Annotated in this window: 105 protein-coding genes and 2 tRNA genes (1 of these 107 only partly in view); 44 read left to right on the forward strand and 63 right to left on the reverse strand. The window is 63.7% G+C overall.

Translation table 11 applies throughout. The features are described from left to right. The 5 genes from ruvB to BLT16_RS01580 all read right to left on the reverse strand — a co-directional run. On the reverse strand, positions 1 to 251 hold the 5' portion of the coding sequence (gene ruvB, locus BLT16_RS01560; RefSeq protein WP_089656747.1) for a Holliday junction branch migration DNA helicase RuvB. Its footprint begins 787 nt before the window's first position; only the first 251 of its 1038 coding nucleotides appear in the window; it begins with the start codon at positions 249 to 251; the stop codon falls past the left edge of the window. Positions 252 to 284: 33 nt separating this feature from the next. Next, positions 285 to 896 (reverse strand): Holliday junction branch migration protein RuvA, encoded by a 612-nt coding sequence (gene ruvA / locus BLT16_RS01565; protein ID WP_089656748.1) that lies wholly within the window; start codon positions 894 to 896, stop codon positions 285 to 287. Between the two features lie 98 nt (positions 897 to 994). Beyond that, on the reverse strand, positions 995 to 1546 hold the full coding sequence (gene ruvC, locus BLT16_RS01570) for a crossover junction endodeoxyribonuclease RuvC (RefSeq protein ID WP_089656749.1): 552 nt from the start codon (positions 1544 to 1546) through the stop codon (positions 995 to 997). Positions 1547 to 1634: 88 nt separating this feature from the next. Then, positions 1635 to 3416, reverse strand: coding sequence for an aspartate--tRNA ligase (gene aspS / locus BLT16_RS01575; protein WP_089656750.1), 1782 nt, complete (start codon positions 3414 to 3416; stop codon positions 1635 to 1637). Positions 3417 to 3470: 54 nt separating this feature from the next. Further along, a complete protein-coding gene (locus BLT16_RS01580; protein WP_089656751.1) occupies positions 3471 to 3734 on the reverse strand; it encodes an FmdB family zinc ribbon protein in 264 nt (87 codons plus the stop codon). A gap of 212 nt (positions 3735 to 3946) precedes the next feature. On the opposite strand from BLT16_RS01580, the gene BLT16_RS01585 reads away from it, so the two are divergent. Genes BLT16_RS01585 through BLT16_RS01595 form a run of 3 tightly spaced genes read left to right on the forward strand, consistent with a single transcriptional unit; the run spans position 3947 to position 6852 of the window. After that, positions 3947 to 4891 carry a D-2-hydroxyacid dehydrogenase gene (locus tag BLT16_RS01585; protein ID WP_089656752.1) on the forward strand — a complete coding sequence of 315 codons (945 nt, stop codon included), beginning with the start codon at positions 3947 to 3949 and terminating at the stop codon, positions 4889 to 4891. A gap of 49 nt (positions 4892 to 4940) precedes the next feature. Next, positions 4941 to 5870 (forward strand): ribokinase, encoded by a 930-nt coding sequence (locus tag BLT16_RS01590; protein WP_089656753.1) that lies wholly within the window; start codon positions 4941 to 4943, stop codon positions 5868 to 5870. 40 nt (positions 5871 to 5910) lie between these two features. After that, positions 5911 to 6852 (forward strand): nucleoside hydrolase, encoded by a 942-nt coding sequence (locus BLT16_RS01595; protein ID WP_089656754.1) that lies wholly within the window; start codon positions 5911 to 5913, stop codon positions 6850 to 6852. A gap of 3 nt (positions 6853 to 6855) precedes the next feature. Here the strand turns inward: BLT16_RS01595 and BLT16_RS01600 are convergent, their stop codons facing one another. Both BLT16_RS01600 and BLT16_RS01605 read right to left on the reverse strand, forming a co-directional pair. Further along, a complete protein-coding gene (locus BLT16_RS01600) occupies positions 6856 to 7128 on the reverse strand; it encodes an acylphosphatase (RefSeq protein ID WP_089656755.1) in 273 nt (90 codons plus the stop codon). Between the two features lie 10 nt (positions 7129 to 7138). After that, positions 7139 to 8041 (reverse strand): YihY/virulence factor BrkB family protein, encoded by a 903-nt coding sequence (locus BLT16_RS01605; RefSeq protein ID WP_089656756.1) that lies wholly within the window; start codon positions 8039 to 8041, stop codon positions 7139 to 7141. Positions 8042 to 8179: 138 nt separating this feature from the next. Here BLT16_RS01605 and BLT16_RS01610 point away from each other — a divergent pair, with 138 nt between their 5' ends. Further along, positions 8180 to 9286 carry a bifunctional nicotinamide-nucleotide adenylyltransferase/Nudix hydroxylase gene (locus BLT16_RS01610; RefSeq protein WP_089656757.1) on the forward strand — a complete coding sequence of 369 codons (1107 nt, stop codon included), beginning with the start codon at positions 8180 to 8182 and terminating at the stop codon, positions 9284 to 9286. Here the strand turns inward: BLT16_RS01610 and BLT16_RS01615 are convergent. From BLT16_RS01615 to BLT16_RS01645, 7 genes are all read right to left on the reverse strand, one after another. Then, a complete protein-coding gene (locus BLT16_RS01615) occupies positions 9283 to 10200 on the reverse strand; it encodes a LysR substrate-binding domain-containing protein (RefSeq protein WP_089656758.1) in 918 nt (305 codons plus the stop codon). The genes BLT16_RS01610 and BLT16_RS01615 overlap by 4 nt on opposite strands. 139 nt (positions 10201 to 10339) lie before the next feature. Then, positions 10340 to 11758, reverse strand: a complete 1419-nt coding sequence (gene cls, locus BLT16_RS01620; RefSeq protein WP_089656759.1) for a cardiolipin synthase — start codon at positions 11756 to 11758, stop codon at positions 10340 to 10342. 100 nt (positions 11759 to 11858) lie between these two features. Beyond that, on the reverse strand, positions 11859 to 13364 hold the full coding sequence (locus BLT16_RS01625; protein ID WP_089656760.1) for a fumarate hydratase: 1506 nt from the start codon (positions 13362 to 13364) through the stop codon (positions 11859 to 11861). A gap of 197 nt (positions 13365 to 13561) precedes the next feature. Next, entirely contained in the window at positions 13562 to 14380 is an 819-nt protein-coding gene (gene nei / locus BLT16_RS01630) for an endonuclease VIII (protein ID WP_089656761.1), read from the reverse strand. A gap of 4 nt (positions 14381 to 14384) precedes the next feature. After that, a complete protein-coding gene (gene uvrB, locus BLT16_RS01635) occupies positions 14385 to 16415 on the reverse strand; it encodes an excinuclease ABC subunit UvrB (RefSeq protein ID WP_089656762.1) in 2031 nt (676 codons plus the stop codon). Positions 16416 to 16455: 40 nt separating this feature from the next. Next, the gene (locus tag BLT16_RS01640; RefSeq protein WP_089656763.1) at positions 16456 to 16857 is read right to left on the reverse strand and encodes an OsmC family protein; all 402 of its coding nucleotides are present in this window, start codon (positions 16855 to 16857) and stop codon (positions 16456 to 16458) included. Continuing rightward, on the reverse strand, positions 16857 to 17048 hold the full coding sequence (locus BLT16_RS01645; protein WP_089656764.1) for a hypothetical protein: 192 nt from the start codon (positions 17046 to 17048) through the stop codon (positions 16857 to 16859). The genes BLT16_RS01640 and BLT16_RS01645 overlap by 1 nt, the downstream gene beginning before the upstream one ends. 147 nt (positions 17049 to 17195) lie before the next feature. On the opposite strand from BLT16_RS01645, the gene ygfZ reads away from it, so the two are divergent. After that, positions 17196 to 18233 (forward strand): CAF17-like 4Fe-4S cluster assembly/insertion protein YgfZ, encoded by a 1038-nt coding sequence (gene ygfZ, locus BLT16_RS01650; protein ID WP_089656765.1) that lies wholly within the window; start codon positions 17196 to 17198, stop codon positions 18231 to 18233. Here the strand turns inward: ygfZ and BLT16_RS01655 are convergent. The 3 genes from BLT16_RS01655 to BLT16_RS01665 form a co-directional block, all read right to left on the reverse strand. Next, the gene (locus BLT16_RS01655) at positions 18216 to 19001 is read right to left on the reverse strand and encodes a TatD family hydrolase (RefSeq protein ID WP_089656766.1); all 786 of its coding nucleotides are present in this window, start codon (positions 18999 to 19001) and stop codon (positions 18216 to 18218) included. The genes ygfZ and BLT16_RS01655 overlap by 18 nt on opposite strands. 272 nt (positions 19002 to 19273) lie before the next feature. Continuing rightward, complete coding sequence (locus tag BLT16_RS01660) at positions 19274 to 20863, reverse strand: peptide chain release factor 3 (RefSeq protein ID WP_089656767.1); 1590 nt, start codon at positions 20861 to 20863, stop codon at positions 19274 to 19276. Positions 20864 to 20959: 96 nt separating this feature from the next. After that, the gene (locus BLT16_RS01665; RefSeq protein ID WP_089656768.1) at positions 20960 to 21223 is read right to left on the reverse strand and encodes a hypothetical protein; all 264 of its coding nucleotides are present in this window, start codon (positions 21221 to 21223) and stop codon (positions 20960 to 20962) included. A gap of 130 nt (positions 21224 to 21353) precedes the next feature. On the opposite strand from BLT16_RS01665, the gene BLT16_RS01670 reads away from it, so the two are divergent. After that, positions 21354 to 22628: an ATP-binding protein gene (locus tag BLT16_RS01670; protein ID WP_089656769.1), complete on the forward strand. Its 1275-nt coding sequence runs from the start codon at positions 21354 to 21356 to the stop codon at positions 22626 to 22628. Positions 22629 to 22652: 24 nt separating this feature from the next. Further along, entirely contained in the window at positions 22653 to 23192 is a 540-nt protein-coding gene (locus BLT16_RS01675) for a response regulator transcription factor (protein ID WP_089656770.1), read from the forward strand. Between the two features lie 12 nt (positions 23193 to 23204). Here BLT16_RS01675 and hybE read toward each other — a convergent pair whose 3' ends face one another. Continuing rightward, positions 23205 to 23615: a [NiFe]-hydrogenase assembly chaperone HybE gene (gene hybE / locus BLT16_RS01680; protein ID WP_089656771.1), complete on the reverse strand. Its 411-nt coding sequence runs from the start codon at positions 23613 to 23615 to the stop codon at positions 23205 to 23207. Between the two features lie 87 nt (positions 23616 to 23702). Here hybE and BLT16_RS01685 point away from each other — a divergent pair, with 87 nt between their 5' ends. From BLT16_RS01685 to BLT16_RS01720, 8 genes are all read left to right on the forward strand, one after another. Next, positions 23703 to 24512 (forward strand): inositol monophosphatase family protein, encoded by an 810-nt coding sequence (locus BLT16_RS01685; RefSeq protein ID WP_089656772.1) that lies wholly within the window; start codon positions 23703 to 23705, stop codon positions 24510 to 24512. Between the two features lie 118 nt (positions 24513 to 24630). Continuing rightward, positions 24631 to 24906, forward strand: a complete 276-nt coding sequence (locus BLT16_RS01690) for a GrxA family glutaredoxin (RefSeq protein ID WP_089656773.1) — start codon at positions 24631 to 24633, stop codon at positions 24904 to 24906. A 137-nt stretch (positions 24907 to 25043) separates the two neighbouring features. After that, entirely contained in the window at positions 25044 to 25811 is a 768-nt protein-coding gene (locus tag BLT16_RS01695; protein WP_089656774.1) for a VOC family protein, read from the forward strand. Between the two features lie 252 nt (positions 25812 to 26063). After that, positions 26064 to 26936 carry an acyltransferase gene (locus BLT16_RS01700; protein WP_089656775.1) on the forward strand — a complete coding sequence of 291 codons (873 nt, stop codon included), beginning with the start codon at positions 26064 to 26066 and terminating at the stop codon, positions 26934 to 26936. Next, positions 26882 to 27820 carry a LysM peptidoglycan-binding domain-containing protein gene (locus tag BLT16_RS01705; RefSeq protein WP_089656776.1) on the forward strand — a complete coding sequence of 313 codons (939 nt, stop codon included), beginning with the start codon at positions 26882 to 26884 and terminating at the stop codon, positions 27818 to 27820. Before BLT16_RS01700 ends, BLT16_RS01705 begins: the two co-directional genes overlap by 55 nt. Before the next feature lie 92 nt (positions 27821 to 27912). After that, a complete protein-coding gene (locus BLT16_RS01710; RefSeq protein ID WP_089656777.1) occupies positions 27913 to 29070 on the forward strand; it encodes a glycosyltransferase family 4 protein in 1158 nt (385 codons plus the stop codon). After that, positions 29039 to 29590 (forward strand): phosphatase PAP2 family protein, encoded by a 552-nt coding sequence (locus BLT16_RS01715; RefSeq protein ID WP_089656778.1) that lies wholly within the window; start codon positions 29039 to 29041, stop codon positions 29588 to 29590. Before BLT16_RS01710 ends, BLT16_RS01715 begins: the two co-directional genes overlap by 32 nt. Before the next feature lie 31 nt (positions 29591 to 29621). Beyond that, positions 29622 to 30236: an alpha-ketoglutarate-dependent dioxygenase AlkB family protein gene (locus BLT16_RS01720; RefSeq protein WP_089656779.1), complete on the forward strand. Its 615-nt coding sequence runs from the start codon at positions 29622 to 29624 to the stop codon at positions 30234 to 30236. A 100-nt stretch (positions 30237 to 30336) separates the two neighbouring features. On the opposite strand, the gene gcvT is transcribed toward BLT16_RS01720, so the two are convergent. Beyond that, positions 30337 to 31449, reverse strand: coding sequence for a glycine cleavage system aminomethyltransferase GcvT (gene gcvT / locus BLT16_RS01725; RefSeq protein WP_089656780.1), 1113 nt, complete (start codon positions 31447 to 31449; stop codon positions 30337 to 30339). A gap of 69 nt (positions 31450 to 31518) precedes the next feature. Continuing rightward, a complete protein-coding gene (locus BLT16_RS01730) occupies positions 31519 to 32904 on the reverse strand; it encodes an alanine/glycine:cation symporter family protein (RefSeq protein WP_089656781.1) in 1386 nt (461 codons plus the stop codon). Positions 32905 to 33427: 523 nt separating this feature from the next. On the opposite strand from BLT16_RS01730, the gene gcvH reads away from it, so the two are divergent. Continuing rightward, on the forward strand, positions 33428 to 33820 hold the full coding sequence (gene gcvH, locus BLT16_RS01735) for a glycine cleavage system protein GcvH (RefSeq protein WP_089656782.1): 393 nt from the start codon (positions 33428 to 33430) through the stop codon (positions 33818 to 33820). 91 nt (positions 33821 to 33911) lie between these two features. Continuing rightward, entirely contained in the window at positions 33912 to 36806 is a 2895-nt protein-coding gene (gene gcvP, locus BLT16_RS01740) for an aminomethyl-transferring glycine dehydrogenase (protein ID WP_089656783.1), read from the forward strand. Between the two features lie 77 nt (positions 36807 to 36883). On the opposite strand, the gene BLT16_RS01745 is transcribed toward gcvP, so the two are convergent. Further along, positions 36884 to 37798 (reverse strand): LysR family transcriptional regulator, encoded by a 915-nt coding sequence (locus BLT16_RS01745; protein WP_089656784.1) that lies wholly within the window; start codon positions 37796 to 37798, stop codon positions 36884 to 36886. A 184-nt stretch (positions 37799 to 37982) separates the two neighbouring features. On the opposite strand from BLT16_RS01745, the gene ppnN reads away from it, so the two are divergent. Continuing rightward, positions 37983 to 39347, forward strand: coding sequence for a nucleotide 5'-monophosphate nucleosidase PpnN (gene ppnN / locus BLT16_RS01750; protein ID WP_089656785.1), 1365 nt, complete (start codon positions 37983 to 37985; stop codon positions 39345 to 39347). Between the two features lie 74 nt (positions 39348 to 39421). Here the strand turns inward: ppnN and BLT16_RS01755 are convergent, their stop codons facing one another. Both BLT16_RS01755 and BLT16_RS01760 read right to left on the reverse strand, forming a co-directional pair. Continuing rightward, positions 39422 to 39799: a hypothetical protein gene (locus BLT16_RS01755; RefSeq protein ID WP_089656786.1), complete on the reverse strand. Its 378-nt coding sequence runs from the start codon at positions 39797 to 39799 to the stop codon at positions 39422 to 39424. Continuing rightward, a complete protein-coding gene (locus BLT16_RS01760; RefSeq protein WP_089656787.1) occupies positions 39796 to 40260 on the reverse strand; it encodes a flavodoxin domain-containing protein in 465 nt (154 codons plus the stop codon). Before BLT16_RS01760 ends, BLT16_RS01755 begins: the two co-directional genes overlap by 4 nt. 80 nt (positions 40261 to 40340) lie before the next feature. Between BLT16_RS01760 and BLT16_RS01765 the strand changes: the two genes are divergently transcribed. Continuing rightward, positions 40341 to 40550 (forward strand): DUF2788 domain-containing protein, encoded by a 210-nt coding sequence (locus tag BLT16_RS01765; protein WP_089656788.1) that lies wholly within the window; start codon positions 40341 to 40343, stop codon positions 40548 to 40550. A 44-nt stretch (positions 40551 to 40594) separates the two neighbouring features. On the opposite strand, the gene ihfA is transcribed toward BLT16_RS01765, so the two are convergent. The 13 genes from ihfA to BLT16_RS01830 form a co-directional block, all read right to left on the reverse strand. Further along, positions 40595 to 40900, reverse strand: a complete 306-nt coding sequence (gene ihfA / locus BLT16_RS01770; RefSeq protein WP_089656789.1) for an integration host factor subunit alpha — start codon at positions 40898 to 40900, stop codon at positions 40595 to 40597. 47 nt (positions 40901 to 40947) lie between these two features. Further along, complete coding sequence (gene pheT / locus BLT16_RS01775; RefSeq protein ID WP_089656790.1) at positions 40948 to 43329, reverse strand: phenylalanine--tRNA ligase subunit beta; 2382 nt, start codon at positions 43327 to 43329, stop codon at positions 40948 to 40950. A gap of 36 nt (positions 43330 to 43365) precedes the next feature. After that, entirely contained in the window at positions 43366 to 44385 is a 1020-nt protein-coding gene (gene pheS / locus BLT16_RS01780) for a phenylalanine--tRNA ligase subunit alpha (RefSeq protein ID WP_089656791.1), read from the reverse strand. A gap of 152 nt (positions 44386 to 44537) precedes the next feature. Further along, the gene (gene rplT, locus BLT16_RS01785; RefSeq protein WP_089656792.1) at positions 44538 to 44891 is read right to left on the reverse strand and encodes a 50S ribosomal protein L20; all 354 of its coding nucleotides are present in this window, start codon (positions 44889 to 44891) and stop codon (positions 44538 to 44540) included. Between the two features lie 34 nt (positions 44892 to 44925). Beyond that, positions 44926 to 45120, reverse strand: coding sequence for a 50S ribosomal protein L35 (gene rpmI, locus BLT16_RS01790; RefSeq protein ID WP_076748010.1), 195 nt, complete (start codon positions 45118 to 45120; stop codon positions 44926 to 44928). Positions 45121 to 45207: 87 nt separating this feature from the next. Continuing rightward, positions 45208 to 45801 carry a translation initiation factor IF-3 gene (gene infC / locus BLT16_RS01795; protein WP_479691039.1) on the reverse strand — a complete coding sequence of 198 codons (594 nt, stop codon included), beginning with the start codon at positions 45799 to 45801 and terminating at the stop codon, positions 45208 to 45210. Then, complete coding sequence (gene thrS / locus BLT16_RS01800) at positions 45798 to 47696, reverse strand: threonine--tRNA ligase (protein ID WP_089656794.1); 1899 nt, start codon at positions 47694 to 47696, stop codon at positions 45798 to 45800. The genes infC and thrS overlap by 4 nt, the downstream gene beginning before the upstream one ends. Positions 47697 to 47941: 245 nt before the next feature. After that, positions 47942 to 48640: an OmpA family protein gene (locus BLT16_RS01805; protein ID WP_089656795.1), complete on the reverse strand. Its 699-nt coding sequence runs from the start codon at positions 48638 to 48640 to the stop codon at positions 47942 to 47944. A gap of 282 nt (positions 48641 to 48922) precedes the next feature. After that, positions 48923 to 49390, reverse strand: coding sequence for a DUF2489 domain-containing protein (locus BLT16_RS01810; RefSeq protein ID WP_089656796.1), 468 nt, complete (start codon positions 49388 to 49390; stop codon positions 48923 to 48925). 109 nt (positions 49391 to 49499) lie between these two features. Then, entirely contained in the window at positions 49500 to 50435 is a 936-nt protein-coding gene (gene cyoE / locus BLT16_RS01815; protein WP_089656797.1) for a heme o synthase, read from the reverse strand. Beyond that, positions 50428 to 51483 (reverse strand): COX15/CtaA family protein, encoded by a 1056-nt coding sequence (locus tag BLT16_RS01820; protein WP_422717906.1) that lies wholly within the window; start codon positions 51481 to 51483, stop codon positions 50428 to 50430. Before BLT16_RS01820 ends, cyoE begins: the two co-directional genes overlap by 8 nt. Before the next feature lie 25 nt (positions 51484 to 51508). Next, entirely contained in the window at positions 51509 to 52036 is a 528-nt protein-coding gene (locus BLT16_RS01825; protein ID WP_089656799.1) for a hypothetical protein, read from the reverse strand. Beyond that, positions 52033 to 52785, reverse strand: a complete 753-nt coding sequence (locus BLT16_RS01830; RefSeq protein ID WP_245701394.1) for an SURF1 family protein — start codon at positions 52783 to 52785, stop codon at positions 52033 to 52035. Before BLT16_RS01830 ends, BLT16_RS01825 begins: the two co-directional genes overlap by 4 nt. A 10-nt stretch (positions 52786 to 52795) precedes the next feature. On the opposite strand from BLT16_RS01830, the gene BLT16_RS01835 reads away from it, so the two are divergent. Next, entirely contained in the window at positions 52796 to 52984 is a 189-nt protein-coding gene (locus BLT16_RS01835; RefSeq protein ID WP_076748018.1) for a DUF2909 family protein, read from the forward strand. A gap of 65 nt (positions 52985 to 53049) precedes the next feature. Here BLT16_RS01835 and BLT16_RS01840 read toward each other — a convergent pair whose 3' ends face one another. The 5 genes from BLT16_RS01840 to BLT16_RS01860 all read right to left on the reverse strand — a co-directional run bounded on the left by BLT16_RS01840 (position 53050) and on the right by BLT16_RS01860 (position 57651). Next, positions 53050 to 53910: a cytochrome c oxidase subunit 3 gene (locus BLT16_RS01840; RefSeq protein WP_089656801.1), complete on the reverse strand. Its 861-nt coding sequence runs from the start codon at positions 53908 to 53910 to the stop codon at positions 53050 to 53052. Then, entirely contained in the window at positions 53907 to 54473 is a 567-nt protein-coding gene (locus BLT16_RS01845) for a cytochrome c oxidase assembly protein (protein WP_089656874.1), read from the reverse strand. Before BLT16_RS01845 ends, BLT16_RS01840 begins: the two co-directional genes overlap by 4 nt. A 50-nt stretch (positions 54474 to 54523) precedes the next feature. Beyond that, positions 54524 to 56170, reverse strand: coding sequence for a cytochrome c oxidase subunit I (gene ctaD, locus BLT16_RS01850; RefSeq protein ID WP_089656802.1), 1647 nt, complete (start codon positions 56168 to 56170; stop codon positions 54524 to 54526). Positions 56171 to 56224: 54 nt separating this feature from the next. After that, positions 56225 to 57331 (reverse strand): cytochrome c oxidase subunit II, encoded by a 1107-nt coding sequence (coxB, locus tag BLT16_RS01855; protein WP_245701404.1) that lies wholly within the window; start codon positions 57329 to 57331, stop codon positions 56225 to 56227. 146 nt (positions 57332 to 57477) lie between these two features. After that, positions 57478 to 57651 (reverse strand): DUF2970 domain-containing protein, encoded by a 174-nt coding sequence (locus BLT16_RS01860; RefSeq protein ID WP_089656804.1) that lies wholly within the window; start codon positions 57649 to 57651, stop codon positions 57478 to 57480. 141 nt (positions 57652 to 57792) lie between these two features. On the opposite strand from BLT16_RS01860, the gene BLT16_RS01865 reads away from it, so the two are divergent. Next, the gene (locus BLT16_RS01865) at positions 57793 to 58140 is read left to right on the forward strand and encodes a hypothetical protein (RefSeq protein ID WP_089656805.1); all 348 of its coding nucleotides are present in this window, start codon (positions 57793 to 57795) and stop codon (positions 58138 to 58140) included. An 8-nt stretch (positions 58141 to 58148) separates the two neighbouring features. On the opposite strand, the gene BLT16_RS01870 is transcribed toward BLT16_RS01865, so the two are convergent. Next, positions 58149 to 58877 (reverse strand): LrgB family protein, encoded by a 729-nt coding sequence (locus BLT16_RS01870; RefSeq protein ID WP_089656806.1) that lies wholly within the window; start codon positions 58875 to 58877, stop codon positions 58149 to 58151. Then, positions 58874 to 59239: a CidA/LrgA family protein gene (locus tag BLT16_RS01875; protein ID WP_089656807.1), complete on the reverse strand. Its 366-nt coding sequence runs from the start codon at positions 59237 to 59239 to the stop codon at positions 58874 to 58876. Before BLT16_RS01875 ends, BLT16_RS01870 begins: the two co-directional genes overlap by 4 nt. Before the next feature lie 145 nt (positions 59240 to 59384). On the opposite strand from BLT16_RS01875, the gene BLT16_RS20775 reads away from it, so the two are divergent. Next, a complete protein-coding gene (locus BLT16_RS20775) occupies positions 59385 to 59540 on the forward strand; it encodes a hypothetical protein (RefSeq protein ID WP_176817132.1) in 156 nt (51 codons plus the stop codon). 70 nt (positions 59541 to 59610) lie between these two features. On the opposite strand, the gene BLT16_RS01880 is transcribed toward BLT16_RS20775, so the two are convergent. The 3 genes from BLT16_RS01880 to BLT16_RS01890 form a co-directional block, all read right to left on the reverse strand. After that, positions 59611 to 59687 (reverse strand) — tRNA-Pro (locus tag BLT16_RS01880). Between the two features lie 8 nt (positions 59688 to 59695). Next, a tRNA-Ser gene (locus BLT16_RS01885) sits at positions 59696 to 59785 on the reverse strand. 64 nt (positions 59786 to 59849) lie between these two features. Then, entirely contained in the window at positions 59850 to 61559 is a 1710-nt protein-coding gene (locus BLT16_RS01890; RefSeq protein WP_089656808.1) for a potassium/proton antiporter, read from the reverse strand. A gap of 201 nt (positions 61560 to 61760) precedes the next feature. Here BLT16_RS01890 and BLT16_RS01895 point away from each other — a divergent pair, with 201 nt between their 5' ends. Both BLT16_RS01895 and BLT16_RS01900 read left to right on the forward strand, forming a co-directional pair. Then, positions 61761 to 62975, forward strand: a complete 1215-nt coding sequence (locus BLT16_RS01895; RefSeq protein ID WP_176817133.1) for an ABC transporter substrate-binding protein — start codon at positions 61761 to 61763, stop codon at positions 62973 to 62975. A gap of 18 nt (positions 62976 to 62993) precedes the next feature. Further along, complete coding sequence (locus BLT16_RS01900; protein ID WP_089656810.1) at positions 62994 to 64376, forward strand: 3'-5' exonuclease family protein; 1383 nt, start codon at positions 62994 to 62996, stop codon at positions 64374 to 64376. A gap of 6 nt (positions 64377 to 64382) precedes the next feature. Here BLT16_RS01900 and BLT16_RS01905 read toward each other — a convergent pair whose 3' ends face one another. The 3 genes from BLT16_RS01905 to BLT16_RS01915 all read right to left on the reverse strand — a co-directional run bounded on the left by BLT16_RS01905 (position 64383) and on the right by BLT16_RS01915 (position 67897). Beyond that, positions 64383 to 65162 carry an alpha/beta fold hydrolase gene (locus BLT16_RS01905; protein WP_089656811.1) on the reverse strand — a complete coding sequence of 260 codons (780 nt, stop codon included), beginning with the start codon at positions 65160 to 65162 and terminating at the stop codon, positions 64383 to 64385. Between the two features lie 30 nt (positions 65163 to 65192). Then, a complete protein-coding gene (locus BLT16_RS01910; RefSeq protein ID WP_089656812.1) occupies positions 65193 to 65876 on the reverse strand; it encodes a 7-cyano-7-deazaguanine/7-aminomethyl-7-deazaguanine transporter in 684 nt (227 codons plus the stop codon). A gap of 110 nt (positions 65877 to 65986) precedes the next feature. Next, the gene (locus tag BLT16_RS01915) at positions 65987 to 67897 is read right to left on the reverse strand and encodes a propionyl-CoA synthetase (RefSeq protein WP_089656813.1); all 1911 of its coding nucleotides are present in this window, start codon (positions 67895 to 67897) and stop codon (positions 65987 to 65989) included. 284 nt (positions 67898 to 68181) lie between these two features. Between BLT16_RS01915 and BLT16_RS01920 the strand changes: the two genes are divergently transcribed. Further along, the gene (locus BLT16_RS01920) at positions 68182 to 68499 is read left to right on the forward strand and encodes an ArsR/SmtB family transcription factor (protein ID WP_422717907.1); all 318 of its coding nucleotides are present in this window, start codon (positions 68182 to 68184) and stop codon (positions 68497 to 68499) included. A 3-nt stretch (positions 68500 to 68502) separates the two neighbouring features. On the opposite strand, the gene sohB is transcribed toward BLT16_RS01920, so the two are convergent. Beyond that, positions 68503 to 69549 carry a protease SohB gene (gene sohB / locus BLT16_RS01925; protein ID WP_245701395.1) on the reverse strand — a complete coding sequence of 349 codons (1047 nt, stop codon included), beginning with the start codon at positions 69547 to 69549 and terminating at the stop codon, positions 68503 to 68505. Between the two features lie 182 nt (positions 69550 to 69731). Between sohB and BLT16_RS01930 the strand changes: the two genes are divergently transcribed. After that, complete coding sequence (locus tag BLT16_RS01930; protein WP_089656816.1) at positions 69732 to 70043, forward strand: SCP2 sterol-binding domain-containing protein; 312 nt, start codon at positions 69732 to 69734, stop codon at positions 70041 to 70043. Between the two features lie 24 nt (positions 70044 to 70067). Here BLT16_RS01930 and nudC read toward each other — a convergent pair whose 3' ends face one another. From nudC to BLT16_RS01950, 4 genes are read right to left on the reverse strand one after another with little or no spacing between them, the layout of a single operon-like run. Next, positions 70068 to 70850, reverse strand: coding sequence for an NAD(+) diphosphatase (nudC, locus tag BLT16_RS01935; protein WP_089656817.1), 783 nt, complete (start codon positions 70848 to 70850; stop codon positions 70068 to 70070). Further along, a complete protein-coding gene (gene dnaQ / locus BLT16_RS01940) occupies positions 70850 to 71614 on the reverse strand; it encodes a DNA polymerase III subunit epsilon (protein WP_089656818.1) in 765 nt (254 codons plus the stop codon). Before dnaQ ends, nudC begins: the two co-directional genes overlap by 1 nt. Before the next feature lie 31 nt (positions 71615 to 71645). Next, positions 71646 to 72095 (reverse strand): ribonuclease HI, encoded by a 450-nt coding sequence (gene rnhA, locus BLT16_RS01945; RefSeq protein ID WP_245701396.1) that lies wholly within the window; start codon positions 72093 to 72095, stop codon positions 71646 to 71648. After that, positions 72088 to 72846 (reverse strand): class I SAM-dependent methyltransferase, encoded by a 759-nt coding sequence (locus BLT16_RS01950; protein WP_245701397.1) that lies wholly within the window; start codon positions 72844 to 72846, stop codon positions 72088 to 72090. The genes rnhA and BLT16_RS01950 overlap by 8 nt, the downstream gene beginning before the upstream one ends. Before the next feature lie 171 nt (positions 72847 to 73017). Here BLT16_RS01950 and gloB point away from each other — a divergent pair, with 171 nt between their 5' ends. The 6 genes from gloB (at position 73018) to BLT16_RS01980 (ending at position 80889) form a co-directional block, all read left to right on the forward strand. Continuing rightward, positions 73018 to 73785 (forward strand): hydroxyacylglutathione hydrolase, encoded by a 768-nt coding sequence (gene gloB, locus BLT16_RS01955; protein WP_089656821.1) that lies wholly within the window; start codon positions 73018 to 73020, stop codon positions 73783 to 73785. Between the two features lie 43 nt (positions 73786 to 73828). Further along, on the forward strand, positions 73829 to 75007 hold the full coding sequence (locus tag BLT16_RS01960; protein WP_089656822.1) for a transglycosylase SLT domain-containing protein: 1179 nt from the start codon (positions 73829 to 73831) through the stop codon (positions 75005 to 75007). Positions 75008 to 75182: 175 nt separating this feature from the next. Then, positions 75183 to 77126 carry an extracellular solute-binding protein gene (locus BLT16_RS01965; RefSeq protein ID WP_245701398.1) on the forward strand — a complete coding sequence of 648 codons (1944 nt, stop codon included), beginning with the start codon at positions 75183 to 75185 and terminating at the stop codon, positions 77124 to 77126. A gap of 26 nt (positions 77127 to 77152) precedes the next feature. Further along, a complete protein-coding gene (locus BLT16_RS01970) occupies positions 77153 to 78226 on the forward strand; it encodes a microcin C ABC transporter permease YejB (RefSeq protein ID WP_089656824.1) in 1074 nt (357 codons plus the stop codon). Between the two features lie 4 nt (positions 78227 to 78230). After that, positions 78231 to 79310, forward strand: coding sequence for an ABC transporter permease (locus BLT16_RS01975; protein WP_089656825.1), 1080 nt, complete (start codon positions 78231 to 78233; stop codon positions 79308 to 79310). Then, a complete protein-coding gene (locus tag BLT16_RS01980; protein WP_089656826.1) occupies positions 79300 to 80889 on the forward strand; it encodes an ABC transporter ATP-binding protein in 1590 nt (529 codons plus the stop codon). Before BLT16_RS01975 ends, BLT16_RS01980 begins: the two co-directional genes overlap by 11 nt. A gap of 12 nt (positions 80890 to 80901) precedes the next feature. Here BLT16_RS01980 and BLT16_RS01985 read toward each other — a convergent pair whose 3' ends face one another. Together BLT16_RS01985 and BLT16_RS01990 are read right to left on the reverse strand one after the other, a co-directional pair. Then, positions 80902 to 81600 carry a pseudouridine synthase gene (locus BLT16_RS01985; protein ID WP_089656827.1) on the reverse strand — a complete coding sequence of 233 codons (699 nt, stop codon included), beginning with the start codon at positions 81598 to 81600 and terminating at the stop codon, positions 80902 to 80904. After that, positions 81600 to 82412 carry an amidohydrolase gene (locus tag BLT16_RS01990; protein WP_089656828.1) on the reverse strand — a complete coding sequence of 271 codons (813 nt, stop codon included), beginning with the start codon at positions 82410 to 82412 and terminating at the stop codon, positions 81600 to 81602. The genes BLT16_RS01985 and BLT16_RS01990 overlap by 1 nt, the downstream gene beginning before the upstream one ends. A gap of 91 nt (positions 82413 to 82503) precedes the next feature. Here BLT16_RS01990 and rarD point away from each other — a divergent pair, with 91 nt between their 5' ends. Then, positions 82504 to 83427 (forward strand): EamA family transporter RarD, encoded by a 924-nt coding sequence (gene rarD, locus BLT16_RS01995; RefSeq protein WP_089656829.1) that lies wholly within the window; start codon positions 82504 to 82506, stop codon positions 83425 to 83427. Here rarD and BLT16_RS02000 read toward each other — a convergent pair. The 5 genes from BLT16_RS02000 to BLT16_RS02020 all read right to left on the reverse strand — a co-directional run bounded on the left by BLT16_RS02000 (position 83335) and on the right by BLT16_RS02020 (position 90467). Continuing rightward, positions 83335 to 84480 (reverse strand): hypothetical protein, encoded by a 1146-nt coding sequence (locus BLT16_RS02000; RefSeq protein ID WP_089656830.1) that lies wholly within the window; start codon positions 84478 to 84480, stop codon positions 83335 to 83337. The genes rarD and BLT16_RS02000 overlap by 93 nt on opposite strands. 172 nt (positions 84481 to 84652) lie before the next feature. Next, complete coding sequence (locus BLT16_RS02005; RefSeq protein WP_176817134.1) at positions 84653 to 86929, reverse strand: EAL domain-containing protein; 2277 nt, start codon at positions 86927 to 86929, stop codon at positions 84653 to 84655. A gap of 139 nt (positions 86930 to 87068) precedes the next feature. Next, positions 87069 to 88658: a methyl-accepting chemotaxis protein gene (locus BLT16_RS02010; RefSeq protein ID WP_089656832.1), complete on the reverse strand. Its 1590-nt coding sequence runs from the start codon at positions 88656 to 88658 to the stop codon at positions 87069 to 87071. Positions 88659 to 88809: 151 nt separating this feature from the next. Further along, a complete protein-coding gene (locus BLT16_RS02015; protein ID WP_245701399.1) occupies positions 88810 to 89628 on the reverse strand; it encodes an RNA-guided endonuclease InsQ/TnpB family protein in 819 nt (272 codons plus the stop codon). A gap of 170 nt (positions 89629 to 89798) precedes the next feature. After that, a complete protein-coding gene (locus tag BLT16_RS02020; RefSeq protein ID WP_089656833.1) occupies positions 89799 to 90467 on the reverse strand; it encodes a DUF1028 domain-containing protein in 669 nt (222 codons plus the stop codon). Between the two features lie 265 nt (positions 90468 to 90732). Here BLT16_RS02020 and BLT16_RS02025 point away from each other — a divergent pair, with 265 nt between their 5' ends. From BLT16_RS02025 to BLT16_RS02045, 5 genes are read left to right on the forward strand one after another with little or no spacing between them, the layout of a single operon-like run. Beyond that, complete coding sequence (locus BLT16_RS02025; protein ID WP_089656834.1) at positions 90733 to 92310, forward strand: ABC transporter substrate-binding protein; 1578 nt, start codon at positions 90733 to 90735, stop codon at positions 92308 to 92310. A gap of 60 nt (positions 92311 to 92370) precedes the next feature. Next, a complete protein-coding gene (locus BLT16_RS02030) occupies positions 92371 to 93318 on the forward strand; it encodes an ABC transporter permease (protein ID WP_089656835.1) in 948 nt (315 codons plus the stop codon). Then, entirely contained in the window at positions 93315 to 95231 is a 1917-nt protein-coding gene (locus BLT16_RS02035; RefSeq protein ID WP_089656836.1) for a dipeptide/oligopeptide/nickel ABC transporter permease/ATP-binding protein, read from the forward strand. The genes BLT16_RS02030 and BLT16_RS02035 overlap by 4 nt, the downstream gene beginning before the upstream one ends. Next, on the forward strand, positions 95224 to 96243 hold the full coding sequence (locus BLT16_RS02040; protein ID WP_089656837.1) for an ABC transporter ATP-binding protein: 1020 nt from the start codon (positions 95224 to 95226) through the stop codon (positions 96241 to 96243). Before BLT16_RS02035 ends, BLT16_RS02040 begins: the two co-directional genes overlap by 8 nt. Next, positions 96240 to 97064 carry a FadR/GntR family transcriptional regulator gene (locus tag BLT16_RS02045; protein ID WP_089656838.1) on the forward strand — a complete coding sequence of 275 codons (825 nt, stop codon included), beginning with the start codon at positions 96240 to 96242 and terminating at the stop codon, positions 97062 to 97064. The genes BLT16_RS02040 and BLT16_RS02045 overlap by 4 nt, the downstream gene beginning before the upstream one ends. On the opposite strand, the gene BLT16_RS02050 is transcribed toward BLT16_RS02045, so the two are convergent. After that, positions 97061 to 98095, reverse strand: coding sequence for a zinc-binding metallopeptidase family protein (locus tag BLT16_RS02050; RefSeq protein ID WP_089656839.1), 1035 nt, complete (start codon positions 98093 to 98095; stop codon positions 97061 to 97063). The genes BLT16_RS02045 and BLT16_RS02050 overlap by 4 nt on opposite strands. 141 nt (positions 98096 to 98236) lie before the next feature. Here BLT16_RS02050 and BLT16_RS02055 point away from each other — a divergent pair, with 141 nt between their 5' ends. From BLT16_RS02055 to BLT16_RS02080, 6 genes are all read left to right on the forward strand, one after another. Further along, positions 98237 to 99946, forward strand: a complete 1710-nt coding sequence (locus BLT16_RS02055) for a SulP family inorganic anion transporter (protein ID WP_089656840.1) — start codon at positions 98237 to 98239, stop codon at positions 99944 to 99946. Positions 99947 to 100229: 283 nt separating this feature from the next. Further along, positions 100230 to 101390: a TAXI family TRAP transporter solute-binding subunit gene (locus tag BLT16_RS02060; RefSeq protein ID WP_089656841.1), complete on the forward strand. Its 1161-nt coding sequence runs from the start codon at positions 100230 to 100232 to the stop codon at positions 101388 to 101390. 47 nt (positions 101391 to 101437) lie between these two features. Then, on the forward strand, positions 101438 to 103459 hold the full coding sequence (locus BLT16_RS02065; RefSeq protein WP_089656842.1) for a TRAP transporter permease: 2022 nt from the start codon (positions 101438 to 101440) through the stop codon (positions 103457 to 103459). 55 nt (positions 103460 to 103514) lie between these two features. Continuing rightward, positions 103515 to 104954 carry an enoyl-CoA hydratase/isomerase family protein gene (locus tag BLT16_RS02070; RefSeq protein ID WP_089656843.1) on the forward strand — a complete coding sequence of 480 codons (1440 nt, stop codon included), beginning with the start codon at positions 103515 to 103517 and terminating at the stop codon, positions 104952 to 104954. Further along, positions 104951 to 106147 carry an acyl-CoA dehydrogenase family protein gene (locus BLT16_RS02075; protein ID WP_089656844.1) on the forward strand — a complete coding sequence of 399 codons (1197 nt, stop codon included), beginning with the start codon at positions 104951 to 104953 and terminating at the stop codon, positions 106145 to 106147. Before BLT16_RS02070 ends, BLT16_RS02075 begins: the two co-directional genes overlap by 4 nt. 9 nt (positions 106148 to 106156) lie before the next feature. Next, positions 106157 to 107290, forward strand: a complete 1134-nt coding sequence (locus BLT16_RS02080; protein ID WP_089656845.1) for an acyl-CoA dehydrogenase family protein — start codon at positions 106157 to 106159, stop codon at positions 107288 to 107290. A 58-nt stretch (positions 107291 to 107348) separates the two neighbouring features. On the opposite strand, the gene BLT16_RS02085 is transcribed toward BLT16_RS02080, so the two are convergent. Beyond that, positions 107349 to 107952, reverse strand: a 604-nt coding sequence (locus tag BLT16_RS02085) for an electron transfer flavoprotein subunit alpha/FixB family protein (RefSeq protein ID WP_218124386.1), incomplete at its 5' end; no start/stop codon positions are given.

A 107952-nucleotide genomic window follows, 5' to 3' on the forward strand; every position in this document is an offset into this window, starting at 1 on the left:
TTGATATCGACGCCCATCTCGGCGGCGATGATATTCGCCAGGGTGGTCTTGCCAAGCCCCGGCGGCCCGAACACCAGGGTGTGATCGAGGCTCTCATCGCGACCGCGAGCCGCGCTGATGAAGATATCCAGCTGCTCGCGCACCGCCGGCTGGCCAATATAATCGGCCAGTCGCTGCGGGCGGATGGCATGATCGACCCGGCTCTCACCCGGCTGGCTCTGGGCCGCGATCAGACGATCGCTGTCAATCATTCGTCACTCTCGTGGGGGTCATGCATCGCTCCTTCAGCCTGCCAGCTTGCGACTCAGGGCGGCCTTGATCAAGGCCTCGGTGGAGAGCCCCTTGTCGAGTCCGCTAAGCATCTTGCTGGCCTCGGTGGGCTTGTAGCCAAGGGTGACCAGTGCCGCCTCGGCGTCGAGCAGCGGGTCACTGCTGCTGGCCGTGGGGCCGGCGGCCTGTGCCAGATCATCGAGCCCGGCCCCGCCCTGCTGCCAGTGTGGGAAACGGTCGCGCATCTCGATGATCAACCGCTCTGCGGTCTTCTTGCCGACCCCCGGCAGACGCGTCAGCGCCTTGGCGTCGTCATCCATCACGCAGCGCATGAACTGCGCCTCTTCCATGCCGGAGAGGATCGCCAAGGCCAGCTTGGGCCCGACCCCGTTGACCTTGATCAAGGCGCGGAACAGCGCACGCTCCTGCTCGCGCACGAAGCCGAACAGCAGATGCGCATCCTCACGGATGATCAGGTGAGTAAACAGTTGGGCTTGCTCGCCGGCGGCAGGCAAGGCCAACAGGGTATTCATCGAGGCTTCGAGTTCGTAACCCACCCCGCCAACGTCGAGCACCAGCCAAGGGGGCTGTTTCTCGAGCAGGGTGCCGCGCAGGCGTCCAATCATGCATCACATCCTTGAGCTGACTGGCTAGCCACTATACTGATCGCCGCGACGGCTTACCAGCGTCTTCAAACACTGTTTGATAATCCTCCAAAGGGGGCTCATGACCTGCCGGGACGGTAGTCCCGCCACCCCTTGCCGCGCCCCTTGGCGACGCTGCGCCCGCCATAGCTGCCGCGCTGCACCAGGCCCAGGCGCGCATGGGCATGGGTAAGAGCGATCGCCAGCGCATCGGCGGCATCCGCCTGGGGGGTGGCGCTGAGCCCAAGGATGGCGGTGACCATATGCTGGACCTGGGCCTTGTCGGCGGCACCGGTGCCAGTGACGGCCTGCTTGATCTGACGCGGCCCATACTCGCTGACCGGCAGGCCATGATTGGCGGCGCATACGATTGCCGTGCCACGGGCCTGGCCGAGCTTGAGCGCCGAGTCGGCGTTCTTGGCCATGAACACCTGCTCGATGGCGAACTCGCCGGGGCAATGAACGGCGATCAGTTCGCTGATACCGGCATACACCTGGGCCAGCTTCTGTGGCAGCTCGTCGGCTTGAATGCGAATACAGCCACTGGCCACATAACGGGGCTTGGCCAGCGATACATCGAGCACGCCGTAGCCGGTAATGCGCGAACCGGGGTCGATGCCGAGAATCAGCATGATGGCTGCCCCTCCACGCCCGCGCCCGGCGCAGACGACGTCGGCGCCTCGCGGGCGCCGACATACTGCGATAACGACATGGCGGCGATCACTCGCCGGCCGTCTCCGGCTTGGCCTTCTGGCGCAGCCGGATATTGAGCTCCTTGAGCTGCTCGGCGTTGACCTCGCCGGGGGCGTCGGTCATCAGGCAGGCGGCACTCTGGGTCTTGGGGAAGGCGATCACCTCGCGGATGGTCTTGGCGCCAGTCATCAGCATGACCAGGCGATCGAGACCGAAAGCCAAGCCGCCGTGGGGCGGTGCGCCGTACTTCAAGGCGTCGAGCAGGAAGCCAAATTTCTCCTCGGCCTCGTCTTCGCCAATGCCCAGCACATCGAATACGGTCCGCTGCATGCTCTGGTCATGAATACGGATCGACCCGCCGCCCAGCTCGGTGCCGTTGAGCACCATGTCATAGGCACGCGACAGTGCCGCCGCCGGCTCCGCCTTGAGTGCCTCAGGGCTGCACGACGGCGCGGTAAACGGATGGTGCAGTGCGTGAAGTCGACCGGCGTCATCGGCCTCGAACATCGGGAAATCGACCACCCAGAGCGGTGCCCAGGCCTGGGTATAGAGATCCAGATCCTCGCCCAGCTTGACGCGAAGTGCGCCCAACGCCTCGTTGACGACCCGGGTCTTGTCGGCGCCGAAGAAGATAATGTCGCCGTCCTGAGCGTCGAGGCGCTCGAGCAGCTGGTCGACCACGTTCTCCATGAACTTGACGATCGGCGACTGCAGCCCCTCGAGCCCCTTGGCGCGCTCATTGACCTTGATCCAGGCCAGGCCCTTGGCGCCGTAGATGCCGACGAACTTGGTGTACTCATCGATGGCCTTGCGCGACAGCTCGGCGCCTCCCGGCACCTTGAGCGCCGCCACACGACCATCGACGGCAGTCGCCGGCCCGGAGAACACCTTGAAATCGACCTGAGACATCAGATCGTCGACATCGGTCAGCTCCAGCGGGATGCGCAGGTCCGGCTTGTCGGACCCGAAGCGCGACATCGCCTCGCTATAAGCCATACGCGGGAAGCTCGGCAATTCGACGTCGAGCACCTCATGGAACAGGCCGCGAATCATCTCCTCGGTGATGCCCATGATGTCGTCTTCTTCGACGAACGAGGCCTCGAGGTCGATCTGGGTGAACTCGGGCTGGCGATCGGCGCGCAGGTCCTCGTCACGGAAACACTTGGCGATCTGGTAGTAGCGATCGAAGCCCGACACCATCAACAGCTGCTTGAACAGCTGCGGCGACTGCGGCAATGCGAAGAAGCTGCCGGCGTGGGTGCGGCTCGGCACCAGATAATCGCGGGCGCCCTCCGGGGTGGCGCGGGTCAGGATCGGCGTCTCGATATCCAGGAACCCCTGGTTCTCGAGATAGGCGCGCACGTTGTGGGAGATCCGCGAGCGCAGGCGCAGCTTGTCGATCATCTCCGGACGGCGCAGGTCGATGTAACGATGCTTGAGGCGTACCTCTTCGCCAACCTTGCCGTGCTCATCGAGCTGGAACGGCGGCGTCGCTGCCGTGTTGAGCACCTCGACCTGCTTGGCAAGCACCTCGATCATGCCGGTCGGCATGTTGGGGTTCTCGGTACCTTCAGGCCGCGGCCGCACGCGACCGGTGATGCGCAGCACATACTCATTGCGGGCGCGGTCGGCGGTGGCGAAGGCCTCCTCGGTATCCGGGTCGACCACTACCTGGGCGATGCCGTCGCGGTCGCGCATGTCGAGGAAAATCACCCCGCCGTGATCACGGCGGCGATGTACCCAGCCGCACAGGGTGACCTGGTCATCCACCAGAGTCTCGTTGAGCTGGCCGCAATAATGACTGCGCATGTTACATCCTGTTCTGTTGCATGGATCGAAAGGGTCAGGCACGGCGCCCGGCTCTCAGGCCGCGGCGCCATCCTTGCTAGAGGTCTTGCTCGACGCCTTGCTGTCGGCGCCGTCGCCGGCCAGGTTCTTCTTGCTGCCGGACTTGAAATCGGTTTCGTACCAGCCGCCACCGGCGAGCCGGAAGCCTGCCGCCGAAACCAGACGGCTCAGCGCCGGCTGTTCACAGCTAGGGCAGTCTGTCAGCGGTGCGGCGCTGATCTTCTGAAGCTTTTCCAGGCGTTGGCCACAGGCCTTGCACTCATATTCGTAGATGGGCATGGTTCTAGTCTCTCCGAAAGACCATGATAGTAAGGCCGTGGCGAACCGCTGAATAACGATGGCCGCGACCGAACGCTGATATAGGGTCAGCCGCGCTTATTCCAAGGGTGCGCACTTTCCAAGCCTGCCTCGAAAGCCCGATAGTATAGCGTGTTGCGCCCCCCAACGGGCAAGGCAAGCCACCCGACTGACCATTCCGACGAGGAACTGCCATGAAAGCCGTGATTCTGGATGCTGCTACCCTGGGTGAGGACATCGACCTGACGCCGCTCCGCGAGCAGGTCGACAGTCTCGAGGTTCATGCCATCACTGCCCCGGAGCAGCGCCTGGAGCGCCTGGCTGGCGCACGCATCGCCATCGTCAACAAGGTGGTGCTGGACGCCGAGCTGCTCGAGCAGCTGCCGGCCCTCGAGCTGATCTGCGTGCTCGCCACCGGCACCAACAATATCGACATGGCCGCTGCCGAACGTCACGGCATCGACGTTCGCAACGTATCCGCTTATGGCACCGCCAGCGTGGCCCAGCACACCCTGATGCTGATGCTGGCACTGGCAAATCGCCTGCCACTCTATCAGCAGGATGTCGCCGCCGGGCGCTGGGGCGACAGCCCGTTCTTCTGCCTGATGGGGCACCGTACCTTGCAGTTGGCCGGCAAACGGCTGGTGGTGGTTGGCCAGGGCGAGCTAGGTTCACGGGTCGCCCAGCTCGCCGAGGCCTTCGGCATGCAGGTGACCTTCGCCGCGCGTCCCGGCAACGAGGCCAGTGATAGCCGTCCTGCGCTGGCCGAGCTGGCACCGAGCGCGGATATCATCACGCTACACTGCCCGCTGACCGATGCCACCCGCGGTCTGATCGATGCCGCCATGCTGGCTCGCATGCAGGATGACGCCCTGCTGATCAACTGTGCTCGGGGGGGTATCGTCGATGAGGCCGCCGCGCTTGCCGCCTTGCGCGACGGCGCCCTCGGCGGCCTCGGGGTGGACTCGCTGCCGGTGGAGCCACCCCGCGACGGGCATCCGCTGATCGCTGCCAGCAGCGAGCCCCTCAACCTGATCGTCACGCCCCACAATGCCTGGATCACCCCCGAGTCGCGAGCCAACGTGGTCAAGCTCACCGTCGACAACTTGCGCGCCTGGCGCGCAGCCAGGACAGGCTGAGCCGCGTCTGCTAGCCTCTCGCGCCCGGCCACACACGCAAGGAGCCCGCATGCCCCGCCCCGTTTACAACTTCGGTTCGATCAATATCGATCACGTCTACCGGGTACCCCATCTGGTACGCCCCGGAGAAACCCTGGCCAGCCGTAGCTTCCAGCAGGTGCTAGGCGGCAAGGGCGCCAACCAGTCGCTGGCCATGGCCCGCGCCGGCGGTCGGATCGAGCACTGGGGGCGGCTGGGCCAGGCCGACGCCTGGGCCCTGCAGATTCTCTCCCAGGCCGGGGTCGGCCTCGATGACACGGAGCTTCACGACGAACCCAGCGGCCACGCGCTGATCCAGGTCGATGACCAGGGCGAGAATGCGATCATCCTGCACCCCGGGGCCAATCACGGCTTCAGCGATGCTGCTATCGAGGCCCTGCTGGCCAAGGCGCAACCCGGCGATAGCCTGCTGCTGCAGAACGAGTGCAATGGCCTCGATCATCTGATGCGCAGCGCCGCACAGGCGGGGCTGGAGATTGCCTTCAACCCGGCGCCGATGAACGCCGCCGCGGCGGCGCTGCCGCTTAGCGCCTGCCAGTTGCTGTTCGTCAATCGCGGCGAGGCCGCAGCGCTGGTCGACCTGCCAGAGAGCAGCTCGCCGCGGCACTTGCTCGAAGCGCTGGCGCAGCGGCTCCCTGACACCGAGCTGGTATTGACGCTAGGCGGCGATGGCGTCTGTTACCACAGCGAGCATCACCAGCTGATGCTGCCCGCCCAGCGCGTCAAGGCCGTCGACACCACCGCCGCCGGCGATACCTTCATCGGTTATTTCATGGCCGCCCGCCAGGCCGGTGAAGCGGTGATAGCGTGTCTGCAGCGTGCCAGCACCGCCTCGGCGCTGTGCGTTCAGCGCGAAGGCGCAGCGCCCAGCATCCCACTGGCAAGCGAGGTCGAAGCGGCTCTCCGCGACTGGCCAACCCTGGCGGTCGCGCCATACTAACCCCGTCACACCCACGGTTTTGCTACCACAAGGACGCAGTATGACGACTCCGATCATTTTCGATACCGATCCCGGCGTAGACGACGCCCAGGCGATTGCCATTGCCCTCGCCCATCCCGACATCGAGCTGTTGGGCCTGACAACCACCTACGGCAATGTCGATATCGACACCGCCACTCACAACGCCCTGCTGTTGAGTGAGCTGGCCGGCCAGACGATTCCCGTGGCCCAAGGCGCCGCGGCACCATTGGTCAAGCCCAAGCACCCGGCTCCCGCCCATATCCACGGGGCCAACGGCCTGGGCAACATCGAGCTACCAACGGTGAGCGGTCAGGCGGATTCGCGCAGCGCTGCGCAGTTCATCGTCGATACTGTCAATGCACGCCCCGGGGAGGTGACGCTGGTGGCGGTGGGGCCGCTCGGCAACCTGGCAGCAGCCTTGCAGCTCGATCCGAGTATCGTCGAACGGGTCAAGCAGGTGGTGATCATGGGCGGGTCGATTCGCGAGGGCGGCAACGTCACGCCGGTGGCCGAGGCCAATATGTTCAACGACCCCCATGCCGCGTCGCGTGCCCTGACTGCCGGCTGGCCGCTGGTGATGGTAGGGCTCGATGCCACTCACCGCTGCGTGCTCTCCCCGGCCGATATGGACACCATCGCCGCGGGCCAGGGGCGTCTCGGCGACGTGCTCAAGGGCAGCTATGGCTTCTATCGCGACTTCTACCAGCAGGCGCTGGGCATCGATGGCTGCTGCCCCCACGACAGCTGTGCGCTGGCCTGGCTGATGGCCCCGCAGCTGTTCACCACCGCACGAGGACACCTCACGGTGGCGACCGACGGCGATGCCGAGGGCCAGACCATCTTTGCCCCCGAGGGGCGCCCCTTCCTCGATGCACGCTGGTCGCGCACCCCGCTGGTCGACGTCTGCCTCGATGCCGACGGGGCCGCGGTGGTGAAGTGGATCGTCGACACGCTCAAATAGTGCTTATAGCGTCACGAAGGCGTCGCGGTCACGGTACTCGACGCCTTCCAGCTCGACATGGGTCACCCGGGCACCGGGAGGCCCTTTCCACAACCACTCGATGACCGCATTCACCTCGCTGCTTGCGCCGCACAACAGCACCTCCACGCGTCCATCGGGGAGATTCTTGGCGTGGCCGGTGACCCCATGCTGAAGCGCCTGCTCCTGGGTCGAGCGACGATACCACACGCCCTGTACCTTGCCGGTAACCACGGCCTTGACGCAGCATTTGCTCATGGCGCTCTCCTTACTCGTCGAGTTCGTGTCTAACCACCACCGCCGAGTTGCGCGGCACCATTGGCTTGCCCCGTGCCTGCAGATGACACTTGGTGAAGGCAGCACCGAACAGCAGAATCAGCGAGCTGTAGTAGACCCACAGCAGAATCACCACCACCGACCCCGCCGCACCGTAGGTCGAAGCGGTGGCTGTATACGCCAGATAGGCGGCGATCCAGTAGCGTCCCAGCGCGAACAGCACTGCGGTCACGGCCGCACCGACGACGACATCCTTCCAGCTCAGCACTACGTCCGGCAATACCTTGAAGATGGTGGCGAACAGTGCGGCGATCATCAATAGCGAGATCAGGAACTCGGCGCTCCCCGCCAGCACGCCCAACACCGGCAGCAGGTCCTCGGCGTGCCCCAGTGCCGCGCGCAGGGCCACGCCGAATACCAGCGATACCAGCAGGATGAAACCGATCGACAATACCACCGTCAGCGACAGCACCCGATTCTTGATAAAGATCAGCAGGCTGTTGCCGCTCGGCTTGGCCGTCACGTCCCAGATGGTATTGAGCGAGAACTGCATTTGGGCAAACACCGTGGTGGCACCGACCAGCAGCGCCCCAACTCCCAGCAGGGTCGGCAGCAGGCCCGACTCCTCGATACGAGACTGGGCGACGGCCTGCTCGACCATGGTGGCGGCGTCTTGGCCCATGGTGCCCTCTAGCTGAGCGACGATCTGCCCCTGGGCGGCATCTTCCCCCAGCACCACGCCAATTACCGTCACCGCGATGATCATCGTCGGCGCCAGTGAGAACAGCGTGTAGAATGCCAGCGATCCGGCATAGCTGAAGGCATTGCGCTTAAGCCATAGCTGAATGGCATCGTGAACGATGCGCCACCAATAGAGGATGTGATGCTTGATCATTCAGGCTCCCGACCGTGATTAGGTTCCTCTAAAGCATACGCCAGTGAGCTTGCCACTGCAGACGACTGGTCAACGCCGCATTGCAGCCAGCCGGACGGGCTCGGATAATGGCCCCACTCACCTGCCCACGGAGCCCGCATGGCATCGACCCCGCAAGCACGAACCGCGCACGATGATCCCGCCCCCGACTTCGACTGCCTGGTGTTCATTGGGCGTTTCCAGCCGCCCCATCTGGGGCATATCGCGGTGATTCACGAGGCACTCAAGCGTGCCCGTCAGGTGATCGTGCTGGTCGGCTCGGCGTGGCAGGCTCGCTCGCTGCGCAACCCTTGGCGCTTCGACGAACGCCAAGCGATGCTGCGCAGCTGTTTCGATGAAGAAGACAACCAGCGCCTCGACATCGAGCCGCTGCTGGACGCGCTGTATAACGATGATGTCTGGGTGCGCGACGTGCAGCGCAAGGTACGGGATATCGCCAGCCCACAGCACGGACGACTGCCACGTATTGCGCTGATCGGTGCCAGTCGCGGTCAATCCAGCTACTATCTCTCGCTGTTCCCGCAGTGGGAGTCGGTCAGCGTGCCGCTGGTCGAGGGCATTTCGGCCAGCCAGATTCGCGAGCGGCTGTTCCATTCCCACTCCTCAGCGGGGGATTACCTCTCCACCGGTGCCGCCCATGACCTGCCCCCTAGCGTGCACACCACGATTACCTATTTCACCGATGCCGAACCCTTTCAACGCCTGATCGAAGAGCAACAGCTGCTCAACCAGTATCGTAGCGCCTGGGCCGACGCTCCTTACCCGCCAATCTTCGTCACCGTCAACGCGGTGGTGGTGCAATCCGGTCATGTACTGCTGGTCAAGCGCACCGCCGCGCCAGGCAAAGGGCTGCTGGCACTCCCCGGCGGTTTCATCAATCCCCATGAGCGACTACTCGATGCCTGTCTACGCGAGCTGCGCGAACGCCTGCGGCTCAAGGTGCCGGAACCGGTGCTCAAGGGCTCGCTGCGCGGCCAGCGACTGTTTGATGAACCACACCGCAGCTGGCGTGGCCGCACCCTGGCCGAGGCCTTTTACTTTGCGCTGCGTCCCGAGCAGCAACTACCCCAGTTGAAACCGGCCAAGGGTGGCGACCACGCGCGCTGGGTAGCGCTGGCCGACCTCGAGCCTGAGAGCCTGTTCGAAGACCATTTCTTTATCATCCAGAACTTTCTCGGCCTGCCCGCGGACTTTGGGGGAAGTTAAGCCTGCAGAAAGTCGCGGGGGAGCTTCATCATCTGACGCCACAGCTTCTCGACGCCAGGCTTGTGCACCAGCGAGCAGCGATACAAACGTATCTCCAGCGGGATATCCCACTCCTTGCCGCCGGCCCGCACCAGCCTGCCGCTTTTCAGCTCGTCGCGGATACAGAAATCGGGAATCCAGGCCATCCCGGCGCCCTGCAGCATCATGCCTTTCAAGCCCTCGGCCATGGCGGTCTCGTAGACGGTGCGCAGCCGCATCCGCAGTGGATCATTCTTGAGTAGCATGCGCACACTGCGCCCCAGGAAAGCCCCCTGAGTGTAGGCAAGAAAGGGAACCGACTCGCAGCCATCGATAGGAAAGCGTGGCGCACCATCACCATCGGGCAAACAGACCGGTACCATCTTGACCTGGCCGATCGAGAACGACGGGAAGACCTCGGCATCGAGCTGCATGCTGGCATAGGGATCGTAGTACCCCAGCATCAGATCGCAGTTGCCTTCTCGCAGGACATGGATCGCCTCTCCCATGTTCATGGCGATCAAGCGCGTAGGAAGCTCGCCGGTGCCCTGTTGCAAGCGCGAGATCCACTGTGGATAGAAGGTCAGCGCCAAGGAGTGAGCGGCGACGATATCCAGCGCCTCGTTGGCCATCGACAGACCACGTAAATGCCCCAGGCACTCGCTGAGCTGCTCGACCAGATTGCGCGCGGTGACCAGGAACAGCTGCCCTTCCGGGGTCAATCCCACCGGCGTGGTCGAGCGGTCGACCAGCGTCACTCCCACCGCCTGCTCCAGCGAACGGATGCGTCGGCTAAACGCCGGCTGGGTAACATGGCGCTGGCGCGCCGACGCCGAGAAGCTGCGTGTATTGGCCAGAGCGACAAAGTCTTCGAGCCATTTCGTTTCGAGGTTCACCACCACTCCTCTGCTCAGCGATCAAGGTTCCATCGACGACGTCGTGCACATGTCGGAACTGGAAAATCAGCACTTTAGCCTGCCACACGCCGCTCGACAAATGCCCGGGCGAATTGCTGTAATTCGGTGGCGCAGGTCGTTACTGAATGGGTGACAGCAAATAGGCCGCGCGCGATACCAGCTTGCGCCACAGCGCACGGTCGCGCAGTTCGTCATAGCTGATGCGACGACAGTCGGCGAAGTCTTTCTCCAGCATCAAGCGCACTTCGGCCGCGAAGTGTCGATCAGGCACGAAGGCAGTGATTTCAAAATTGAGCCGGAATGAACGGTTATCGAGATTGATGGTGCCCACGGTGGCGCTATGGTCATCGATGAGCATGACCTTCTGATGCAGAAAGCCCGGCTGGTAGCGATACACCTTGACCCCGGCGCGCAGCATGTCGGGGAGGAACGAGAACGCCGAGAGAAACACCAGCAGATGGTCGGGCCGCTCGGGAATCATGATGCGCACGTCGACACCACGCATTGCCGCCAGGCGCAGAGCATCCTGCACGCCCTGGTCGGGCACGAAATAGGGACTGGTGACCCAGAACCGCTCATCGGCACTGTGAATCGCCTGTTGGACAAGCAGGCTGGCGGTTTCCTGACGATCGGCCGGCCCCGACGGCACGATCACCACGTTCTGGCAGTCGTCGCAGGTGCTTTGTGGCAGCCAGGTGAGACTCAGCACTTCTCCTGTCGCCCAGTGCCAGTCTTCCCAGAACGCTTCCTGAAGCCCGAGCACACTGGGACCGGTCAGTTTGAGGTGGGTATCCCGCCATGGCCCATGGCGGCGATGCTGGCCGAGATACTCGACGCCGACGTTAAAGCCGCCGAGCCAGCCTTCACAGCCATCTACTACCAGGATCTTGCGGTGATTGCGAAAGTTGAGCTGGAAGCGGTGGCGTACGCCACGGGATGAATTGAAGGCACTCACCGCCACCCCGGCGTCGTATAGATCATTGAGGTAGCCCTCACCCAACTTGCGGCTGCCGATTTCGTCGTAGAGAAAATAGACCCGCACGCCCCGCTCCACGGCGCGCACCAGATGATCCTTGAACTGCAGGCCCAGGGCATCGTTGCGCACGATGAAGAACTGCACCAGCAGGTACTCTTCGGCGGCATCGATACCGGCAAACAGGCTAGCGAAGGTAGCCTCGCCGTCGATCAGCAATTCGGCGCGGTTGCCGCTGGTGAGCGGCATCATCGCCAGCTGTTCGACGGCACGTACCTCACCGATGCCGGCATCGGCCAGGTAGGGTTCGATCTGTTCGCGATAGCGAGCCAGCACCCGGCGTAATACGGTATCGCGCTCGCCGCGTGCGGAGACATACCCGTAGAAGCGTGGCCGACCGAAGATCCAGTAGGCGGGCAAGGCCACGTAGGGGAAGGTGATCAGCGAAATGATCCAGGCGATGGCGCCTTGGGAGGTACGGCTCGACATCAGTGCCAGCACCGCCGAGAGGATACCCAGCAGGTGCACCATGAAGATGGCCAGGCCCATCAGCCAGGATGTCATGGACGCTCCCTGATCCGTGAAATCGGGCTACCATCATACCCGTAACGCAGGCAGCCCCGCCAGAGGCGGGGCCGCAACGACATCGACGGCGTGGCTCGGTTCAAGCGCGCTCGGCGATGATCTCCTTCCACTTGGCGGGGCCTGTCTGGTGGACCGAGGTGCCGGCGCTATCCACCGCCACCGTCACCGGCATGTCCTCGACCTCGAACTCGTAGATCGCTTCCATGCCCAGATCCTCGAAGCCTACTACCCGGGACTTCTTGATGGCCTGGGCCACCAGGTAGGCGGAGCCGCCCACGGCCATCAAGTAGCAGGCCTTGTTGTCACGAATCGCTTCAATCGCTGCAGGGCCACGCTCGGCCTTGCCAACCATTCCCAGTAGGCCGGTCTCCTCGAGCATGGTGCGTGTAAACTTGTCCATGCGGGTGGCGGTGGTGGGACCGGCCGGCCCCACCACCTCGTCACGCACCGGATCGACCGGGCCGACGTAATAGATGAAGCGGCCGCGCATATCCACCGGCAGCGGCTCGCCCTTGCCGATCATTTCGACCATGCGCTTGTGGGCGGCATCGCGACCGGTCAGCAGCTTGCCATTGAGCAGCAAGGTGTCGCCGGGCTGCCAGCTTTGCACGTCTGCCGGCGTTACCGTGTCGAGATCGACACGCTTGACGTTGTCGCCGGCCTCTCGAGTGATCTCCGGCCAGTCCTCGAGCTTAGGCGCAGCCAGCGCCGATGGGCCGGATCCATCCAGTGTGAAGTGGGCATGACGCGTCGCGGCGCAGTTGGGGATGATCGCCACCGGCTTATTGGCGGCATGGGTCGGGTAGTCCTTCACCTTGATATCCAGCACGGTGGTGAGGCCGCCCAGGCCTTGGGCGCCGATGCCGCTCTTGTTGACCTTGTCGAATAGCTCCAGGCGCAGCTCCTCGGCGCGGTTGGAGGCACCGCGAGCCTGCAGCTCCTGGATATCGATAGGATCGAGCAGCGCCTCCTTGGCGATCTCCATGGCCTTCTCGGCGGTGCCGCCGATGCCGATGCCCAACATGCCCGGAGGGCACCAGCCGGCCCCCATCTTGGGCAGCTGTTCCATGACCCAGTCAACCACGTTATCGGAGGGATTGAGCATGGCAAACTTGGACTTTGCCTCGCTGCCGCCACCCTTGGCTGCCACATGTACCTCGACGGTGTCGCCGGGCACGATCTTGTGATGAATGACCGCCGGGGTATTATCGCCGGTGTTCTTGCGCTTGCCATCCGGGTCTGCCAGCACGGAAGCACGCAGCACGTTATCCGGCAGATTATAGGCACGCCGCACGCCCTCGTTGACCATATCGTCGAGGCTCATGTCAGCTTCCCAGCGCACGTTCATCCCCACGTGCAAGAACACCGTGACGATGCCAGTATCCTGGCAGATCGGGCGGTGGCCGATGGCACACATGCGTGAGTTGATCAGGATCTGGGCGATGGCATCCTTGGCGGCGGGGTTCTCCTCGCGCTGATACGCCTCATGCATCGCATCGATGAAATCCTTGGGATGATAGTAGGAAATGTACTGGAGGGCGTCGGCGACGCTCTGGATCAGGTCATCCTGGCGGATCACGGTCATCAGCAGCTAGCTCCTTGGCTATGGCATAAGGCGCACGGCATTGCGGTCAGGACACGGTGGCCGTGGCGATGTAACGGGTCGAGCGGCGCGGATTATAGCGCATCTGTAGACACTGATCAGGTCTCTGCCACCAAGGTCCGATGTATACGGTGAATATACTGAATAGATAACGGTATAACCGGATTATGTCCTGATACCTAACACTGGCATACCGGGCACAGATAGAGCCGCCGCGACGCCACGCTGTGCTTCTCGATAAAGGCACCGCAGGCGTGGCACGACTCTCCTGCTCGATCAAAGACGGCATGCCGCCATGCTCGCCGCGGCAAGCCCGCCTGCTGCAGAGGCTGACGCCACGCCGGCCGATTGGTGACGCCCGCCTCATGGTAGGCCTGGGCCATGGTGGCCACCATGACCTCGCCCAGCCGTTCCATCTCAACAAGCGACAGGCTTTGCGGGCTTCGCTCTGGTCGCAATCCGGCAAAGAACAACATCTCCGAACGCAGGTAATTGCCGATACCGGCATAGCAGTGCTGGTCGAGCAGCAGCCCCCCCAAGCCCCGGCGCCGGAATCGCGGCAACTGTAAGCGCGCCATGACATCCTGCGGCGAGACCCGGTGGCTGAGCAGGTCGGGGCCGAGTCTGCGCAGGAAGGGATGATCGTCGAGCGCCCCAGCATCGTGCAACGAGATATCCGAGGCGCTATAGAGACTGGCGGCACGATTTTCGGTGGTCAGCCGCAGGCGCAAGCTGCGCTTGGTCTCAGGCGGCTTGTCGCGAGCATGCAGCATCCAGCGGCTGTAGAGCTGATTGTGGGAGTACAGGACTCGGCCATTGTCGAAGTGCGTCAGCAGCGCCTTGCCCCAGCAGTCCACCGCAGTGACACGACGGCCCAACAGCGAATCCGCCGCCTGCTGCAGCGTGGGAAATGCGAACCACACCTCGTCAAGCGGGCGATCGATCAGCCACTTGCCAAGGCGGTCTGCGGCACGCCGGATCTCGGGGCCCTCCGGCATCGGCTCAACCCAGCGCCAGCAGGCGCGCCTTGTGCTCTTGAAGACGGTCGCGCAGCCGGGCCGCTTCCTCGAATTCGAGGTTCTGCGCCGCTTCGAACATGGCGTCTTCGAGACGACTGATCTCGCGGGTCAAGCCGGCGGCATCCAGCGCATCTAGGCTGGCAGCGTAGTCGCCCTGCCCTTCGGCCACCTTGCGCTCGCTCTTACGCCCCTTGCTCTTGCGCGAGCCGGGTGCCGCGGCCGCCTCGAGGATATCCGCCACCGAACGGGTGACGGTAGTCGGAGTAATCCCATGCTCCTGGTTGTGAGCCATCTGCTTGTCGCGGCGACGCTCGGTCTCGTCGATGGCGCGCTGCATCGAGACGGTCACACGGTCACCGTAGAGGATCGCCTTGCCGTTGGCATTGCGCGCGGCGCGGCCGATGGTCTGAATCAGCGAGCGCTCGTTGCGCAGAAAGCCCTCCTTGTCGGCGTCGAGAATCGCCACCAGCGACACCTCGGGGATATCGAGCCCCTCTCGCAGCAGGTTGATGCCCACCAGCACATCGAACTTGCCCAGGCGAAGGTCGCGGATGATCTCGACCCGCTCCACGGTGTCGATATCGGAGTGCAGATAGCGCACCCGCACGTCGTGCTCGTCGAGATACTCGGTGAGGTCTTCCGCCATGCGCTTGGTCAGGGTCGTCACCAGCACTCGCTCACCGACCTCGGCACGCAAGCGAATTTCCGACAGCAGGTCGTCGACCTGGGTCGAGGCCGGGCGCACCTCGATTTCTGGATCCACCAGGCCGGTCGGGCGCACCACCTGCTCCACCACCTGACCGGCATGCTCAGCCTCATAGGGTCCCGGGGTTGCCGAGATGAAGACCGTCTGCGGCGAGATATGCTCCCACTCCTCGAACTTCATGGGGCGGTTGTCGAGGGCCGACGGCAGGCGAAAGCCATACTCCACCAGGGTCTCCTTGCGCGAGCGGTCGCCCTTGTACATACCCCCCACCTGGGGAACGCTGACGTGGGATTCGTCAATGAACAGCAGCGCATCCGGCGGCAGGTAGTCGAAGAAGGTCGGCGGTGGCTCGCCGGGAGGGCGACCGGAGAGGTAGCGCGAGTAGTTCTCGATGCCGTTGCAGTAACCGAGCTCGAACATCATCTCGATATCGTAGAGGGTGCGCTGCTCGAGACGCTGGGCTTCGACCAGCTTGTCATGTTTGCGCAGCCAGTCGAGGCGCTCGACCAGCTCGCCCTTGATATTCTCGGCGGCCTCGAGGATCGTCTGGCGCGGGGTCACGTAGTGCGACTTGGGGTAGATGGTCATGCGCGGCACCTTGCCACGCACCTCGCCGGTCAGCGGGTCGAACAGGCTGATCGAGTCGATCTCGTCGTCGAACAGCTCGACCCGCACCGCTTCCTCCTCTGAATCGGCCGGGAAGATATCGATCACATCACCGCGAACCCGATAGGTGCCGCGGCGAAAATCCATGTCATTGCGGGTGTACTGCAATTCCGCCAGACGGCGCAGCATCTTGCGCTGGTCGATGAGCTCGCCGCGATTGAAGTGCAGCCGCATCTTGAGGTACTGCTCGGGATCGCCGAGGCCGTAGATCGCCGACACCGATACCACGATCAGCGCATCGCGCCGCTCGAGCAGCGCCTTGGTCGCCGACAATCGCATCTGCTCGATATGATCGTTGATCGAGGCATCCTTCTCGATAAAGGTGTCCGACGACGGCACATAGGCTTCCGGCTGATAGTAATCGTAGTAGGAGACGAAATACTCCACGGCGTTGTCGGGAAAGAACGCCTTGAATTCACCGTAGAGCTGGGCCGCCAGGGTCTTGTTGGGGGCCATGACGATGGTCGGACGCTGCAGCCGCTGCACCACGTTGGCCATGGTGAAGGTCTTGCCGGAACCAGTGACACCGAGCAGCGTCTGGTGCGCCAGCCCCGCATCCAAGCCAGTAACCAAGGCGTCGATCGCCTTGGGCTGATCACCGGCCGGCTGGAACTTGGACTGCAGCTCGAAGCGCTTCTGCATGACGGGCAACCTCAACGAAAGATAACGGTATAAATATGGCTCAGCCCTGACGCGTGGTGATCTCCACCGTGGCACTGGTCATCAGCCGATGAATCGGGCAACGGTCGCTGATCTCGGTAAGCCGCGCCAGCCGGTCGCTGTCGTCGATACCGTGAAAGGTCAAGACCACCTCCAGCCGGTAGATGCCACGCCGCTCATCGCGCTCATCGCGGCTGACCACCGCCGTGACGCCGCTCAGCGGCCAGCCCTTGCGATAGGCATACATCTGCGCGGTAATCGCCTTGCAGGCCCCCAGCGACAGGTCGAAGTAATCGTGCGGGTCAGGGGCGCTCTCCTGGCCACCCACGATCCGCGGTGCGTCTACATAGAGATCCTCGAAGCCCTCGAGTTCCACCCGCTGGCGTAGCGTGCCAGCCTCCTCACTGATCACGGTGATGGTCATCAGCGCACCTTGACCTTGAGCGAGGCTAGCGCCTCGATCAATGCCTCACGGCGCACCCGGCCCTCCACGTCGGCGCCATGGCGACCGACTTCAGCGCTCTCGACGCCCTCCACCATCATCAGCGCCGTGGTGATACGGTTGATCAGTTCGGCGTCATCGACGCCCTCGAATGTCAGCGATATCTGCGCCATATCACGCCCTCCGCAATCGTCTCGATAAGCCTGGCAGTCTAGCATGCCCGGGCACCGGTCGGGCTTGAATCGTCACTCGCTGCCCCCATTGAAAGACCTGGTAATCTTTGCATCACTGCCTGTTCAGCCACCCTTCCTGGAGTCGCCATGCTTGACTGGAGCCAGCACCAAGGTGCCACCCCCTGTGGCCCTCAGCGCGTCACCTTCGCGCCCCACGCTGATCCCGATCAGCCGCCCGCGCAAACCACCATCACGCCGCTGGTCCACCTAGGCGTGCTGGAGGTGCAGGGCGAGGGAGGGATACGCTTCCTGCAGGGGCAAGCCAGCGCCCAGGTCGAGCATGCCAATGGCAGTGCCGCGCCGCTCACCTGTTTCTGCACCCCCAAAGGTCGCATGCTTGCCAACGCCCAGCTGCTGCGCATCGATGCCGAGCGGCTATGGCTGATCATGCCGATGGAGCGGATCGACGCCCTCCAGGCGCATCTTGGCAAGTTCGCGCCCTTCTATCAGGTCACCCTCAGCGCCCGCGACGACCTGGCGCTGGTCGGCATCATGGGCGACGCGGCCCCCGCACTGGCAGAGACCGAAACCGGCCTGACCGCGCCGTTGCCCTGGCATCAGGTGGGCGACTCAGCACAGCTGCTGCTTTGCCATCCAGGGCCAACGCCGCGACTAATGCTGATCGCGCCACAAGAGGTGATGACCGCATTGTGGAAGCGACTTTCGATCTCGGCGTCCCCGGTAGGCAATGCCCAGTGGTGCCTGGAGGATATCCGGGCTGGTCTGGCATGGATCGGCGATGCCCAGCAGGACACCTATTTGCCACAGATGCTCAACTGGGAGGCACTCGGCGGTATCAGTTTCAAGAAGGGCTGCTACACCGGTCAGGAAGTAGTGGCCCGGGCGCACTTCCGCGGCCAGGTCAAGAAGCGACTGGCGCGCCTGCAGCTGGAAACCGATACGCTGCCGACACCCGGGGAAGGCGTGGAAGACGCCAACGGCAAGCGCCAGGGTGATGTCATTGCCGCCGAGGCTGACGGCGAGGGGGTTATCGAACTGCTCGCGGTATTGAGCACGCGGGAGCACGCCGAGCCGCTCACGGTCGGCGGGCATATGGCTAGTCCGCTGGCACTGCCCTATGCGCTGGAACGACTCGACCCCGAAGTGTTATTCGCCGACGCCTGACCCGACAACGCCGCTGCCAAACAGGCGCTGCGCCGTGGCGCTGCTGGCCGCGGCGACATCCTTCTCTTGCTGGCCACGCAGCGCTGCCACCTGACGACACACCTCGGCCACCCGCGCTGGCTCGTTGCGTTGCCCCTGATAACCGGCCAGGGGCATATCGGGGCTATCGGTTTCCAGTACATAGCCGTCATCCGGCAGCGCGGCGACGGCGCGCTGCAGACGCCTGGCGCGGGGGTGAGTCAGTGCACCGCCCAGCCCCACCACGAAGCCCAACTCGATAAACACCAGCGCCTGCTCGGGTGAACCGGCAAAGCCGTGAATCAGCCCACCGTGAGGCGGAGCCAACTGACGCAGCCGTTTGGCGAGTTGATCGTTGGCGCGTACGCAGTGAATCACCAGCGGCAGCGCATGGCGCTTGGCCAGCCGCACCTGGGCATCGAACAGCTGCCACTGCGCCTCCCAGGTCTCGCTAAAACGCGCGTCGATACCGCACTCGCCCACGGCGACGATCTGAGGGTCGGCCGCCAGCGCGTCGTCCAGAGCCTGCAGATCGCTCTCGACGTGCTCGTCGATAAAATAGGGGTGCAGCCCCAGGCACACCGACACGTCATCACGCTCCCCCAGCGCCAACACGGCGGGCCAGCGGGCGCGGGTGGTGCCCGGCACCACGAAACCGCCAACGCCCGCGGCCTTGGCCCGCGCGATCACCGCCTCGCGATCGCTATCGAAGTCGGGGAAATCGAGATGGCAGTGAGCGTCGATTAGCATAGGCTCTACCGTGTTGGAGAGATCACCTGCGCCGGAACGGGCCGGTGCTTGCCGCGTACGAAAGCGAACCTCATTCTTCAGGGAAGAAGAATGGAGCGCCCAGGGAGGGGTTCACAGCGTGTGAGCGTTGTACGCGGCAAGGGTAGCCGGCCCTACCGCTTGCGCCGGCTGGCACCGCTCGCTTCTACTCGGCCCTACCGCGTGCGCCGGCTGGCACCGCTCGCTTCTACTCGACGCTGGGCGCTGGGCGCTGGGCGCTGGGCGCTTAAGGCTCAGTGCTCCCTTGTCGCGGCAAAGCGAATGTCCGGCCAACGCTCCTGGGTCATCTGCAGATTGACCCGCGTGGGGGCGATATAGGTCAGGTAGCCGCCGCCGTCCAGGGCCAGGTTGGCGCTCGCCTTGCGCTTGAATTCGTCGAGCATCTTGGCATCGTCGCAGTAGATCCAGCGCGCGGTCTGCACATTGATGGCTTGGTAAACGCAATCCACCTTGTACTCCTCCTTGAGGCGGTGCGCGACCACGTCAAACTGCAGTGACCCCACCGCCCCAACGATCAGGTCGTTATTGTCGAGGGGCATGAAGACCTGGGTGGCGCCCTCCTCGGAAAGCTGCTGCAAGCCCTTCTGCAACGCCTTCATCTTGAGCGGATCCTTGAGCTGCACGCGCTTGAACAGCTCTGGGGCGAAGTGCGGAATCCCTGTGAAGCGCATGTCCTCACCGAGGGTGAAGGTGTCGCCGATCTGGATGGTGCCATGGTTGTGCAGGCCGATGATGTCGCCGGGCCAGGCCTCTTCCACCTGCGCCCGGTCCGAGGCCATGAAGGTCAGGGCATCGGCGATCTTGACGTCCTTGCCGATGCGTACATGGCGCATCTTCATGTTCTTGTCGTACTTGCCGGAACAGACCCGCAGGAAGGCCACCCGGTCGCGGTGCTTGGGATCCATGTTGGCCTGGATCTTGAACACGAAACCGGTAAAACGCGCATCGTCGGCACTGACGGTGCGGGTGTCGGTTTCACGAGGCTGCGGCGCAGGCGCGTACTCGACGAAGCCGTCGAGCATCTCGCGCACCCCGAAATTGCCCATGGCGGTACCGAAGTAGACCGGTGTCAGTTCGCCGCGGCGGTAGGCCTCGAGATCGAATTCATGGGAGGCGCCGCGCACCAGCTCCACCTCCATGCGCAGCTCCTCGGCCTGGTCGGCACCGAGCACCTCATCGACCTCAGGGTTGTCGAGCCCCTCGATGCGCTTGTCATCCGGAATGCGACTGCCCTGGCCCTGGGTATAGAGATGGATGACGTCGTTATAGAGGTGGTAGACCCCCTTGAAATGACGCCCCATGCCGATCGGCCAGGTCATCGGCGCGCACTGGATATTGAGCACCGTCTCCACTTCGTCCATCACCTCGATGGGATCGCGGATGTCGCGGTCCATCTTGTTGATGAAGGTCAGGATCGGCGTGGTGCGCAGGCGGCAGACATCCATCAATTTGATGGTGCGGTCCTCAACGCCCTTGGCGCCGTCGATCACCATCAGCGCCGAATCCACCGCCGTGAGGGTGCGGTAGGTGTCTTCGGAGAAGTCCTCATGACCCGGCGTATCGAGCAGATTGACGATACGACCGTTATAGGGGAACTGCATCACCGAGGTAGTCACAGAGATCCCACGCTCCTGCTCCATCTTCATCCAGTCGGAGGTGGCGTGGCGCTCGGCGCGCTTGCTCTTGACCGAGCCGGCCAGCTGGATGGCGTTGCCGAACAGCAGCAGCTTCTCGGTGATGGTGGTCTTGCCCGCATCGGGGTGCGAGATAATGGCAAAGGTGCGGCGCAGCTCGGCTTGGCGAGCAATAGCGGTATCTGGCATGGTCAGCCCTGATGACGAATGAGCGGCCGCCCACATCGCAGACGGCTTGAGAGGCGCGCATGATAGCGCATACCGCCGCCACCTCGCATCCGCCAGCTAGCCCTCACGCAGGTAGCGCACCCCGTCGAGCTCCACGGATTCGACATCACCGAACGACACCATGTGGCCCTCAAGATCCCCAGGCGCCCCGTGACTGCCCTCGAGTGCAGGTTCGGGAATCACCTTGAGGCCAGTGGCCCCAACGTGTTGTACCCGCGCCGGGTAGCGAGCCGATTCAGTCACCACGACCACGCGCTCACCAGCCAGACACTTGTGCAGACGCTCGATCAGTTCAGCGTCGGAAATCCGTTCTTCGCGCATCCTGTCGCTCCATTTCCATGGTCTGTCTAATCGAGTCTAGGCCCTTGATAGTAGAGGCTCAAGGCATCAAAGCGGCTGAGCTAGCCGCGCCGATGGGGTATCATGGCGCCAGCAAATCTCCGGAGCGCCCATGCACCCCGCCCTACCCCTGCCGCTGTCGACCCCCAATCGCAACCTGGTACGCCTGACCATCGTGCGTGGCATCACCTGGACCGGCTTCCTGGCAGCGATCATCTTCGGCATCGAAGTCATCGGCTTCCAGCTCCGCGTGGTCCCCGTCATCTGCGTGATCGTGGCCATGGGCCTGATCAACGTCGCCACCTGGTGGCGACTGGGTCGCCCCCGGGCGGTCACCGACACCGAGTACCTGCTCCACCTGCTGGCCGATGTTGCCGGGCTGACCCTGCTGTTCTACTTCACCGGCGGCTCGACCAACCCGTTCATCACCTACTACCTGGTGCCGATCACCATTGCCGCCGCCACCCTGCCGTGGCGCTTCGCCTGGTTGATCGCCACGGCGTCGATGGCGGGCTACACCTTTCTGATGCTGTTCTTCGAGCCGGTACCGCAGCTCAGTCACGGCATCATCGTCGGCTCGATCAGCCTCCACGTGCTCGGCATGTGGCTCAACTTCGGCCTCTCGGCGGGACTGGTGACGTTCTTCATCTATAAGATGGCGCACGCACTGCGTCGACGCGACCAGACGCTGTCACGTACCCGGGAAGCCGCACTGCGCAACGAGCAGGTACTGGCCGTGGCCACCCAGGCCGCCGGCACCGCCCATGAACTCGGCACGCCGCTGTCGACCATGGCGGTACTGCTCAATGAAATGCGCGAGGATGCTCGTGACGACCCGCAGTTGAACGCCGATATCGACCTGCTGCGCCAGCAGGTCGATACCTGCAAATCACGACTGCAGCATCTGGTAGCGAATGCCGATCGCCGACGCCTGGCCGAGCCCGAGCAGCGTCCCGCCGGCGAGTGGCTGGCCCAGGTCGTCCAGCGTTGGCTGGTACTAAGACCCGACGTCAGCCACCGGTTGGACATCGCCGAACGCCGCGGCATGCCCACCCTGGCGGTGGATGCTACCCTCGAGCAGGCGCTGATGAACCTGCTCAACAACGCCGCCGACGCCAACCCCGAGCAGATTGCCGTCAGCCTGGACTGGGACAGCGATGAAGTCATCATCGACATTCGCGACCATGGCCCCGGCGTGGCGATGTCGATCGCCGATCAACTCGGGGATACCTTTATCTCGACCAAGAGCAAAGGCATGGGCATCGGGCTATTCCTGACCCACGCCACCATCAACCGCTTTGGCGGTGGCGTAAGCCTCTACAATCACGAAGAGGGTGGCACCCTCACCGAAGTGAAACTCCCGCGCCTGGATACCAGTCAAGGTTAGGGCCACGCGTCACGAGGAAAGCGCATGCACGAGCAACCGCAACGCCTGCTGATCATCGACGATGACGAAATGTTCTGTCATGTCATGCAGCGCGCCATGACACGCCGCGGCTTCGAGGTCGAGGTGGCGAACGACGCCGAGCAGGCGTTGATCCTGGCCAACCGCCTGCAACCCGAGATCGCCACCCTGGACCTAAAGCTCGAACACTCCTCGGGCCTCAAGCTGCTACCGGAATTGCTCGATGCCGTTCCGGCCTGCCGGGTGGTGGTGTTGACCGGCTACTCGAGCATCGCTACCGCCGTCGAGGCAATCAAGCTCGGCGCGGTCAACTACCTGTGCAAGCCGGCCGACGCCGACGAAATTCTCGCTGCCCTCGACAAGCAGGACGGCGACCCCAATACCGAACTGGCCGACAACCCACCATCGATCAACCGCGTGACCTGGGAGCACATCCAGAAGGTGCTGCAGGAACACGACGGCAATATCTCGGCGACTGCCCGTGCCCTGGGCATGCACCGCCGCACCCTGCAGCGCAAATTGCAGAAACGCCCGGTGCGCCGCTAGCCGGCCATGCGGTCAGGCGTTCAGCACCCGCTCGAGGAGGTGTTGCGCCAGCCGGTTGGCTTCGTGCAGCGACTCGAGGTCGGACAAGTCATCGAGTAGCGGACACTGCCACAGACCGTCACTCTCACCCAGCGCCAGCGGCTCGAGGGGATACTCGCCGCCGGGCAGCGCCAGCCAACGCCGGGGCATGTCGTCGCGCAGCGCGCGCGGGCTGTCGCTGACGACCGCCAGCGACAGCGAGATCGGCGTGATCAGAGCCCCTACCAGCTCATCGCTGTCGGGCAGCGGTTGGAAACACAGCAGGTCCACTGCCAACCGCGGATTACGGGCCGGATGGCGTTTGATAGTGGCGGCGCAGCGGTGCTGATAGGCCCGCGCCAGCTGCTGCAAGCGTGCGTACTGCTCCACGGACAAGGCCTGCACGGCGTCTCTCCCCGGTTCTCATGGCGACATCACCGGCGCGCAGCGTAGACTGATACTCTCGCCACGGCAACGCCACAAGGAGCCTACATGCGTCATGCCACACGCCTCGACACCGCCCTCGAGATTGCCCACGACGCCGGTCGCATGATCCGCGAGGCACGCAGCGACCAGGACTTTGGACAGCGCTACAAGGGCGGGCAAGAGCTGGTCACCGACACCGACCTGGCCGTGGATCAGCGTATTGCCGAGCGCCTCGATAGCGCTTACCCCGGAGAGGCACGTCTTACCGAAGAGCTCTCGCCGGAGCGCGATGCGGTCGAACGACGCGGCCCGCTATGGGTGATCGACCCCATCGACGGCACCGTCAACTTTGCCCACGGATTAGCTCACGTCGCGGTCTCCATCGCCTGGTGCGAGGATGGCCAGGTCCAGCTCGGTGTGGTGCATGCCCCCTTCCTCGGCGAGACATTCAGCGCGCTGCGCGGCGAAGGCGCCTGGCGCAACGGCGAGCCGATCCACGCCAGCCGCTGCGACGATCTGAGCCGCGCCCTGGTAGCCACCGGCTTCCCCTATCGCCGCGAGTCGCGCCCGCCGCTAGTGCGTCGGCTGCAAGCGGTGCTCGGCGAATGCCAGGACATCCGTCGCAATGGCGCGGCGGCACTCGACCTGTGTGACGTGGCCTGCGGTCGCCTGGATGCCTACTACGAAAGCGTATCCCCTTGGGACTTTGCTGCCGGCGTGCTGATCGCCCGTGAAGCCGGGGCGCGTACCGGACACCTCTACCCGCCGCCTGGCGGCATACCCAGCGATCTCTACGGCGAGCATATCGTGGTGGCCAGCGCCGCCCTTTACCGCCCTCTGAGCGACCTGCTCAGGCGTGCCGACGAGCGCTCATAGCAGCCCGCCATCATCGGCGTAGCGAGCCACTATTGGCATCTGGCGCCGAGTTGCGAAACAATAGGCGCCAGTATTTATTAGTTCTCATATTCCTCATATTGCATTGCAAGGAGTCCCTATGTTCGTCGTGATCTTCGGCCGCCCCGGCTGCCCGTTCTGCGTGCGCGCCAAGGAGCTTGCCGATAAGCTCAGCGATATCGGTGCCATCGGCGGCTACCGCTACGTTGATATCCATGAAGAGGGCATCACCAAGGCCGACATGGAGAAGACCATCGGCAAGCCGGTAGAGACCGTACCGCAGATCTTCATCGATCAAACGCATATCGGTGGTTTCACCGAGTTCGATCGTTACGCCAAGGATAATGAGCTGATGCCCGAAACCGCCGCTCAGTAAGCCAAGCGTCGCTCAGCCATAATCCTCAGCGCCCGGCCATGCCGGGCGTTTGCGTCTTTGCCGCGTTGAAAGCCGCTGCCCACCGCCTGCCTATACTCAGCTGAAAATCATGCCCGCCGGCGGGAGGCAAGCACACCATGCAGCGCCAGGAATTTCTTCAGCAGCTGTGGCTGGACTATATCCATCTCCACCCCGAGCTTGGCGCGCTGCGGGTCTGGCCCATTGATGCCCCTGCCGAATACCTCGCACTGCTGACGCTCAATCACGGCTGCTATGCGTCCAGCGCGCTACTGCCGACCCTGCAGCACTTCGGCTATCGCCCGGTAGAGCGCTACGCCATGGCCGACCGAGGCCTGCTGGCCACGCTGCTGGCCGCCCCCGACGACAACGCCTGGCTGGTACTCGGCGAGCTGCAACTCAACACCCTGCCACGTAGCGCACGCCATACGCTCAAGGCACTGGTCGATAGCGCGCATACCGACGACGGTCGCGGCCAGAACCTGCTATGCCGCGGTCGGCCCTGGCCAATGCCCGACTGGCCGACGTTCCAGCAACTCGAGACGGCGCATCCCTTGGCAGCCTGGCTGTCTGTTATGGGCCCACGTCTCCACCACGCCGGCTTCGACAGCGAGCGGCTCGGTCACGAACTCGGCGACCTCGATCGTCAGCTGCATCAGAACGGCCTGATCGGCAGCAGTGACCGCCACCATGGGCTGTTCCCGATCTCACCGCTGCTCAACTACCGCTTCTATCCTACCTGCTCTCGGCGCATGGCCTTTGCCGCAGGGGATGAGCACCGCATCGCCCTAGGCGGTCTGGCACTGGTCCAGAAGTGCCTGCCGAATCATCCTGAGCGTGCCGCCGAACTGCTACTTCCCCAACATACTCGCTGTGAGATCGCGTGAGGCGACGACCAGGTTATGCACATTTCCTGTGGATAACGCTGTGCAAAGTCCCTGCACAAGCGCCGTAAAGCGCGACCCCACTGACGCTCTTCTTAGAATGGTCAGTTTTTCGACATCAGGCTGTCACACTCTTGCACTAACGATCTCATCCTCAGCGCATCAGCCAGGTCATGTCGCCACGCGGGTACACACTGGGCATACCCTTGATCTTGCAGTAGGATTGGCGTGTTATCGTTGCTCTGGAGACCCTCCATGCCGACCCTGAAGGGGCTCGTCAGCGCATGCTTCCTGATCATGACCACGCTGTTTTGGGGCATCCCTCTGTTCGTACTGATCCTGCTCAAGCTGGTCGCCCCGGGGCGCCGTGCCAAACTGCGCGTACTGGCCGGCCTCAACGCCGTGGCGCTCAACTGGATCGGCACCAACCTGTGGTGGATGCGCCGCTGGCTCAAACCTCAGCTCGATATCCGTCGCCCCGATGACTTGTCGCCGCAGCGCTGGTGGCTGGTGCTGTCCAACCACCGCAGCTGGACCGATATCTTCGTGCTGCAGTTCGCCCTGCACCGGCGCATTCCCATGCCGCGCTTCTTCCTCAAGCAGCAGCTGATATGGATTCCCATCGTCGGACAGGCATGGTGGGCGCTGGAATTCCCGTTCATGCGCCGCTACAGTCGCGAACAGCTGGCGCGCAACCCGGCGCTCGCCGAGCGCGATCGCCGCGCCACTCAGCGCATGTGCGAACGGGCTCGTCAGACACCGCTGGCCATATACAACTTCGTTGAAGGCACCCGCTTCACAACCGCCAAACGCGACGCACAAGATAGCCCCTATCGCCATCTGCTGCGCCCCAAGGCTGGCGGTACCGCCCAGGTCACCGGCCTGCTTGGCGAGAATCTCAGCGGCATCCTCGATGCCACCCTGAGCTATGCCAACCCCGATCCCACCTTCTGGGGCTTCCTGTGCGGGCGTGAAGGGCAGATTCACTGCCATATCCGGCGCCTGGACGTCCCCCACTGGATGCCCGGCGGCGACTATCACCAGGACCCGGACTACAAGGAACGCTTCCACACATGGATCAACGCGCTGTGGCAGGAAAAGGATCAGATCCTCGACACTTCGTCCTGATACTGCTGCTCGCCTGGCTGCTGGCCGGCTGTGCCGGTCCCTCGTCGTCTTCGCAGCGACTCGACAGCATCAACGGACAGTGGATCACCGTGCAGCGTGGCGATACCCTTGGCGCCATTGCCGCGCGTGCTGACGTACCGCTGGAGCGCCTGACACGGTTCAACCCCGGCGTCGAGCCTCAGCGCCTGGCAGTCGGGCAGCGCCTGCTGATTCCGACGCAGCAAGAGCGCGCACCTTCCGGTGGCCCCTACCGTTACCAGGTCCGCCCTGGCGATACCTACTCAGGCATCGCACGCCGCTTTGGCACCAACCCTGCCCGGGTTCAAGCTGCCAATAGCAACACTCCCGCCAACCGCCTGCAGGTCGGCCAGGTGATTCAGGTGCCGCTTAGCGGCGGAAGTGGCAGCGGCAGCAGCACCGCTAGCGCCAGCAACAGCGGCACGACAGCGAGCAGTGGCAGCGCGAGCTCAGCGCCAGCCCAACGCCCTGATCCGGGCAATCTGCCCAGCAGCGCGCGCAACTGGCCATGGCCGCTGGATGACTATCGCGTGGTGCGCCGCTTCGGCCCCGACGACCGCGGCACCCTGCAGCCGATGCTGCTTGCCAACCAGAACGGCAGCGATGCCAAGGCGGTCGCCGACGGCCAGGTGCGTTTTGCCGGCAGCATGCGCCAGCTGGGGCGAGTGGTCATCGTTCACCACGACGGCAACCTTCAAAGCGTCTACGCGCTGTGCGGTGAGCTCAAAGTCGCCGACGGTCAGTCGATCACTCAGGGAACGCCGGTGTGCCAGGTCGATTACAGCAACAGCACCGAGCGTTACGACCTGCTGTTCGATCTGCGCCACGGCGGCAAACCCGTCGACCCGGCCAAGGTACTGCGCTAAGCATCGCGTTTCATCGATTTGTCATGGGCGTGTCGGCGCCCTGTCATACCAGCCTGTGACGCTAGAGGGAGTTCATCACGCGGGAGCTCCCCATGCGCTTATGCCTGGTCAGTGAAACCTGGGCGCCGGACATCAACGGCGTCGCCCATACCCTCGGCCAATTGACCCAGGAGCTCCAGCGCCGTGGGGTGACCCTGCAACTGATCAGACCCGCCCCTGCCAGCGGCCATTACGATCCGCGAATGGCAAGCGAGCTGCAGGTTAAAGGGTTCCACCTGCCGCGCTATCCCGACGTACAGTTTGGCCGCCCCTGCGGCCGACAGCTGCAGGCTGCATGGCAGCGCGAGCGCCCCGATGCGATCTACCTGGCCACCGAGGGGCCATTGGGCTGGTCGGCGCTGCGCTGCGCCGAACGCCTAGGCATCCCGACCCTGAGCGGCTTCCACACCAATTTCGACCACTACGCCAGCGACTATGGCCTGGGTTGGCTGCGCCGCGGCGTCTTCGGTCTGCTGCGTCATTTCCACAACCGCACCGGCGCCACTCTGGTCCCCACCCGCCAGCAGGCCGATCACCTGGCATCCCGGGGCTTCGAACGCGTCGCGGTGATGGGACGCGGCATCGACTGCCAGCACTTCAGCCCCGACAAGCGCGATGCCGCGCTGCGCCACCAATGGGGCGCCGGCGACCACCAGCCGGTTGCACTGCACGTTGGCCGCCTGGCCAGTGAGAAGAACCTCGACCTGCTGGTAGAGAGCTTCCAGGCCATGCACCTGGCACAGCCCGACCTGATCAGCGTGGTAGTCGGTGACGGTCCCCAGCGGCAGCGCCTGCAGCGCCGCCTGCCACAGACCCGGTTCACCGGCTTCATCGACAGCGAGCAGCTTGCCCGGCACTACGCCAGCGCCGACCTGTTCGTGTTTCCGTCGCGCTCCGAAACCTATGGCAACGTGGTACTCGAGGCCATGGCCAGCGGGCTGGCGGTGGTCGCCTTTGACTATGCCGCCGCCGGCGAATGGATCGTTCCCCACCACCACGGCCTGACACTGCCCTTCGATGCCGCCAACGCCTTCGCCGAGCAAGCCGCCCAACTGGCCCGCTCACCGGCGATCTATGGCCGCCTGGGACGTGGCGCACGGGTGCGGGTAGCCGAATGCCACTGGTCACAGATAGCCGACCACTTCCTGCAACATCTGCACACCGCCATGGAGCATCGTCATGAACGCACCACGCACCCTGCCGGTCTTTGACCGGCTCGATCTGTTCGAGTGGCGACTCTGCCAGCGGCTTGCCCATCACGGCAGCCGCCGCGGCATCCTACTCCTGCTACGCTGTGCCAGCCGCCTCGGCGACTGGCCCGCCTGGGTGCTGCTAGTGGCCGCACTGCCATGGCTGCATGGCACATCGGGATGGTCGCTGGTGTGGCACCACCTGCTGCTGTCGCTGCTGGCGATCGGTGTCTACCGGCTGGTCAAGACACGTCTGTGCCGCGAACGCCCATCCATCACCTTTCGCACCATCCGCTGCACCGAAGCACCCCGTGACCGCTACAGTTTTCCCAGCGGCCACACCCTGCATGCGGTGATGTTCAGCCTACTGACCGCCGCTACCACCCCAGCGCTGCTGCCGCTGGTACTGCCGCTGGCGATATTGATTGCCGCGTCGCGGGTCGGACTGGGCTTGCACTATATCAGCGACGTGATCGGAGGCGCTCTGCTCGGCTGCGTGTTCGGGTTGCTCGGCTGGTGGAGCCTGCCGGCACTGGGATGACAGCCCGGCCAGCAGCTGGCATGCTCAACCCATGACCGGCCCTTGCAAGCCCCAGACACTGCTCGACCAGCCACCGCTATGGCGCTGTGACGGCTTTCTTGCGCCAGGCGATGCCAGTCGCTTGCAGTCGACGCTAGAGCACGCCCTGAGCTGGCAGCGCCCCTCCCTCAGCCTGTTTGGCCGCCATCATCCGATTCCCCGTCGTCAGGTGTGGATGGGCGATCCTGAGGCCCGCTATCGCTACTCAGGCCATGACTTCATGCCCGAAGCCTGGCACCCCGAGGTCGCCGACCTTGCTGAACGGGTCAACCTGGCCCTATCGGCGCAGGGGGACATACCACGCTTCAACAGCGTGCTGCTCAATCGCTACGCCAGTGGCGAAGAGCGCATGGGCTGGCACAGCGACGATGAGCCAGAACTGGGCCACGCCCCTCTCATCGCCGCCATCAGTCTCGGCAGCGAGCGGCCGCTGCGCTTTCGCTGGCGGGATCGTCGCGCTCCCGCCTTCAACGTCAGCCTGCCCCACGGCAGCCTGCTGGTGATGGGCGCCGGGGTACAGCATCAGCTACAGCATGCGCTGCTGCCGCGGCGCGGGCACGGCATCAGGATCAGCCTGACCTTTCGGCACATCATTGGCCAGCACTAGCGATGAGGCGCCTCCCTGCACAAACGACGCGGGCCGCTCGCCATGGCGAGCGGCCCGCTGATCATGTCACGGCCGCCAAGATAACGGTATAAGACGAATCTCAACCGCGATGGTAGCCCGGGGTCACGAACGGTGTCTTGGTGACCGTCATCGGCAAGCGCTTGCCGCGCACCTCGGCGAACACCTGGTTACCCGCCTCGGCGTGTTCGATCGCGACATAGCCCATCGCCACCGGCTGGCCAACACTGGGACCGAAACCACCCGAGGTCACCACCCCCACCTTGACGTCATCGGCGCTGAACAGCTCGGCGCCCTCGCGCACCGGCGCTCGGCCTTCGCCAAGCAACCCCACACGCTTGCGGGTGTGATCCTTGGCCGCGACCTGGTGCAAGATCAGATCCGCGCCCGGAAAGCCCGCGGCGCGCTCACCGCCGCGCCGACGCGGCTTGCCGATGGCCCAGATCAATCCCGCTTCCACCGGCGTGGTGGTGGCGTCGATATCGTGGCCGTAGAGGCACAGGCCAGCTTCGAGTCGCAGCGAGTCGCGAGCTCCCAGACCGATCGCCTCGACCTCGGCTTCGGCCAGCAGCCGCCGCGCCAAGGCATCGCTATGCTCGGCAGGCACCGAGATTTCAAACCCATCCTCGCCGGTGTAACCACTGCGGCTGATCCACACCTCGACACCCTCCATAGAGAACCGACCATGCTGCATGAACACCAGTTCACAGGCCGAGGGACACAGTCGCTGCATGACCGTCGCCGCCGCGGGCCCCTGCAGAGCGAGCAGACCGCGATCCACGACCTCGACCCGGTAATCGCTGCCAAGCCCGGTGCGCAGATGGCTGATATCCTGCTCCTTGCAAGCGGCATTGACCACCAGATAGAGATGCTCGCCAGCGTTGACCACCATCAGGTCGTCGAGAATGCCGCCCTCTTCCGAGGTGAACAGCGCATAGCGCTGCATCCCAGCCGGCAGGCCGACGATATCCGCCGGTACCAACGCCTCCAACGCCTCAGCGGGCGCCGGCCCATGAATCAACACCTGGCCCATGTGCGACACATCGAACAGGCCACACGCCTGGCGGGTATGCTCATGCTCCTTCTTGACGCCTAGCGGGAACTGCACCGGCATCTCGTAGCCTGCGAAGGGCACCATCTTGCCGCCCAACTCCAGGTGAAGGTCGTATAGCGGCGTCTTGTTGAGTTGCGTCATGGTCTCGATCCATTGGCGAGTGGCTAGCGGGATGGCCACCGGACAGGCATCCGCCCGGTGGCCACACGGTTACTTCGGCAGATCTTCGCCCGGCAACACCTCCTTGCCGTCGAAGTAGTCGCGGGTCAGCTTGAAGACCATCGGCGACAGCAGTGCCAGTGCGATCAGGTTGGGGATCGCCATCATGGCGTTGAAGGTATCGGCCATCAGCCAGATAAAGCCCAGCTGCGCCATGGCACCAAGCGGGATGGCCAGCACGAACAGCGTGCGGTATAGCATGATCGAGCGCGTACCGAACAGGAACTGGAAGCACTTCTCGCCGTAGAACGACCAGCCGAGGATGGTGGTGAAGGCGAATACCGCCAGGGCAATCGACACGATCTGGTTACCGATCCCCGGCAAGGCCGCCTCGAACGACAGCGCGGTTAGCGAAGCCCCGGCCTCGCCGTCGATCCATACCGTCGAGGTCAGGATCACCAGCGCGGTAATGGTGCACACGATAATGGTATCGATGAAGGTGCCGAGCATCGCGATCAGGCCCTGACGCACTGGATTCTTGGTCTTGGCAGCGGCGTGGGCGATCGGCGCACTGCCCAGCCCGGCCTCGTTGGAGAAGATACCGCGTGCCACCCCGAAACGGACCGCCGCCATCACTGCCGCCCCGGCGAAGCCACCCATGGCCGCATGCGGGTTGAAGGCATAATAGAAGATCATGCTGAAGGCACTGCCGATCTCGCTGGCATTGACGATCAGTACCACGATACCAGCAGAGATGTAGGCGACGGCCATGATCGGCACCAACTTGCCGGCAACCTTGGCGATCCGCTTGATGCCGCCGAGAATTACCGCCCCGGCCAACACCATGATCACCACACCGGTGATCCAGTGCGGCAGGCCGAAGGTCGAATCGAGGGCATCAGCCACCGAGTTGGACTGCACGGTGTTACCGATCCCGAATGCTGCCACCGCACCGAAGAAGGCGAAGGCGCCGCCCAGCCATAGCCACTTCTTGCCCAGGCCATTCTTGATATAGAACATCGGGCCGCCGACATGATTGCCGGTGCTGTCGGTCTCACGATAGCGCACTGCCAGCACCGCCTCGGCGAACTTGGTGGCCATGCCGACCAGCGCCGTGATCCACATCCAGAACACCGCCCCGGGGCCACCCAGCGCAATGGCGGTGGCCACGCCGGCGATATTACCGGTGCCGATGGTCGCTGAGAGCGCCGTCATCAACGCATTGAAGGGGGAAATTTCGCCGTCCTTGTCGGACTTCTCGGCGCCGGGCTTGTCACGCCCCTGCCACAGCAAGCTGAAGCCCATGCCAAGCTTGCGTATCGGCATCAGCTTGAGACCCAACTGGAGGTAGAGACCCACCCCCAGCAGCAGTATCAGCATCAACGGACCCCATACCACGCCGTTGATGGCGGTAAAGAGACTGGTCAAGGTTTCCATGGTCGTTCCTTTCAATCCTGGTTCGTTATTGTTGTGCCCCGACACCGCTATCCTGAGCGCCGTGCCGGACACCTGGCCTCAACCGAGAGGGTGACGAGGCCGTCCCCGTGGTCGAATGGGCGTACCATAGCGGATAATCCCACCCAGGCTCTACTACTGCAGGCTATCGAATTGCTGATATGCGACACTATCGAGCATTCATCGGCCGGGCACTGCCATACAAACCAAGAAACATATTTCCTATACGAAACATGCAGCAGCTTACTGCGCCGCGCCCAGCATCGCAACTGCCCGCACGCCTCTGGGCACGGCGCCACACTGCCTGGCAGCGAATCGCAAGGCCTGCCCCCTCTTCAGGGTAGTCGAGGGCTGCCCGCCGCGCAGGGCTGGACGAGCGACGCGCCAACGGCCAACCTATACAGGCGGTCAGCGCGACAAATGCCTGTGCTGGAGACTCGCCATCGCATGCAAATGGCGTTACGATTCCCTGATTCAGAAAACCTTTTCGTATAGGAAAACCACTATGAGTGCTATCCCGTCCAACCTGCGTTACACCAAGAGCCACGAGTGGGTACTCGACAACGGTGACGGCACCGTCACCCTGGGCATCACCGATCACGCCCAGCAGGCCCTCGGCGACGTGGTCTTCGTCGAGCTGCCGGAAGTCGGTCAGGAACTCGCCAGCGGCGAGGAGTTCGGTGTGATCGAGTCGGTCAAGGCCGCCTCAGACCTCTATGCCCCGCTCGGCGGTGAGGTGGTGGCCGTCAACGAGAGCCTCGAGGATGCTCCCGAGACCGTCAACGAGTCCCCCTACGAGGATGGTTGGATCGCCAAGCTCAAGCTCAGCGACGCCGATGCCCTCGACGCCCTGCTCGATGCCGATGCCTATGGCGCGGTGGTCGACGCCGAGGACTGATCCACTTCCGGGCGGGGCGTTCGCGCCCCGGCCGTTACCCCTTTCCCTTCGTTTCGGGGACTGACCGCCCCACTACCCTGACAGGTGTTTCATGGCTACCGAGACTCGACGCCTGGCCGATCTGGCCGGACACGACGCCTTCATTCATCGTCATAACGGCCCCCGCGCCGACGATGTCGCCCAGATGCTCGACACCCTTGGCGTCGACAGCATGGCGACCCTGATCGAGAAGACCGTTCCCCCCGGCATTCGCCTGGGCCGCGAGCTGTCCCTCGAAGGGCCGCGTACCGAGGCCGAGGCGCTCGACTACCTCAAGCGACTGGCACGCCAGAACAAGGTCTTCAAGACCTATATCGGTCAGGGCTACCACAATACCCATGTGCCGGCGGTCATCCAGCGCAACGTGCTGGAGAACCCGGGCTGGTACACCGCCTACACGCCCTACCAGCCGGAAATCGCCCAGGGCCGCCTGGAGGGGCTGCTCAATTTCCAGCAGATGGTCATGGACCTCACCGGTATGGAGCTGGCCAACGCCTCGCTGCTGGATGAGGCCACCGCCGCGGCGGAGGCCATGGCACTGTGTCAGCGGGCCAACAAGAAGTCGAAGAGCAAGGCCTTCTTCGTCGCCGACGATGTGCTGCCCCAGACCCTCGACGTGGTTCGCACGCGAGCCAACTATTTCGGTTTCGAGCTGATCGTGGCCCCGGCCGACGAGCTGGCCGCGCACGAGGTGTTCGGCGCGCTGCTGCAGTATCCGGGCCACAGCGGCGAGGTCCGTGACCTTGGCGGCCTGCTCAGCGCTGCCCGTGAGCGCGGCATCATGACCTGCGTCGCCGCTGACATCATGAGCCTGGTGCTGCTCAAGGAGCCAGGGGCACTCGGCGCCGACATCGTGGTCGGCAACACCCAGCGTTTCGGGGTGCCGATGGGCTTCGGCGGCCCCCATGCAGCGTTCTTTGCCACCACCGACAAGCTCAAGCGCTCGATTCCTGGGCGCATCATCGGCGTCTCCAAGGACACGCGCGGCCAGCAGGCACTGCGCATGGCGATGCAGACCCGCGAGCAGCACATCCGTCGTGAAAAGGCCACCTCCAACATCTGTACCGCCCAGGCGCTGCTGGCCAATATCGCCGGCTTCTACGCCGTGTATCATGGTGCCGAAGGGCTGCGCACCATTGCCACCCGCATTCACCGCCTGACCACCATCCTCGCCGAGGGACTCTCCCAGAAAGGCATCAGGCTGGCCCACGACAGCTGGTTCGACACCCTACGTCTGACCGGCGTTGATGCGGGCAAGGTGCACGGCCGCGCCATGACCCACGAGATCAATCTGCGCTACTTTGACGGCGGCGACATCGGGGTCAGCCTCGACGAGACCACTACCGCCCACGACCTCGACGTGCTGTTCGACGTGCTGATCGGTGAAGAGCACGGCCTGTCGGTAACCGCACTGGATGAGAGCATCGTTGCCGCCGGCAGCAGCGGCATCCCCAAGGCCTGCCGACGCGACTCCGCCTTCCTGCAGCATCCCACCTTCCAGCGTTATCGCAGCGAAACCGAGATGCTGCGCTACCTCAAGCGTCTTGAGAACAAGGACCTGTCGCTGACCCACGCGATGATCCCGCTGGGCTCCTGCACCATGAAGCTCAACGCCACCAGTGAGATGATCCCCATCACCTGGCCGGAGTTCGGCCAGATCCACCCGTTCGCACCGCAGGATCAGGTGGTTGGCTACAAGCAGATGATCGACGAGCTGGCGGCGTTCCTGGTCGAGATCACCGGCTACGACCATATCTCGATGCAGCCCAACTCCGGCGCCCAGGGCGAATATGCCGGTCTGGTGGCGATTCGCCGCTATCAGGCCGCCGAGGGCCAGGGCCACCGCGACATCTGCCTGATCCCGAGCTCTGCCCACGGCACCAACCCCGCCTCGGCGGCCATGGCCCAGATGAAGGTGGTGGTGGTGGAGTGCGACAGCGATGGCAATATCGACCTCGCCGACCTGCGCACCAAGGCCGAACAGCACCATGAGTCGCTATCGGCCATCATGCTCACCTACCCCTCGACCCATGGAGTGTTCGAGGAGGGGGTGCGCGAGGCCTGCCAGATCGTTCACGATCATGGCGGCCAAGTCTATGTGGACGGTGCCAATATGAATGCCCAGGTCGGCCTGACCCGCCCCGGGGACTTCGGCGCCGACGTCTCGCACCTCAATCTGCACAAGACGTTCTGCATTCCCCACGGCGGCGGCGGCCCTGGCATGGGGCCGATCGGGGTCAAGGCGCACCTGGCGCCGTTCGTCTCCAACCACGTGGTAACACCGATCAGCGGTGTCAATCCCGAGTGCGGCGCGGTATCGGCGGCGGCCTTCGGCAGCGCCTCGATCCTGCCGATCTCCTGGGCCTACATCAAGATGATGGGGGCCCGCGGCCTGCGCGAGGCCACCGAGCTGGCGATCCTCAACGCCAACTATGTTGCCGAACGCCTCGACGGTCATTACCCGGTGCTGTACCGCGGCGTCAATGGCACCGTGGCCCACGAGTGCATCATCGACATCCGCCCGCTCAAGGCCAGCTCGGGTATCAGTGAAGAAGATATCGCCAAGCGTCTGATGGACTATGGCTTCCACGCCCCAACCATGTCCTTCCCGGTACCCGGCACGCTGATGGTCGAGCCCACCGAGTCGGAGTCACGCTACGAGATCGACCGTTTCTGCGATGCCATGATCGCGATCCGCGAGGAGATCGGCCGGGTCGAACGTGGCGACTGGCCGGCGGACGACAACCCACTGGTGCACGCCCCGCACACCATGGCCGACTTGATCGACGCCGACTGGGCTCGCCTCTACTCCCGTGAGCTGGGTGCCTTCCCCTCTCCTGCCGTCAAGGCCGCCAAGGTGTGGCCGGCGGTCAACCGCGTCGACAACGTTCACGGCGACCGTCAACTGATCTGCTCGTGTCCGAGCATCGACGAGTACCGCGACTGAGTGAAGGCGCTACCCACCAACGCATGCGCCCCGGCCAATGGCCGGGGCGCATGCGTTACGCGGATGACACGCGCTCCTCAGCCGAAGCTCGGCTCCTCGGCGTAGCCGTATAGCGCCTGGCGCCGCTGCTCGCGGAAGCCCTCCAGCAGACGCGCATAGCGACGCGGCATCTCCGAGCCCCCCGGCGTGACCACATAGAGCGTCTCATGGACCGGCTGCGCCAAGCTCAGTTCCTTGACCTGACGCTGCCAGGGTGAGGTCTCTAGCACCAGTCGTGGCACCACCGTGAAGCCCAGCCCGCGCGCCACCGCGTCAAGCACCATCGACACCTCGTTGGTAAAGCCCTGCTGCGGAAAGCGGTTCATGCTACGGAACTCATCGACGAAGTTGGCCTTGAGCAACTGCGCGGCATGCTGGATGCCGTCGGAGTAGTTGATAAACCCTAAGCCCGTGAGGTCATTGAGGGTGGTGCCGGTAAAGTCCGCCGGCACCACCAGGCACAGCGGCTCCTGGTGCCAGGGCTCCACCTGCAGGTCGGCGTGTTTGACCAGATCGGTCACGATCCCCAGGTCGTAGCGCCCCGCCAGGACGTCCTGCACGATTGCACCGTTGAAAGCGAAGCTGTAGCTGACCGTCAGCCCCGGGTACATCTGCTGATAGCTGAGCAGGAAGGGATACAGCATCAGCCCCACGCTGCCTGGCGATGCCAGACGGCAATCACCGGAGTCCAGCGAGTCGTTATCCAGCGAATGGCGAAAATGCTCGTGCTCGGCGAACAGCTTGATGGCGTATTCATAGGCACGCCGTCCACTGTCGGTCAGGGTGAAACGACGACCGTGCCGATTGAGCAGCGGCTTGCCGAGATACTGCTCGAGTTTGCGGATATGCTGACTGACCCCGGGCTGGGTCATGTCCAGGCGCCGTGCCGTATGGGTGAAGCTACCGGTCTCCACCAGAGTAATGAAGGTGCGAAAGTATTGGGCGTTGAACATGGGGCGGCGCAGCACTCACAGGCAGAGGGAGAATCGGAACGGCCACTGACAGGCAATATTATCAGATCGCGTTGAGCGCCGCAGCGCTGCGGCCGGCGCACGGGGCGTGGTAGCATTTCATGACGACCCGCCGGGTCATGTACACCCGGCAGGGCTGCCTGACCGCAAGACAAGGATTGCCGCTATGCCTGAAACCATTTCCACCATCATCTCGCCGGAAGGCAGCCTCGAGGTGCTCTCCCAGCACGAGGTCAACCGCCTTCGCGACACCTCCCGCGCCGGCCTGCACGACCTGCTGCGCTGCTGTGCGTTGGCGGTGCTCAACTGCGGCAATGTCACCGACGACGGCCGCGCCGTGATGGAGACCTACCGCGATTTCGACATCGAAGTCCTTCAGCAGGATCGCGGCATTCGCCTCAAGCTGACCAATGCCCCTATCGACGCCTTCGTCGATGGCAAGATGATCCGCGGCATTCGCGAGCTGCTCTCATCGGTGCTGCGCGATATCGTCTATGTCTATAACGAGATTCAGACCCAGCAGCGCTTCGACCTTTCCACCGGCGAGGGCACCACCAACGCAGTATTCCATATCCTGCGCAAGGCGGGCGCCCTAAAGCCTGGCCGCGACCCGGGGCTGGTGGTGTGCTGGGGTGGCCACTCGATCTCTCGCGAGGAGTACGAGTACACCAAGGACGTCGGTTATCACCTCGGCCTGCGCGACATGGATATCTGCACCGGCTGCGGACCGGGCGCCATGAAGGGGCCGATGAAGGGCGCCAATGTGGCGCATGCCAAGCAGCGCCGCACTCAGGGCCGCTATCTGGGCATCTCCGAGCCGGGCATCATCGCCGCCGAATCGCCCAACCCGATCGTCAATGAACTGGTGATCATGCCGGATATCGAGAAGCGCCTCGAAGCCTTCGTGCGCGTCGGTCACGGCATTATCGTATTCCCTGGCGGGGTCGGCACCGCCGAGGAAATTCTCTACCTGCTTGGCATCCTGCTGCATCCCGAGAACCGCGGGATGCCCTACCCGGTGATCTTCACCGGTCCGGCCAGCGCCGCCGACTATTTCAAGCGCATCGACGAATTCCTGGCTTACACGCTCGGCGAAGAAGCACGCGAACGCTATCAGATCATCATCGACGACCCGGCCGGTGTCGCACGCGCCATGCGCGATGGGATCAACGACGTGGCTGACTTCCGACGTCATCAGCAGGACGCCTTCTACTACAACTGGCGCCTGAATATCGCCCGCGACTTCCAGGCACCGTTCGAGCCCGACCATGCCGCCATGGCCGGTCTGGCCCTGCATCATCAACAGCCAACCCACGAGCTGGCTGCCAACCTGCGCCGCGCCTTCTCTGGCATTGTCGCCGGCAACGTCAAGGAGCCCGGCATTCGCGCCATCGAGGCCCACGGCCCCTTCACGCTGCACGCAGAGCCCGAGCTGATGCGCCAACTCGACGCCCTGCTGACCTCCTTCGTGGCTCAGGGGCGCATGAAGCTGCCCGGCACCGCCTACGTGCCCTGCTATCAGCTCGCCTGACCCGCGCCGCAACGTTTACGCCCCCGGCATGACCGGGGGCGTAAACGTCTGCATTCTTCGCGCAGTGGCAAGGCTCAGCGCGCGTCGGAACGCTCTCGGCGCCACCACAAGCTGAGCACATGCATCAGCAGCCCAGCCGTCGCGCCGTGGGAAATCAGCACCTGCCAGCCCGTTAGCGTGGCCGCCAGCGCATACCAGCCGGCCATCACGGCAAGCCCGGCAAGCAAGCAGAAGCCCAGCCGCCGCAGCAGGTCGGGTAATCGCTGCCGTGCTACTGCATCCAGCAGCCGCCAGTGCAGCACCGCCACGACCGCGACCACCGCTGACGCCATCAGCATCAACGACAGGCGGGTTTCATGGCCGCCGTCCAGATAGCGCGGCAGGGTCGCCAGCATCACCACTAGCAGTCCCAGCAGCGCGCTCAGCCGTTCGGCACTCGGCCCGCCCATCATGCGACCTGCAAGCCGTGCTCGGCGATCCACGCCTCGGCCCAGGGGAGCGCAGCATCATCCGCCATGAAGGTCTCCATGGCGTCGACCTCGAGCCGTTCGCCAACACGCTGAGCGCCAAGGTCGGCGAGCAGTGCATCCAGCGCACGTCCGGCGCCGCAGAAGGTATCGCCGTAGGAGCTATCACCCAGCGCCACCAGACCATAGCGCAACTCGCCAAGTGAGGGACTTTGGTCGATCAGGGCACGGGTAAAGGGCACCAGGTTGCCGGGATAGTCGCCGCTACCGGTAGTAGAGACACAGAACAGCGCCAGTGCCGGAGGCTCGGCAACCAGGTCATCCAGGGTCGGCTGCTCGAAGATGTCGACGTGATAGCCGGCCTCCTCGAACAGTGGCTTGACCTGTTCCGCGACGTCCAGCGCCCCACCGTACATGGTGCCGACAAAGATCTTCAGTGTAGCCATGAGAGCTCTTTGCTTGAGAAATTTGGTCGGATATTACCACAGGCGTATAATGGCATGCCATTCAATGACATGGAGCAAGCATGCAGGAGATCTTCGAGGCCTGGGTGACGCCTGTGATGGTCGGCGGACTCATGCTGTTCATGAGCTTCATCATCTGGGATCTGGCGCGCAAATCCCGGGCCGGCAAGTTCGGCACCATCATGCTGTTCATCGTACTGGGGGCCGGCATGCTTGGCTATGTGATCAAGGTGGTGATCACTTACCTGATGGAGAGTGGTGCCGGTGTGTGATCAATACGCCAACGGCACCCTCAGGGGTGCCGTTGGCGTGATACCTACACCATCGAGACGCCGTCAAAGTCCTCGACGCGACTCTTGAGCTTCTGGCCGGGACGAAAGGTCACCACCCGTCGCGCCGAGATCGGGATCTCCTCGCCGGTCTTCGGGTTGCGACCCGGTCGCTCGCGCTTGTCGCGCAGATCGAAGTTGCCGAACCCCGACAGCTTGACCTGCTCGTTCTCGCGCAGGCAGCCACGAATCTCCTCGAAAAACGCCTCCACCATGCTCTTGGCCTCGCGCTTGGAGAGGCCCAGTTCCACATGCAGGTGCTCGGCAAGTTCCGCCTTGGTCAACGCGCCCATATCATTCCCTCGCTGGATAGCGGCACCGTCCCTGGCGCCGGAGACGCTCAGCCTCTCAGCTCGGCGCCATGACGCTGACGGGACTCGGTGACGATTGCATCGACTAACTGATTGATTTCATCGTCATTCAGCGTGCGCGAAGGATGCTGCCAGGTCAAGCCCAAGGCAAGACTCTTACGTCCTTCCGGCACGCCCTGGCCGTGATAGACGTCAAACAGCTTGAGCTCGGTGAGCCACTCACCGGCCTGCTCGCGCAAACAGTCGAGCAGCGCCTGCAGCGGCAACGCCTCATCGACCAGCAGTGCCAGATCACGGCGCACCTCGGGGTAGCGCGACAGCGGCGCAAAGGCCGGCAGCACACCGCACGTCAATGCCTCCTGGTGCACCTCGAACAGCAACGCATCGACCTTGAGTCCCAGCTCTGCACGTACCGCCGGGTGCAGGGTCCCGATCCAGCCTACCGCCTCGCCGCGACAGGTGATTCGAGCGGTCTGCCCAGGATGCAGCGCGCTGTGCTCCGCCGGCTCGAAGCGCCAGGCATCACGGTCGCCACCCAGGGCGATCAGACTCTCCAGGTCACCTTTTAGATCATAGAAGTCGACCTTGTCGCGACCACCGGCCCACCCTTCGGGCTCACGAGGGCCGCATACCAGCGCCCCGACCATCGGCACTTGCTCGAGGTCGTCGAGCTCGCCGCGAAATACCAGACCGGTCTCGAACAATCGCACCCGCCCCTGCTGGCGATTGAGATTGTGCTGCAGCGCCTTGATCAGACCTGGGAACAGGCTGTAGCGCATCACCGCCATATCGCTGGAGATCGGATTGGCCAGGCGCGGCGAACGCCCTTCAGGATGCAAAAGCTGCTGCAGTTCCGGGGCCACGAAGCTGTAGCTGATCGCCTCCTGGAAACCGCGGGCGACCAGTTGACGCCGCAGCCGGGCTAGTGGCTGGCGCACTTCATGGTCGGCACGCAGGCCGAGACGGGCCGCTGGGCGACGCGCCGGCAGACGATTGTAGCCATGGATACGTGCCAGCTCTTCGATCAGATCCTCTTCAATGGCGATATCGAAGCGCCAGCTCGGCACCTGCGCCGCCCAGCCATCGATCTGGGTATCGACCTGCATGCCCAGCCGCTCGAGGATCTCGACCACCTCATCGCTCTCCAGCCGCTTGCCGAGCGCCTGCTCGAGGCGCTCGGCGCGCAGTGCTACGCGCCGTTCGCCAGGCAAGTGAGCGGCACTCGCGGCCTCCACCAGTGGCCCCGCCTCACCGCCGACGATCTCCAGCAGCAGTTGGGTGGCACGCTCAGCAGCCTTGGCCGTCATCTGGGGATCGACGCCGCGCTCGAAGCGGTGCGAGGCGTCGGTATGCAGCCCGTAGGAGCGTGCCTGGCCGGCCACCGCCAGCTGACTGAAGAATGCCGATTCGAGAAAGATATCGCGCGTATCGGGGCTGACACCCGAGTGCTCGCCTCCCATCACACCGGCGATGGCCAGGGGCCCCTTGGCATCGGCGATCACCAGACTGTCGTCACGCAGCGCAATATCCTGGCCATCCAGCAGTACCAGGCGTTCGCCGGGGCGCGCCAGGCGCACCTCGATACGCGTGTCGAGATTGGCCAGGTCGAAGGCATGCAAGGGTTGACCGAGCTCCAGCATCACGTAGTTGGTGACATCGACCACCGGGTCAATGCTGCGCACGCCGCTGCGACGCAGACGTTCGACCATCCATAGCGGCGTTTCAGCGGTCACATCGACGCCCTTGATGACCCTGCCCAGATAGCGCGGGCAGCGCTCGGGGTCGGCCACCTCGATGGCGAAGCGCTGGTCATGGGCTGCCGGCACTGCGCACAGCGCGGGCCCTTCGAGCGACAGCCGATTGAGCACGCCGACTTCCCGGGCCATGCCCAGCACACTCAGGCAGTCACCGCGGTTGGGCGTCAGGTCAACCTCGATAGTGCTATCGTCGAGCCCCAGCCACAGTCGAAGATCATCGCCCACTGGCGCCCCCTCAGGTAGCACCAGGATCCCTGCCGAGGCGTCTTCCTCGAGCCCCAGCTCGGAGGCAGAACAGATCATGCCGCGGGATTCGACGCCGCGCAGCTTGGCCTGCTTGATGGTGAAGTCACCCGGCAGCACGGCGCCAACGCGGGCGAAAGGCACCTTCTGCCCTACCGCCACATTGGGGGCACCACATACCACCTGCACCGGCTCGCCGCTGCCGTCATCGACACGACACAGGTTGAGCTTGTCGGCATCCGGGTGCGGCGTCTTGGCCACTACCTCGGCGATGACCACATTACTGAACTCGCCGGCCACGCGTTCGATGGCGTCGACCTCGAGGCCGGCCATGGTGATCTGATCGGCCAACGACTGGGTCGCCAGCTGCGGTGACACCCAGTCACGCAGCCACTGTTCGGAAAATTTCATGGAAATCCTGTCTCCTCAAAGCGAGCGGGGTGGCAATCAACCGAACTGACGCAGAAAGCGCAGGTCATTGTCGAAGAACAAACGCAGGTCGTTGACGCCATAGCGCAGCATCGCCAACCGCTCAGCGCCCATGCCGAAGGCAAACCCGGTGTAGCGCTCGCTGTCGATGCCGGCGTGAGAGAACACCGCCGGGTGCACCATGCCGCACCCCATCACCTCGAGCCAGCCACTCTGGGAACACACCCGGCAGCCTTCGCCGCTGCACATCACGCACTGGATATCGACCTCGGCAGAAGGCTCGGTAAACGGAAAGTAGGACGGCCGGAAGCGCACCGAAAGGTCGTCGCGCTCAAAGAAGGCGTGCAGAAAGTCCTCGATGGTGCCTTTCAGGTCGGCAAAGCTAACGCCCTCATCGACCAGCAGCCCCTCTACCTGGTGAAACATCGGGGTATGGGTCAGGTCGGAGTCGCTGCGATAGACACGCCCCGGGCAGACAATACGAATCGGCGGCTGCTCGGCCTTCATGGTCCGCACCTGTACCGGCGAGGTGTGGGTGCGCAGTAGACGGGTGGCATCGAAGTAGAAGGTATCGGCCATGCCCCGCGCCGGGTGATGCGCGGGAATATTCAGCGCTTCGAAGTTGTGGTAATCGTCCTCGATCTCCGGCCCCACCGCCACGTCGAAGCCGATTCGAGTAAACAGCCCCTCGATACGCTCGAGGGTGCGGGTCACCGGGTGCAATCCGCCGCTCTCCTGGCCGCGGCCCGGCAGGGTCACATCGAGCCGTTCGGCCGCCAGGCGTGCATTGAGCGCCGCCTGCTGAAGTGCCTGCTTGCGCGATTCGAGCTCACCACCAAGCAGCTGCTTGGCCTCGTTGATGCGCTCGCCTGCCGCAGGGCGCTCATCGGCCGGCAGCTTGCCCAGGCCTTTGAGCAGCGCGGTGATCTCGCCTTTCTTGCCAAGGTAGCGAACCCGCACGTCATCCAGTGCCGCTATGTCATCGGCGGCGTCGATGGCCTGGCGAGCCTCGGCGACCAGTGTGGGAAGATGGTCCATCCGTAAAGCTCCGAATCTCGTCGGCCGCGACGCGCGGCCGACACTGGGTCACAAAAAAACAGGGGAAGAGCGGCGGCTCTTCCCCTGCGACGTTACGGCATGCGTGGTGGCGAGAAGCGAGCTTGCTACGATCGCCACCGATGCACCGTCACTTACTGAGCAGCCTTGGCCTTCTCGACGATGGCAGCAAAGGCGGCTTTCTCGTGCACGGCGAGATCGGCCAGCACCTTACGATCGATCTCGATGCCGGCCTTCTTGAGGCCGTCGATGAAGCGGCTGTAGGACATGCCGTTGATGCGAGCCGCAGCGTTGATACGCGCGATCCACAGGGCACGGAACTGACGCTTACGCTGACGGCGGTCGCGATAGGCATACTGTCCGGCCTTGATCACGGCCTGTTTGGCTACGCGGAAGACCCGCGAACGAGCACCGTAGTAGCCTTTGGCCTGCTTCATTACTTTCTTGTGACGGCGACGAGCAACGACGCCACGCTTGACACGAGTCATAGCATTCTCCTGACGTTAAGAGTGGATCAACCGGTTACAGGTTCGGCAGCATGCGCTGGACGAGTGCCTTGTCGGCGTCGTGAATCTGCTTCATCCCGCGCAGATGACGCTTCCGCTTGGTCGACTTCTTGGTCAGGATGTGACTACGGAAGGACTGCTTGTGCTTGAAGCCATTGGCAGTCTTCTTGAAGCGCTTGGCGGCGCCACTGTTGGTCTTGATTTTCGGCATGAGGAAAACTCCGCTCGATGTTTTTTCAGAAAACCCAAGGCCGGCAGTCCGCCTCAGCGACGAACCACCCGTTTACTTGCCTTCGGATCACTTCTTCTTGGGGGCAAGAATCATGATCATCTGGCGCCCTTCCATCTTGGGGAAGGACTCCACATTGGCCAGATCCTCGAGATCTGCGGCGACCCGCTCCATCAGCTTGCGGCCGATGTCCTGGTGCGCCATCTCGCGGCCACGAAACCGTAGCGTGACCTTGCCCTTGTCGCCACCTTCGAGGAAACGAATCAGGTTCTTCAGCTTGACCTGATAGTCGCCCTCGTCGGTGCCAGGCCGGAATTTGACTTCCTTGACCTGGATCTGCTTGGTCTTCTTCTTCTGAGCAGCTTTCTGCTTCTTCTGCTCGAAGACGAATTTGCCGTAATCCATTATCTTGCAAACGATCGGATCGGCGTTGGAAATCTGTACGAGGTCCATACCGGCAGCTTCGGCACGCTCCAGCGCTTCACTGGTGGGCACAACACCCAACTGCTCGCCGTCGCTGTCGATCAGGCGAACCTGATCCTCGGTAATACGCTCGTTCATTGGGGGCCGCTTGTCCTGAACGCGCCCTCTTGGGTTGCTTCGCTTGATCGCTACATCTCCGTGTTGGTTGACGTTGCCGTGGCCCGGGCAGCCGGCAATCAGATCCCCTCGGCCACCAGGCGGGCGATGAGATCATCGACCCTGAAGGTACCCAGGTCTTCGCCGCTGCGAGTACGTACGGCCACGGCGTCAGACTCGACTTCCTTATCTCCTACCACCAGGAGATAGGGAACTTTCTGCAACGTATGTTCCCGGATTTTAAAGCCGATCTTCTCGTTCCTCAAGTCCGCCTTGACGCGTAGACCGATTTTCTGCAAGCGCTTCTCGAGATCCAGGGCAAAATCCCGCTGCGCATCAGTGATATTGAGGATCGCCGCCTGCTGCGGCGCCAGCCACAGCGGCATGGCGCCAGCATAGTGCTCGATGAGAATTCCCAAAAAGCGCTCGAAGGAGCCGAGAATCGCACGATGCAGCATCACCGGGGTCTTGCGCGCCCCATCTTCGTCGACGAACTGGGCGCCCAGACGTCCAGGAAGATTGAAGTCGAGCTGCAGGGTACCACACTGCCAGACCCGATTGAGACAATCGCGTAGTGCAAACTCGATCTTGGGGCCGTAGAACGCCCCTTCACCAGGCTGCAGCTCCCATTCGAGCCCCGTCGCATCAAGCGCCGCCTCGAGCCCCTCTTCGGCGCGATCCCATAGCGCCGCTTCGCCGAGGAAGTCATCCGGACGCGTGGAGAGCTTGAGTTCGACATCGTCGAAACCAAGCTCCTTGTAGACCTCCAGCGTAAGGCGAATGAAGGCCTCGGCTTCGGACTGAATCTGGCGCTCGCTGCAGAAGATGTGCGCATCATCCTGGGTAAAGCCACGTACTCGCATCAGCCCATGCAGCGAGCCGGACGGTTCATTACGGTGGCAGCTGCCGAATTCGGCGAGACGCAGCGGCAGATCACGATAGCTCTTGAGCCCCTGATTGAACACCTGGACGTGGCACGGGCAATTCATCGGCTTGACCGCGTACTCGCGCTTCTCCGACTCGGTAGTGAACATCAATTCACTGTAGTGGCCCCAGTGGCCCGACTTTTTCCACAACGAGAGGTCCACCACCTGCGGCGTCTTGATCTCCTGGTAGCCGTGGGCGACCTGCACCCGGCGCATGTACTGCTCAAGCGCCTGGTACATGGTCCAGCCATTGGGGTGCCAGAACACCATCCCCGGCGCCTCCTCCTGAAGATGGAAGAGATCCATCTTCCTGGCCAGCTTGCGATGATCGCGCTTCTCGGCCTCCTCGAGCCGCTTGAGATAGGCCTTGAGCTGTTTCTTGTCAGGCCAGGCGGTGCCGTAGATGCGCGTCAGCATCGGCTTGTCAGCGTCGCCACGCCAATAGGCGCCGGCCAGCTTGGTCAGCTTGAACGCCTTGAGGTGCCGGGTATTGGGCACATGGGGCCCGCGACACATGTCGACGTACTCTTGGTGATGGTAGAGACGAATGGTCTCGCCCTCGGGAATCCCGCGCACGATCTCCTGCTTGTAGGTCTCATCGCGGTGCAGGAAGGTCAGCATCGCCTGATCCCGATCGACGTATTCGCGAACCACATCGTAGCCCTGCTCGATCAGCTGCTTCATGCGCGTCTCGATGGCCACGAGATCGTCCGGGGTCACCGAACGACCGAAGTCGATGTCGTAGTAGAAGCCGTCGTCGATCACCGGACCGATGGCCATCTTGGCCTCAGGATAGAGCTGCTTCACCGCGTGCCCGATCAAGTGCGCGCAGGAGTGGCGGATTACCTCCAGGCCCTCCTCGTCACGCGCCGTGAGGATGGCGACCGTGGCATCGTGATCGATGACATCGGCGGCGTCGACCGGCACGTCGTCGATCTTGCCGGCCACGCAGGCCTTGGCCAGCCCGGGCCCGATCGATTCGGCCAGTTGCATCACGGTAAGCGGTTCGTCGAAGGTTCTCTGACTGCCATCAGGCAGGGTCACGATGGGCATTGCGGCGGTTCCTTGGGCGCAGTGGTGATCCATACCAGGGATCACATGTCGCAACAGGTGAATGTCTAAACGTACTGATCAAATAGTTGCGTCGAAAAACAGGCGCCTACATTACCAGATGGCGCCCCCAACGCGCCATGGGCGGCGCAAGGGACGCATACGCAACGAGGGAGTGCCGATGGCACTCCCTCGTTAGGTGAGCGGCAGGCATGCCGCTCAGGCATCAAGCGCCGGGGCGCTAGCCCTTACTGACGGTCGATTTCGACACGACGGTTCTGAGCGCGCCCTTCATCAGTCTCGTTGGTGGCGACCGGGCGCTCTTCACCGAAGCCGCGAGTCCGCATGCGGTTCTCGGCGATGCCCTGGGACACGAGGTAGTCACGAACGGAGTCGGCGCGACGCTGGGACAGCCCCTGATTGTACTGGGGGTTACCCACCGAGTCGGTGTGGCCGTCGATGTTGACGCGCAGATCGGTATTTTCGCGCAGGCGATGTGCCACTTCGTCCAGCGTCATGCTGGCTTCCGGACGCAGCTCGGCAGAATCGAACGCGAAGGTGACCTCGCTGCTCAGCACCACCGGCTCGAACTCGGGCTCAGGCTCCGGCTCGGGTTCCGGCATCGGCTCGGGTTCCGGCTGAGGCTGCGGCTCAGGAGTACGATCGGCGCACAGCAGTGCACCAGCAGCAGAACCCACACCAAAACCGATAGCGCCACCCTGCTCTTCATCGGAGCTACCGGCAGTAGCATAACCGATGCTGCCGCCAATCAAGCCACCTGCAACGCCGCAAACGGCGGGGTGCTGGTACCAAGCGCGATCGGCAGAAGAGGAGGAACCAGACATCTGAGCGGATGTCTGCCCCCCGGTGGGACCAGAGGTAGCACAGCCAGCGAGGCCCAGTGCCAGTGCGGAACCGATCAGCAAGCCAGTCGTTGATTTTTTCATGTAAGACTCCTTCTTAACACAGCGCTAGTCGTAACCCTTGGTTACACCGCGTATCCACGTAAACCGTCGAGTTGGTTCGTATTTCTCGACTTACTCAGGGTAAAAGAAAGCACATTTGCAACAATTCGGCTAGTGCTCATGTGCTAATGCGCATGGTCTCATGCCTGCGCTGATAGCACCAGTCATGTTCACAGGCACGTCACGCATACGCATGCCACAGCAAGAATTTAAACCATGTGAAACTCTTGTACAAGAAAGTGAGCAACATTCGCCGCGCACTAGTCAGTGCAGGGTTTCCGGCCAGCCCTGTTTGAAGCGCTCCACAGCGCGTGCCGCATCCAGCAGCGCCGGACGGTGGGCGTCCTCCACCGCCAGGCGCTGGCGGTCTTCATCCATACGCTGGCGGGGTGTCAGTTCATTGCGTGAGGAGTGCGTACGCAGGTGCTGAGTTTCGTCGTATACAGTGACGAAAACCCGAAACGTGTCCCGCTCCACCAGCGCCGGATCGATGATCTCAAGCAGCACCTTGCAGCGCAGCGCACCTTCGACAAGATCGACCTGTTCGGCGCGCATGGCAGACGCAATGGCGCCTAGGCTATCGAGACAGTTCTGATGCGCACGGCGAGTCTCTTCCTGACGAAACACCTCGCGTCGGCGCACCTCTCGCCACAGCGTGGCGGCATAGGCACCAAGGCCAGCGACAATGACCACGGCAAGCGCCGCAAGGCTCCAGAACAGGGTAGCGCTCATACACTCTCAACTCAGTTAACAGGTGATTGGCAAGTCCGTGCACCATACTCAGCCGCTAACGATCCAGCAAGCCGGTACCGGTTCTTATCACGTCCATACCGACTGACGCTCACATCACCCAGTTAACGGCATAGTGATCGAACAGCAGGACGCCAAACACGCCGAGGATATAGCGAATCGAGAACCAGAAGGCGTTGATCGGCGCCTGCTCGTCACGCCCCCGCCACACCTTCCAATTCCAGAACATGAAGCGCGCGTTGAGGGCCGTGACCCCGACCAGATAGATCATCCCACTCATGCCAATCACGAACGGCATCAGGGTCACCGCCACCGTCAACCAGCCATACAGCCACACCTGGAGGCGGGTGAAGGCATCGCCATGCGTAACCGGCAGCATCGGCACGCCGGCCTTGGCGTATTCGTCACGCTTGTGTATCGCCAGCGCCCAAAAGTGCGGCGGCGTCCAGGCAAACACGATCAGCAGCAGTAACAAGGGTTCGGCGCCCAGCTGGCCGGTTACCGCCGTCCAGCCCAACAGCGGCGGCGCAGCACCTGCAACGCCACCGATTACGATATTCTGCGGGGTGGCACGCTTGAGAAAAGCCGTATAGATCAGCGCATAACCCACCAGTGACGCCAGCGTTAGCCACGCTGTCAAGGCGTTGACCTGCCATAGCAGCAGCGTGAAGCCAAGCACTGACAGACCAGTAGCCCACAGCAGCGCATAGTGGGTAGGCAAGCGCTGCGTGGCTAGCGGGCGGCGGGAGGTACGCACCATCATGGCATCGAGGCGACGGTCAAGGACATGGTTATAGGCGGCTGCCCCACCGGCGCAAAGGGCGATCCCTGCCAGGCCATAGACCACGCTGGCCAGTGGCGGTATGCCCGGGGTTGCCAGCGCCATCCCGACCAGTGCGCAAGCCAGCATCACGATCACCACACGCGGCTTGCACAGGGTGACCAGGTCACGCCATTGCCATGCCACCGTCAGGCTACTCTCGCGGCCTGCCAGCAATTCGCCCTGTTCGATCGCCGCATTACGCATGCGCCCACTCCTTCTTGTCGTCCACTTGCTGATATCCCGGCTTGTCGGAGCGCATCAGGCTCGCTCGCCAGTAGGCGAGCGTCAACACTACTATCAATAGTACGGCACCTGCGGTATGCGCAAGCGCCAGGCTCAGCGGTAGCCACAGCAATACATTGGCAACCCCCAGCGCGACTTGGAACGCATAGCTACCCAGTATGCCCAGCATCCAGGGCCGCATCTCTCGCCGCGACCAGTGTGCCACGGCGAGCAGTACCAGCCCCACCCCCAGCGCCAATGCGCCGAGCCGATGGCCGAAGTGGATAGCGGTGCGCGCATCGGCGTGCAGCTGACCATGCAGGTAGTTGGGCCCCACCGTCTGGGTCAAATGAAAGCCGTCGCTCCAGTCCATCTCCGGCCACCACTCGCCGTTGCAGGTCGGGAATCCCTGACACGAGATGCCGGCGTAGTTGCTCGACGTCCACCCCCCCAGCGCCAACTGCCCCACCAGCAGGGCAGCCACCAGCGCCCAGAGTAGCGACATTCGGCGCTTGACCCGTGGCTGCTGCACCCCTTCGAGAGTGGCCTGGCGCAGACGCAGATGCAGCCACAGAAATAGCAGCATCACGGTAAGCCCGCCGAGCAGGTGCAGGGTGACAACCTGCGGCCACAGCTTGAGGGTGACGGTAAAGGCACCAAAGGCCCCCTGCAGGATGATCACCGCCAGCAGCGCCAGGGTCAGACGCCACGGAAACCCCGCCCGGCGACGCAGCGGTAGCGCTAATGCGACCAGCGCCAAGACCAGCAGGCCGAGGGCCGACGCGATGTAACGATGAACCATCTCCACCCAGGCCTTGAACGTCTCGAGGGGGGCATCGGGGGAATGCAGCGAGGCGGTATCAGCATCGGGCACCACCAGCCGGCCATAACAGCCCGGCCAGTCGGGACAGCCAAGCCCGGCATCGACTAATCGCGTCCAGACGCCGACCAGGATCACCACGATGGTGAACACCACCCCCATCAGGCTCAAGCCACGCAGTAGCCTGAGCCGCGCTATCGGCTTCTCCATCGCGCCATCCATCACCTTGTCATCCTCACGTATCGCTCAGCGCGGTTGCTTGATCATTGTTCATGCGTAGCAGGTGATTGAGATCTGCCAACACGTCCTGGGGATCCACCCCTGCCGAATAGCTCAACACCGCCTCTCCCTGGGGGTCGAGCAGCCACAGCTGGCCACTATCGCGCCATGCCGGCAACGCCTGCCACTCGCCAAGCACCTCACCGGGCAAGACCTCGTCAGCAGGCCCCAGGCGTAGTCGCGTCACCCGCGGTGCCTCACGACCCAGTGCACGATGCAACCGCCACCACTGGTCGGCCTCGGCCTCGCAGCCCTCGGCACAGTCGAACGCCAGCACCCAATCGCCATGATCGATGGCTGGGCGAGGATCGACCAGCGGCCAACCGGCAAGTCGTGGCACATCGGGATTGAGCTCCCCATGAGCGGTACGTTCATCGGGTATGCCGATACGAAATTCGACCATCACCCAAGCACTGGCCAGCGGCGCTGCAAACAGCATGATCAAGGCCAGCAGTTTCATTCGTTGTCTGTTCAGTGGGCTCATGGTTCCCGCTCCCGCTCACTCGTTGTCGAGGCAGCACCCGACTCGCGACCATCGCGTATCAGGCGCCGCCCCCCTATCAGCATTACCGCAAGCGCCGCCAAAGCCAACCCCCACCATTGGATGGCATAGCCGGTGTGGCGGCTGGGAGGCATAACGCTGGGCTCCCACCAGGGCGTGAACATACCCGCCCCTTGCTGCATATGCAGCCAGCCGGGATGCGCGAATTCGCCAAGATCGGCCTGCCAGGGCAGCAGCGCCAGGCGCTGCAACCGCCGCTCCTCCTGGTTGGGGCCAAACAGCAGGGCGATCTCACCGGCCGGCTGCCACTGGCCGGTTATCGCGACCTTGCCTTGCGGGGTCTCGATCTCGGGATCGACACGACTGCCGCCAGTAGGGACGAAACCGCGTTGAATCAACCACACCCGACCGTCTTCTGTACGCAACGGCGTCAGCGCTGCCACCCCCACCTGCCCTTCGACCACGCGATTGTCGAGAAAGTAGGTTTGATCGGCGATAAACTCACCGCGCAGGCTGATCTGAGCCCCTTCTGGCGGGGTGTCATGGGGCGCGCTCAACTGCGGAGCGTCAGATAAGCGCTGCAGGTAGTCGCGCTTGTCGGCGGCACGCTCCCACTGCCACATGCCCAAGGCAATGCCCAGTGAGACCAGCAGGCACCAAACCAGCCACCACCACCATAAGCGCTTGACATGTCGCACCGGCTTGCTTGAACTGGGCGTCTGAAAACTCACGGAGTATCCCATGCTGAAAGCGTTGATCGCCCTGACATTTCTTACCATGCTCGCCAGCCTTGCGGCGGGCGCCGGCTTCCTGCTGCGCGACCACGGCAACTCCCGGCGCCTGTTGACGTCGCTGAAGCTGCGCGTCTCAATGGCCGGCCTACTGATCTTACTACTCGGCTACGGCTTTTACATCGGCGATCTGGCCTGAACAGCGCCCCATCACGCGAAGGCCCGGCAGCAAGTGCCGGGCCCGATAACGGATGTCGGCTTTCCTCAAAAGACGTAGACGAACAGGAACAGCCCGATCCATACCACGTCGACGAAGTGCCAGTACCAGCATGATGCCTCGAAGCCGAAGTGGTCATGCCCCCCAAAATGCCCGCGAAGAATCCTGACCAGCATCACCGCCAGGATGGTCACACCGATAATCACGTGCAGGCCATGGAAGCCCGTCAACATGAAGAAGGTGGCGCCGTAGATCCCGGCCTGCAGCGTGATCCCGTAGTGGGTCACAGCCTGATAATATTCAACGCCCTGGATGATCACGAACACGAAGCCCAGCGCCAAGGTAGCAATCAGCCAGTTACGGCAGGCCGTACGGTTGCTCTCCTTGAGCCCCTCGTGGGCAATGGTCAGGGTGATACTGGAGGCCACCAGAATCAGCGTGTTGACCAGCGGCAGCTGCCACGGGTTCATCACCTCGCGAGGACCGCTGACGCTCGGATCAGGGGGACTCATCAACGGCCAGGTCGCCGAGAAATCGGGCCACAGCAGTGCTGCCACGCCCTTGGCCCCCTCGCCGTCGAGCCACGGCAGGGCGAATACGCGGATGTAGAACAGGGCACCGAAGAAGGCGGCGAAGAACATCACTTCGGAGAAGATGAACCAGCCCATGCCCTGCCGGAAGGAGCGATCCATCTGGGCGTCATAAAGCCCCTGACGCGACTCCATCACCACATCCCGGAACCACAGCGCCATCACCGTCAGCACACCGATCAGCCCCAGCGACATGACAATGGTGCCGTTGCCATGTACCAGCGCCATGCCGGCACCGATCATCATCACCCCAAGCGCCAGCGACCCCAGTACCGGCCACTTGCTGGTTGCGGGTACATAGTAACTGCCACCACTCATGCGTCACCTCCTGATCCCGGCGCTACCTGCGCCTGTAATTGTGCTTTCTCTTCGGCCACGGGATACAGCGTGTAGACCATCGTAACGGTGTTGACGTCTTTGGGAAGGTCACGCGTCAACTGGAAGACCAGCGGCATCTCGACCCGCTCGCCGGCCTCGAGTCGCTGCTCGTCAAAACAGAAGCAGTTGACCTTGCGCAGGTAGCGCGAGGCCTGTGACGGCGATACGCTAGGCACTGCACGACCCGACAAAGCACTGCCGCTCTGGTTGGTAAAGGCAAAGTTGATCTCGGTGGGCTGCCCCGGATGCACTCTGACCTGACGCTGCTCGACGTCGAGAATCCACGGCAAGCCAGAGCCCGAGCGGGTAATAAACTGCACCGTGACATAACGCGACTCATCGACCTCCTCGCTGACCAGTGTCTGGGCGCGCTCATCGACCTTGCCGTTGACCCCGGTGATGCGGCAGAAGACGTCATAAAGCGGTACCAGCGCGAAAGCGAAGGCAAACATCGCGATCAGCACCAGGACGCTGCGGAACACGGTGCGTTGAACGGGATTCATCATGCCGACTCTCCTCTATGCCCGCCGGCGTTACCGGCGGGCGTCAGGGGTTAGTGCTGTACCGGCTTGAAGTCCGGCGGCGTTTCGAAGGTGTGCAGCGGCGCAGGGCTCGGCACGCTCCACTCGAGGTCTTCCGCGCCGTCCCAGGCCTTGGCCGGCGCTTTGACGCCCCCGCGCACGCACTTGATGATCACCCATACGAAGATCAACTGGGAGAAGCCGAACAGGAAGGCACCCAAGCTAGAGACCAGGTTGAAATCGGCAAACTGCAGCGCATAGTCCGGAATCCGCCGCGGCATGCCGGCCAACCCCGAGAAGTGCATCGGGAAGAAGGTCAGGTTGACACCGATCACCGACAACCAGAAATGCCACTTGCCGAGAATTTCACTGGGGTAGTGCCCTGTCCACTTGGGCAGCCAGTAATAGACGGCCGCCATGATCGAGAAGACCGCCCCGGGCACCAGCACATAGTGGAAGTGTGCCACCACGAAGTAGGTATCGTGGTACTGGAAGTCGGCCGGCGCGATGGCCAGCATCAGCCCGGAGAAACCGCCGATGGTGAACAGCACGACGAACGCCAGCGCAAACAGCATCGGCACTTCGAAGGTGATCGAGCCACGGAACAGGGTGGTGATCCAGTTAAACACCTTCACGCCGGTGGGCACTGCGATCAGCATGGTGGTGTACATGAAGAACAGCGTTGCAGCCAGCGGCAGTCCGACCACGAACATGTGGTGCGCCCAGACCAGGAAGGACAGGACGGCAATCGATGCCGTGGCATAGACCATCGAGGCGTAGCCGAACAGACGCTTACGAGCGAAGGTCGGAATGATCGCCGACACGATGCCGAAGGCCGGCAGGATCATGATGTAGACTTCAGGGTGGCCGAAAAACCAGAACAGGTGCTGGAACAGAACCGGATCGCCGCCCCCGGCGGCATCGAAGAAGCTGGTGCCGAAGTTGATGTCCATCAGCATCATGGTGATCACCCCCGCCAGTACCGGCATCACGGCGATCAGCAGGAAGGCGGTAATCAGCCAGGTCCACACGAACAGCGGCATGTCCATCATGCGCATGCCCGGCGCGCGCATGTTGAGGATGGTAGCGACGATGTTGATCGCCCCGAGGATCGAACTGACCCCGGCGATGTGCAGCGAGAGGATGAAGAAGGTGGTCGACGGCGGCGCATAGGTGGTCGACAGCGGCGCGTAGAAGGTCCAGCCGAAGTTGGGCCCCCCTCCTGGCATCAGCAGTGTCGACAGCAGCAGCGTGAAGGCGACCGGCAGCAGCCAGAAGCTGAAGTTGTTGAGCCGCGGCAGGGCCATGTCGGGTGCGCCGATCTGCAGCGGAATCATCCAGTTGGCCAGCCCGGTAAAGGCCGGCATGACCGCCGCGAAGACCATGATCAGGCCGTGCATGGTGGTCATCTGGTTGAAGAACTCGGGATTGATCAGGTTCAACCCCGGCTGAAACAGTTCGGCACGCACCACCAGCGCAAAGATCCCGCCGATGAAGAACATGATCAACGAGAAGATCAGGTAGAGACTACCGATCTCTTTGTGATTGGTGGTCAGCAACCAGCGCATGATGCCGCGCGGCTGGGGGTGATGGTCATGATCGTCGTGCACCTGACCGCCAGCAGTGGCGGTCGTGCTCGAGTGTTGCAAACTGTGATGGGGCGGCAATTTGGGAGCCATCGCACATCTCCGATATCGTTGTCTAGTGGCAGAGAGACGTTTCGTGGTAATCGTCTATTCAAGCAGCTCGACGATCTCCGCGGGCTGCACCGCATCGCCGGTGTCATTGCCCCAGGCATTACGGCTGTAGGTCACCACCGCGGCCAGCTCGACCGGGTTGAGGTTGCTGCGGAACGCCGGCATGGCCGTGCCCGACACGCCGTTGAGCACCACATCGATATGCCAGTCGACGTCATCGATCAGCTCCTGATTGCCGGCCAGCCCAGGGAACGCAGGCGGAGAACCGCCACCGTCAGCCTGGTGGCAAGAGGCACAGATCGAACCATAGACCTGCTCGCCGCGCTCCATCAGCTCATCCATCTCCCACTCGCGATCGACGCCCATGGCTTCGGCTTCAGCGGCTTCCTTACGCTCGACCAACCACTGATCGAACTCGTCCTCCTCCATGGCATGCACCACGATCGGCATGAAACCGTGATCCATGCCACACAGCTCGGCGCACTGGCCGCGGTAGATGCCAGGCTCGTTGATACGCACCCAGTTTTCGTTGATGAAGCCGGGGATGGTGTCCTGCTTGACGGCGAAGTCAGGCACCCACCAGGAGTGAATGACGTCATCGGCGGTTAGCAGGAAACGCACCTTACGGTTGATTGGCAGCACCAGCGGCTCATCGACCTCGAGGAGGTAGTGCTCGCCGCGCTCCTCTTCGCCGGTAATCTGGGCACGTGGCGTGCTCATGTTGGAGTTGAAGGCGACGTCTTCGCCGAGGTACTCGTAGCGCCAACGCCACTGCTGGCCGGTAATCATCACGTCGAGTTCGGCATCGGACGCATCATACATCTTCTGCAGGGTAGCAGTAGCGGGCACCGCCATGCCCACGAGGATCAGCAGGGGCACGGCCGTCCAGATCACCTCAACGGTGGTGTTTTCATGGAAGTGCGCCGACTTGGCCCCTTTAGAGCGACGGAACTTGAACAGCGAGTAGAACATCACACCGAAGACGACTATGCCGATGACCACACAGATCCAGAAGATCGTCATGTGCAGGGTATAGATCTCGGCGCTGAGGTCGGTTACACCGACGGGCATGTTCCAGCCATTGGCGTGGGCCAGTGATGCGCCCCCAAAGAGCGTCCCCCCACCCGTCATCAATGCGAGCATCTTGCGCATTGGCTCCTCCTCGTTGTTTTGCTCGTGCCGGCGGCGCAACCGTCGCGCAATATTAGGTGTGTCTTGTCGCGCTATAGAAGAGCATCTGCCGTCGAAAGGCAACCCCTGCCCCTCAACGCTGTCAGCGCTAGGCCACCTTAGCCCGCCACGTAGATGGCGAGTGCCGCAATCACCACCACGAACACCACTGCCATCAGCAAGCCCACGAGAATGAAGGCTCCCGGCTTGCCATGCTCAAAATCATGCCGGCGCTGACGCTCTTTCTGCACACCGAAAAAGGCGGCCAGTACCGATTTGATGACGCCCCACATAGACCCTCCTCACGACTAAAGTTTGATGCCGAATTTGACCCGCATCAGCAAAGTGGCGCATTGCAGCATTCGCTGCTCGTTGACCGGCGATGGACGACTATACTGCTCAGGATACCCCACCCACGCCACCGGGAGGCCAGCATGTCACCGACACCTACGCACCAATCGTCAACCGTCACACCGCTGCCCCAGCTATGGCTCGAGCAGTGGCTGGATGCCAACACCCCGACGGCTCGCCTGCAGCTGCAGTGGCTCAAGGCCATGGATCAGATGATCGAGAGCGAAGCGACGTTTATGCTCGCCTGCCTCAACGCCAACCTGCGCATGAGCGAATGTCTGCTGGACCCTGATCGCCTGACCCGGCACGCTGAGCTGAGCGATTGCTACCAGGAGATCATGACCGACGTCACCGAAGCCAGCATGGCCAGACTCAGCAAGGTCACCGAGCTTTCCCGTGAGTTCCGGGAACAACTCTGGGAAGAGCTCTGAACCCGATATCACACACCTAGCAAAGCAGTCATCAGTGGCAGCAGGAAGGCCGTCAGGAGACCGGTAAGCGCCATGGCCAGACCGGCAAAGGCTCCGGCCATGGCGCCGATCGAGGCAAAGCTGTGGGCGGTGCCAAACCCATGTGCGGCGAGCCCCATGGTAAAGCCCTGCACACTGGGATCCTCGATACGCATCAGACGCAATATCCACGGCCCCAGCGCACAACCCACTGACCCCGTCAGCAGCACCAACCCCGCCGCCAGCGACGGAATACCGCCGACCTGTTCGGCGACCCCCATGGCAATCGGCGACGTCACCGAGCGTGGCGCCAGGCTAAGCAATGTCTCCGGCGCCGCCCCCAACAGCGCCGCAATGCCGATCGTGCTACCTACTGCGGTGACAATGCCGGCACAGCAAGCGAGCAGGATCGGCACCAGCATGGCGCGCACTCTATCCAGATGATCGTAGAGAGGAATCGCCAGCGCTACCGTGGCCGGCCCCAGCAGAAAGTGGATGAACTGCGCACCTTCGAAGTAAGTCGGGTAGTCAATGCCGGTGAGCAGCAGAAAACCGATCAGCAGCACAATGCTCAAGATCACCGGGTGCAGCAGCGGCGACCCACCCAGCATCCGATTGACCCGCGTGGCGGCAATGAAGGCCACCAGCGTCACCAGCAGCGACACCAGTGGATGGCCGGAGAGGTAAACCCACAGTTGATCAAGGGCAACGATACTCATGGGTCACTGCCGTGCCGCAGCCGACGCTGATTGAGCCAACTCATGACCTTGGCGGTCACCGCCAGGGTCACCGCAGTTGACACCACCAGCGTCACGCCAATCACCCACCAGTCTGTAGCAATCAACCGCGCATGCACCATCATGCCCACCCCGGCAGGCACGAACAGCAGCGTCAGGTAGCGCAACAACCCCTCACCGGTCTGGCGCAGCGCCGAGGGCACTCGTCCGTTAACCATCAACGCCAGTAGCAGTACCAGCATGCCTAACACCGGGCCGGGCACCGGCACTGCCAGCCCCCTGGCGAGCAACTCACCAATGAACTGGCAGCCCAGCAACACACTCATCCCCACGATCAACGGCATCGTGACACTCCCATAGCAGACGTCCAAGCAAACCGCGCGACTCCCCGGCGAGATCGTGCAATAGCAATGCAGGCACACGACGTGCAACATGCAGCATAGGCGAACAAGTCTCGCCCCATGAAGCAACGCCAACCAAGGAGACATGATGACCGTCAAGACGACACGCTGGGTGATATTGGTGATCGGCACCCTGCTGGGGGCATACGGGTGGGCCACCTACAATCCGGTGGCCTTCGTCGGCCTGGCGCTGATGGTGCTGGCCGGCGCACTCTACCTGACCCGCCACCGGGGCCCACGCTGACCCAGCGGTGGCTCAAACGAAAAACCGCCACCCGGCATGACCCGTGAGTGGCGGTTTTTCTGTATTCCTCTGGTCGGAGCGACAGGATTCGAACCTGCGACCTCTGCAACCCCATTGCAGCGCGCTACCAAGCTGCGCCACGCTCCGATCGTGAGTGGCGGAGGGACAGGGATTCGAACCCTGGAAGGGCTTTCACCCTTGCCGGTTTTCAAGACCGGTGCATTCAACCGCTCTGCCATCCCTCCGGCTCACGGCGCAGAATATTACCAGTTTCTCACCGCAGGTCAAGGGCTTGTTTGCCAAATGACCTTATTGATAGAGACGCAGGCCGACCTTGGTGATGCGATTGCCCTCCATTTCACTGACGACCCAGTGGATCCCGTGCCAGCCAACGTCGTCGCCCACCACCGGGTGACCGCCGACCCGTAGCGAAACGAACTCACCCAGGCTCATCTCCTGCTCACCGGGACTCAGGGTCAAGCCGTAAGCCGCCGCCACATCGCTCATCAAGGCATCGGCGTCGAGCGTAAAGGTACCGAAGAAGGCCCGCTCACGCTTGAGCTTGGCATCGCCGTTGAAGAGTCGATTGAGGGCCGGCAGGTCATCGGTACGGCCAATCACGCACACCACATCGCCGAGCATCAGGCGGGTACTGCCCTTGGGATGCAGCATGGCGTGCTGACGAAACAGCGCCGAGATCAGGGCTCCTGAGGGAAAACGCAGCAGACGAATCGGCACGTCATCGAGGTCCTGGTTGTCGACCTGATAGACGAACATCTCGTAGTCATTTTCCGGCAGCACCCCCAGCGGTCCGCGACGATTGGGCGTTACCCCAAGCGGTACCTCGACCTTCATCCAGCGCGCCATCAGAGAGATCGTCCCGCCCTGTATCAACAGCGACATCAGCACCACCGCGAAGGCCACATTGAAATATAGCGATGCGTTCTCCACCCCGCCGATCACCGGGAAGATCGCCAGCACGATCGGTACCGCCCCGCGCAGCCCCACCCAGGAGATAAAGCCGATTTCACGCCAGCGAAACTTGAAGAACGGCTTGACCGAGATCAGCACCGCCAACGGTCGCGCCACGAAGATCAACGCCAACCCCACCAGTGACGCCGGGAGCGCGTACTCCAGCAGGTCACTGGGTGTTACCAATAGCCCCAGCACCAGAAACAGACCAATCTGGCTCAGCCAGGCCAGGCCGTCGTGCACCGGCAGAATGAAGTTGAGATGACGCCCTGGGCGGTTGCCAATCATCAATCCACACAAATAGATGGCCAGGAAGCCGCTTCCCCCCAACACGCTGGTCAGGCCGAACACACAGAACCCCAGCGCCAGCGCCAGTAGCGAGTAGAGCCCCGGCGCCAGATCGAGTGAGCGCAGCAGCCTGGCGATCAGCCAGCCCCCACCAATCCCGATCAGCATCCCAAAGCCGAACTGCTCGATCAGGAACAGCAGCGTTTGCGCGATGCCACCAATATCGCCCACCAGCAGCTCGACCAGCATGATGGTCAGGAAGATCGCCATCGGGTCGTTGGTGCCCGACTCGATCTCCAGCGTTGCCCCGACCCGCTCATTGAGGTTGATGCCGCGCCCGCTGAGCATCGAGAACACCGCGGCAGCATCCGTGGAACCGACGATGGCTCCCACCAGCAGCCCCTGCACCAGGGTCAGATCGAATACCCACATCGCCAGTACGCCAACGATGCCGCTGGTGAGGAACACCCCAAGCGTGGCCAGCGACAGTGCCGGCCGGAAGCCGACCCGAAAGGTTTTGAGCCGTGTGCGCAAACCGCCGTCGAGCAGGATCATGGCCAGAGCCAGATGGCCAATCAGAAACGCCAGGGAGTAGTCGTCGAACTGAATGCCGAGCACACCCTGCTCACCGGCCAGCATGCCGAGCCCCAGGAAGATGATCAGCAATGGCAGGCCAAACAGCGACGATAGGCGGCTGGCGAGAATACTCAGGGCAATCAGAAAACCGCTGAGCAGAAAGAGGGTATTGATGCTATCCATGGCCTGCGCACGCGACTAAGAAGTACCCGGAGTATGCCATAGTGCATGGCAAGCAGCGATCAGCTAAAGCGTTTACCCCGATTTTTCAATAGGTTGTACATCAACACCCGGGATAACGGCTAGTCAATGCCTGTCACTCAAGGATACAATCACGCGTGGCTGGCTGTGCGGCCGACCCTAGACTCGCCGCTGGAGACCTGGATGAACCCCCTGTGCAATCGCAAGGCCCGGTGGGCACTGCTCACCGTCATCGCCGCGACCCTTTGCTGCTCGACGATCGCCCTCGGCAATGCCCCGGAAGACGCTGAGCCGCCTGCCCCACGCGTCGAAGCAGTGACGGAAATCGGTCAGGAAGCACTACCCGCCAGCCAGCGCGACCCGATCCCTTACGTAGATCCAGCTGCCCTGCCCTTTGCCGTTCAACACCCGATTCTGTTCGACGCCTTTCCCTACCCGCGGCCGTCAGTCGAAGACGATACGGTACCCTCTATCACCATGCGCAGCCCAGAGCCCATCGATCCCCCGCCCCTCGATGAACTACGGATCGTCCTCGACTGGTACCTGAGTCCGCAGCATGCAGCCCTGTTGATTGCCCAGGCGCGCGGCGATTTCGAGCGCCACGGACTGACGGTTGCCTTCAACGCGCCCGCCGACCCCGGCCTGCCGCCAAAGTTGTTGGCCGCCGCACGCGCCGACCTGGCGATTGGCCGTCAAGCCCAGCTACACATGCTGGTCGACCAGCAGCTACCGCTGGTGCGTGTCGCCAGCCTGATCCCCTCTCCGCTGAGCAGCCTGGTAGTCGCAGCCGATAGCGATATCGCGACCCTCGCCGACCTCGCCGACAAGCGCGTCGGCTATGCAGTCGAGGACAGTCTTACGCCGATGCTGAGCGGCATGCTGGCTCAGTACGATCTCGGCCTCGACGATCTGCAACTCGAGTACGTCAACTTCAGTCCCGCCCTGACATTGCTCGAGGGGCGGGTCGACGCGCTGATCGCCCCGTTGCGCCAGGTCTTGCCACACCATCTCGAAGAGGAGGGGCTCAGGGTGCGCAGCTTCGCCGCCGAGGCCCACGGGATACCGCGCCACGACGGACTGATTCTGATGGCCAACCGCGACACGCTGGCCAGCCAGCGTAGCGAGATCAAACGCCTGCTCATTGCACTGGAAGATGCCACCGAGTGGGCCGTTAACCATCCGGAAGCGGCATGGGAACTGATCACCAACAACCACCCCACCCTGGACAACGCCATCAACCAGCGCGCCTGGCCCGATACCCTGCGCCGCCTGGCGCTACGCCCCTCGGCGCTCGATACCCGCCGCTATGCGCTGCTGCAGAACTATCTCCATGACCAGGGCCATATCGACACCCGACAACCCCTCGAGCGCCTGGCCGTTGACCTGCATGCACCATGACCACCGCGCCGAGGTGATATGTCCACCCTGATCTTCCTCGACCTGGAAACCACCGGGACTCGCACCACCCGCGACCGCATCACCGAGATTGCCGCCATCAAGGTCGTCGACGGCCAGGAAGTCGACCGCTTCGTCACGCTGGTTGACCCCGGCGTCCCGATTCCTGACCACATCAGCCGCCTGACCGGTATCGATGCCTCGACGGTCGCCGAGGCACCGTGCTTCGAAGCTCTGGCTGACACTCTGTCAACCTGGCTAGAGAGCGGCTGTCTGGTCGCGCATAATGCGCGTTTCGACTATGGCTTCCTGCGTAACGCCTTCGAGCGCGCCGGACGCCGCTTCAGCGCACCTACCCTGTGCACCCTGAAACTTTCACGCCGACTGGACCCGCATGAGCGCCACCATAACCTCGATGCGCTGCTGCGACGCCACGGAATTGAGGGGGGCTCCAGGCACCGCGCTGAAGGCGACGCGCGCGCCATGCTGGCCCTGTGGCGGCACTGGCTGGCCGAGCATGGCAGCGAGCGCATCGACGCCCTGTGCAGCGCCCAGCACCGACAGGCCAGCTTGCCCACGCACCTCGACCCAGGCGCCCTGCAGGCACTACCCAGTCGTCCCGGCGTGTATCTGTTCTATGGTCACAATCGGCTGCCGCTCTACGTCGGGAAGAGTGTCGACTTGCGTGCTCGAGTGCTCAGCCACTTCAACAACGATCGCCACCGCGACCGGGAGATGCGCCTGGTGCAGCAGATTCAGGACATCGACTGGCAGGAAACCGCTGGCGACCTCGGCGCTCAGTTGCTCGAGGCGCGCCTGATCAAGACGCTGATGCCAATCATGAACCGCCAGCTTCGCCGCCAAGGCAGACTGGTCAGTTGGCAGTGGCCAGCGGGCCAACGCAGTCCCTCGCTGGTCTCGGGGGAGGTACTCAATAGCCACGACAGCACCACGCTGTATGGACTCTTCCGCCACCCTCGCGAGGCTCGCCTGGCGCTTAAGCAAATCGCCGAGAACCACGCCCTGTGCCCGCGCAGGCTCGGCCTAGAAACCGGCAAGGGGGCCTGCTTTGCACATCAACTGGGACGCTGCGCTGGCGCCTGCTGTGGCAAGGAGTCGCCGGCCGAGCATGATGAGCGCGCCCGGGAGGCGCTCGAGAAGTTACGCATTCAACACTGGCCTTGGCGCGGCCGTGTTGCCTTCGGCGAGCATCACCCCGAAGGCATGCAGCAGTGGCATCTGGTCGATCACTGGTGCTACCTGGGCAGCGTAAACGAGCTCAGCGATGCTTCCCTGGCCGCCGTGACACAGCAGGCGGTGCGGTTCGACGTGGACACCTACAAGATCCTCGGCCGCTTCGTCAATCGCCACAGCGAGCGGCTCGATATTCGCCCGCTCGACTAGCGCCTCTCAGCCCTCAACCGCAGTGATGAAATCATTCACTGCGGCCTGGAACTCAGTGGGTGACTCTGCGTGCAGCCAGTGCCCCGCATCGAGGGTGACCAGCTCGGCGCGGGGCAGCAGCTCGCGCAGCCCCGGCAGCATCTCATCGGTGACATACGTCGAGCGGCCACCCCGCAGAATCAGCGACGGCCCAGCATAAGCACCCTCGCCGTCGGGTAGATCGCGAATGGCCTCATAGCCCGCCTCGATATGCTCAAGCCCCAGCCGCCAGCCCATACGCCCATCGTCTCGGCGCTCCAGGTTGGTGGCCAGGAATAGCCGCGTGCCCTTGTCCTCGACATGCTCGGCGAGCAGCGCATCGACTTCGCGGCGGTTGCTCGGCGCATGGGATGCGACGTGATGAAGCGCAGCAAAGATGGCATCGTGACCGTGGCCGTAGCGGATCGCGGCAATATCAGCCACGATCAATGAGGCGATCCGCTGTGAGGCTTGGCGTGCCAGGGTCATCGCGACCTTGCCCCCCATGGAGTGCCCGAGAAGGTGACAGCGCTCAATGCCCAGGCGGTCGAGACAGGCCAGCAGGTCGCCTGCCATGTCGGCATAGCGCATTCCCGGTGCATGCGGCGAGCGGCCGTGGTTGCGAAGATCCACGGCTACCACGCGGCGCTTGCGGTGCCACTGCTTGACGTGGGAGCGCCAGTTGTCGGCACTTCCCATCAGGCCGTGCACCACCACCAGCGGGGTGCCTTCTCCACCGGTATCGACAGCATGCAACTCAACGCTCATGAGATCTCCTCGAGTGAAAGGCGGCGCCAACTAGCGCGCCTGATCGGTGGCGCTCGGCGCCAGGTCCGGATGACCGGTCCAGTCGACTAGCCGGCGGCTCAGCCAAGCCAGCAGCACCCCGTACAGCGGCAAAAAGAACAGCAGGCTGATGGCCAGCTTGATCACATAGTCGACCCAGGCAATCTCCGGCCAGTTAGCTGCCATGAAGGGATCGGGGCTCTGGTAAAAGGCGATCGAGAAGAATGCCATGGTATCGGCCAGATTGCCGAATACCGTCGAAATGGCCGGCGCCACCCACCATGCCTTGAGGTGGCGCAGGCGATCGAAGACATGAATGTCGAGCAGCTGGCCCAGTACATAGGCCATGAAGCTGGCCAGGGCGATACGCGCCACGAACAGGTTCCACTCACCGAGCCCTTCGAGGCCGACGAATGTGCCGCGCGGAAAAATCACCGATACCAGGTAGGAGATCAGCAACGCCGGCACCATGACCCGGGTGATGGTGGCACGCGCCTGCTCCTTGCCGAACAAGCGCACGGTAAGATCGGTGGCGAGAAAGATGAACGGAAAGCTGAACGCACCCCAGGTGGTGTGAAACCCGAACAGGGTAAAGGGCAACTGGACCAGATAGTTGCTGGCCGCAATCACCAGCACATGAAAACTGACCAGCGCCAGCAGGCAGCGTCGCGCCTGGCGCGGAGAGAGATGAAACATGCAGCACCTTTTTTTCGTCGAGGGGTGAGGGAACCCTCATGCAATGGCAAGACGCCACGCGAAGCGTGGCGTCGTCAGGGGGCGCAGTATAGCGTCTGGCAGCGGCCCCGTCAGCCCTGCTGCGCCTGGCTGGCCAACCCAAGGTCGCGCTCACACATGGCGGCATGCACCTCCTCTAGGCTGCCGGGATCATCGATGGTCGAGGGCACGCCGAAGCGTTCGCCATCGGCAATGGTACGCAGCAGCTTGCGCAGGATCTTGCCCGAGCGGGTCTTGGGCAGGCGGGGCACGACCAGCACCTGATGGAAACAGGCAATCGGGCCAATCTGCTCACGCACTCGGGCAATCAGCGCCTGCTCGAGCGCTGCCTCATCGCCATCGAAGCCATCCTTGGGAATGACCAGGCCCACCGGCACCTGCCCCTTGAGCCCATCGTGAATGCCAATCACCGCACACTCCGCCACCGCCGGATGTGCGCCCACCACCTCTTCCATCTCGCCAGTGGAGAGCCGGTGTCCGGCGACATTGATGACATCGTCGGTGCGCCCCATGATGAACAGATAGCCGTCAGCGTCGAAGTAGCCCCCGTCGCCGGTCAGATAACAACCGGGAAACGCCGCCATATAGGCACTGTGAAAGCGCTGCGAGTCTCGCCAAATGCCGGCCAGGCAACCCGGCGGCAGCGGCTGGCGAATCACCACCGCCCCCTGCTGCCCTGCCGCGGCCGGCTCGCCTTCCGGATCGAGCACCTGGACGTTGAAGCCGGGCACCGGAAAGGTCGCCGAGCCGGCCTTGGTCGGCATCGGCGCCAGACCCTGCAGGTTAGCGGCAATTGGCCAGCCGGTCTCGGTCTGCCACCAGTGATCGATCACCGGTACCTCGAGCAACCCCTCCAACCAGTGAAACGTCGGCGGGTCGAGGCGCTCGCCCGCGAGAAACAGGGTCCGCAACGAGGAGATGTCATGGCGCTGGAGCCAGTGACCTTCGGGATCCTCCTTCTTGATCGCGCGGAAGGCGGTCGGCGCGGAGAAGAACACCTTGACCCGATACTCCTCGATCAGTCGCCAGAAGGCGCCGGCATCCGGCGTGCGCACCGGCTTGCCTTCGTAGACCAGGGTGGTGCATCCAGCCAGTAACGGTGCATAGACGATATAGGAGTGGCCTACCACCCAGCCAACATCCGACGCCGAGCAGAACACCTCGCCAGGCTGCATGCCATACACTGCCTCCATGGAATAGTGTAGTGCCACCGCATGGCCGCCATTATCGCGCACGACACCTTTAGGCTTGCCGGTGGTCCCCGAGGTATACAAGATGTACAGCGGATCGGTGGCCTTGACCGCCACGCAATCTGCCGGAGCGGCGTCGCCCACCAGCGCTTGCCAGTCATGATCCAGCGCACCCAGCTCGGCCCTGGCCATATCGCGCTGCAGGATCACACAGGCCTCGGGGCGATGCCGGCTTAGCGCCAGCGCCGACTCGAGAATCGGCTTGTAGGCGATCACCCGCTCTACCTCTACGCCACACGAGGCTGCCAGCACCACCTTGGGCTCGGCGTCATCGATACGCACCGCCAGCTCATGGGGAGCAAAACCGCCGAACACCACCGAGTGCACGGCACCCAGCCGGGCGCAGGCGTACATCGCCATCAGCGCCTCGGGGACCATCGGCATGTAGATCACCACGCGGTCGCCCTTGACCACACCCAGCCCAGCCAGGGCCCCCGCCAAGCGCGCCACTTCGTCGCGCATCTCGCGATAGCTGTAGCATGCCTTGCTGGCGGTGACCGGCGAGTCCCACAGCACCGCCGGCTGATCGCCACGGCCATTGTCGACATGATGATCCAGCGCCGCATGGCAGGTGTTCATCACTCCGTCGACGAACCAGCGTGCGTGCCCCTGGTCGTCATACTCGAGCAGCGTGGTGGGCGGGGTGAACCAGGGAATGCGCTGCGCCTGTTCGCCCCAGAACTGGGCAGGCTGATCGATGGCATGACGGAAGACAGTGGAATAGCGGCTCATGTGGGCTCCCAAGGCTGGCAACGGATTGTTGACACTTTAGAAGCTATAGGCGCGAATTTCTCTCATACCATCGGCTACCAGACCAAGAGTACGCCAATATTGTTGACAATAACGCTATCGAAACACAGAAAAACCAAAGAGTTACAAACAAGCATTGATTCAGCGTTAACTTATTGTTGCTGCAGGAAGTGGCGAAGCGCTTCAAGATTTACTAAATGATTAGATAGCGCTGTTCAGGCGTCGTCCAGACCAACAACAAGACCGCCCTCTCAGGAGACATGACCATGAGCACTCGCCACGCCGCTGCCCAGCTGCTCGATGCCGGCGACTCGACCCTCGCCGATGCCACCGGCCTGCTCAAGGCCATGGCCAATGAAAACCGCCTGCGCATTCTATGCCTACTCGATGAGAGCGAGCTCTCGGTCTCCGAACTCAACAGCAAACTCAGCCTGAGCCAATCGGCGCTGTCTCAGCACCTGGCGATCCTGCGGCGCGAAAATATGGTCAGCACCCGCCGCGCCTCGCAAACGATCTACTACTCACTGCAGGGCGAGCATGCCCGGCGAGTCATCGACACCCTCGCTGCGCTGTACCTCGACTAGCGCTCAGCGACGTAGCCAACGACTCGCATCGAGCACCTCGAGCGTACGCTCGACGCCCCGCTCGACACCTTGCGATACGCTTAGCCCAAGGCGCTCGCCCAGCCCCTTGCGCGCCTCGAGACTGACCTTGAACACACGCGCCTCTTTCATCCGCTGAAGCAGATAGGCTTCACTGGTGCCCACTTCGTCGGCCAGCCCCTTGCCCAATGCCTCGCTGCCGTACCAGATCTCACCGGTGGCCACCGACTCGATATCGAGCTGCGGGCGCCGCGCGGCCACGTAGGACTTGAACAGCGAGTGTATCCCTTCCAGGTCTTCGATGAACTTCTCGCGCCCCTCGTCGGTGTTCTCACCGAACACCGTCAAGGTGCGCTTATAGCGACCCGCCGTCATCACGTCGACATCGATGTCGTGGCGCTTGAGCAGACGATGCACGTTGGGCAACTGCGCCACCACGCCGATCGATCCCAGCACGGCGAACGGCGCCACTCTAAGTCGCTGGGCCGTACAGGCCATCATGTACCCACCACTGGCTGCCACCTTGTCGACGCACACCGTGGTAGCGATGCCAGCCTCGCGCAGCCTGTCGAGCTGCGCTGCCGCCAGGCCGTAGGCATGCACCAGCCCTCCTGCCGACTCGAGCAGCACGACCACCTCATCGCCCTCCTCGGCCACCTCCAGCAGTGCCGAGATCTCTTCGGCCAGGCGAGGCGTCGCCGAGGCCTTGATGTCACCGTGAAATTCGATCACCCAGACGGTGCCGGCAAGCGTATCGTCACCGTGCTTGCGACGCCGCTTGTCGGCGTGGCGCCAGGCCTTGAGAGAGCGCTTACGATCGCCCGGCGCCGACCGGGCCAGCTGCAAACGCTGACGCCGCGAGCGATAGCGGTCGTTTAGCTCGTCGATGCGCAGCTGGCGGCTATGCGGCGAGCCGGACTGACGGGCTCGCCCCAGCAGCGCCAGGCAAACGACCACCACGGCCGCCACAATGCCCAGTAGCAGCAACCACTGAAGCACGAATAACAAGATGTCACGTACGCCCTCGCTCACAGCGCTCTCCTTCTCGTTAGTAGCGGCCCGCTCGGCCATTGCAGTGGCACGCGTCGACGGGTGATGGCCGTGCCATGCTTGCGACGCTTGCCTTAAACGATCGTTTTAAATACTCTCGTGACAGTGGCCGGAGCCTCCGATGCCGCCATCGACCAGCACATGTTTCAGCACAGGACACCATCATGGACAACCCCATCATCGACAAACTCCAGAGCCGCTTCGACGCCGGCGCCGCAGCGGGCATGGACGACGTCTTCCAGTTCAGCTTCAGCGATGCCGACGACTATTATCTGGTGGTCAAGGATGGCAGTCTCGACGTCCAGCAGGGAGAACACGACGATCCTTCGGTGACGCTGTCGATGAGCACCGACACCCTCAAGGGCGTGATGAATGGCGAGATCAACGGCATGACCGCGTTCATGACCGGAAAGCTCAAGGCCACCGGTAACGTCATGCTGGCCACCAAGCTGACCAGCCTGTTCCCCAACCGCTGAGCCAGGCGACACTCAGCGCCGGGCTCACACGTCTCCTCTGGCGACCGCCTGCAGGTGCGACTCGATAAGCGCCCGGGAGATCGAATAGTGCGGTGGCAGTTGCGGCAGCTGCCGCGGCGAGAACCAGGCCGCATCGGCGATTTCATGATCGTCGATGCGGATGCGTCGACTGGCAGCCTCGGCGAAATACCCCAGCATCAGCGCATGTGGGAACGGCCAGGCCTGGCTGCGATAGTAGCTGATCCGCCCCACGCTGACCCCGACCTCTTCGTGCACCTCGCGACGCACCGCTTCCTCCGCCGACTCCCCTGGTTCGATGAAGCCAGCCAGTGTTGAATAACGCCCCGGCGGATAGCGTGGGCTGCGCGCCAGCAGCATGGCATCGCCGTGGGTCACCAAGGTGATGATGCACGGCGAGATGCGTGGATAGTTGCGGTGCCCGCAGCCGTCGCAGTGCATGGCGAATTCGTGGGTCAAGTGTCGCGACGGACTACCGCAACGACCGCAAAAACGATGATCCCGCCACCAGTTAGCCACCTGCAGCGCCGTCGACAACAGCGCAAACCAGCGCTCGGGCAAACGTGACAGCCAGTCACGCCCGGCGTGCCAGACGTATGCCGAATCGGGCGCCTCAGCGAGACGCAGCGCCACCGGCACATCGTTCCAGTACCCCAGCGGCAGATCGTCTGGTCGCCAGGCCTGAGGGGCGAACAGCGGCGAGCCGTGCTCACCCTCCGCTATCTTGCCCTCGGCCACCCACAGCAAGTGGCCGTAGGTCCCGTCGCGGGGCAATTCACGGCGCAGCATCAATCGCGCTCCTGCGGGGTCGCTGGCCAACCGGACAACCCATCCCAATGACACTGGCCTGCCGACTGGCGAATAGCGTCCAGCTTGGCAAAATGTGCCGCCAGCTCGTCATCACCGGGCGCCACGGTGGTCAACCGGGGGCGCTGGCTCGAGAGTCGACGTATGCCCGCAGAACCACTTGCCTCTCCAGCGTTACCGGCATTATTCGAGGCATCCAGGCTAAGTGCCGTCTGACCACCGGTCATCGCCAGGTAGACCTCGGCGAGTATCTCGGCATCGAGCAGGGCGCCGTGTAGCACACGCTGAGCGTTGTCGATCTCGTAGCGCTTGCACAGGGCGTCGAGATTGTTGCGCTGCCCCGGGTGCAGATCCCGGGCCATCTTCAGCGTATCGAGGATCCCGCAGTGCTCAGCTACCGGCCCCAGCTTCGGCGACCCGCGCTGGGCGTTGAGCATGCCGAGCTCATGATCGATGAACCCCACGTCGAAGGCCGCGTTATGAATGACCAACTCCGCTCCGACAATAAAGGCCCAGAAGTCATCGGCAATGTCAGCGAACAGCGGTTCATTGGCGACCCGCTCATTGGTGATGCCGTGGACACCCACTGCCTCGGCCTCGATCTCACGCTGCGGATTGATGTATTGATGATAGGTATTACCGGTAAAGCGGCGATTGACCATCTCCACCGCCCCGATCTCGATCAGCCGATGGCCTTCCTTGGGGTCGATGCCGGTGGTCTCGGTATCCAAAATGATCTGACGCATGCGATTCTCTCAACGGGTTGTCGGGCGGCACTCAACTGCCGGCATCGATGGCCTGATTGGCCAGCTGGTCGGCACGCTCGTTACCGGGATGGCCACTATGCCCCTTGACCCAGTGCCACTCGATACTGTGGCGGTGAGTTTCTGCCAGCAGTTCACGCCACAGCTCGGCGTTCTTGACCGGCTGCTTGGACGCGGTCTTCCAACCACGTTTCTGCCAACCATGTATCCACTCGGTGATGCCTTTACGCAGGTATTCCGAGTCGGTCCAGAGTTCGACATGACATGCGCGCTTCAGCTCTCTCAGTGCCATGATGGCCGCCAACAGCTCCATACGATTGTTGGTGGTCCTGGCTTCAAAACCGTTGAGCGTCTTTTCGTGTTCGCCACTGATCAGTAGCGCCCCCCACCCCCCGGGGCCGGGATTGCCACGGCAGGCGCCGTCGGTATAGATGGTCACGCGGGGCAGTGCAGTATCACTCAAGAGGTGTCTTCCTGTTGGCGTGGCGGCCGACCCGAGTCGCATGACCCAGCGCCGAGCCGCCCAAGGCCCCCTTGAGCGAGAGTCGTGGTCGCTGAATCTGGGCCCGCTGCTGGCGACGCCGCGCGCGGATCATGAACGTATCACCGAGCGGCAGGTTATGCCGCCGCCCCAGGGTCTCGAGAGTGGCGTTGCGCGGCAGCCGGCCCGGCAGATGAAAGCCGCAGTAGTCTACCCGCTCGATCTCGAAATCGACAAACGCCAGCCAGTCACGAAGCCGGCCCGGGGTCCGCCAATGGCCTCGCCACGGCAGCTGCTCACGCCGCCGCGGCAACAGCCGCGACCAGCCCGATACGCCGACCGGATCCCAACCAAAGATGATCAGCTCGCCGCCGTCGGCAGTGACCCGCGCCGCCTCCTGAAGCACATGATGAGGTTCCGCGACCACTTCCAGCAGATGATGAATCACCACCAGCCGCAGTGAAGCATCTGGCAGCGGCAGCGCATGCGGCAGGCACACCAAGGTCTCGGGCTGCTCGGCCAACTCGCGGGTTGGCGACCAGCGCAGCGCATGGTGAATCGGCGACATATCGCATAGCCTCGGCCCCATGCCCAGTTCCAGGCTGTGCTGTCCATATAACGACTCACACACTGGGCCCAGGCAGGCGCGTTCCGCCTGCCAATGCGCCTGACCGTCGGGCGTTGACCAGTAGCGTCGACCATCCCGCACCAGCTGCGCCAATGATATCGCCATATCCGAATTTGACACTGCCAGAGGTTACCTCCACAGTAGCTGGTTTTGTAAAGATCCCTGCGCCGAGGCAGCGCTCGATTTGCGGAATTTCTTGCACGTTTCACGACTATAACGTGGGCTGCCTGACGGGTTAAGTCAGCGATGACAGACCGCCACCGAGGACAGTGACCAATGCTGAGCGTGACACCGATCCCCGCTTTGAGCGACAACTATATCTGGCTCATGCGCCAGGACGACTCCAGCAGCATTGCGGTGGTCGACCCTGGCGATGCCACCCCGGTGATCGAACTCATCGAGCGCGAGGGCCTGACCCTCGACACGGTACTGATCACGCATCACCACCATGATCACACCGGCGGGCTCGATGAACTCAAGCAGCGCTATCGCCCCCACGTCTACGGCCCGCACAATCCGTCGATCGCCGGCATCGACACCCCGCTTGCCGATGGCGACCAGTGCAGCGTGCTCGGACGTCGCTTCGAGGTCATCGCCACGCCAGGTCACACCCTGGATCATATCAGCTACTTCGCCGCCGGTATCCCGGCGCTGCTGCTCTGCGGTGACACCCTGTTCTTCGGCGGTTGCGGCCGACTGTTCGAGGGCACCCCCGAACAGATGCATGACTCGCTTACACGACTCGCCGAGCTACCAGACGATACCCTGGTATTTGCCGCCCACGAGTACACGCTGGCCAATCTGCGCTTCGCCAAGGCCGCCGATCCCGGCAATTCACGGCTCGATGCCGTCATCGCCCAGTGTCAGGCGCTGCGCGATCAGGACCGTCCGACGCTACCGTCTCATCTTGGTACCGAGCGCGAGATCAACCCCTTCCTGCGCAGCGGCGACGCCGCCCTGCAAGCCAGCGCGGCAGACCACGGAGCAACGGACTCTGCCCTCGCCACCTTCGCCACCCTGCGCGCCTGGAAAGACAACTTCTGATGCTTATGGACGCCGTCATCAGCGCCCCAGAGGACCACCGATCATGACCTATCGAACGACCCGCCGCCTGGCCATCGGCCTGGCGGGAAGTCTACTGTGCATCACCATCACCCTTAGCGCCGCCGGCGCATCGGCCGAATATCGTGTCGACGAGATTCCACACGGCGTCTCGCCCCCCGAGACACCAGGACTCAACTTCTGGCACGCCCTGGCACTCAAGCCGGCGACCCCGCAAGACGCCTGGACGCGCCTGCGCGACAGCTTCGAGTGGCAGCAAGGGCACCATGACCCGCGCGTTGATGAGTGGATCGAGTACTATCGATCCAGCCCGGAAAACGTCGTCGAAATCACCGAGCGTGCGCGCCCCTGGCTGCACTGGATCACCGAACAGGTCGAGGCCCGCGGCTTGCCCGGCGAACTGGCATTGATCCCCTTCGTCGAGAGTTCCTTTGATCCTGCCGCCCGCAGTCATCGCGGTGCCAGCGGTCTGTGGCAGTTCATGCCCGGCACCGGCGATGCCCTGGGTCTTCCACGCAACGGCGCCTACGACGGTCGCCTCGACGTAGTAGCCTCCACCCGCGCGGCGCTGGACTACCTCGAACAGCAAGCCGAGCAGTGGTACGAGGGCGACCTCGAGCTGTCACTGGCGGCTTACAACGCCGGCGCCGGCACGGTCAACAACGCCCGTCGCGCCGCTGCCGCTCGCGGTGAGCCCGACGACTACTGGCATCTGCGTCTGCCCACCGAAACCATGAACTACGTGCCCAAGCTGCTGGCCATCGCCCGCATCATCGATGATCCCGAGCAGTACGCCATCGAGCTGCCCGATATCGAGGATGCCCCGGCCTTTGCCAAGGTCGATATCGAGCAGCCCGTCGATCTGGGGCGCGCCGCCGAACTCGCCAACATCAATCGTGAGGAGCTTCAGGCGCTCAATCCCGGTTTACTGCAGGGCACCATTTCGCCCAACCATTCGCCCGTACTGCTGGTTCCCGTCGACCACCAGGAGGACCTCATTGCCGGCCTCGACAGCATTGCCCCGGGCAACGCTCCCGCAGGCTGGGAACAGTACGTGGTGCGCCGCGGTGACAGCCTGTCGACGATCGCCTCGCGGTTTGGCGCCAGCGTCGCTGAACTACGCGATTACAACGGCCTCAACGGCGACGTAATTCGTGAAGGCCAGGCGCTGCAGGTCCCCCAGAGCACCCTGGCCGCCAACTGAGCGCGGCCCATATCGGGCGCCACGGCTCGCCCCGCCAGCAGGGTTGAAAGGCGTTGGGCCGGGGGAGTTGTCAAACCCTCGAGCGACTGACACCTTAACGGTATGCTACTGCCACGGTCGGCGGCAGCGGTGCAGCCGCGCCGTGCCGGCTTCTGATATGCCCAAGGATGTCTCGATGTCGATCGCCCTGCTAGGTCGCCTTTCTGCGCGCTCAAGGTTGGTAGCAAGTCTGTGCGTGATGACGCTGGCACTCGCTCCCCAGGCCAATGCCGAGCTACCCGGCGCCCCAACCGATGCCCCGCCGGCCACCGACGAGTCTGCGTCGCCGCTCGATGCAGAACCGGGCGACCTGCCCGAGACCGACCAGGTCGCCACCGTGCATGGCCTGGCACTCTACGATGCGCCCGAACTGCCCGAAGACTTCAGCCACTTTCCTCACGTCAATCCCGAAGCACCCAAAGGGGGGAGCCTGACCCGCGCGGCGGTCGGCTCGAGCTTCGACTCGACCAACCCCTTCATCATCCGTGGCACCGCGGCGATCGGCATCTCGCAGATCTACGACACCCTGCTCGAAGCCAATCCCAATGAGCCCTTCAGTCTCTACGGCCTGCTCGCCGAGGGCATTCGCCTCGACCCCGAGCGCTATTGGGTGGAGTTCGACATGCGCCGTGAGGCACGCTTCCATGACGGCGAGCCGGTCACCGCCGAGGACGTTGCCTACAGCTTCCAGCTACTGATCGAGGAGGGTAATCCCTTCTATAGCGGCTACTACGCCGAGGTACAGAGCGTCGAGGCCATCGACGACTACACCGTGCGTTTCGAGTTTTCGAGCAACGATTCGCGCGAGCTACCGCTGATCGTCGGCCAACTGCCGGTACTGCCCAAGCACTACTGGGAAGAGCGCGACTTCAGCGCCCCGACCCTGGCCCGCCACCCAGGCTCCGGGCCATACCGGATCGGCGACGTCCAACCCGGCCGCAGCATCACCTATGTTCGCGCTGACGACTACTGGGGGCGCGACCTGCCGGTCAATCGCGGACGCTACAACATCGACCGCCTCATCTACGACTACTATCGCGATCGCGACATCGCCTGGGAAGCCTTCAAGGCCGGGGTGATGGACTACCGCACCGACGCCCGCGCGGCCACCTGGGCCATCGGCTACGACTTCCCTGCCTACCGTGACGGTCTGGTCAAGCGACTGACGATTCCCGACGTCAACCCCTCGGTGATGCAGGCCTTCGTGTTCAACCTGCGCCGCGACAAGTTCAGCGACCCGCGGGTCCGCGAGGCACTCTCCCTGACCTTCGACTTCCCGTGGCTGAACGCCAACATCTTCTACGACACCTATAAACGCACCGAGAGTTTCTTCCAGAACTCCGAGATGGCTGCGGAGGGCCTGCCCAGCGAAGCCGAGCTCGCGCTGCTCGAGCCGTTCCGGGATCAACTGCCGGACCGCCTGTTCGAGGAGCCGGTACCCATTGAGCACCCCGACAACCTGCGCGAACGCCTACGCCTGGCCCTCGAACTACTCCGCGAGGCCGGCTACGAGGTCGAAGATGGCGTATTGCGCCATGCCGACAGCGGCCGCCCACTGAGCATCGAAGTGCTGCTCTTCGATAGCGGGCTCGAGCGTGTGGTACAACCCATGCTGCGCAATATGGCCCGCCTCGGCGTGCAGAGTTCGATCCGCATCGTCGATATCAACCAGTACCTCAACCGCCTGCGCAGCTTCGACTTCGACATGACCACCGCGCACTTCCCGCAGTCCAACAACCCCGGCAACGAACAGCGGGACATGTGGACCAGCGCGGTCGCCGAGACACCCCAGAGCCGTAACCTGATGGGCCTCCAGCACCCGGTGGTCGATGAACTGGTCGAGCAGCTGATACGTGCCGACAGCCGCGAGACGCTCAACGTCACGGCTCGCGCCCTTGACCGTGTGCTGCTGTGGCACTTCGCGATGATTCCCCACTATCATTCCGGCGAGACGCGTATCGCCGTGTGGGACAAGTTCGACTGGCCGGAGCCCTACCCCGAATATGGCATGGATCTGGATGCCTGGTGGGTGGATGCCGAACGTGAAGCCGAGATCAACCGTCGCGTGCGCCGTCGCTGACGCAACGCCTACCGGAAGGATGCCTCGTGGCTAGCTATACACTACGCCGACTGCTGCTGATGATCCCCACCCTGCTGGGCATCATGCTGCTCAACTTCATCATCGTGCAGGCCGCCCCCGGCGGCCCCATCGACCAGATGCTGGCACGTTTCGAAGGCGTCGACAGCATGGCCAGTACGCGCCTCGATGTGGGGGGTGCCGAAGTCGTCACCCGCGACGAGTCGCGTGGCGCCCGCGGCATCGACCCGCGCTTCATCGAACAGCTCGAAGCACAGTTCGGCTTCGACCAGCCGGCCCACGTGCGTTTCGTCGGCATGCTGCGCGATTACGCCACTTTCGATTTCGGCAACAGCTTCTTCCGTGACCGACCGGTAGTAGCGCTGATGATCGAGCGCCTCCCGGTGTCGATCTCGCTGGGCCTGTGGACCACGCTGCTGGTGTATCTGATCTCGATCCCCCTGGGCATTCGCAAGGCGCTGCACCACGGCTCGCGCTTCGACGTCTGGACCTCCGGACTGGTGATCGTCGGCTACGCCATCCCCGGCTTCCTGTTCGCCATTCTACTGATCGTGCTATTCGCCGGCGGAAGCTACTGGGACCTGTTTCCACTGCGCGGCTTGACCTCACCGGACTTTGACGAGCTATCGACGTGGGGCAAGATAAAAGACTATTTCTGGCACATCACCCTACCGGTCGTGGCCATGACCATCGGCAGCTTCGCCACACTCACCATGCTGACCAAGAACAGCTTTCTCGACGAAATCCACAAGCAGTACGTGCTGACGGCCCGAGCCAAGGGCGCCAGCGACCGCCGCACCCTCTACGGCCACGTGTTCCGCAACGCCATGCTGATCATCATCGCCGGGCTCCCCGGAGCGTTGATCACGATTTTCTTCACCGGCTCGCTACTGATCGAGGTGATCTTCTCCCTCGAGGGCCTTGGTCTGCTCGGCTTCGAGGCGGTCATGCAGCGCGACTACCCGGTGATCTTCGGCACCCTCTACCTGTATACCCTGATCGGCCTGATCCTCAAGTTGATCTCCGACCTGACCTATGTGTGGGTCGACCCACGTATCGATTTCGAGACCCGGGAGTCCTGAGCCGATGTCACTACTCTCCCCCCAGTTCTCGCCGATCACCCGTCGTCGACTCGAGGTGTTTCGCAGCAATGGCCGCGCCCGGATATCGCTGTGGATCTTCATGGCGCTATTCGTGGTCAGCCTGTTTGCCGAGCTGATCGCCAACGACAAGCCACTGGTCATGCAGTACGACGGCCAGTGGTACGTGCCGCTGCTGGTCGACTACCCAGAAACCGAGTTTGGCGGTTTTCTGCCCACCCGTACCGACTACCACGATCCCTTCGTGCAGCAGCAGATCGCCGATAACGGCTGGGCGCTGTGGCCGCCTATTCCCTACTCCTACCAGACCCTGGATATGCAGATGATGCGCCCCTCGCCGGCGTCGCCGGATGCCAAGCACTGGCTGGGCACCGACGATCAGGGCCGCGACGTGCTAGCCAGGGTGATCTACGGCTTTCGCCTGTCGGTGGCCTTCGCGCTGGTGCTGACCGCAGGCTCGCTGGTCGCGGGAGTCGTGATCGGTGGCATCCAAGGGTATTTCGGCGGTAAGACCGATCTAATCGGCCAGCGACTCACCGAAATCTGGTCAGGGCTGCCGGTGCTGTTTCTGCTGATCATCCTGGCCAGCTTCGTGCAGCCCGGCTTCTGGTGGCTGCTGGGCATCATGCTGCTGTTCTCCTGGCTGGGTCTGGTCGACGTGGTGCGCGCCGAGTTCCTGCGCGCGCGTAACCTGGAGTACGTGCGCGCCGCCAAGGCCATGGGGCTGCCGTCGCACCTGATCATGTGGCGCCACGTGCTGCCCAACGCCATGGTTGCCACCCTGACCTTCGTGCCGTTCCTGTTCACCGGCGCCATCACTACCCTCACCGCCCTCGACTTCCTGGGCTTCGGCCTGCCGCCTGGGGCGCCGTCGCTGGGCGAGCTGGTGGCCCAGGGCAAGAACAACCTACACGCGCCCTGGCTGGGCATCACCGCTTTCGTCAGCTTGTCGCTGATGCTTTCACTCCTGGTGTTCATCGGGGAGGGCCTCCGCGACGCCTTTGACCCGCGCCACATTCAGCACGCCAACAGCACTGACACAAGGACGCCGGCCCATGCCCCATGACACCCTGTTGCGCCTCGATGAGCTGAGCATCGCCTTCGACGACGTCACCGTGGTCGACCGGCTGAACCTCGAGATCCACCGTGGCGAAACCCTGGCGCTGGTCGGCGAGTCCGGCTCTGGCAAGTCAGTCAGTGCGCTGGGGGCCATGCATCTGCTGCCGCCCAATGCCCGCATCAGCGGCGGGCACTTTCTTGGCGATACCGATCTCGCGCGTATCAAGCCGCGTGAATGGCAGGGACTGCGCGGCAATCGCGTGGGCTTCATCTTCCAGGAGCCGATGACGTCGCTGAACCCTCTGCACACCGTCGCCCGCCAGATCGGTGAGACGCTGCGACTGCATCAGGGGCTCTCCGGGCGCGCCGCCCGGTCACGCTGCCGCGAGCTGCTCGAGCAGGTCAAGCTGCCACGCCCCGACGAACTGCTCGACGCCTGGCCGCATCAGCTCTCCGGCGGCCAACGGCAACGGGTGATGATCGCCATGGCGATTGCCAACAACCCCGAGTTGCTGATTGCCGACGAACCGACCACCGCGCTGGATGTCACCGTCCAGCAGGAGATTCTGGCGCTGCTCGCCGAACTGCGCGACCACCACGGCATGGGCATGCTGTTCATCACCCACGACCTCAACCTGGTGCGTCGCCACGCCGACCGCGTGTGCGTGCTCTACCAGGGCCAGGAACAGGAAACCGGCCCGGTCGCCGAGGTCTTCAGCCAGCCGCGCAGTGCCTATACACGCACCCTGCTGGGAGCCGTACCCGAAGGGCGCCCGGCGCCCGCCGGCAGCCAGCCGCTGCTCAGTGCCGACCGACTCAGCGTTGCGTTCACGCGTCCCAAGCGGCTGTTCTCACGACGCCCGCCGCCGTTCGTGGCGGTGCAACCGCTGTCGCTGCGGTTGGCCAGAGGCGAGACCCTGGGCATCGTCGGCGAGTCCGGCTCGGGCAAGACCACCCTGGCCATGGCACTGCTGCGTCTCGCCCCCAGCCAGGGCGAGGTCGTCTTCGCCGACGAGCGACTCGACCGTCTCAGTGGCAACGACCTGCGCCGCAGGCGGCGGCGCTTCCAGGTGGTCTTCCAGGACCCCTACGGCTCGCTTTCACCGCGTCTACCGGTGGCGGAGATCATCAGCGAGGGGCTGCGCTTTCATCAGCCCAAGCTGAGTGACGACGAGGTCGAGCAGCGCGTCCAGGCCACGCTCAAGGAGGTCGGCCTGCCGGCGGACTGTGCCGCCCGCTACCCCCACGAGTTCTCCGGCGGTCAGCGACAGCGCATCGCCGTCGCCCGGGCGATCATTCTCGAGCCCGAGCTGGTGGTACTCGACGAGCCAACCTCGGCGCTGGATCGCACCGTCCAAAAACAGCTGGTAGAACTGTTGCGTGACCTTCAGGCTCGCCGCGGATTGAGCTACCTGTTCATCAGCCATGACCTGGCGGTGGTCAGGGCCGTGGCCCACCGAGTGATGGTGCTCAAGGAGGGCGAGGTAGTTGAACAAGGCAGCTGCGAGCAGGTGCTCGCAGCTCCTCAGCATCCCTATACCCAGGCGCTGATAGCCGCAGCCGGCCTCGATAAATCGCTGGCTTAGCAGGACAACTGGCTAGAAAGCCGCGACCTCATCACGCGTCAGCTCGCGCCACTCTCCCGGTGCCAGCTCGCCCAGCGTCAGCGGCCCCACCGACTCGCGATGCAGCGTCTCCACGTGGTTGCCAATGGCGGCGAACATACGCTTGACCTGATGATACTTGCCTTCATAGAGGGTCAGCTCGGCCTCACGCGGCCCGCGCATGTCAAGCTCGGCCGGACGCGTCGGCTTGTCCTCAGCGTCCAGCATCACGCCGTCAGCAAAGCGGCGCTGCGCCTCGACCAGCGCCTCCCCCTCCAGCGGCTCGCTTAGCCCAACCCGGTAGACCTTACCGCAGCGGCGTTTGGGTGACGTCACACGGTGCGACCATTGACCGTCATCGCTTAGCAACACCAGTCCTGTGGTATCCACGTCCAAGCGTCCCACCGTCTGCAAGCGCTCGACATTGGGCAGCGCGATCAGCTCGCGCACCAACGGATAGAGGCCGCGACGCGCGCTGCACTCCACCCCCGCCGGTTTGTTGAGCATCACGTAGCGCATTCCCACCAGCACCAATGGCTGCCCCAGCCAGCGCACCTCGCTGTCGGCATCGACCTGGGTGGCCGGGTTCTTGGTCACCTGGCCATCGACGCTGACCTCCTCACGATGCAGCGCCTTCTTGGCCAGGCTGCGAGTCAGGTCGGTGGTATCGGCGAGGAACTTGTCGAGGCGCATCAGCGTGGGATCTCATGGGTCAGGGTAAAGGAGTCGGCATCCTGCCATGCCGGGAAGGCCTGGCGAAAGTCCTCCAGCGCCTGTCGCTCAATATGCGCCGTACGCAGGAACGCTCGATCACGCGGTTCATCGACCACTGCCTCACCCTTGTAATCCACCAGCATCGAGTCGCCGGCATAGGCCATGCCCTTGGCATCCTCACCGACGCGGTTCACGCCAACCACATAGCACAGGTTCTCGATCGCCCGCGCCTGCAGCAGGGTACGCCAAGGATGGCGACGGGGAGCCGGCCAGTTGGCCACGCACAGCAGCACATCGTATTCGAATCCCGCCTCGCCCGGCTGCTGTCGTAGCCAGACCGGGAAGCGCAGGTCATAGCAGACGCTGAGCAGCAGTCGGAAACCGTTGAGTTCCACGACGACTCGCTGCTTACCCATGCCATAGCGCTCATGCTCGCCCGCCATGCGAAACAGGTGACACTTGTCATAGTGTTCCAGACCGCCATCGGGGCGCGCCCAGATCAGCCGATTGTAGTACTCACCGGCCTCGACTACCGCAACACTGCCGGTGATTACGCAGCCGCGACGCCTTGCCTGCTCGCTCAACCAGGCAACGCTAGGGCTCTCGGTCATCGGCTCGGCCATTTCCCGGGAGTTCATGGTGAAGCCGGTGGCGAACATCTCCGGCAGCACGATCAGGTCGGTATGTCGTGCATCCAGATCTCCAAGCAACGCTTCCAGCATGCTGCAGTTGGCCGAAGGGGATTCCCAGCGCAGATCGCACTGCACCAGGGTGATTCGCAGGGTAGACACTCGCCACCTCCTTTCAACCAGGCACGACACGTGATCGACCTGGGGTTTTATTGCGGCTGTGGTAGATTAGCACTTTGCTTTCGAGGTCATCATGCCAACGACATCTCAGGCTCGTCACACGCCCATTAACGAGGCCACACAGGGCACCCTGTTCGGGCTGGGCGCCTACATCATGTGGGGCTGTTTCCCGCTGTTCTTTGCCCTCTTTGACGGCGTACCGGCCTGGGAGATCCTGATTCATCGGATTATCTGGTCCTGCCTGTTCCTGCTCGGCCTGATCGCCATCCTCGGCCGCTTCACCCCGGTGCGCCTGGCGCTTGGTGAACCCCGCCGACTTGGGCGTGTACTCGGCTGTGCCCTGCTGATCGCGCTCAATTGGGGGATCTACATCTACGCCGTGGAGAGTCATCAGGTGCTCCAGGCCAGCCTAGGCTACTTTTTGACGCCGCTGGTCAACGTGGGGCTGGGAATGCTGGTGCTGCGCGAGCGTATGACAGCGTTGCAGGGCGTGGCCGTCGGGCTTGCCAGCGTAGCCATCGCCATTCAACTGATCGGGCTGGGTGAGCTGCCCTGGATCACGCTGGTGCTGGCCTTTTCCTTCGGCACCTACGGCCTGCTACGCAAGCAGGTGCCACTTGACGGACTGTCAGGACTGTTCGTCGAAACCCTGCTGCTGCTACCGGTGGCACTGCTGGCACTCGGCTGGCTGATGCACCTCGATATCTCGCACTTCATGGGCGAGGCACGCCACACCTGGCTGCTGGTCGCCAGCGGAGTGATCACCGCCCTGCCGCTGCTGGCGTTCGCCGGTGCCGCCCGGCGACTGCGCCTGGCCACGCTGGGCTTCCTGATGTACATCAACCCGACCATTCAGTTCTTCATTGCCCTGCTGATCTTCGGTGAAACCATCCGTCCACTCCAGCTAGTGACCTTCGTCATGATCTGGTGCGGGCTTGCGCTTTACTCCTGGTCGGCCTGGCATGGCCGCGAGCGCACCAGGCCCCGCGCGGCTTGAGTCAGCCACGTCATCGCATGTCGCGGTCGGTTCGGCGAGATAGTCAAGCAACACATCCAGCGCCTGCATGGTTGCCACCACCCCCTGATGGATAGGCGCCTCAGCGGCGGCTTCTTCGGCTACCGCGACAGAGGCGAAGCTCTGGCGATACAGCGCCACCGCGCTGTCGCCTGAGCGATCCTCCAGATCCTCGAGCCCGGCGGCAGCGAGCCCTTCGGGATCACTCGCCGGCAGCGTCAGCAGGCAGTGATGGAGCCCCTGCTCGTTGACGCCGAAGCAGCGCCCGGAACCCAGCACCCGCCACTGCATCATGCGCAGCCGGGTAACGCGGCGTAGCTGCTCCACACGCGGGTCCTGCAGCAGCCACTGATTGGCCAGCCGGCCATTAATGCGCCGCCCCGGCGTAATCGCATTGATGACGGGATACAGGAATCCGCGCCGCTGTACCATCCAGTCCAGTGCCGCTTCGATGGGGACCCCGCGGGCAGCATCAGCCATCATTTCGCGACGCGAAATGGCATTGCGCACCGACGCGACGCGCAGCTGACAGGCAGCGGCAATCTCGACCGGGCTCAGGTAGCCGGGGGAGCCGATCGAAAGCCCCAGACGCCGTGCGAGCTCAGGCTGGCAATGAATCAGCGGATCGAGCTTGAGCCGCAGCGCCGCCAGGCCCAACAGGTGCTGCAGGCGACCTAGCGAGGCCTGCTCGTGTAACTCGACCAGCGTACTGGCATACACCACGAAGCTGACGAAGTCGCTGTACGCGGCCCAGTCACCGTCGTGCTGCGGCAGCCAGGCGGTGAGCCCTACCTCACCACACGCCAGGCGCCGCCAGGCCAGCGCCAGTTCGGGCATCTTGCTTAGTGCATCGCGCTGCGAGCTGCGCTCGCGCAGTGCCGGCACGTGCAACAAACGCTGCAACGACGGCCCGGCAACCCCGCTTACCCTCTGCACGTCATCGATCAACTGCGCAGGGGCAAACAGTGTCGCGAGAGAACTACCCAGCAACCTACTGTCGAGCGCCAGATTGGCGGTTGTCGCGGCCTGGAACATGCAGACTCCATTAAACCACCGGCAGGCGATACCCGCCGGGATACATTGACGAAAGACACATCTGACAGCGCGGGAGAGTAACAATGGGTGTGCATCAGGCCGCATCCCGCGATGTTTTAGCGCATCCTGAAATATCTTGTAATATTAGTTAACGGCCGGGACAAGGAAAACTTTAGACGCTGCCATAACACTCAAGGAAGGTATCCAGTGGCATGGGGCGCGCAAAATAATAGCCCTGCACCACCTCGATGCCCAGCGACATTAGCCACTGCGCCTCTTCCTGGGTCTCGACCCCCTCGGCCACGATGCCCAGACGCAGGGTCTGGCAGAACCCTACCAGCGCCGAGTAGGCATCCAGGGCGCGACCGTGCTGGCCAGCCGCCTGCAGCAGCTCGCGGTCGAGTTTGACGCTAGTGAGCGGCAACCGCTGAAGTAACTGGAAGGCCGTATGGCCAGTGCCAAAGTCATCTAGCGCCAGACGCACACCAAGCCGCCGCAGTCGGGCCATGGCGCGCTCGATATCGCCGAGGTCGTGGAAAATCGCATGCTCGGTGATCTCCAGTTCGATCAGCGAAGCCTCCACTCCCTGAGCCTCGATGGCATTGCCCAACTGCTCCAGAAAGTCATCACGGCCCAGGGTGCTGAGGGTAATATTGATGGCCAGTACGATCCCGTCGGGCAGCCGCTCACGCTGCGCGCCCCACCAGGCCAGACCATGCTCCATGACCCAGCGATCAAGGGCGGCATTGAGTCCGAGTGCATCGATGATCGGCAGAAACTCATTGGGCATCACCTCGCCCAGGCGAGGATGACGCCAGCGAATCAATAGTTCTCCCCCCACCAAGCGGCCGTCACGCGTATCCAGCTGCGGCTGAATCAGCAGGTAAAACTGCTCGGTGTTGGCGTCGAACACCTCACGCAGTGCGTCAGAGAGTTCCCGATAACGGCTGCCACGCGACTCATCGTAGGGGGCTACACGTTTTAATGGCTGCCGCCAGCCCTCCTTAGCCAGCTGGTGCATACCATCTTCCAGCGCGGCAAGGTAGGACGGCAGATTCTTCAACCTGGGTTGACACATCACCAGACAGCCATACCACTCCAGGCGACGCTGCTCTCCGTCTCCCGCGGCAAGTGTCGCCAATAGGGCATCCAACTGCGCCTCTGGGTTGCCCGCGGCATCACCACCAACATGTCCGACCAGGGTCAGGTCGGGATTGATATAGAGCTGCCATGCCTCCGGCAAACGTGGCCGTATCAGCAGTAGTTGCTCGCGCATCAATGACCAGGCAGCCTCATGACCAAGCCGCTGGCGAAAGTCCTGCAGCTGGGGCGCCTTGAGCAGAAACAACCAACCGCCGAACACCCGCTCGGGCTTGGCCATGGCCGCCGCCTCCAGCGCCTGCCGGGTGTGCAGGCCGGTGCGGCGGTCGACGAGTAGCCGCTGGCGCTGGCGCAGCATGCGCCAGCGTAGCCAGGCAAGCACGCTCAGGCTCGACATCAGCAGCACCGACAGCGCAATCGCCAGCCACTGCATCTGCCGCGACAGGCTCGAGCGCTCGCTGATGTAGCGCTCGACGTTGAGCCACTCGATATCGTCACGTCCTGTGGCGAGTTCACGCCAGCGCGCATCGAGCAGATAGCGGTGGGACCCGACTTCCTGAATCATGGGCAACTGGTCATGGGCATGGCTGAGCAGGGTGTCGACCACCAGCTGGGCGACCCGCTCGATGTCCAGCACCGCACCGCCGGCGCAGCCAAGTGCAATCTGGTACGGCAGGTGACAGAAGGTCGCAATGCCTTGCGCCTCGAGCTGATTCAACCAGGCCCGCCGCTCGGCGTCGATATCACTGGCGCCCATGGTCTGCCCTTCGACCAGATAGACGCGGGTACCCGACGGCGCCGCGCGGTAAGCCTCGACCACCCGCTCGGGATCCCACTCCCAGAGCACCTCATGCAGCGCGACTCGCTCTTCGCTGTCAATCGCCTCGAGCATCGACTCGGTGAGGTTACGTCCTACTGAGGTGCGGTCCCCCAATACCAGCAGCGGGAATGGCGTATCGAACAGCTCGGCCAGAAAGCCCAGTGAACGACGCTCCACCGGGCGCGTCGTCACTAGCCGCACGCCGAGAAAGCTGGCCGGCCCCCACAGTGCGGGGTCATTGATGCCCGCCGCAACCACACGTCGTGGATTACCCAGCACTTCAGGTGAGTCAAGATAGAAGCGCAGCGCCGCGTCATCGAGCAGAATCAAATGGTCGGCGGGGGGCACCGCTTCGCGCCCCGCCAGCCGCGCGCGGTGCAGCGCAAAGGCCTGATCCTCATCGATGCGCCGCGCATCCAGGTAATCGACGCTCAGCGAGGCGTCGTCATCGAGGCGCTCCACCGCCGCACCGATCTGTTCCACCAGATCATCGGTCCAGGGATTGCCCTGATGGTAGGAGGCCAGCACATCGATGTCCTGGGCCAGGACTGGTAGGCACGTTATACCCACCAGCAGCCCCAATAATCTCCCGATCAGCCTTGGCGCGACCACTCTCCCTGTCGGTCCTCGCCTGTACATTCCGCATCTCCTCATCTGCTTGCCCGCGTTATGGCTGCGCTGCAGGTTGATAGCCGATGCGAAAGCCGCCCCAGTGTCGTCCTTGCACGAAGATCGGTACCGACAGGTCGTGCATCACCTCGCCAGTATCCCGCTTATAGGTCTGCAGAAGTAGGGGTTTCTGATGTGCTCCGCAGCGGCTGCCGGTCGGGTCGTCAAACATTCGCTTGCTGCGGCTGTAGTGTAGGTCATGCTGATAGTCGCCGGTCGGCGGCTGGCTGACACGGCGATTGTGAGTAGGCACATAACCGCGCCGATCGCAGGTAATCGCGTAAGCCAGGTCGAGGGATTCGAGCAGCGGCTCTTGAATATCCGGCAGGTGGCGGTCGGTGAAGCGGTCATAGTGAGTGCGATACTTGACGGGCCGAGTGTTGGCTAGCGGCTCATACGACTCCGCGAATAACTGCTCAAGGCTCATATCACCACGTTTGATAGCATGTTCGAACAGTTGACCGATCTGCTTGGCGCTAAGGCGTGCGGCGTTGAGTACCTGCTGATGGCGACCGTCGAGATGTTGTAGGGCCAGCTCCGCATCGACCCCTTCAGCAGCATCCATCAGGGCACGCGCCTGCTCGGCCAGGTCATGCATATCTCGGGTCCCTGCCGCGGTGTCGACATCGAGCTGTTGAAGGGTCCCGGCAACCTGCTGGCTATGGCCGTTGGTATCCGCCATCGCCTCGGCGATGCTGCCGATCTGCGCCTCGACGCTATCCACGTGATGGGTTACCTCACCCAGCTGCTCACCGACCGTTTCCACTTCCCGGGCACGCTCGCCGACTCGCTGCATCAGGTGACCGATGGTCTCCACCACGCGCTGACTGCTATCGCCGATCTCGCCGACCAGGTTCTCGACCTGCTGGGTCGCATCCGAGGTGCGACGCGCCAGCTCGCGCACTTCCCCGGCGACCACCGCGAAGCCGCGGCCGTGCTCGCCGGCCCTGGCGGCTTCAATGGAGGCATTCAACGACAGTAGGTTGGTCTGCTCGGCGATATCTTCGATCAACCCGGTGACATGGCGCACCCGCTCGCTCTTGTCACTCAGCGTGGTCAGGAGTCCAAGCGCCTCTTCGGAGCGCGCCGCCAGCCCGCGCATCTCCTCAATCACCTGCGCCAAGGCATCACGACTCGCGGCGTTGGAGACACGTGACTGCCCGGCCAGTTCGGCGACCTGCTGTGCACTACGCGTCACTTGCTCGATGGCCGTGGTGATCGCCTGCATGCTGGCCACTGCCTCCTTGACCACCTGGTCCTGACGTGCCAGACGGTGATCCATTCGGTCGGCGTGATGCGAGACCTCAGCCGAGGCAATCGCGGTGCGGCTGGCTCGATCCATCAAGCGGTAGGCCATCGCCTTGAGCGAGCGGTAGTCGGCCAGTGGTGGCGCATAGCCAGCAGCACGGCCCGTTGGCTCGCCACGCGCAGCGTAGACGCCGTAACCGATTGCCAGAACCATGCCGGCACCGGCTAGCATTGACATTGACAGCGCCAATGCGAGCGACCAGGTGGCATTGAATGACACGCCTAGCCAGGCGGCACCTGCCAGCAACAGACACGCCCCAACGCACAGTAGCTTACCCATATCCACTCCTGCCAATTGTTGTTGTCTTGGGCAAGATATCGGCAACAGCTCGTCTCACTGGATGCGACATTCGCCGCATCGACGTGACTGCTCCCCGCCCTAGCGGGCGAGGCTTCCCACTTCTCAGGCAGCAACCGGCGATATGCCGGATTTACGCAAGCCTCCATGGGCAGAGGTTGTCGTCAACGATCTGTCGAGAGAGCTTGTGCTGAAAGTCGTTGCGGGCATTAGCGACCCGCTCATGCGCCTTGGCGACGAGTAACCGTGCCTTGGCCCGGTTGGCGCTGCCCTTCTTCGTGCGGGACAACGCCTGCTGTTTGCGCTTGAGGTTCTGCTGCGCCTGCTTGAGGAAGCGAGGGTTGGCGATCTTGCAACCAGTGGAATCAATCGCCAGGTGCGACAACCCCATGTCGAGGCCGACGACGTTGGCGGCGTCAACGTCCTTCAGCGGTGCCGGGGCGGCCTGCTCAGTTTCAAACAGCAACGAGGCGTAGTGCTTGCCGGTGACCGTGCGCGACAGCGTGATGCTCTTGAGCTTGCCGTCAACAGGCCGGTGAACTTTGGCCTTGATCGGCCCCAGTTTGGGCACCTTGATCCAGTTGCCGCCGGCCTTGACGCCGACGCAGTGATAGCTGGACTGCCTGCCCCGCTTGCTCTTGAAACGCGGATAGCCGGCCTTCTGCTTGGGATCGAAGAAGCGCTGGAAGGCCTGATCAAGGTTGATGCACGACTGCTGGAGGGCGATGGAATCCGCGCATTTCAGCCACCCGTACTTGCGCGATTTCTTGGCGACCGGCAGCAGCCTCTTGATGTCGTGCTTGGCGCTCAGCGACTGGCCGTGCCTCTTGTAGCGATGGGACATGATGCGAAGGCCGGTGTTGTAGACGAAGCGCACCGCGCCGAACTGGCAGGCCAGAAGCGCTGCCTGCTCGGGCGTGGGGTAGAGTCGTATCTTGATAGCCTTCAGCATGGAGCGCCATTGCTGCATGGATGTATGTACAGCTTATGCCGCCAGGCCCCATACCGCAAACCCAGCAGTGCTATCGCACTGCCCGCTTGTATTCCCGCCTGAGTGGGCGAGGGCTTACGCGGATTTTTGCTAAGCCGCAGTCAGGCACAGCTGCTTTGGCCATGTCACCCCTAGTGTCGGTGCGGATCCTCGGCCGTCGGCAAGCGCATCAAGAATTGCTGATAGGCACGGTCATTATCGACACGCCCCTTGAGCGCCAGCAACTCGACCACGGCGTTCATGGCGTCATCGATGCGCAGGTCCAACGGCAGTCCCCCCGGCCTGCGTACCTTGAGGGCCGCCGAACGCGTGCCGCGGGCATCGCCGCCGGCCTCGCTGCCGGCATTCAGCGCGGCCAGCAGCGAGCCTGCCAGATCACCACTCTCCGCTCGGGCTCGCTGGTACGCCTCCAGCATCAGCGTGGCGACCCTATCGCTAACCAGCATATTGCCCGCCACCACCACCCCCGGCTCGCGCAGCAGCGCGACCACCGGCACGTTATGCTCACCGGTCCAGCCGGCGCTGCGCCCCGCGGCATCCATCAGCACGATCTGCCGCCAGGCGGCCCCCCCGTCATCTTGCTGAAGCGCCGCGGCTACCTCGCCTACCGGTGTGCCATCTGCGAGTGCCTCGAGGCCCTGTTCGGCGGCCAGTACATTGGTGCTGAACCCCTGGGTGATCGCTGCACCGACCCCGGGGCGAAGGTGCGGCACGAAGGCGCCGAGCGCCGGCCCGCCGGTGGCACAGGCGATGCCGTGGGCGCCGCCGTTCGGGTCATATCCGATGATGCTGTAGGTCACTGCCTTCCCCTTACCCCACTAATGGGCCTCAACGTTGCCTGCCGACGGCTCAGTCCCGAGCATCGCTGCTCGCTATGTGCCAACGACAGCGCACCCCGCGCCCAGCTAACTTGCATGCTCTACCTGCCACGACCGGCGACTTGCATCAAATTCTCGCCTATGCCATACCTAATGGGAGAGATTTATCATGATAAATACAAGAACTCCTACAGCGTAGCCGCTTGTGCTCACTCACGACAACGTCAACAACATCAGGAGAGGCAAGATGATTCGCTCCCTCGCATTGCCCAAGGGCCTCGGGCTATCGGCCCTGGCGCTGGCCGTGGCCGGCTTGAGCGCACCGCTCGCCGCCCAGACGCCCCCCAACGTGCTGGTGGTCGGACAGATCGCTGAACCGCAGTCCCTGGACCCGGCCCAGGTTACCGCGGTCAACGACTTCCGCATCATGATGAACATGTACGACGGCCTGGTGCGCTACGCCGACGGCACCCTCGAGGTCGAGCCGGCGCTGGCCAGCGAGTGGCAGATCAGCGACGACGGTACCGTCTACACCTTCACCCTGCGCGACGACGTCAGGTTCCACGACGGCAGCGCCTTCGACGCCGAGGCTGTGGTGTTCCACTTCGAGCGCATGCTCGACGAGGCGCATCCCTACCACGATACCGGCCCGTTCCCGCTGGCGTTCTTCTTCGAGTCCATCGACAGCGTCGAGGCGAGCGGCGAGCACGAGGTCACCTTCACCCTCGACGAACCCTATGCGCCCTTCCTCTCCAACCTCGCCTACCCCACCGGCCTGATCGTCTCGCCAGCGGCAGTGCAGGAGCACGGTGATGACTTCGGCCGCAACCCGTCCGGCACCGGCGCCTTCCAGTTCGAGGAGTGGCAGAGCAATAGCCGCGTCATCGCCAGCGCCAACCCCGACTACTGGGACGGCGCGCCCGCGCTGGAGGCCGTGGTATTCCGGCCAATCACCGACGCCAACACCCGGGTCGCCGAGATGATGGCCGGCGGTATCGACCTGATGGTCGAAGTGCCGCCGGACAACGTCGCCCAGTTCGCCGAGGACCCGATGTACGCGGTCTCCGAGCAGGCCGGCCCTCACCTGTGGTTCTTGATCCTCAATACCAGGGAAGGCCCCTTCGCCGACCAGCGCATGCGCCAGGCGATCAACTACGCCATCGACAAGGAGTCGCTGGTCGATAATATTCTCGAAGGGACCGCCACGGTGGCCGCCGGACCGATTCCGCCGGCCTTCGAGTGGGCCTATAACGAGGAGCTGGAACCCTACCCCTATGATCCGGACCGTGCCCGCGAACTGATCGCCGAGGCCGGCCACGAGGGCGCCGAACTGACCTTCTACGTCACCGAGGGCGGCTCGGGCATGCTCGACCCGATTCCCATGGGCTCGGCGATCCAGGCCGATCTGGCCGACGTGGGGCTCGATGTCAGCATCGAGACCTACGAGTGGAACACCTTCCTTGGCGAGGTCAATCCCGGCCTGGAAGGCAAGGCCGACATGGCCCAGATGGCGTGGATGACCAATGATCCGGACACCCTGCCGTTCCTGGCCCTGCGCAGCGACGCCATGCCTGACCAGGGCGGCTTCAACTCCGGCTACTACAGCAACCCGGAGGTCGATGAACTGCTCGAGCGGGCCCGGCGCAGCGTCGACCAGGACGAGCGGGCGAAGCTCTACAAGGAGATGCAGGCCATCGTCCACGAGGATGCTCCCTGGGCCTTCGTCGCCAACTGGAAGCAGAACGCCGTGTCGAGTGCTGCAGTCGAGAACTTCCGCCTGCAGCCGTCGTTCTTCCTGTTGCTGCACGAGGTCAGCAAGCCGTAAGCACGCCGTGCCCCGGGCGGGCTTGCCTGCCCGAAGGTCCACACCAAGCGGAGTCATGACATGCATCTCTATGTGCTGCGCCGCCTGCTGATGACGGTGCCGGTGCTGCTGGGGCTGACGGTGATCGTGTTTCTGATCATGTCGCTGATTCCCGGTGATCCGGCGCTGGCCATCCTCGGCTCCTACGCCACGCCGGAGAACCTGGCGCGGCTGCGCGCCGATCTCGGCCTCGATCTCAGCCTGCCGCAGCAATACTGGGTGTGGCTGACCAATATTCTGCAGGGCGACTTTGGGCGCTCCTATCACCTCAACCGACCGGTGCTCGACGAGGTGCTGGAGCGTTTCGGCGCCACCCTGATCCTGGCCGGTACCTCGCTTGCACTGTGCGTGGTAATCGGCGCGGCCGCCGGCATCGTCTCGGCGGTACGCCAGTACGGCTGGGCCGACCGCATCATCACCCTGCTGGTGCTGATCGGTATCTCGGTGCCGGCCTTCTGGCTCGGCATGCTGATGATCCTGCTGTTCGCCGTGGAACTGCGCTGGTTGCCGGTCAGCGGCATGTATTCGATCTACGGCGGCGGCGACCTGCCCGACCTGCTGCGCCACCTGGTGCTGCCGGCCATCGCCCTGGCGGTCGTCGCCGCCGGGGTGATCGCACGTCTGACCCGCTCCAACATGCTCGAGGTGCTGCGTCAGGACTATATTCGCACCGCCCGCGCCAAGGGCCTGGACGAGAATCGCGTGATCCTCGGCCACGCCTTCAAGGTCGCGCTGGTCAACCTGATCCCGGTGATCGGCGTGCAGGCCGGCTTCGTGATCGGCGGTGCCGTGTATATCGAGACGGTGTTCCAGTGGCCGGGCATCGGCCGCATGCTGGTCAACGCCATCTCCACTCGCGACATTCTGCTGGTGCAGGGCGGCGTGCTGGTGGTGGCCGCCAGCTATGTGCTGTTCAATCTGTGCGCCGACCTGCTGCAGTACTGGCTCGACCCGAGGATCAAGGCATGATGGCATTCCTCAAACTGCTGGCGCGCAACCGCCTGGCGGCCTTCGGCGGCATCCTGCTTCTGGCGCTGGTGCTGCTGGCCCTGATCACGCCGCTGCTGCCGCTGCTCGAGCCCAACGCCACCAATCCCGCCAATCGTCTCCAGCCGCCACTCTCCGACGGTCACTGGCTGGGCACCGATCAGCTGGGCCGCGACATCCTCTCGCGCCTGCTGTGGGGCCTGCGGGTCAGCCTTGCAGTGGGCATCGCCGCCTCGCTGGTGGCTGCCTTGATCGGCTCGACGATCGGGCTAGTGGCAGGCTACTTCGGCGGACGTACCGATAACACCCTGATGCGCGGCATCGACATGCTGATGGCATTTCCCTACATCCTGCTGGCTTTGGCCATCGTCGCCGTGCTGGGGCCCGGGCTGATGAATGCGCTCTACGCCATTGCTATCGTCAATATTCCGTTCTTCGCGCGTAATATCCGCGGCGCCACGGTGAGCATCGCCCATCGCGAGTTCGTCGACGCCGCGCGGCTGTCAGGCAAGGGCGACCTGCGCATTCTGGTCAGCGAGATACTGCCCAACGTGCTACCGGTGATCGTCATCACCCTGTCGACGACCGTCGGCTGGATGATCCTCGAAACCGCCGGACTGAGTTTCCTCGGCCTCGGCGCCCAGCCGCCACAGGCCGACCTCGGTTCGATGCTCGGCGAAGGCCGGCGGATGATCATCAACGCCCCCCACGTGGCGACTCTACCGGGGTTGGCGATCTTCCTGCTGGTGATGAGCATCAACCTGCTCGGCGACGGGGTACGCGATGCCCTCGACCCGCGCCTCAAATCCGGTGCGTTGTCGCGCCCGGCACCCATGACTCGTCTGCGTCGCCGGCAACATGTCAAGGTCGATGATGTCGTGCGCGTTCCTGGCCAGGCATCAGCGCTGCTCGAGGTCGACGACCTGCATACTGACTTTGAGGTCGGTCGCGAGACCTACCGCGCGGTCAACGGGGTGAGCTTCAGCCTCAAGCCCAACGAGTGCCTGGGGCTGGTCGGCGAGTCGGGCTCCGGCAAGTCGGTCACCGCGCTCTCGCTGCTGGGCCTTGTCGCCTCGCCGCCGGGCGTGATCAGCGGCGGTCACGTCCACTTCCAGGGCCGCGATCTGCTCGACCTCGGCATCCGTGAGCTGCGCAGGGTGCGCGGCAACCAGGTGGCCTATGTGTTCCAGGACCCGCTCTCCACTCTGCACCCGCTGATCAAGGTCGGTGATCAGCTGATCGAGGCGCTTCGCACCCACCAGCCACTATCGCGCCAGGCTGCCCATCAGCGTGCCGTTGAGCTGCTCGGCCAGGTACGTATCCCTAACCCCGAGCGTCGCGCCTCGCAGTACCCCCACGAGCTGTCCGGCGGCATGCGCCAGCGGGTCGGGATCGCCATGGCGCTGGCCAACGACCCGCAGTTGATCATCGCCGATGAACCGACCACCGCGCTGGACGTCACGGTCCAGGCGCAGATCCTCACCCTGCTCAAGCGCCTGCGCGAGGCGCAAGGCACCTCCGTGCTGTTCATCACCCACGACTTCGGGGTGGTATCCCAGGTGTGCGATCGGGTGGCGGTCATGTACGCCGGACGCATCGTCGAGGTGGGTCCCACTCAGGAGCTGCTGGCCAATCCACGCCACCCCTATACGCGGCGGCTGATCGACTGCGTGCCGCGCCTCGGCGACCCCGACCACGAGCCGGCGGCAATCCCCGGTCTACCGCCGGCCGCCAACGCCTTGCCGTCCGGCTGTGCTTTCGCCGATCGCTGTGACCTGGTGGAGCCGCGCTGCCGTGAAGGTGAGATCGCGCTGATCGCCAGCGACGGCGAGCGTCAGGTGCGCTGCATCAAGCCGCTGGCCAACCGCACGACGACCGGAGCTGCCCATGCCTGAACCGCTGCTCGATATCACCGGCCTGACCCGCACCTTCGGCGGCGGCCGCAGCCTGCTGGGCATCCCCAAGCCCGGGGTGCATGCCGTACAGCGTGTCGATCTGCAGGTGGCACGTGGCGAAACCCTGGGTATCGTCGGCGAGTCCGGCTGCGGCAAGTCGACCCTGGCGCGCATGCTGGTCGGACTCGACACCCCCAGTGGCGGTGAGATTCGGTTTGCCGGCGAGGACCTGCAAGCCATGCGCCGCCTCGACCGCCACGCGCTGTCGCGGCGCATCCAGTACGTCTTTCAGGACCCGCTTAGCTCGCTCAACCCGCGCATGCGCATCCGCGATATCCTGGCCGCGCCCCTCAAGCACCTGCGCGGCCTGTCCGGACGGGCCCTCGACGCGCGTATTGCTGAGCTGCTCGAGGTGGTCAATTTGCGCCCGGAGTTCGTGAGCCGCTATCCCCACGAGTTCTCCGGCGGTCAGGCCCAGCGCATCGGCATCGCCCGGGCACTGGCCGCCGAACCCGACGTGCTGGTACTCGACGAACCAGTGTCGGCGCTGGATGTCTCGGTCCAGGCCCAGGTCCTCAAGCTGCTGCGCCGGCTAAAGGCCGAATTCGACCTCACCTACCTGTTCATCAGTCACGACCTGTCGGTGGTCGAGACCATCAGCCAGCGCATCGCGGTGATGTATTTTGGACGGGTGGTGGAAGAAGCCCCGGCACGCCGTCTGTTCAGCCAGCCGGCGCATCCCTACACCCGGCTGCTGCTGAGCAGCGCACCGGTGCCCGGCGGGCCGCCGATCACCGCCGAATCCACGGCCGCCGAGCTGCCTGATCCCCTCGACCCACCGCCCGGCTGCGCCTTTGCGCCGCGCTGCCCCAAGGCCCGCGATGCCTGCCGCCAGGCACCACCGCCTCTCGAGGCACTCAGCGGCGGCGGTCATCGCGCGGCGTGCCTGTACCCCGAGCGAGGGGCGTGGCAGGCTAGCGCCTCGACCACCGCCACCCCGGGAGCCTCATGAGCACGTCATCGCCGCGCCGCAAGCGCACCGAGGTCATCGCCGAGGCGCTCAAGGACTATATCGCCGAGCAGGGCCTGATCCCCGGGGATCGGCTGCCCCAGGAGCAGCACCTGATCGATGCCCTGGGTGCGTCCAAGGGCACCATTCGCGAGGCATTGCGCGCCCTCGAGTCCCAGGGCCTGATCCAGACGCGTACCGGGCCCAAGGGCGGCGCCTTTATCGCCGAGGTCAGCGCCGACCGCAGCATGGAGCTGCTCGGCAACTACTTCTTCTTTCGCCCGCCGACCATCCACGATATCTACGAGGTGCGCAAGCAGCTGGAGCCGGCGCTGGTGGCCAGCATCACGGGGCTGCTCGACGCCGAGGCCTTCGCCGGCCTGGAGGCCGTTATGGCCTATTACGACCATCCCCCGGCCACCCTCGACGAGGAGCGCACCCAGCGCCACAAGGAGCTCGAGTTTCACCTACTGCTGGTAGAACACTGCCCCAACCCGCTGCTGGCACTGATGTGCCGCTATCCGATTCGACTGTTGATGAATCACACCGTCTGCCAGCGCATCTACCAGCATCCCTACCCGGAGCTGCGCCAGCGCGGTCACGGTTATCAGCAGCAGCTGATCGCGGCGCTGCGCGATGGCGATGCCGAACGAGCGAGCCGGGTCATGGCCGACCACATGCGCGACGCTCAGTCACTGATGGAAGCGCGTGAGGCGATGCTGGAGAAGACCTTCTTCAAGGCCGGCGGCGCGGCCAGCCCACCCAGCCGCGAGTATCTGGCCCTGCAGGGGCACTGGCCGGGCAAATCCACGCCCGGCACCTAGCTGCCCGAGTCCGATGTCGGCAACCAGGCACTTACCAGTCGACTCAGCGCCAGCAGCGAGTCGCGATGCACCCGCTCCCAGCCGTGAGAGGCATCGGCACCGAAGCAGGCCAGCGCATTGCGTACGTCGAGACCGGCCTTGGCGGCAGCGTCGCCGTCGCAGTAGTAGTAGGGAAAGCAGTCGCGGGTGAAGGGAATCTGGTGCTGGCGGCACAGCGCTATCAGTCGCCGGGTGGCAACGGGATGCAGGGGGCCCAGCGAGTCGAGCATCGCAATCGTCACGCCATCATGGCAGACGTTCTGGCCTTCGCCCTGGGCGGCGATATCCAGGTTGAGCACCTCCTCGACGCCATCGAACATCACCTGGCTGATGCCCACGCCCAGCTCCTCGGCACAGGAGAATACCAGGCGCACATCCTGCGGCAGGCCACCCGCGCGAAGCGCCGCCAGCAAACAGGCGATGGCCGCCTTGTTGTCGAGGTGCCGCGCATTGATAAAGCCGCTGTCGGTGACACGGGGCTGGCTATCAACGCTGACCAACGCCCCCACCTCGATGCCCTGCTCGCGTAGCGTTGCCGGCGAGGTCTCGACCAGATCCAGGCGCAGCTCGATATGCGCCCAGTCCGCCGGCAGCCGGTCGACCGCCTCGTTATACACGTGTCCAGAGGCCTTGGTCGGCAGCAGTGTTCCCTCCGCCAGTACCGCTCCCGACTCGCCGTGCAACTTGACCCGCGCGCCGTCGGCGAAGCGTGCATTCCATGAGCCGATCGGTCGCACCGCCAGCCGGCCGTTGTCCTTGAGTCGCACCACCATCGCGCCGAGGGTATCCATATGCGCGGTGATCGCCCGCCGCGGCATGGCGCCCGGCGCCTCGGCAAGCAGATCGCCACGCACGGTACGCCGGGTCACCAGGCCCAGTCGCACCAGCTCCGCCGCCAGATGGTCGGCAATGTCGGCGGTATGCAGTGACGGCGAGGGTATTCCCAGCAGCACCAAAAGCTGCTCTTCGAGGTAGTCGGCATCAAGTGACATGGTCGTCTCGCATCCAGATCCTGAATGCCGCATGTTACCTCCTTGCCGTCGCTTATCGGTCAACATCGCGGCTAATTTCCGGTAACCTTTGGTGCTTATCAAAAGAATCAATGCCATATCGCCTGCCGACACGGGGCCTTAATGCTCAAGCGCTACCTGCCGATATTCGCCTGGCTGCCCCACTACCATCGCCGTCTTTTCGGTGCCGACCTGCTGGCCGGCATCATCGTCACCGTGATGGTGATTCCGCAATCGCTGGCCTATGCCATTCTCGCCGGCCTGCCGGCGGTGGTGGGGCTCTACGCCAGTATTCTGCCGCAGTTGGTGTACTGCCTGTTCGGTACCAGCCGTACCCTCGCGGTTGGCCCGGTGGCGATTATCGCACTGATGACCGGTGCCGCCCTGTCGGCGGTGGCAAGCCCGGGCAGCCTGGAATACCTGCAGGCAGCGCTGGTGCTGTCGCTGCTGTCGGGCGGCATGCTCGCCGCCATGGGACTGATGAAGCTGGGCTTCTTCACCAACTTTCTCAGCCACCCAGTGATTTCGGGCTTTCTCACTGCTTCCGGGATCCTGATCGCCGCCAGCCAGACGGGCAGCATGCTGGGCATCGAGAGCAGCGGCTTCACCCTGCTCGAACGCCTTGTCACCCTGATCCCCAATCTCGGCGCCATCCACCTGCCCACCCTGGTGATCGGCCTGGGCACCCTGACGTTCCTGATCCTGATGCGCCGCTACGGGCGCGATACCCTACGCCGACTAGGGCTCGCTGCCGGGATCGCCGACTTGCTGGCCAAGGCCGGTCCGGTATTCGCGGTCATCGCCACCACCCTGGCCACCTGGCACTGGGACCTGGCGGCAGGCGGCGTGGCGGTGGTCGGTGCCATTCCCCAAGGGCTGCCGCCGCTGACGCTGCCGGTCAGCGAACTGTCGCTGTGGCGCGCGCTGTTGATCCCCGCACTGCTGATCAGCCTGGTGGGCTTCGTCGAGTCGATCTCGATGGGCCAGATGCTCGCCGCCAAGCGGCGGCAGCGGATTTCACCCAATCAGGAGCTGATTGGCCTTGGCGGTGCCAACGTCGCCGCCGGCCTCAGCGGCGGCATGCCGGTCACCGGCGGACTGTCACGCACCGTGATCAACTTCGATGCCGGCGCCCAGACCCCCGCCGCCGGTGCCTTCGCCGCGCTGGGCATCGCCCTGGTCACGCTGTCGATGACCTCGCTGCTCTACTACCTGCCGATCGCAACGCTGGCGGCGACCATCACGGTCTCGATCCTGACCCTGGTGGATATCGACATGCTGCGCCAGACCTGGCACTACTCACGCAGTGACTTCGCAGCCATGGCGGTAACCATTCTGTTGACGCTGGTCGAAGGCGTGGAAGCCGGCATCATCGCCGGTGTCGCGCTTTCCATCGGCCTATTCCTGTATCGTACCAGCCGCCCCCACAGCGCCCTGGTCGGCCGAGTACCTGGCACCGAGCACTTCCGCAACCTGACCCGTCACGAAGTGGAGACCGCCAGCCACCTCGCCCTGCTGCGCATCGACGAGAGCCTCTACTTCGCCAACGCCCGCTACCTCGAGGACACCGTCTACGACCTGGTCGCCAGTCGCCCAGAGCTGGAGCACGTAGTGCTGATCTGCTCGGCGGTCAATCTGATCGACGCCTCGGCGCTGGAGAGCCTCGACGCCATCAACGCCCGCCTCAAGGACTCCAACGTCACCCTGCACCTGGCGGAGGTCAAGGGGCCGGTCATGGACCAGCTCAATCGCAGCCACTTCCTCGATGAGATCACCGGCCGCGTCTTCCTGAGTACCTATGCCGCCTGGAGTGAGCTCAGCAAGCCCGCCTGATCGCTGGCGGGTTGCTCTCGCGCTATCGCACTAGACATTCGTCTAAACGCTACTGCCATGCCTGCCGTCCATCTCCCCCCTCCAGGCAGTTAGCCTCCTGAAATCATAGAGTTGCTCGGTAGTTCCCAGCATATTCCGTCGCCAGCCATTTCGCCCGGCCGTTTGACACCCACCGGGCAGCTTCCCTACTATCGAAATCAGTTTTCGAAACACAGTACCGCAGAGCAGAATACGCATAACAGAACAACACCAACAATCCCGGAAAGCTCACGAGGAGCCTCGCATGCGCCAGATCACTCGCCGACTTGCTGTCGCCACTCTTCCTCTCACGCTACTGGCCAGCGCCGTGGCGCAGTCGAGTGAGATCAATCTTCCCAGCACCATGGCCTGGACCGCCTACGGCACCAACTCCAGCGGCTATGCCCAAGCCGTTGCGATAGGCAATATGCTGCAGTCCCAACACGGCTCATCGGTGCGGATCCTGCCCGGCGACAACGACGTCTCGCGCATGACGCCGCTCAAGCAGGGTCGTGTCGACCTGTGCGCCTGCGGCATTGCCAGCTACTACGGCGCCGAAGGCGTGATGATGTTTGCCGACCGCGACTGGGGGCCCCAGCCGCTGCGGGTAATCACCACCTCGACGGCATCGTTTGGCCTTTCCCTGGCCGTTGCCGGCGACCTCGACGTGGAAACCCCCGCCGACCTGGCCGGCAAGCGCGTTGCCTATATCCGCGGTGACGATGCACTCAACAAGGGCACCGAGGCCTACCTCGCTTTCGGAGGCCTGACCTGGGATGACGTAGAGCGCGTCGACTTCCCCGGCTACAGCCGCTCGTTCGATGGCATTATCGCCGGTGATGTCGATGCGTCGTTCACCACTACCGTCACCCCTCCGGCTCAGCAGCTGGCCAGCAGCCCGCGTGGCATCAGCTGGCCGGTACTCGACCCTGATGACGAAGCCGGCTGGGCGCGCATGATGGCCGTCGCACCTTACTTCCGCCCCCATGAAGTCACCGCGGGCGCGGGGGGCGTCAGCGAAGACAATCCGGTGGCCAGTGCCAGCTACCCCTACCCGATCGTGGTCGCCAACCAAGACCTCGACGACACCGTCGCCTACAGCCTGATCAAGGCGCTCCAGAACAATTACGACGACTACAAGGACAACGCTCCCGGGGCCGTGGGCTATGCGCTCGAGTACCAGGACCTGGAATGGGTGGTGCCCTTCCACGATGCGGTCGTCGAGTACTACCGCGACATCGATGTCTGGACCGACGAGATGCAAGCCCATCAGGAACAGCTGGTCGAACGTCAAACGCTGCTGAAGCAGGCCTGGGATGACTTCATCGGTGATGCTCCAAGCGATGAGGACGACTTCACCGATGCCTGGATGCAAGCCAGAGCCGCCGCGCTGGATGATGCCGGTTTCGAGCCGATCTTCGAGTGATCACACGGGGCGGTGCACACCGCCCCATTTGCTTCACGGACGCCGCCATGACCACAGCTACGCCCCCCGCCAGCCCCCAGCAGGCCAAGGAAAAGATCACTCAGATCCGCACGCTGCCAAAGCCCATCCGCTGGCTGCCCGGTGCCATCACCACCGTGCTGATGCTGATGACGCTGGACTACCTGTTCAACATTGGCTGGCTGACTGTCGTCACCGGCCTGGAAACCCAGTTTTACTACGCCGTGGTGGCCCTGCTGCTGCCACTGGTCTACCTGCTATGGCCGATCAGCGCCGCTGCACAGGAGCGACCTGTTCCCTGGTACGACTATCTGCTCAGCGCCATCACACTGGTGGTGGGCGGTTACTTCGTCTATTACGCCGACTCGATCCTTCAGCGCGGCTGGGCCTTTGCCGCTCCGGATACGGCAGTCGTCGCCAGCTACGCCTACTGGCTGCTGATCATTGAAGCCGCTCGCCGTGCCGGGGGCTGGCCAATCGCGATCATCGTCAGCTGTTTCTCGCTCTACCCGCTGGTGGCGGATATCGTGCCGGGGCCGATTCAGGCCTTTCCGTCGTCGCTGGAAGAAACCGCCATGTACCACACCATGAGCACCGAGAGCATCATGGGGGTGCCGCTGCAGGCCTTTGCCGGCCTGGTGATAGGCTTCCTGGTGTTTGGCGTAGTGCTGCAGAAGAGCGGCGGCGGCAAGTTCTTCATCAACCTTGCCTTTGCCCTGCTTGGCCACGTCCGCGGCGGGCCCGCCAAGGTATCGATCTTCTCCAGCGGTCTGATGGGCTCGATGAGTGGCAGCGTGATCAGCAACGTGCTGACCACCGGCGTGCTGTCAATTCCCGCCATGCGACGTATCGGCATGGGCCGCTCCTTTTCCGGCGGCGTCGAAGCCTGTGCCTCTACCGGCGGTGTACTGATGCCCCCGGTGATGGGTGCCACGGCCTTCGTCATGGCGATGTTTCTCGACGTGCCCTACTCGGCCGTGGCGCTGGCTGCCGTCATCCCCTCGGTCCTCTATTTTCTCGGCCTGTTCATCCAGATTGACGCCTATGCCGCGCGTCATGACATCAAGGGGCTTCCAGTCGTGGAACTGCCCTCGCTGTGGCAGACACTCAAGGAAGGCTGGTACTTCATCTTCGTCTTTGCGCTGCTCGTGTGGATGCTGCTGGTGATGCAGCGTGAAGCAGTGGCCCCCTTCTACGCCACAGCGCTGCTGCTGGTGCTCAACCAGTTCTCCCGCCACAACCGCTGGGGCTTCAAGGAACTAGGCGAGACACTCTCCTCAGCTGCCAAGCTGTTTGCCGAACTGATCGCGATCCTGGCCGGCGTCGGCATGCTGGTCGGCGCACTGTCGATGACCGGCCTCTCAGGCACCATCGCCAATGATTTCATCCATATTGCCGGCGGCAGTGTGCCGCTACTGCTGATCATGGGCGCGCTGACCAGCTTCGTGCTCGGCATTGGCATGACCGTCACCGCGGCCTATATCTTCCTCGCGGTGGCACTGGCGCCGGCCCTGATCCAGGGCGGTGGGCTCGATCCCATGGCCGTGCACATGTTCATCCTCTACTGGGGCATGCTGAGTTTCATCACGCCGCCGGTGGCGCTGGGCGCCTTCGCCGCCGCAACAGTCGCGGGCGCCCGACCCATGGCGACCGGCCTGCAGGCCATGCGTCTGGGCAGCGTGATCTACTTTATCCCGTTCCTGTTCGTGCTCAACCCGGCCCTCATCATGCAGGGCGAGCCGCTGCAGATCGGTCTGGTGTTCGTCCAGGCACTGGTCGGTATCGTGCTGTTCGCGTCGGCCATGCAAGGCTACCTGATCGGCGTGGGCAGGCTCGGCGTCGGTGCCCTCTACGAAATAGTGGTGCGTGGGCTGGTGCTGGTGGCAGGCCTGCTGTTCGCCTTGCCCGGCGGTGGCATGGTGCCGCTCAGCCAGGTTGAACTGTTCGGCTTTGCCCTCGCCGCCCTGGTACCTGCGGTGCTGCTGGCCCGCTGGAGCCAGCGCCACGCCCAGCCACGCGCGGTCTCCATGCCGCCCACCGTCGACCCATGAGTGCCCCTATGCATTTCGCTATTCCCCTTACGGCTGACACTGGGAGTGATGACCTATGACGACACCGGTGACCTACCAGCGGCATGACGATGTCGGCGTCATCAGCATCGACAACCCGCCGGTCAATGCCCTCGGCCAGGCAGTGCGCCAAGGCCTGGTCGATGCGGTGACACGTGGCAACGAGGACGACCAGGCCCGCGCCCTGCTAGTCGTCGCCAAGGGCCGCACCTTTATCGCCGGTGCGGACATTCGAGAGTTTGGCAAACCGCCCCAGCCACCGCTGCTGACCGACGTCATCTGTCACCTGGAGGCGAGTGCCAAACCCCTCGTGGTAGCACTCCACGGCACCGCCCTGGGCGGCGGGCTCGAAGTGGCGCTGGGTTGCCAGTTCCGCGTCGCTCTGCCCGGCACCCGGGTAGGCCTGCCCGAGGTCAAGCTCGGCTTGCTCCCCGGGGCCGGCGGCACCCAGCGGCTGCCGCGGCTCACCGGCGTCGAGGCGGCGCTGGATCTGATTACCAGCGGGCGCTTTGCCAGCGCCGAGGAGGCACTGACGCTGGGCATTATCGATACCCTCAGCGACACCGACAGCCCCCTAGAGGCCGGCCTGGCAGTGGTCCGGGAGATGCTCGCCGGCACTTTCACGCCTCGCGTGACAGGCAATCTGCCGGCGCCCAGCGCCAATCCCGACGCCATTGCCGACTACCGCGCCAGGCTCGAGGCCGAGGACCCGGCGCTCTATTCGCCGTTCCGCTGCATTGAGGCGATTGCCGCCAGCACCGACATCAGCCTGAACGCAGGCCTGCGCCGAGAACGCGAGCTATTCCTGGCGTGCATGGACTCGCCCCAACGGGCGGGACTGATCCATGCCTTCTTTGCCGCCCGCACCCCACACAAGGTCCCCGGAGCAGATGAGTCAACGGCCATCACCCGGGTTGCACTACTCGGCCAGCATCCCCTGTTTCAACAGCTGGAGCGCAGCGCCGAGCGCACCGGCGTCACCCTGTCCGCCTCAGCGGATGCCTCGACCCAGGCCTGCCTGATCGCTCCGGCAGCAGAGGCGACTCACTGTCCCGAGGCGTGCCTGCGTATTGCGCTTATCGCAGATACCCAGGCCAGCCAGCTCGACACGCTAGACACCGAGCTGGCCCTGGTACTACCGGCCCGGGGGGCACTGGCAGAGCTGGTCTCACTCGACACTGAACCGACGCAGCAGCAGGCCGTCGCCAATCTGCTCAAGGGATTGCATCAGGGCGTGGTGGTCAGCCACCGCGGTAGCCTGCTGGCCGCACTTACGGACGCGGCAGGCGACGGCAGCGGCGATCCCCATGCAGCCATGGAGGCCATCAGCCTCATCCTTGCCGATCGCGGCTGGAGCTATCGCCACAGCGATATCGACCTGCTCGCCATCGAGGCGCTGGGCTATCCCCGCCACCTCGGCGGCCCTCATCGCCAGGCAAGCCTGGCGCTATCCGACACCTCGGAGATCGTTTCATGAACCTGACTTTCACCGCCGAGGAGCAGGCATTTCGTCAGGAGGTGCGCCACTTCCTCGAGACCTCCCTGCCCGCCGCCATTCGTGAACGCGTGCGGCTGGGTCGACGCCTCACCACCGATGACCATATCCACTGGCAAAACCTGCTCGGCGAACACGGCTGGCTTGGCGCCAACTGGCCCGCGGCACACGGTGGTCCTGGCTGGAGCCCCGTGCAGCGTCATATCTTCGACGAGGAGTGCGCTGCCGCGCACGCACCGACAGTGGTGCCGTTCGGCGTCAACATGGTGGCCCCGGTACTGATGAAATTCGGCAGCGAGACGCAGCAGCGCCACTATCTGCCGCGCATCCTCGACAACCGAGACTGGTGGTGCCAAGGCTATTCCGAGCCTGGCGCCGGCTCCGACCTGGCCAGCCTGCGCACCCGCGCCGAGCGCGACGGAGACTACTACGTGGTCAACGGTCAGAAGACCTGGACCACCCTGGGCCAGCACGCCAACATGATGTTCTGTCTGGTCCGCACCGACCCCAACGCCAAGAAGCAGGCCGGTATCAGCTTCCTGCTGATCGACATGGCGACCCCGGGGGTCAGCGTGCGGCCGCTCATCACCCTGGATGGTGCCCATGAGGTCAATGAGGTCTTTCTCGAGGACGTCCGCGTGCCGGTGGCAAATCGCGTCGGCGCCGAGGGCGAGGGCTGGACCTGCGCCAAGTTCCTGCTGACCCATGAACGGACCGGTATCGCCGGTCTGGGGCATGCCAAGCAGGCGCTGCACCACCTCAAGGCACTGGCGTCGCGACTTCAGCATCGTGGCAAACCACTCCTGGAACAGCCGATTTTCCGTCAGCGCGTGGTCAAGGCGGAACTCGAACTGATGGCACTCGAGGTCACCAATCTGCGGGTCATCGCCGCCGCTCGTGATGGCGGCGTCCCCGGCGCCGAAAGCTCGCTGCTGAAGGTGCGTGGCTCGGAGCTACGCCAGGAATTGAGCGACCTGACACGCCGCGCACTGGGGCCGGCGGCTCTGCCCTTCTTCCCGGATTTTCTTTACGGTGACGCCGAGCTTGCCGATGTCGAAATGGCTGAGGCGGCTGCCGCCAGCCCGCAGTACTTCAACCGCCGCAAGCTTTCCATCTACGGCGGTTCCAACGAAATACAGAAGAGCATTGTCGCCAAGACGATCCTCGGCATGTAAGGAGCCAGCATGGACTTTTCCTATAGCGACGAGCAGCGCATGCTCGCCGAGACGCTGGAACGGCTGGTCGCCGACCAGCCCGCGCCGGAACGACGCGCCAGCCAGCCCGACCTGGCTGCCGGCCAGTGCTCCCCCCTGTGGCACACCTTCGCCGAGCTGGGCCTGCTGCACATGCCCTTTGACGAGAGCGTCGGCGGTCTGGGCGGTGACGGCACCGACCTGATGATCACCATGCAGGCACTGGGCCACGGCCTGGTACCGGAACCCTACCTTGCCGGGCTACTGCTTCCCGGCGACCTGCTGGCCAGGCTTGCCGACGCGGACCAACGCGCCCGCTGGCTAACGCCCCTGCTCGAAGGGGAACACCAGCTTGCACTGGCGTGGCAGGAAAGCAGCGCCCGCTACGATATTCATGCCATCGCCACTAGCGCCCAGCGTCATGGCAATGGCTGGCGCCTCGATGGAAGCAAGCAACTGGTAATGGGAGCAGACGCCGCCGCCGCCATCCTGGTGACTGCCCGTATCGCCGGCGAGCATCCCGACGCGGACCGCCTGGGTATCTTCCTGATCCCCCCCGGCACCCCGGGACTGACCCGCAGCGACTACCGCACCATGGATGGTCAACCGGCCAGCGACCTGATACTGGAGAGCGTGACGCTGGACGGGCAAGCCTGCCTCAGTGAGAATGCCGCTGCAGCGCTGGATGCCACCTTCGCTGTCGGCATCGCGGCGCTGTGCGCCCAGGCAGTCGGCGCCATGCAGTCCAGCTGCGAGCAGACCCTCGCCTTCCTCAAGGAGCGCCGCCAGTTTGGCACGCCGCTCTCCACCTTCCAGACGCTGCAGCACCGCATGGTCGACATGCACCTGCACCTCGAACAGGCACGTTCCATGGCCATTCTGGCCGCCACCAGCCTCGACCGCCCTGCCCCAGAACGCGACTATCGTATCGCCGCGGCCAAGGCCTACTGCGGCGAGGCCGCGCGCTTCGTCGCCGAGCAGGCCATCCAACTGCACGGCGCCATGGGCATGACCGAGGAGTGCCTGGTGTCCCACTACGCCAAGCATCTGGTGATGTTCGACCACTATCTCGGCGACAGTGACTACCACCTCGAATACGTCAGCGAACACCTAAGCGCGGCCTGATACGACAAAGGGCCCCGCGAGGGGCCCTTTGCGTTGGCGGTTATCGCTAACGCTTGCCTTACAGCTTGCTCTCCAGCTCGGGCAGGACCTCGAACAAATCGCCAACGAGACCGTAATCCGCAACCTGGAAGATCGGCGCCTCCTCGTCCTTGTTGATCGCCACGATCACCTTGGAGTCCTTCATCCCCGCCAGGTGCTGGATGGCACCCGAGATGCCCACCGCGATATACAGGTCCGGCGCGACGATCTTGCCGGTCTGGCCGACCTGCATGTCGTTGGGCACGAAGCCGGCGTCCACCGCCGCCCTGGAGGCGCCAATCGCTGCCCCCAGCTTGTCGGCGATGCCGTCGAGCAGCTTGAAGTTGTCGCCGTTGCCCATGCCGCGGCCGCCGGAGATGACGATCTTGGCACCGCCCAACTCGGGACGGTCGGACTGCGCAAGCGCTTCCGTGACGAAGCGCGACTGGGCGTTGTCGGCGACATGATCGACGGTTTCGATGGCGGCGCTACCCGTGGTACTGACGGCGTCGAAAGCGGTGGTGCGCACGCTGATCACCTTGAGCGGGTCGTCGCTCTTGACCGTGGCGATGGCGTTGCCGGCGTAGATCGGCCGCTGGAAGGTGTCGGCGCTCTCTACGGCGATGATCTCGGAGAGCTGGCTG

Source organism: Franzmannia pantelleriensis, from assembly GCF_900102875.1.
GTDB classification, from domain to species: Bacteria; Pseudomonadota; Gammaproteobacteria; order Pseudomonadales; family Halomonadaceae; genus Franzmannia; species Franzmannia pantelleriensis.

What these genes read in the sequence shown, in the direction of transcription:
- BLT16_RS01985 (WP_089656827.1), bottom strand. Translation starts at nt 81,600, where the DNA reads ATGCGCCTCGACAAGTTCCTCGCCGATACCACCGACCTGACTCGCAGC.
- BLT16_RS01705 (WP_089656776.1), top strand. Translation starts at nt 26,882, where the DNA reads ATGGATCAACGCGCTGTGGCAGGAAAAGGATCAGATCCTCGACACTTC.
- BLT16_RS01975 (WP_089656825.1), top strand. Translation starts at nt 78,231, where the DNA reads ATGTCACTACTCTCCCCCCAGTTCTCGCCGATCACCCGTCGTCGACTC.
- BLT16_RS01585 (WP_089656752.1), top strand. Translation starts at nt 3,947, where the DNA reads ATGAAAGCCGTGATTCTGGATGCTGCTACCCTGGGTGAGGACATCGAC.
- BLT16_RS01690 (WP_089656773.1), top strand. Translation starts at nt 24,631, where the DNA reads ATGTTCGTCGTGATCTTCGGCCGCCCCGGCTGCCCGTTCTGCGTGCGC.
- BLT16_RS01845 (WP_089656874.1), bottom strand. Translation starts at nt 54,473, where the DNA reads ATGAATCCCGTTCAACGCACCGTGTTCCGCAGCGTCCTGGTGCTGATC.
- BLT16_RS02030 (WP_089656835.1), top strand. Translation starts at nt 92,371, where the DNA reads ATGCATCTCTATGTGCTGCGCCGCCTGCTGATGACGGTGCCGGTGCTG.
- BLT16_RS01660 (WP_089656767.1), bottom strand. Translation starts at nt 20,863, where the DNA reads ATGCCAGATACCGCTATTGCTCGCCAAGCCGAGCTGCGCCGCACCTTT.
- coxB (WP_245701404.1), bottom strand. Translation starts at nt 57,331, where the DNA reads ATGCTCGCATTGATGACGGGTGGGGGGACGCTCTTTGGGGGCGCATCA.
- BLT16_RS01820 (WP_422717906.1), bottom strand. Translation starts at nt 51,483, where the DNA reads ATGGAGAAGCCGATAGCGCGGCTCAGGCTACTGCGTGGCTTGAGCCTG.
- BLT16_RS01810 (WP_089656796.1), bottom strand. Translation starts at nt 49,390, where the DNA reads ATGAGCGCTACCCTGTTCTGGAGCCTTGCGGCGCTTGCCGTGGTCATT.
- BLT16_RS02050 (WP_089656839.1), bottom strand. Translation starts at nt 98,095, where the DNA reads ATGTCACTTGATGCCGACTACCTCGAAGAGCAGCTTTTGGTGCTGCTG.
- BLT16_RS01655 (WP_089656766.1), bottom strand. Translation starts at nt 19,001, where the DNA reads ATGCTAATCGACGCTCACTGCCATCTCGATTTCCCCGACTTCGATAGC.
- gcvH (WP_089656782.1), top strand. Translation starts at nt 33,428, where the DNA reads ATGAGTGCTATCCCGTCCAACCTGCGTTACACCAAGAGCCACGAGTGG.
- BLT16_RS02080 (WP_089656845.1), top strand. Translation starts at nt 106,157, where the DNA reads ATGGACTTTTCCTATAGCGACGAGCAGCGCATGCTCGCCGAGACGCTG.
- BLT16_RS01910 (WP_089656812.1), bottom strand. Translation starts at nt 65,876, where the DNA reads ATGTTTCATCTCTCTCCGCGCCAGGCGCGACGCTGCCTGCTGGCGCTG.
- BLT16_RS01700 (WP_089656775.1), top strand. Translation starts at nt 26,064, where the DNA reads ATGCCGACCCTGAAGGGGCTCGTCAGCGCATGCTTCCTGATCATGACC.
- BLT16_RS02075 (WP_089656844.1), top strand. Translation starts at nt 104,951, where the DNA reads ATGAACCTGACTTTCACCGCCGAGGAGCAGGCATTTCGTCAGGAGGTG.
- gcvP (WP_089656783.1), top strand. Translation starts at nt 33,912, where the DNA reads ATGGCTACCGAGACTCGACGCCTGGCCGATCTGGCCGGACACGACGCC.
- BLT16_RS01765 (WP_089656788.1), top strand. Translation starts at nt 40,341, where the DNA reads ATGCAGGAGATCTTCGAGGCCTGGGTGACGCCTGTGATGGTCGGCGGA.
- BLT16_RS01895 (WP_176817133.1), top strand. Translation starts at nt 61,761, where the DNA reads ATGAACCCCCTGTGCAATCGCAAGGCCCGGTGGGCACTGCTCACCGTC.
- cyoE (WP_089656797.1), bottom strand. Translation starts at nt 50,435, where the DNA reads ATGCGTAATGCGGCGATCGAACAGGGCGAATTGCTGGCAGGCCGCGAG.
- BLT16_RS01865 (WP_089656805.1), top strand. Translation starts at nt 57,793, where the DNA reads ATGTCACCGACACCTACGCACCAATCGTCAACCGTCACACCGCTGCCC.
- BLT16_RS01745 (WP_089656784.1), bottom strand. Translation starts at nt 37,798, where the DNA reads ATGTTCAACGCCCAATACTTTCGCACCTTCATTACTCTGGTGGAGACC.
- BLT16_RS01825 (WP_089656799.1), bottom strand. Translation starts at nt 52,036, where the DNA reads ATGAGCCCACTGAACAGACAACGAATGAAACTGCTGGCCTTGATCATG.
- rpmI (WP_076748010.1), bottom strand. Translation starts at nt 45,120, where the DNA reads ATGCCGAAAATCAAGACCAACAGTGGCGCCGCCAAGCGCTTCAAGAAG.
- BLT16_RS01875 (WP_089656807.1), bottom strand. Translation starts at nt 59,239, where the DNA reads ATGCCGTTGATCGTGGGGATGAGTGTGTTGCTGGGCTGCCAGTTCATT.
- cls (WP_089656759.1), bottom strand. Translation starts at nt 11,758, where the DNA reads ATGACATCCTGGCTGATGGGCCTGGCCATCTTCATGGTGCACCTGCTG.
- ppnN (WP_089656785.1), top strand. Translation starts at nt 37,983, where the DNA reads ATGCCTGAAACCATTTCCACCATCATCTCGCCGGAAGGCAGCCTCGAG.
- BLT16_RS01835 (WP_076748018.1), top strand. Translation starts at nt 52,796, where the DNA reads ATGCTGAAAGCGTTGATCGCCCTGACATTTCTTACCATGCTCGCCAGC.
- ihfA (WP_089656789.1), bottom strand. Translation starts at nt 40,900, where the DNA reads ATGGGCGCGTTGACCAAGGCGGAACTTGCCGAGCACCTGCATGTGGAA.
- ruvA (WP_089656748.1), bottom strand. Translation starts at nt 896, where the DNA reads ATGATTGGACGCCTGCGCGGCACCCTGCTCGAGAAACAGCCCCCTTGG.
- BLT16_RS01580 (WP_089656751.1), bottom strand. Translation starts at nt 3,734, where the DNA reads ATGCCCATCTACGAATATGAGTGCAAGGCCTGTGGCCAACGCCTGGAA.
- BLT16_RS01665 (WP_089656768.1), bottom strand. Translation starts at nt 21,223, where the DNA reads ATGCGCGAAGAACGGATTTCCGACGCTGAACTGATCGAGCGTCTGCAC.
- BLT16_RS01645 (WP_089656764.1), bottom strand. Translation starts at nt 17,048, where the DNA reads ATGGCGCAGATATCGCTGACATTCGAGGGCGTCGATGACGCCGAACTG.
- BLT16_RS01670 (WP_089656769.1), top strand. Translation starts at nt 21,354, where the DNA reads ATGCACCCCGCCCTACCCCTGCCGCTGTCGACCCCCAATCGCAACCTG.
- BLT16_RS01730 (WP_089656781.1), bottom strand. Translation starts at nt 32,904, where the DNA reads ATGGAAACCTTGACCAGTCTCTTTACCGCCATCAACGGCGTGGTATGG.
- BLT16_RS01950 (WP_245701397.1), bottom strand. Translation starts at nt 72,846, where the DNA reads ATGGCGATATCATTGGCGCAGCTGGTGCGGGATGGTCGACGCTACTGG.
- BLT16_RS01840 (WP_089656801.1), bottom strand. Translation starts at nt 53,910, where the DNA reads ATGAGTGGTGGCAGTTACTATGTACCCGCAACCAGCAAGTGGCCGGTA.
- pheS (WP_089656791.1), bottom strand. Translation starts at nt 44,385, where the DNA reads ATGGACCATCTTCCCACACTGGTCGCCGAGGCTCGCCAGGCCATCGAC.
- BLT16_RS01675 (WP_089656770.1), top strand. Translation starts at nt 22,653, where the DNA reads ATGCACGAGCAACCGCAACGCCTGCTGATCATCGACGATGACGAAATG.
- BLT16_RS02070 (WP_089656843.1), top strand. Translation starts at nt 103,515, where the DNA reads ATGACGACACCGGTGACCTACCAGCGGCATGACGATGTCGGCGTCATC.
- BLT16_RS01640 (WP_089656763.1), bottom strand. Translation starts at nt 16,857, where the DNA reads ATGACCATCACCGTGATCAGTGAGGAGGCTGGCACGCTACGCCAGCGG.
- pheT (WP_089656790.1), bottom strand. Translation starts at nt 43,329, where the DNA reads ATGAAATTTTCCGAACAGTGGCTGCGTGACTGGGTGTCACCGCAGCTG.
- BLT16_RS01605 (WP_089656756.1), bottom strand. Translation starts at nt 8,041, where the DNA reads ATGATCAAGCATCACATCCTCTATTGGTGGCGCATCGTTCACGATGCC.
- BLT16_RS01980 (WP_089656826.1), top strand. Translation starts at nt 79,300, where the DNA reads ATGCCCCATGACACCCTGTTGCGCCTCGATGAGCTGAGCATCGCCTTC.
- rplT (WP_089656792.1), bottom strand. Translation starts at nt 44,891, where the DNA reads ATGACTCGTGTCAAGCGTGGCGTCGTTGCTCGTCGCCGTCACAAGAAA.
- BLT16_RS01710 (WP_089656777.1), top strand. Translation starts at nt 27,913, where the DNA reads ATGCGCTTATGCCTGGTCAGTGAAACCTGGGCGCCGGACATCAACGGC.
- BLT16_RS02065 (WP_089656842.1), top strand. Translation starts at nt 101,438, where the DNA reads ATGACCACAGCTACGCCCCCCGCCAGCCCCCAGCAGGCCAAGGAAAAG.
- BLT16_RS01860 (WP_089656804.1), bottom strand. Translation starts at nt 57,651, where the DNA reads ATGTGGGGCGTCATCAAATCGGTACTGGCCGCCTTTTTCGGTGTGCAG.
- BLT16_RS01755 (WP_089656786.1), bottom strand. Translation starts at nt 39,799, where the DNA reads ATGATGGGCGGGCCGAGTGCCGAACGGCTGAGCGCGCTGCTGGGACTG.
- aspS (WP_089656750.1), bottom strand. Translation starts at nt 3,416, where the DNA reads ATGCGCAGTCATTATTGCGGCCAGCTCAACGAGACTCTGGTGGATGAC.
- ruvC (WP_089656749.1), bottom strand. Translation starts at nt 1,546, where the DNA reads ATGCTGATTCTCGGCATCGACCCCGGTTCGCGCATTACCGGCTACGGC.
- BLT16_RS01920 (WP_422717907.1), top strand. Translation starts at nt 68,182, where the DNA reads ATGAGCACTCGCCACGCCGCTGCCCAGCTGCTCGATGCCGGCGACTCG.
- BLT16_RS01760 (WP_089656787.1), bottom strand. Translation starts at nt 40,260, where the DNA reads ATGGCTACACTGAAGATCTTTGTCGGCACCATGTACGGTGGGGCGCTG.
- BLT16_RS01590 (WP_089656753.1), top strand. Translation starts at nt 4,941, where the DNA reads ATGCCCCGCCCCGTTTACAACTTCGGTTCGATCAATATCGATCACGTC.
- BLT16_RS01600 (WP_089656755.1), bottom strand. Translation starts at nt 7,128, where the DNA reads ATGAGCAAATGCTGCGTCAAGGCCGTGGTTACCGGCAAGGTACAGGGC.
- BLT16_RS01610 (WP_089656757.1), top strand. Translation starts at nt 8,180, where the DNA reads ATGGCATCGACCCCGCAAGCACGAACCGCGCACGATGATCCCGCCCCC.
- BLT16_RS01625 (WP_089656760.1), bottom strand. Translation starts at nt 13,364, where the DNA reads ATGACCGTGATCCGCCAGGATGACCTGATCCAGAGCGTCGCCGACGCC.
- BLT16_RS01720 (WP_089656779.1), top strand. Translation starts at nt 29,622, where the DNA reads ATGACCGGCCCTTGCAAGCCCCAGACACTGCTCGACCAGCCACCGCTA.
- BLT16_RS02060 (WP_089656841.1), top strand. Translation starts at nt 100,230, where the DNA reads ATGCGCCAGATCACTCGCCGACTTGCTGTCGCCACTCTTCCTCTCACG.
- BLT16_RS02035 (WP_089656836.1), top strand. Translation starts at nt 93,315, where the DNA reads ATGATGGCATTCCTCAAACTGCTGGCGCGCAACCGCCTGGCGGCCTTC.
- dnaQ (WP_089656818.1), bottom strand. Translation starts at nt 71,614, where the DNA reads ATGCGTCAGATCATTTTGGATACCGAGACCACCGGCATCGACCCCAAG.
- BLT16_RS02010 (WP_089656832.1), bottom strand. Translation starts at nt 88,658, where the DNA reads ATGGGTAAGCTACTGTGCGTTGGGGCGTGTCTGTTGCTGGCAGGTGCC.
- BLT16_RS01595 (WP_089656754.1), top strand. Translation starts at nt 5,911, where the DNA reads ATGACGACTCCGATCATTTTCGATACCGATCCCGGCGTAGACGACGCC.
- BLT16_RS02040 (WP_089656837.1), top strand. Translation starts at nt 95,224, where the DNA reads ATGCCTGAACCGCTGCTCGATATCACCGGCCTGACCCGCACCTTCGGC.
- BLT16_RS01960 (WP_089656822.1), top strand. Translation starts at nt 73,829, where the DNA reads ATGACCTATCGAACGACCCGCCGCCTGGCCATCGGCCTGGCGGGAAGT.
- ygfZ (WP_089656765.1), top strand. Translation starts at nt 17,196, where the DNA reads ATGCTTGACTGGAGCCAGCACCAAGGTGCCACCCCCTGTGGCCCTCAG.
- gcvT (WP_089656780.1), bottom strand. Translation starts at nt 31,449, where the DNA reads ATGACGCAACTCAACAAGACGCCGCTATACGACCTTCACCTGGAGTTG.
- BLT16_RS01965 (WP_245701398.1), top strand. Translation starts at nt 75,183, where the DNA reads ATGTCGATCGCCCTGCTAGGTCGCCTTTCTGCGCGCTCAAGGTTGGTA.
- ctaD (WP_089656802.1), bottom strand. Translation starts at nt 56,170, where the DNA reads ATGGCTCCCAAATTGCCGCCCCATCACAGTTTGCAACACTCGAGCACG.
- BLT16_RS01915 (WP_089656813.1), bottom strand. Translation starts at nt 67,897, where the DNA reads ATGAGCCGCTATTCCACTGTCTTCCGTCATGCCATCGATCAGCCTGCC.
- BLT16_RS01685 (WP_089656772.1), top strand. Translation starts at nt 23,703, where the DNA reads ATGCGTCATGCCACACGCCTCGACACCGCCCTCGAGATTGCCCACGAC.
- BLT16_RS01805 (WP_089656795.1), bottom strand. Translation starts at nt 48,640, where the DNA reads ATGAAAAAATCAACGACTGGCTTGCTGATCGGTTCCGCACTGGCACTG.
- gloB (WP_089656821.1), top strand. Translation starts at nt 73,018, where the DNA reads ATGCTGAGCGTGACACCGATCCCCGCTTTGAGCGACAACTATATCTGG.
- BLT16_RS02015 (WP_245701399.1), bottom strand. Translation starts at nt 89,628, where the DNA reads ATGCTGAAGGCTATCAAGATACGACTCTACCCCACGCCCGAGCAGGCA.
- uvrB (WP_089656762.1), bottom strand. Translation starts at nt 16,415, where the DNA reads ATGCAGAAGCGCTTCGAGCTGCAGTCCAAGTTCCAGCCGGCCGGTGAT.
- BLT16_RS01930 (WP_089656816.1), top strand. Translation starts at nt 69,732, where the DNA reads ATGGACAACCCCATCATCGACAAACTCCAGAGCCGCTTCGACGCCGGC.
- BLT16_RS20775 (WP_176817132.1), top strand. Translation starts at nt 59,385, where the DNA reads ATGACCGTCAAGACGACACGCTGGGTGATATTGGTGATCGGCACCCTG.
- BLT16_RS02025 (WP_089656834.1), top strand. Translation starts at nt 90,733, where the DNA reads ATGATTCGCTCCCTCGCATTGCCCAAGGGCCTCGGGCTATCGGCCCTG.
- BLT16_RS01900 (WP_089656810.1), top strand. Translation starts at nt 62,994, where the DNA reads ATGTCCACCCTGATCTTCCTCGACCTGGAAACCACCGGGACTCGCACC.
- BLT16_RS02045 (WP_089656838.1), top strand. Translation starts at nt 96,240, where the DNA reads ATGAGCACGTCATCGCCGCGCCGCAAGCGCACCGAGGTCATCGCCGAG.
- nei (WP_089656761.1), bottom strand. Translation starts at nt 14,380, where the DNA reads ATGCCGGAGGGCCCCGAGATCCGGCGTGCCGCAGACCGCCTTGGCAAG.
- BLT16_RS02000 (WP_089656830.1), bottom strand. Translation starts at nt 84,480, where the DNA reads ATGTTCCAGGCCGCGACAACCGCCAATCTGGCGCTCGACAGTAGGTTG.
- BLT16_RS02055 (WP_089656840.1), top strand. Translation starts at nt 98,237, where the DNA reads ATGCTCAAGCGCTACCTGCCGATATTCGCCTGGCTGCCCCACTACCAT.
- BLT16_RS01695 (WP_089656774.1), top strand. Translation starts at nt 25,044, where the DNA reads ATGCAGCGCCAGGAATTTCTTCAGCAGCTGTGGCTGGACTATATCCAT.
- BLT16_RS01715 (WP_089656778.1), top strand. Translation starts at nt 29,039, where the DNA reads ATGAACGCACCACGCACCCTGCCGGTCTTTGACCGGCTCGATCTGTTC.
- thrS (WP_089656794.1), bottom strand. Translation starts at nt 47,696, where the DNA reads ATGCCCATCGTGACCCTGCCTGATGGCAGTCAGAGAACCTTCGACGAA.
- nudC (WP_089656817.1), bottom strand. Translation starts at nt 70,850, where the DNA reads ATGCTGCGCCGTGAATTGCCCCGCGACGGGACCTACGGCCACTTGCTG.
- BLT16_RS01890 (WP_089656808.1), bottom strand. Translation starts at nt 61,559, where the DNA reads ATGGATAGCATCAATACCCTCTTTCTGCTCAGCGGTTTTCTGATTGCC.
- BLT16_RS01870 (WP_089656806.1), bottom strand. Translation starts at nt 58,877, where the DNA reads ATGAGTATCGTTGCCCTTGATCAACTGTGGGTTTACCTCTCCGGCCAT.
- rarD (WP_089656829.1), top strand. Translation starts at nt 82,504, where the DNA reads ATGCCAACGACATCTCAGGCTCGTCACACGCCCATTAACGAGGCCACA.
- BLT16_RS01905 (WP_089656811.1), bottom strand. Translation starts at nt 65,162, where the DNA reads ATGAGCGTTGAGTTGCATGCTGTCGATACCGGTGGAGAAGGCACCCCG.